Raw genomic sequence first — 115343 nt, 5'->3', positions numbered from 1 at the left:
GAGAATTTAGACATCCTGAACCTTATAAAGGAAAAGGTATCAAATATGTTGATGAACACATCAGACGTAAGGTCGGAAAAACAGGTAAGTAGAAAGGTGATTTAACGTGTTAAAGAAAATAGATAAAAATGCAAATAGAATAAAAAGACACAAGAGAATTAGAAGACATCTTTCTGGAACTGCTAGTAAACCAAGACTATCTGTTTTTAGGTCAGATGCTCATATTTATGCACAAGTTATAGATGATGATTCAATGAATACTATCGTTAGTGCATCAAGCTTAGATAAATCTTTAAATTTAGAAAGTACTAAGAATATTGAAGCAGCTAAGGCAGTTGGTAAAGATATAGCTAAAAAGGCTCTTGAAAAAGGTATAGAAGAAGTTGTTTTTGATAGAAGTGGATATATATATCACGGTAGAATAAAAGCTCTTGCAGAAGCTGCAAGAGAAGAAGGACTTAAATTCTAAAAAGGAGGGACAAATGGAACGTTCATTAATTAATGCGGCAGAACTTGATTTAGAAGACAAAGTTGTATCTATCAATAGAGTAGCCAAAGTAGTTAAAGGTGGTAGAAATTTTAGATTCTCAGCTCTTGTAGTTGTAGGAGACCATAACGGACACGTTGGCGTAGGTACAGGTAAAGCTCTTGAAGTTCCTGAAGCTATTAGAAAAGCAACACAAGATGCTAAAAAACACATTATTAAAGTAAACTTATTGAAGACTTCAATCCCTCATATGGTTATAGGAGAATTTGGAGCCGGAAGAGTATTCTTAAAACCAGCTCATGAAGGTACTGGTGTTATAGCCGGAGGAGCTGTGCGTGCAGTTTGCGAACTTTGTGGTATAACTGATATACGTACAAAGAATCAAGGAAGCAATAATGCAAGGAATACTGTAAATGCAACAATTGAAGCTTTAAAAAAATTAAAAACTGCAGAATCTGTTGCTAAGTTAAGAAATAAATCTGTTGATGAAATTTTAGGGTGAGGTGTTTTATGAGTACTTTAAAAATAAAATTAGTTAAAAGCCCTATAGGAAAAATTCCAGTTCATAGAAAAACTATTAAGGCTCTTGGTCTTAATAAATTAGGACAAGTAGTCGAAAAAAATGACACTCCTCAAATTAGAGGAATGATAAAACAAGTTGAATATATGCTTGAAGTAGAAGAATGAGGAGGTGTGCCCAGTGAAATTACATGACTTAAAACCGGCAGCAGGCGGTGGAGTTAAAGCTAGAAAAAGAATTGGTAGAGGTATTGGTTCTGGAACTGGTAAAACTTCTGGTAGAGGTCAAAAAGGTCAAAATTCAAGGTCTGGTGGTGGAGTAAGACCAGGTTTTGAAGGTGGCCAAATGCCTTTATTTAGACGTCTTCCAAAAAGAGGATTTACAAATATATTTAAAAAGCAAACACAAGCAGTTAATGTTTCTGATTTGAATCGTTTTGAAGAAGGAACAGAAGTAACAAAAGATCTTTTAATACAAGAAGGTTTAGTTAAAAAGTCAAAAGCAAAAGATGGAGTAAGAATTTTAGGTAACGGAGAATTAAACGTAAAACTTAATGTTAAAGCAAGCCATTTCTCTGCGTCAGCTAAAGAAAAAATTGAGGCCTGCGGAGGAAAGGCTGAGGTGATTTAATGCTTTCCACCTTTAAAAATGCTTGGAAAATTCCTCAATTGAGGAAGAAAATGCTCTTTACACTTTTTATGCTTCTACTTTATAGATTAGGAAGTCATATTGCTGTTCCTTTTATGAACACTTCAGTAATTGAGCAATTATTTAACGGTGCAAATGCTTCTCTTTTTGCCTTTATGGATTTAATGGCAGGAGGAAATTTTAGAAACTTTACAATTTTTGCTTGTAATATATATCCATATGTTACAGCTTCAATTGTGCTTCAACTTTTAACAATAGCTATCCCTTCACTTGAAGCTTTAGCAAAAGAAGGAGATACAGGTCGTAAAGCTATAGCAAAATATACTAGATATCTTGCAATAGCAATTGCTGCTGTACAAGCAGTAGGATATACTTTTGGAATATTTAGACAAGCTGTTAATGCAACAACTTACTTGGAATATTTTACAATTATAATTTCTATAGTAGCTGGTTCTACAATTCTTATTTGGATTGGTGAACAAATTACAGAACATGGAATTGGAAATGGTATTTCAATATTAATCTTTGCTGGTATCGTAGCAAGATTTCCTGTTGATATATTCCAATCAATAGCTCGTGTTAGAGCTGGACTTGCTAGCTCTATATATCTTTGGATATTCTTAGTTTTAGCTATTGCAATTTGTGTGTTTGTTGTAATTCTTAATGAAGGTGAAAGAAGAATTCCAGTACAATATGCAAAAAGAGTAGTAGGACGTAAGATGTATGGAGGTCAAGCAACACATATTCCTATTAAAGTTCTTTTAACAGGAGTTATGCCTATTATCTTTGCTAACTCACTATTAGCAATACCATCAACAGTAGCTATGTTTACTAAAAATGAAGCTACTAGAAATTGGATTACAAAATGGTTATCACCATCAGGTGGTCCTGGTGTAGTAATTTATGTATTATGTTCAGTAATATTAATTATATTCTTTACATTTTTCTATACTACAATTCAATTTAACACAGTGGAATATTCAAAGAATATGCAACAAAACGGTGGTTTTATTCCAGGAATAAGACCAGGTAAACCGACTAGTGAGTATTTACAAAGGTCATTAAATAGATTAGTATTACCGGGAGCAATTGCACTTGCAATACTTTCAGTATTACCTACAATATTAACAAAGATTTCAAATCTTCAATTTAATTATGGTGGAACAAGTATTATTATCGTAGTTGGTGTAGTATTAGAAACAACAAGAGTTCTTGAGCAACAATTGTTAATGAGAAACTACAAAGGATTCTTAAGAAAATAGGAGGAATTATGAGACTCGTTATATTAGGTCCTCCAGGGGCCGGTAAGGGTACGCAAGCCGATTTTATCGTTAAGAAATATAATATAGTTCATATCTCAACAGGTGATATTTTTAGAGAAAATATTAAAAATCATACAAAACTAGGAGAAAAAGCAAAATCGTATATGGATAAAGGACTTCTAGTTCCTGATGAATTAGTTATAGATTTAGTTGAAGATAGGCTGGCAAAGGATGATTGTAAAGATGGATTTCTTTTAGATGGTTTTCCTAGAACAGTAGCTCAAGGAGTTAGCCTTGATGCAATTTTAGATAGACAAGATAAGTCCTTGACTAAAGTTATAAATATTGATGTTAAACCAGAAATCCTTATTGAAAGGGCTGTTGGTAGACGTGTATGTAAATCATGTGGCAGCACTTTCCATATAAAATATAATCCTCCTAAAGAAGATGGCATTTGTGATAATTGTCATGAAAAGCTAATTCAAAGAGATGATGATACCGAAAATACTGTTAAAACTAGAATTAAAGTTTATTTTGAACAAACAGCTCCATTGATTGATTATTATAAGGCTCAAGATTTACTTCTTAATATTAATGGAGAAAGTGATATAAAGAAGGTATTTGACGATATAGTTCAAGGTCTAAGTTAGGTGAAATAATGGAGAGGACAATATCTCTTGAAAGGGGACAAATTGTAAGATCCAAAAAAGGTAGAGATGAGGGAGAAATATTTATCATTTTGGACATTATTGATGATAAATATGTCTACCTTGTTGATGGAAAATTAAGAAAGCTATGTAAACCTAAAAGGAAAAAGGTAAAACATCTTTATATATATAAGGCAGTAGTTGAGTTGGACGTTGAAAATTTCAATGATGCCTATATTAGAAGAGTTCTGTTATCTTATAGCTAAAGGAGGATACCTATATATGGCTAAAGAAGATGTAATTGAAGTAGAAGGCGTAGTTGTTGACGCATTACCGAATACTAATTTCAAAGTTAAGCTTGAAAATGGACACATTATACTTGCCCATATTTCAGGTAAATTGAGAATGAATTATATAAGAATTCTTCCTGGAGATAAGGTGACAGTTGAGCTTTCACCTTATGACCTAACTAGGGGAAGAATTACATGGAGAAAGAAATAATCCCGTAAGGAGGTTACAATGAAGGTTAGACCATCAGTAAAGAAAATGTGCGAAAAATGCAAAATTATCAAAAGAAAAGGAAAAGTAATGGTAATTTGCGAAAATCCCAAGCATAAACAGAGACAAGGCTAAGGAGGTAGATTATGGCAAGAATAGCCGGTGTGGACTTACCAAGAGAAAAAAGAGTTGAGATTGGCTTAACTTATATTTTCGGTATTGGTAGAAGCAGATCACAAAAAATTCTAAAGGATGCAGATGTTAATTTTGACACTAGAGTTAAAGATTTAACAGAAGCTGAACTTGGAAGAATTAGAGATGAAATTCAAAAATACCATGTAGAAGGTGATTTGCGTAGAGATGTTGCTATGAACATCAAAAGACTTCGTGAAATCAACTGCTATCGTGGTCGTAGACATAAAGCCGGTCTTCCTGTAAGAGGACAAAAGACCAAAACTAATGCAAGGACAAGAAAAGGTCCTAAAAAATTAATTGCAAAGAAGAAGTAAGGAGGTATATATAAATGGCAAAAAAACAAAGAGCTACTCGTGTAAAACGTCGTGCTCGTAAAAATATTGAAAAAGGTCAAGCTCATATAGCCTCTACATTTAATAACACTATGGTTACTTTAACCGACACAAACGGAAATGTAATTTCATGGGCAAGTGCCGGTCAATTAGGATTCAGGGGCTCTAGAAAGTCAACACCATTTGCAGCTCAAGAAGCTGCAGCTGAAGCAGCTAATAAGGCAAAGGAACATGGATTAAAATCTGTTGATGTATATGTAAAAGGTCCAGGTAGCGGAAGAGAAGCTGCTATAAGGTCTTTACAAGCATCAGGCCTTGAAGTTACCATGATAAAAGATGTAACTCCAATTCCACATAACGGATGTAGACCGCCAAAACGTAGAAGAGTTTAATGGAATTAGTTAGTAATATATTACTAAACTAGAGGAGGTACCCATGATAGAAATAGAAAAGCCTAAAATTACTATTGATAAGCTGGATGATTCCGGAAAATACGGAAAATTTATAGTGGAACCCCTTGAAAGTGGATATGGAATTACTATTGGAAATTCTTTGAGAAGAGTTCTTTTATCCTCTCTACCAGGGGCTGCTGTTTCATTCATAAATATTCGTGGTGTGGAACATGAATTTGACACTATTCCAGGAGTTTTAGAAGATGTTCCAGAAATTATTTTGAATGTTAAATCCATTGTTTTCAAAATGGAAAATGATGAACCTGTAAAGCTAATTATAGAAAAATCAGGTAAAGGAGAAATAACTGCTGGAGATATTATTCTTGAACCCAGTGTAAGTGTTGTAAATCCTAACCATCATATTGCAACTTTAAATGAAGATGCAGATGTTTATATTGAAATGACAGTAGAAAAAGGTCGTGGTTATGAGCCTTCTGAATTAAAAAAAGATGAAGTAACTCAAATTGGAATAATACCGGTGGACTCAAATTATTCTCCGGTTAGAAAAGTTAATTGGAAAGTTGAAAACACAAGGGTAGGTCAAAGAACAGATTATGACAGACTTATTCTTGAAGTTACAACAGATGGTTCAATGAAAGCTGATGAAGCAACATCATTGGCAGCAAAAATTTTAACAGAACATTTAGACTTATTTATTGGTCTTATAAATCATGTTGATGAAGTTAATATTATGGTTGAAAAAGAAGAAGACCAAAGTGAAAAAGTTAAAGAGATGACAGTTGAAGAATTAGACCTATCTGTAAGAAGTTTCAATTGCTTAAAAAGAGCGGGTATCAATACTGTTGGGGAACTGACAAATAAAACTGAAGAAGATATGATGAAAGTTAGAAACCTTGGTAAAAAATCTTTGGAAGAAGTGGTTTCTAAATTACAAGAAATGAATCTATCTCTGAAAACTGAAGAAGATTAAAAGGAGGTACTAATGGCAGTACAAAGAAAACTTAACCGTAATTCTAGCCACAGACGTGCTATGTTAAGAAATCTTGTTACCTCACTTCTAAGAGAAGAAAAGATTGTAACAACTGTTACAAGAGCTAAAGAAACAAGAAGAATTGCTGAAAAAATGATTACTCTTGGAAAGAGAGGAGATCTTCACGCAAGAAGACAAGCACTCGCATATATTTTTGACGAAGATACAGTAACTAAGGTTTTTAATGAATTAGCCGAAAAATATGCTGACAGAAACGGCGGTTATACAAGAATAATTAAAATGGGACCAAGACGTGGTGACGGAGCTGAAGTTGCAGTTTTGGAACTTGTATAAATTATTTAATTAAAATTGATAATATTATATTTAGGGAGACTAGGGCTTAGTCTCCTATTTTTGTATTCACTATATTGGTAAATATTAATGTTAATAAATTTGATCATGCAGTTAAATTTGAAAATTAATTAACCATCTTATATAATAAGATAAAAATATATGATGTAGGAGAATTTATGATAAATGTAGTTGGCTTAGGAGCAACTGATGAGAATGATTTAACTTATAAAGCTCTTAAAATTATTAATAATGGTAAAAAAAATTTTTTGAGAACGGACAAGCTTGATGCTGTCAATTATTTTAAAGATAATAATATATCTTATTCTTCTTTTGATTATGTTTATGAGGAAGATGAGAACAAATCTTTCGAGGATGTTTATAATGAAATTGTATCGTCTTTACTTGAGGAGGAAAATAAGTGGGGAGAAATAAATTATTTTGTTCCAGGTAATCCTTTTGTAGCTGAAAAGACAGTTGAACTTTTAAGAAAGAATACTAAAACAACGATAACAAGTGGTATAAGTTTTATTGAACCAATTTTAAGTGCTGTTGGTAGAGATGCTGTTGATGGTCTTTTATTTCTCGATTATGATTTTAATATTTACGATTTAAACCCTGATATGGATATCATTATAACTCAGATTTATAACAGGCGTATAGCTTCGGATGTTTCTTTAAAACTTCAAGAAATTTATCCACCACAAAGTGATGTAACTTTTATCAAAGATGCTGGCTTAAAATCTCAATACCTTGTAAATTGTAAAGTATTTGAATTATCTAGAATTGAGGATATCAATCACAGATGTGCTCTATATATTCCAAGAAGTGAGAGATTTATTTATGGTCAAATGAAAAAAGCATTATTAAATTTTATAGATGAGACAAACTTGTCTTATGACAAAAAATCCTTTGAATTTATTAAAGACAAGGCAAGGGATATTATAAAAAATCTCGATAATAATGATGATGATACAGCTTTTCAGTTTTATTTTTATGCAATTTTATTAAGTGAGTTGGCAAATATTGAAGGATATTATAATAAATATGATATTTTTGAAAAAATATTAGAAAAAATGAGATAAAATAGGGATTTTTTTCAATTAGGTCTAGAAAAAAGACTAAACTTAGGTTATAATTTATACAGTCTTACTTTTAGAGCAGGCTGGAATGCTCTTTATTTTATAGATTATAAAGACTATAAAAATATTAATCTTCGAGGAGGATGTTATGAACAAACAAGAATTAGTAGCAAGCATAGCTACAAAAAGCAGTTTAACTAAAAAAGATGCTGAAAAGGCTCTTAATGGTTTCTTAGCTTCAGTTGAAGAAGCTTTAGCAAAAGGTGAAAAGGTTCAATTAGTTGGATTTGGAACTTTTGAAGTTAGACAAAGAAAAGCTAGAGAAGGAAGAAATCCAAGAAACCCAGAAGAAGTTATCAAGATTCCTGCTTCTAAAGCACCAGTATTTAGATCAGGCAAAGCCCTTAAAGAAGCTGTTAATAAGTAATCTTAACTAAGAAGGCCTTTGTGCCTTCTTTTTTTTAAAAATTATGCGTATAGATAAGTATTTAAAAAATTCTAGAATTATAAAAAGAAGAACTGTGGCAAAATCTGCCTGTGATAAAGGCTTAATTAAAATTAATGAGAAAATTGCCAAAGCTGGTGATGAAGTTGTGATTGGCGATATTATTGAAATTAAGCTTGGTACTAAAGAGATTTTAGTTAAGGTATTATCTGTAAATGACAATGTTTCTAAAGATGAAGCTTCATCTATTTATGAAAGGATAAATTAAATTGTCAAATCTTTCAAACATTTCTTTTATTTTTTTGTTTGCAACAGGAATTATCATTACTTTTTTAACTTTAAGAAAAAATGAAGATTTAAGTTTGATTTTCATTTTTATTGTTTTGATTATAGTTATTTTCTACATGCTTAGAGATATTTATGTTAAAAATTTTTAATTTATATCTTTACAATTCTTCGCTTTTCTGTAATAATTAACTTGGAGGTTAGACATGAGAACTAGGAGAAAAAGCTTCCCATTAATTTATGCAATCATTATCTTGATTACTCTTATATACTTTGCTTTCTCTATGAGTAAATCAATTGGATTAAGAAACCAAAAACTAGAGATATTGTCTGAAAATCGTAGAGAGATTAGTAGTTTAAATAATGATATCAAAAATTTAAAGAGGGAAATTAACAATGCTGATACAATTGAGTTTGTTGAAAAAGTTGCCAGAGATGATTTGGGAATGGTAAAACCTAGGGAAATTGTGTATATTGACAAGAGTAAAGGAAGTTCTTTTAATCTCCATAGGCAAAATTAACAGGAGGATAAATAGTTTATGAGCTTAGCTGTAGGCGATGTTGTAGAAGGTGTGGTATCAAATCTAACTAAGTTTGGTGCTTTTGTGAATTTAGATAGCGGATTGACAGGTTTAGTACATATTTCGGAAATTTCTGATACTTTCGTAAAGGATGTTTCTGATGTTTTAGAAACTGGTCAAAATGTGAAAGTAAAAGTTCTTTCAATTGATGATAAGGGTAAAATAGCTTTATCAATCAAAGCCTGCATTGAAAAAAAGCCTGTACAGATAAATACTGAAAAGGTTGGTATAAATACTGAGTTTGAAGATAAATTAGCCAAGTTTTTAAAAGATAGTAACGAAAAATTGGAACAAAAAAGATCTAGGGAAAAACAAAAGACTAAGGGTAACAGGTCAAGGAATAGATTTTAATTTGAGTATAAGGACCTTTTTATGGGTCCTTATTTGTTTTTATTATTAGGATAAAATAATGGATAAAATTTTTTATGATAAAATTAAAGAAGAAAAAACCATAGAAAAAAATGATAGACTGCTTCTTGCAATTTCAGGAGGTCCTGATTCTATGTATCTTCTCTACAATGTCATAGATTTGAAGAAAGAATTTAATTTAGATTTATTAGTTTGTCATGTAAATCACGGTATCAGAGAAAATGCAAAAAATGATGAAAATTTTGTAATAGATATTTGCAAAAAGTTTAATATTAATTATAATATAAAACATGTTAATATGAATGAATACGCAAAGGAAAATAATATGAGTGCTGAGGAAGCCGGTCGTTTTCTAAGATATGAATTTTTTAAAGAGAATGCAGATGGCAGAAAAATTCTTACTGCTCATAATTTAAATGACCAAGCTGAAACTATTCTTACAAGGATTTTTAGAGGAACTGGGGTAAAAGGTTTGGCAGGAATCTTACAATTTAATAATAATATTGTAAGACCTATCTTAAATATCCCAAGGTATCAGATAGAGGATTATTTAAATAAGAATAATCTTAAATATGTGATTGATGAAACTAATTTAAAAAGTGACTATACAAGAAATCGCATAAGGATTGAGCTTATACCTTATATTGAAAAATATTTTAATCCCAATATAGTTAATACGCTAAATAGATTATCTATTAATGCCAGGGAAGAAAAAATCTATCTTGATACTATCATAGAAAAAGAATATAGAAATTCTTTTAAAGATGATTATTTTAATGTAACTTATCTTAAAACTCTTGATAAATTTATTTGCCAAGAAGTGATTAAAAAATTTTTAGAAGAAAATTTTCCTTCTTTTGTAACAAGAAAAATCATAATTGATATTTATATGTTATTGTTTAAGAATTCTGGAACATCTATAGATATATCAAAAAATATTAGGGCTAGAATCTCTTATAATAAACTATTAATAGAAAAGTATCAAAAAATTAATTATGAATCTTTGTATTTAAATTGTGGAGATAATCATAGTGATTTTGGTATAATTACACTTAAGGATAATATTTATAAAAAAGATATATTTAACGTTTCTATTGATAAAGATAAAATAAAGGGTAATTTATATGTTCGTTCAAGAAAAAAAGGCGATAGATTTACTCCAATGGGTATGAAATCAAATAAAAAATTAAAAGATTTTTTTATAGATAAGAAAATTGATAGGGAAAAAAGGGACTCTATCGGGCTTATTTGCGATGATGAAAATATTATTTGGGTCATCGGATATGGAATAAATGATAAATATAAAATTACTGAATTTAGCAAAAATATTCTTAACATGGAGGTAAAAGATGACAGAAATTAAAGAAATTCTTTTTACTAGGGAAGAAATCCAAAAAAAAGTTCAAGAATTAGGTAAAATTATAAGCAACGATTATAAGGGTAAAAAACTTATATTGGTGGGTATTTTAAAAGGAGCTGTTCCTTTTATGGCTGACTTAATGAGAGAAATTGATCTGGATTTAGAATATGATTTTATGGATGTTTCTTCATATAGCGGAACAACATATGTAGGGGAAGTTAGGATACTAAAGGATATTTCTACACATATTGAAGGTAAAGATGTACTTTTTGTAGAAGATATTATTGACACAGGTTTAACTTTATCATATTTGACAGACCTTTTTAAGAGTAGGGCAGCTAATAGCGTTGCTATTACTACTTTACTTTCAAAACCCAAGAGAAGAAAAATTGATATATATGTCAAATATATTGGATATGAAATTGAGGATAAATTCGTTGTAGGATATGGTATGGATTATAATGAAAAATTCAGATCATTACCATATATTGGTGTCCTTGATGAAAGTATTCTTCATAAATAGAGGAGGAGATATATTTTGAAAAAAAGAATGGGGGGAACAATATTTTATATTGTCCTAATCATTTTATTATTTGCTACAATTAGATATTTTAGACCACCTGAACAAACTGTTGAGGAAAAAAGTGTTACTGAGTTTGTACAAGAATTAAAAAATAATAATGTTGTATCTATTACCATGGAAGAAGGTACTAATACCATAGCTCATGTTAAATTGAAAGATGACACAAGATTTATAACACTTTTACCTGATTCAGCCTCACAAGACCTTTTTAATTCATATATTTCCGATAAGGTTTCTAAGGGTGAAATTAAATATAATCTGCAACCTAAAAAAGTAACACCTTTTTATTTTGACCTCATCCCATCATTTTTGATGATAGGTGCACTGATATTTATTTGGTATAGGATTATGCAACAAAATAGTGGTGGAGGTAAGATGTCATCATTTGGAAAATCTAAAGCTAAGTTAATCAATAAAGATTCAAAAAAATTGATTACCTTTAAGGATGTTGCAGGTTTAGTTGAAGAAAAAGAAGAACTTGGAGAAATTGTTGATTTTCTGAAGAATCCAAAAAGATTTACTGAAATGGGGGCAAGAATACCTAAGGGTGTTTTACTTGTAGGCCCTCCAGGAACCGGTAAAACTTATCTTTCTCGTGCAGTAGCAGGAGAAGCTGGAGTTCCATTTTTTATAATGAGTGGTTCAGATTTCGTAGAAATGTTTGTAGGTGTTGGAGCATCGAGAGTTCGTGATTTATTTGAAGCTGCTAAGAAAAATGCACCTTGCATAATTTTCATAGATGAGATTGATGCTGTAGGTCGTAGACGTGGTGCTGGACTTGGCGGAGGTCATGACGAAAGGGAACAAACCCTTAACCAATTATTAGTAGAAATGGATGGATTTGGAACTAACGAGGGCGTTATTGTAATGGCAGCAACAAATAGGCAGGATATACTTGACCCTGCACTATTAAGACCAGGTAGATTTGATAGGATGGTTTATGTTGGTAAGCCTGATATTCGTGCTCGTGAAGCAGTTTTGAAAGTTCATTCTAAAGGTAAAAAGCTTGCAGAAGATGTTGATTTAAGACTTATTGCAAGGAGAACACCTGGATTTACTCCAGCAGATTTGGAAAATCTTATGAATGAATCAGCTTTACTTGCTGCTAGAAATGGCAACGCAAGAATAACAATGGAAGATGTTAACGAAGCTTCTATAAAAGTTCAAGCAGGACCAGCTAAAAAATCAAGAGTAGTTTCAGATAAGGAAAGAAAATTGACAGCTGTTCATGAATCAGGTCATGCTATAGTGTCACAATTTTTACCAGAAGAGCATCCAGTTCATATGATTACTATAATTCCTAGAGGACAAGCTGGAGGATTTACAGCATATGCTCCTGAGGATGATGCTTCCTTCGTAACTAAGGGTATGATGGAGTCACAAATCGTATCATTATTAGGCGGACGTGTGGCAGAATCTTTAGTTTTAGATGATATTTCTACTGGAGCATCTAATGACATACAAAGAGCTACACAAATAGCGAGGTCTATGGTTACGACATATGGTATGAGTGATAGACTTGGTACAATTAATTATGACTCAGGTGATAATGAAATATTTGTTGGCAGAGATTTAGGCCGTGAAAGACCTTATTCAGAAAGGACTGCAGCTGAAATTGATGAAGAAGTAGCAAGAATTATTAATGAAGCATATATAAAATGTAGAAATATATTGAAAGAAAATATGCCTAAGTTATTAAGACTTTCTAACGCTTTATTAGAAAAAGAAACTGTCTACAGAAAGGAATTCTTAGAAATTTTCTATGCAGATGATGAAAAAAATAAAGAAATTGTAAAAAAACAAGAAGACCAACAAGAAGAAAGTATTCTTCAAGATGCAGCACTCGATAAAGATACTTTTCAAGAAAAAGACAGTCCATTAGAAGATAAATAAATATTTAATTTTGGCTCTATGTCAAATATTGGGGAGGCTCGTTAATTCGAGTCTCTCTTTTCATTTAAAAATCAATACTTAGACGCTAATAGGATAACAAAAGTAAAATAAAGGAAATACTACTAAAAATAAAGATAGCAAACAAAACTCCTAGGGCTTTGCGAAAATTTCCCGTTTTCCTAACACTACTACAAGCAAACATAATTCTTTTTCTAAAAAAATTGAAATATTTCATACCAAAACAATTTCTCTTTAAAGTCTTTATGTTAGTATGAGTACCTCTAAGATTTATTTTTTTGCTATTTTAAGTTTAGGACTAAATGAGTACAAGTCAATTTTTTTTACATAAAAATATCTGTTACAGATTTACACTCCAACAGATATTTTAGAGCCTAAATTTTTGAATGCCTCAACATTAGTTGGGGTTTTCTTTATAGAAAATTAATTTTTATGTGATATAATTTAAAAAACTCTAATGAAAGTGAGAAAATATTAATGTTTGATTCATTAGCCCAAATAATTGAGATGTATTTACCAAGAGAACTTGCCGTAATGGTTTTGGCAATGCTTCCATATTTGGAATTGAAAGGGGCAATACCTTTTGGTATATCATTAAATTTGAAATATATAACAAGTTTTACCTTTGCATTCTTAGGATCAATAATACCTTCACCTTTTATTATTTTTTTTGTAAATAAAATCATCAAAAAAATTAAAAAGAAGGATAAATTTAGTATCTATATAAAAAAATTAGAAACTAGGATTAGGATAAAGGGGAGTAAAATAAAGAATTCAGGTATATTAGGCTTATTTATTTTTGTTATGATACCTTTACCGGGAACAGGAGTTTGGTCTGGGTCTTTGTTAGCAGGTCTATTTAACTTAAACACAAAAAAGTCTTTATTAGTTATAATCTTAGGTAATTTTTTTGCTGGGATTATAATAACACTATTAAGCTCAAGTATACATAAATTATTGTAAATAAAGACTCATGAAAGTTTAGATTTTCATGAGTCTTTAAAAAGTATTAATTCTTCTTATCTTTATTATTAGAGTTTGAATTTACATTATTATTGTTATCAGATTTTCTTCTCTTTCTTTTCTTATGAGAATTTTCATCGTTTGAATTTTCATTCTTTTTATCAATGTTGTTATTATTGTTGTCTGATTTTTTCTTTTTAGGCTTTTGTGATTCTTCGTCATCATCATTATCATCCCAATACAACTTGCTTGTGTAGTGAGGTTCTGTTCCATCTGCGAAAAGTTCTCTTCTGCCATTTACATATTTTGTATAAATTCCGTCAGGTTCCTCAAAATCTTTATCATCAAGACCTTCATGAACTTTTTTCATTATTTCCTTCCATAGGTAAGCAGCTCTATCAGAACCAAAATGCAAGGTTTGATTTTTGTCACATCCAATCCAAACAGAAGCTGTGTAGTAAGGAGTATAACCACAGAACCAAACATCTCTTTTATCAGTAGTTGTACCTGTTTTTCCGGCTACTGGCATTCCTCTGAAACTTGCATTTCTACCAGTACCTCTTTTTACAACATCTTTTAAAATATCAGTTAAAATATAAGCATTTTGCTTTGAAGTAATTTCCTTTTCATCAACGTCAGCCTTGTAAATAGTGTCGCCATTATTAGAAAGAATCTTGCTAATTAAAATAGGTTTCGAATATTTACCCTCATCAGCAAGAGTTGTATATGCTCCAGCCATTTGTAAGGGGCTTATTCCATGAGTCATACCACCAAGTGCAAGAGGAGAGAAACTCATATCATTTGTCAGTATGGTGTTTGGTTTAGATGGGTCTGGTTTAACTATAGATGTTATTCCAATACTTTCAAGAGTATCTACTACTTTATTTATTGATTCTTCATCATTATATACTTTAGGATAAGTTGAAAACTTATTACTTTTTGAATTCTTATCTACAGAAATATCTCTTAATACTTGGAAAGCACCAACGTTAGAGGATCTGATTACTAAGTTTCTAACTGTTGTCCATCCACGATAAGAATTTGCATTATTTCTCGGTGGGTTATTGAAGCCAGCACTTTTAGGTATTGGTGAATCTAAAAATACATCACCAGCAGTAGTACCATTATTAAAAGCTGTAAGGTAAACTGAAATTGGCTTGATAGAAGAACCAGGCTGTCTTTTCACTGTTGCTCTATTTAATAGTTGGCCACCACCGACTCCACGACCGCCAACTAGAGCTTTAACTTCATGAGTTTTTTGGTCAATAATAACACAGGCTACTTGAGGTTGGACCACACCAGATTTATCTGTGAATGAACCTCTATAATATTGTGGGTCAGCAACGGTTTCTTCTAATATTTTTTGAATTTCCATATTCATGGGGGTATAAATTTTAAGACCTCCATTGAATAGCTTGTTGTGCGCTTCCTCGTCACTATAACCAAGTTTTAAAAGTATTCCCTTAACTTCTTTTTGAACTAAATCAGTGTAAAAGGAAGAAATTCCATATTCACGCCTTTTTCCAATTTTTATTGTTATATCTTCATTTAAAGCTTTGTTATAATCATCTTCAGTAATGAGCTTTTGCTCAAACATTTTTTTCAAAACACGAGCTTGCCTTGTTTTGGCATTAGGATTAAATACTGCCTTATATGGAATATAGGTATTGTTTTTAATTTGAATCAAATCAAAACTATCAATTTTTCCAAGTTCCATTAACTTTTCAGAAAAATTAATTAAATTTTCTGGATTTTCATAGTTGGAATTAACATTAGGTCTTAAAACTACCTGAACATTTTCAGGGTCATCCTCTGCTTGAATTTCAGCATAATTATAAGGAGTGAATTCTTCTGGTCTATTAGTAACCCCAGCTAGCAGGGCACATTCTGCCAAAGATAAGTCCGAAACATCCTTATCGAAAAAAGAATGAGCAGCAGCTCCAACTCCAATAGTACCTTTAGAAAAAGATGCACAATTTAGGTAGGCTTCCAAGATTTGTGGTTTTGTAAGATTAGCTTCAATTTGATAAGCGTAATAAATATCTGTTAATTTTCTTGGAATACTTTTAGAAGAAGACGTGTATAGATTCTTAGCAAGCTGCATTGTTATTGTTGAGGCACCTTGCTCCATGGACCTTGTTTTTATATCATGGACTAAAGCCCCTAAAACTCTTCTAAAATCAACAGCATTATGCTCGTAAAATCTTTCATCTTCAATTGCCACAAAGGCATTGGATAAATATTTGGGGAATTTATCCATAGGTACAAACTCACTGAATTCATCGTCGACCAAAGTTTGTATTAGCTGGTCATCATCAGAATAAATTCTCGATGTTTCAGCCATTATAGTCCTGTAATTTGTAGGGTCAATTTCTGGTGATTTTTTAAAAATACCTAAAACAAGGGTTGTAACTATTGTTCCTACAAAGATAATAACTGCGAGAATTAATAGAAGTAAAATTTTAAAAATACTTGATAATTTTATTATTCCGTGAGGTTTATTATTACGGTTTTTATTCATAGATAACCTCCTTGTCAAATATTATAACATGATTTGTAAAAAATATATAATTAAAAATTGTAGTTATTAAAAGTTTTGATATAATAAATAAGAATAAAAAAAGACTGCATAAGCAGTCAATGAAGTATAAAGTATAAGTATTTTATAAAGCTCTTCTAATCTTTGGAGCAATTAAAGCTGCAATAATAGCTTTTCCTAAGTCGGGAATTAAGAAAGGAATCATCCCAACTGTAAATACTTTAGATGCAGTCATTGGAGTTCCTACCACTTTTGTAAGAATGACATACATGTAAGGAAGACCAATTGCATAAAAAATAACTTCTCCAATAATAAGAGCTATTAAAATTTCTGTAAATTTTGTTTTTCCGTGAGCTAGTTTAGAAATTACAAAGGCACCTATTATAAAGGCTATTAAAAATCCAAAAGTAGGTGAGAATATGTAATTTATACCCCCTTTAAATCCGGAAAATATTGGCAATCCAACAAGTCCTAGCAGGACATAGGATAATACACTTAAGGCTGCATATTCAGGTAAAAGTAATAAGCCTGCCATAAAAACAAAAAAGTTTTGTAAAGTGAAGGGTATGGGTCCAATAGGAATACTGATAAAGGCTCCTATGGCAATAAGTGCTGCCAAAAGTGCTGTTTTAGTTAAGTCTTTTGTTTTAATTCTCATAAATACCTCCCTGAATTATTGTATTTAATGTTTACCTAAATGTCAATAGAGTTAACTTAAATAATTTGATTTTACTTTTTGGGGTATTAATTAATATAAAATTTTGAAGGTGATAAAAATGTTATTAGTAATTGATGTAGGAAATACGACAATTGTATATGGAGTTTATAAAGATAATGAGTTAGTTCATGATTTCAGAATTTCAACTGATAAGATAAGAACTAGCGATGAATATGGATTGATTTTCATGAATTCATTAACTCATTCAAATATAGACCCATCTGTCATATATGATGTAATAATTTCATCAGTAGTGCCAAACTTAACTCATACCTTATCCTCAATGTCTATTAAGTTCTTCAATAAAAAGCCGACTTTCGTCAGCTCAGAGCTTAAATTAGGACTTAATATTAATTATGATAACCCTAAGGAAGTAGGAGCAGATAGGATAGTAAATGCTGTTGCGGTTATTAAACTCTATAAAATACCGGCAATTATTATTGATATTGGAACTGCAATGACTTTTTGTATAATAGATGAAGATAAAAATTATCTTGGTGGAATGATTCTTCCAGGTATAGGAATATCATCAGAAGCTCTTTTCCAAAGAACTTCCAAACTACCCAAGATAGAAATTATTAAGCCTGAGGTTTTAATATCACCAAATACAGTCGGTGCAATACAGTCAGGTCTTTATTATGGTTACACAACTATGCTTGATGGAATTATAGAAAAAATATTAGAAAATAAAAATTGGAGAAATGATGAAGTTTCAATAGTTGCTACTGGTGGTTTTTCTAATCTTTTATGTTCAGATTCTAAGTATAATATAATTATAAATAGAGATTTAACTTTGGAAGGTTTAAAAATTATATACGATATGAATAATTAGGTGATATTTTGATTAAATTTTTTATGGCTCCAATGGCAGGATATACTGATAGAGCCTTTAGACAATTAATCTATGAAAATGGACTTGACCATGCAGTTACAGAAATGGTTTCTGCAAAGGCCTTGTGTTTTAATGACAGAAAAACTCTTGAACTTCTGCAAAAATTTCCTGGAGAAAAAAATACAGGTGTTCAGATTTTTGCCTCTGATGTAGAATCTATTTCTAAAGCTTCATATTTATTAAATGATTTTGATTTTTCTTATATAGATATTAATATGGGCTGTCCAGCTCCTAAAATTGTAAAAAATGGTTGCGGATCAGCCTTGATAAAAAATCCAAACCTAGTTTATGAATTGGTTAAGGGTGCAGTTAAAAATTCAAATAAGAAAATTAGTATAAAGACTAGAAAATCTTTCGATAACACCCTATCTCTTGATATAATTAGGGCAGCCCAAGATGCAGGAGCCTTTGCAGTTACTGTTCATCCACGCTCAAGAGAAGAATATTATAAAAATAAAAGTGATTGGCAATATTTAATTAAGATCAAAAAATTCTTAACTATACCTCTTATAGGTAATGGGGATATTTTAACTGTTGAAGATGCTTTATATAAAATAAAAAAATATGATGTTGATGGTATAGCAATAGGTAGGGGTGCAATTGAAAATCCTTTTATTTTTTCACAAATTAAAAAAGCTTTAAAGGGTGAAAAATATGAAGAATTAAATTTTAATCAGAGGATTGATATATTATTAAGGCATTTATATTTGGAAGTTAATTATAAGGGACAAAGACAGGCAATCCTAAATATGAGAAAAACTTATGCTTATTATTTAAAAAATTTAAAAAATTCTAAAGAAATTAGGAATAAATTAAACGTTGAAAATGATTATACAAAAGTCGTAAAAATTTTGGAAGAATATAGGGAACAAATGCGATAATTTAAAAGATTCTTGACTTTTAGGGCTACATTTACTATAATTAATTACATTAAATTGACTATTAGGCGTTTAGCGCCTTATTTTTTATACAATAGAGGAGAGATATTAGTGGATAAAGATATATTTTTTACTCCTGAAGGTTTGGAAAAAATCGAAAATGAAATCGAATACTTAAAAACTGTCAGAAGAAAAGAAGTTGCTGAAAGAATTAAGGTTGCTTTAGGATATGGTGACTTGTCCGAAAATTCCGAATACGATGAAGCTAAAAATGAACAAGCTTACGTTGAAGAAAGAATAGCAAAACTTGAAATGATGGCAAGAAATGCCAAAGTTATTGATGAAAAAGATTTAAACCACGATATGGTTAATGTTGGTTCAACTGTTGTGGTTAAAGATTTAGATTCAGGGGATGAAGATGAATATACCATAGTTGGATCTGCCGAAGCAGACCCATTATCAGGAAAGATTTCTAATGAATCTCCAGTTGGTGCTGGACTTATAGGATTAAAAGTTGGAGATATAACTGAAATAGAAATCCCTGACGGAATTATAAAGTATAAAGTTTGTGCCATTAGTTTTTAGGAGGAACTATGAAAAATACAAATAAAGATAATCTAAATGAAATTCTTGTTATGAGAAGACAAAAACTTGAAGAATTGAGAAAAGAAAATAAAGATCCTTTTATTTTTGAAAAATATGATGTAGACTCCTATTCAAAAGATATTCAAGATAATTTTGAAGAATTTGATGGGAAAGATGTTTGTATCGCTGGTCGTGTGATGAGTAAAAGAAGACACGGCAAAATTTGTTTTTTGGACTTACAAGATTACAAGGGACGTATTCAAGTTTTTGCTAGAAAAGATGTCCTTCTTGAAAATTATGAAGACGTTAAGGGTCTTGATATGGGAGATATAATTGGAGTTAAGGGTAAAGTTTTCAAAACTGAATCTGGAGAAGTTACAGTTAATGCAGAAAAACTTGATCTTCTTTCTAAATCTCTTCAAATTTTACCGGAAAAATTCCACGGACTTAAGGACCCAGACTTAAGATACAGACAAAGATATGTAGATTTAATAGTTAATCCGGAAATTAAAGAAGTATTTTTAAAGAGAACTAAGATTATAAAAGCGATAAGGCAATACCTTGATGATAAAGGATTTATTGAAGTTGAAACACCAATCCTTGGTACAGTAGCTGGTGGAGCTAATGCTAGACCATTCTTAACTCATCACAATACTCTTGATATTGATATGCAACTTAGAATCGCCAATGAACTATTTTTAAAAAGATTAATTGTTGGTGGTTTTGATAAGGTTTATGAAATGGGAAAAATGTTTAGAAACGAAGGAATGGACACTAGACATAATCCTGAGTTTACTAACATAGAACTTTATCAAGCTTATGTTGACATGGATGAAATGATGGCTATAACAGAAAATATTTTTGAATACGCAGCTCAAAAAGTCTTAGGAACAGATAAAATAACTTACCAAGGCACAGAAATTTCTTTAAAAGCACCATGGAGAAGAATGTCAATGATTGAAGCTGTTAAAGAATATGCAGGGGTAGATTTTGACAAGGTAGAAACGGATGAACAAGCTCAACAACTTGCAAAAGAAAAAGGCGTAGAAGTCGAAGAAGGATCAAGCTGGGGTAAAATCTTATCAGAATTTTTTGAAACATTCTGTGAAGAAAAATTAGTTCAACCAACATTTATAACTGGTCATCCAGTAGATATTTCACCACTTGCTAAAAAGGATCCAAAAGACACAAGACTTACAAGAAGATTTGAAGCCTTTATTAATACATGGGAATTTGCTAATGCTTTTTCAGAACTTAATGATCCAATAGACCAAAGAGAAAGATTTGAAGCCCAAGTTCGTGAACATGAAAAGGGAGATGAAGAAGCTCATCCAATGGATAGCGACTTTATTAATGCAATAGAAGTTGGTCTTCCTCCAACAGGTGGTTTGGGAATTGGTGTCGATAGAATGATAATGTTATTAACTGATCAACCAAGCATAAGAGATATAATATTATTCCCAACAATGAAGCCAACAGGCTTAGAAAAGGCAGAAAATAGGGATTTGTCAAAAGAAACTTACGAAACTTACGACAAACTTACGACAGAAAAAATCGACTTTTCAAAAGTAAAAGTAGAGCCATTATTTGAAGATATGGTTGATTTTGATACATTCTCAAAGTCTGATTTTAGAGTTGTAAAAGTTAAGAACTGCGAAGAAGTTTCAAAGTCAAAAAAACTATTGAAATTTACATTAGATGATGGTTCTGATAAAGAAAGAGTTATTTTATCTGGTATTAAGGAATATTACAGCGCAGAGAGCTTAATTGGAAAGACACTACTTGCGATTTGTAATCTTCCTCCTCGTAAGATGATGGGAATCAACTCAGAAGGTATGATTATATCTGCAATTTGTGAGTACGACGGAGAAGAAAAACTTAATTTAATAATGTTGGATGATAATATTCCAGCAGGATCAAAATTATATTAAAGGACACGCTAATTATGAAACTGGGGTTTGTTATGAATCCCAGTTTAATTTTTAGAGGTATGTATGAGATGGATAATTAGAATAATTTTATTTCCAGTAAGATTAGTATTGAGCTTGCTAATAGCTTTTTTAACTTTTATATTAAGTTTGAGCACTGCGCTGTTAGGCGTAGTTTCAACTTTAATTTTTATAATAGGATTAGCTAGCATATTTCAAGGAGACAAGCAAGTTGTATTTGAATCACTAATCATAGCATTTTTATTTAGCCCATTTGGATTACCTAAATTAGGTGTATACATTATTGGATTGTTAGAATTGTTAAACTACACAATAAAATCAATTTAAAGAAAAATAAATATTAGACAATCTTAGACGATAGAAAGCAATATTCTGTCGTCTTTTTTAATTTAAAGAAAGGAGGTAAGAATGAATTTTGATTATTTTTATAATAGGCAATCTGAGATGTATAACTTCATTAGGTTACCTATGGTATTAATGGAAGATGAAATTTTTGAGAGTATTTCTATTGAAGCTAAAGTTTTGTATTCATATATGCTTAATCGAATGGGTCTTTCATATAGAAATGGTTGGATAGATGATGATGGAAAAGTCTTTATTTACTACACAATTGAAAGCATAAAAGAGCAATTTAATTGTGCGAGTGAAAAAGCAAATAAATTAATAGCTGAACTTGATATTAAATCAGGAATAGGACTGATTGAAAAGAAAAGACAAGGACTGGGAAAGCCTAACAGAATTTATGTTAAAGACTTTATGAGCATATTTAATAATATGGAATTAAAAAATCAAGAAGTTCGAAAAACAAAATTCCAGAAGTTCGATAATCGAAATTCAAGAGATTCGAATATCGAAAGTCAAGATTTTCGAAAATCGGAATGTAACTATAACAATATTAGTAATAATGAGTTAAGAAAGAATAATTTTAGTAAAGGGCAAAAGCCTTATGGAATATATAAAAATATATTTTTGACTGATGAAGAATACAAAGACTTAATAAATGAGTTGGGGAGCAGAATTAGTGAGTACATTGATAGATTATCATCGTATATGAAAGCAAATAACAGAGAGTATCAAGATCACAAGGCAACGATAATTAATTGGTATCTTAATGATCAGGCGAAAAGCATTAATGACAAATCAACAAGGAAAATGAATTACGATTATGGAGAGAGTTTATGAAAAGATTAAAAGATTTTGTATTAAGAAAAAATGATGTTGAAAGGAATGGACATATTTATTGTAAGGTATGTGGTAAAAGAGTCGATGGAGAATTACTTGACCTTGGATTTACAAAGTTTATTCCCAGAATTAAATGTGAATGTGAAATAAAAAGAGATAAGGAAAATGCAGAAAGAGAAATATTAACGAGAATATCATCGCTAAAAAGAGATTGTTTTTCATCACCAAACCAACACCAATATACTTTTGAGAGATTCTTAAATGAAAAAGGTCAAGCTTACAAGGTTGCTTACAATTACGCCAAAAATTTTGAACAAATGAAGGAAGACAATGTTGGACTTTTATTTTATGGAGATGTTGGCAGTGGAAAGACTTATCTTGCTTGTTCAATTGCAAATGAATTAATCGAAAGAAATCAAGTTAAAGTTAAGATTATGAATTTATCTGAGGTTATAAACCAAATACAAAAATCTGCATTTAAGGTTGATTCAAACGAAATTATAGATAACCTATCAAATATTCCATTGTTAATATTAGATGACCTTGGAATTGAAAGGGATACATCTTATGCAAGAGAACAAGTATATAACATGATAAACTCAAGATACTTAAAGGGTAGGCCGACAATTTTTACTACAAACTTATCATTGGAAATTATTCAAAATCCTAATATTGAACTTGAGTATCAGAGAATATATTCAAGAATACTTGAAATGACAATACCAGTTAAAGTTACGGGAGAAGATTTTAGAAGAAAAATCCATCAAGAGAAGTTAAGAAAATACAAAGAGTTACTTTTATATGGAGGTGGAATAGATGATTAATGAAGAAGTATCTAGGTCGAGTCTTAATCTTGAAGTAAGACTTGCAAAAGCAACAAGTAAAGCAATTCTTGATGCCTTAAAGAAAGTACACAAGCAAATAGAAGAACAAGGAGGCTTGAAAAATGTAATAAAAAATAATGGAGAAGAAGTAAAGCTAAAGGATATGGTTAAAAAGGGACAGTTAGAAGAAATTAATCTAAAGGATCCTGAATTAAAAGAACTAAAGAAAATTTTAAATAAACACGGAGTGAAGTTTTCTGTTATGAAAGATAAGGAAACTGGTAACCACTCTGTGTTTTTTCAATCTAAGGATATAAAGGTAATGGAACACGCCTTTAAAAAAGCAGTTAAGGCTTCTGAAAGAAAGGCAGATAGAAAAGATTCAATAACGAAGACTATAAATAAGTTTAAAGATATGGCTAAGGATACCATTGGCAAAGATAAAGTTAAAAATAAACATAAGGAGCAAAGCTTATGATAAGTAATTTAAAAACATTTGAAAATAAGAATTTTGGGAAACTCACTGTTATAGAAAAAGACGGTGAGTTTTTCTTTATAGCTAATGAAGTAGCAACTATGCTAGGATATGTCAATCCAAGAAAAGCTGTTTATGACCATGTAGATGAAGAAGATAAGGGTGTAACGAAATGGAACACCCCTGGAGGAATACAGAATATTTCAATAATTAATGAATCAGGATTGTATTCACTTATCCTTTCATCAAAACTACCACAAGCAAAAATATTTAAAGCTTGGGTAACTAGAGAAGTCTTACCAAGTATTAGAAAAAATGGAGGATATATAGCTGGGCAAGAAAAGAAAACTAATGAAGAGTTACTTGCAGATGCAATTCTTGTAGCTAATAGAATTATTGCTGAAAGAGAAGAAGAAATTGAAGTATTAAGACAAAAGGCAGATTATTATGACAAATTGGTAGATTACAACCTACTTACAAACTTTAGAAATACTGCCAAAGAGTTAGGAATACCACAAAATCAATTTATAAGTTTTTTAATGGATAAGGGATTAATTTATAGAGATAAGAAAAAGAAACTCTTACCTTATGCAGATAAGAACAAGGGATATTTTGAAGTAAAAGAATGGGTTGATCCACTAGGTACACTTGTAGGAATACAAACATTTATAACACCAAAGGGAAGACACTACCTACTAATTTTATTAGATAGCGAAGGTTTATACGATGAATAAGGTATTAGAAGCCATTCTTTCTGATATTAAAAACTTAATTAAAATAGACAACCCAAAGAAATTTATATTATCAAACATTCCCTATCTATCATTCTTCTACATTGGAAATATCTTTTCTAAGCACATCAATTCTTATGTAGGAGGAGATATTATTGATAGATTAATGGTAGGAATTTCTGATATAGGAACTTTATCTTATATACCAAGCCTTAATCCAAGTGACTTGTTAGTAGGTATTTCAGTTGCTGGTCTTGTTAAGTTAATTGTTTATAGCAAAGGAAAAAATAAAAAGAAATATAGGCAAGGTAAAGAGTATGGATCTGCAAGATGGGGAGAAAGTAAGGATATTGCTCCATATATTGATCCTAAGTTTGAAAACAATGTACTAATAACTAATACCGAAAGACTAACAATGAACTCAAGACCTAAAAATCCTAAATATGCTAGAAATAAAAATGTATTAGTAATAGGTGGTTCTGGATCAGGTAAGACAAGATTTTATGTAAAGCCAAATCTAATGCAAATGCACTCTTCCTATGTAGTAACAGACCCTAAAGGCACACTTGTGTTAGAATGTGGAAAAATGCTTTATGAAAATGGTTACGACATAAAGATATTAAACACAATAAACTTTAAAAAATCTATGAAATACAATCCCTTTGCATACTTGAGAAGTGAAAAAGATATTTTAAAGCTTGTCCAAACCATAATTGCTAATACCAAGGGAGATGGAGAAAAGGCAGGAGAAGATTTCTGGGTAAAGGCTGAAAAGTTATATTACACTGCCCTCATCGGTTATATCTATTATGAGGCACCTGAAGAAGAAAAGAACTTTAAGACACTTTTGGATATGATTGACGCAAGTGAAGTTAGAGAAGATGACGAAACCTATATGAACCCAATTGATAGGCTCTTTGAAACTCTTGAAAAGAAAGATCCAAGTCATTTTGCAGTTAAGCAATACAAGAAATATAAGCTGGCAGCAGGAAAAACTGCCAAGTCAATTTTAATATCTTGTGGAGCAAGACTAGCACCTTTTGATATAAGAGAGCTTAGAGAGCTAATGAGTGAAGATGAATTAGAACTCGATAAAATTGGAGATAGAAAAACTGCTTTATTCGTAATAATATCAGATACTGACGATACCTTTAATTTTGTAGTTTCAATAATGTATTCTCAACTATTTAATCTATTATGCGACAAGGCAGATGATGTGTATGGTGGTAGACTTCCAGTTCATGTTAGGTGTCTACTAGATGAGTTTGCAAATATTGGCTTGATTCCTAAATTTGAAAAACTGATTGCGACAATTCGTTCAAGAGAAATATCAGCAAGCATAATACTGCAAGCACAATCTCAATTAAAAGCAATCTATAAAGACCATGCAGATACAATAGTTGGTAACTGCGACTCTACACTCTTTCTAGGAGGAAAAGAAAAAACAACAGTAAAAGAATTATCAGAAACCTTAGGAAAAGAAACCATAGACCTATATAACACATCAGAAACAAGATCAAATCAAAAATCTTTTGGACTAAATTACCAAAAAACTGGCAAGGAACTTATGAGCCAAGATGAAATAACTGTAATGGATGGTGGTAAATGTATATACCAACTAAGAGGAGTAAGACCTTTCTTGTCAGATAAATTTGATATTACAAAGCATAAGAATTACAAGTTGTTGGAAGATTATGATAAGAAAAACTTGTTTGATGTGGAAGAGTATCTAACAAATAGAGATAAGGTAAAGTTAAAATCAAATTATAAAATAAATAGGCTAAAAATTTGAGTTTATGGAGAAAGCAAAATGTGTGAAAATAGAAAATCATCTTTAATTATATTAAATATAAATGGTGAGCAGTTTATTCTAGAAAGTGATACAGAACTCACTATGGATAAGAAAAATTATATTGAAGCAATATGTGAGACAATGTACGATGAAAGCAATGAATGGTATGAAGATATATACGATATGTCCCCATATGATATAGCTGAGCTATTTGAAAAAATAGTAAAAGAAGAAGTAGGAATAACTGTTACATTTAAAGCGATAGACCTTGAAGTATCGATTTTAGAAGACTAGAAAAAAAGTGTTGATAGGCGATAGAAATTAAAAACTCTATCGTCTTTTTTTATACTCAAAATTAGGAGGTTAAGATGGTAAGGATAAGAAGTCCCACTTAAAACAATTTAATATATAAGACATTTAGCGATTGAAATATAAGTTCAGTCGCTTTTTTAAATGAAATTTATAAATTAAGGAGAAGAAATTAATGGATAGAGAAATGATAAATATTAATGCAAATTTAGTTAAGGAAGCTGAATTTTCAGAATTTGAAAAAGATGGAGAAAGTGTTCAAGTAGCAAATTTTGCTCTTGTTAAAAAATATGGAAAGGGCAAAGAATATACAAATTGCTCAGTATATGGAGAAAAGGTAGAAATTGTAAAAGAATTTGAAAAAGGAGATCTAATCCATGTCTTTGGATATTTCAAAGAAAACAAAAAAGGAGATAAGGTCTACAAGAATTTTATAGTTAAATCACTAAACAAAATAGAAAATAAGAAAGAAAACGAGGAGGAATAATATGGAATTTTTTACAGCTGGAGTTGGAGTTTTAAAGACACTAGTAACTGCAATTGGTGCAGGTTTAGGTGCATGGGGAGTTATTAACTTAATGGAAGGTTATGGTAATGATAACCGTGCGACACGTTCATAAGTGAAAAGCTTATGCACTAAGTTTAAGGACATAAAGTCCGAAACTTAGGAGAACTAACAATCTAATAGGTAGAATGATGGAGTAACGCCCTGAAATGCCTACACTGATACTCCGATTGGCAATAAATATTAGACTAATTTATTGTCAAAAGCTCGGTGAAGTCGGCAGAGAGTAGCCGTAAATAGCTATATAGTTATACGAAACCTGTTTAGAGGTAAATGGTGCTACCTATATGCCGGGTGTCGAATACGCATGGTGAGAATGTGTATACCAAAACACTGACGCACTTCCGAATGTACAAGTCTAGACGTTTGAATTTGTCTAACGGCAATTACCATCAAAGATGGTGTGTTTGTGGATTAGTAAGAATGGTTGTTATGAAAGTCCATATATCGTTACAGGCGATAAGGCGAGAGCTAAACACAGGCTTAGAGGAAGAACCTAAACGCATTCAATGATAGGATTGTTGGAACGTGGTAAACCAAGAACATGGAGGCAGACTAATGCTAATGAAGTGTTAAATGGGAAAATGATAAGAAAAAAAATCATATAACTATTTTTTATCTTGGTGAAAGTGGTGGCATAGTACCTATGAAGCGAGAATAATAAGCTCGTGGAGGGATAGCCACTAGTCACAAGAAAGAACAAGAACTGAAATTAAGATAAACACAGCTTCGAGTATGACAAAGAAAATCAAATCCGAAAGGAGATGGTGCCTGTGTCCACTTCGAAACCAAGATTAAAACAAAATAAAATCCGTTATACGGAATATTATGACTTGCAAGAGGTCCTTGATAATCTATATAAAGATAGCAGTGAGAATAAAGTATTTTCAAATTTAATGGGGTTAATAACTTCAAGAGAAAATATAAAACTAGCCTATCGAAGTATAAAAGGAAATAAAGGCAGTCACACAGCAGGAGTAGATGGAAGAACAATAAACCATCTATCAAAACTAAATGAGGAAGAATACATTTCTCTAATACAAAAACAGTTTCATTGGTATAAGTCCCGCCCTGTAAAAAGAGTGGAAATACCAAAACCTAATGGAAAAACAAGACCGCTTGGAATACCAACGATTGTTGATAGAATTGTACAACAATGTATTTTACAAATTTTAGAGCCAATATGTGAAGCGAAATTTCACGACAGTTCTTATGGGTTTAGACCTAATAGGAATACAGAACACGCTATTGCAGAATGTGCAAGGCTAATGCAAAGACAGCATTTACACTATGTAGTTGATATTGATATACAAGGATTTTTCGACAATGTATGTCATTCAAAACTCATAAAACAAATATGGCACTTAGGAATAAGAGATAAAAAGCTAATTTGCATTATCAAGGAAATGTTAAAGGCTAATATTGTAATGCCAAATGGTGAAACAATTATACCTACAAAGGGTACACCTCAAGGAGGTATTTTATCCCCATTGCTATCTAATATAGTACTAAATGAGTTGGACTGGTGGGTTTCATCCCAATGGGCAACAATGCCAACGCATTATCCATATAAGCAAAAGACTAATAGCAAAGGAACGGAAATAAAAAGCCATACCTATAGAGCCTTAAGGTCAAGTAAGCTCAAGGAAATTTACATTGTAAGATATGCTGATGATTTTAAAATATTTTGCAGTAATTACTATGATGCAAAAAGGACATATCAAGCAGTGAAACAGTGGCTTGAAGATAGGCTTAAATTAACAATAAATGAGGAAAAATCAACGATCACGAACCTAAAACAAAGGTATTCAGAGTTTTTAGGCTTCAAGCTGAAGGTTAAACCAAAAGGTAAAAAGTTTGTTGTACAGTCACATATAAGTGATAAGGCACTGAAAAATGCAAAAGAAAATATTTCTAAATGTGTTGCGGATATAAAAAGACCTGCAAATGAAAAAGAGCAGTACAAAGCAATAGCTAGGTATAATGCTACTGTTTCAGGCTTGCATAATTATTACCAAATAGCAACAAATGTGAGTTTAGACTTTGCTAAAATAGCCTTTCACATTAAAAAGCAAATGAACAACAGGCTTGACTTAAAGACCAATGGGACATTAAATAAAGGATTTATCAAAGATAAGTATGGAAAAAGTAAACAACTTCGCTTCCTTAACGGACACCCATTAATTCCAGTGGGGTATATCCAAACGAAGGACGCAAAACACAAGAAAAAAGATATAAACAAGTACACTGTAGAGGGTAGATCTTTAATTCATAAAAATCTACAAATTGATATAGACACTCTTGTTTGGTTAATGAGACACCCTGTACTTGATAAGAGTATAGAGTATGCAGACAATAGGATTTCTCTCTTTGCAGCTCAATATGGAAGATGTTTTGTAACAGGGAATAAATTAACACCAAGTGATATACATTGCCACCATAAACTACCACTTGAAAAAGGTGGTACAGACAAGTACAGCAATCTAATTCTTGTAACAGAAAAAGTGCATATACTAGTCCATGCAATAAAAGAAGATACAATCCTAAAATATGTAAAAGAACTTGCCTTAACAGGTAAGCAAATTGAGAAATGTAATAAACTCAGAGAAATGGTAGGATTGCCAACCATTTAAAAGAAATAACTAGTTGTTGAGAAGTGTGTAAATCTTAATTAAAACGTGAAAATCTTTCTTGCGATGGGGCGCCGTGTGCGGTGAAAGTCGCATGCACGGTGCTAAGCGGGGGAAAAGCTGGAAACACTGAAACTGTAGGCTTACCTATCGCAATCTGGTGCTAAATCTCAAGGTATTAAGCAGCTTATGGCTGGTGGTGGAATTGTACTAATCGGTATCAAATTAATTCCACTACTTGCAAATGCTTTAAATTAGGAGAAAGTCTATGTTTGGTATCTTTGACAAGCTAACTGAATTTTTTAAGGATATGCTACTCGGAGGTATCAAAGCAAATCTTGAGTCCATGTTCTTAGATATAAACGACAAGGTAGGAGTTATTGCAACTGATGTTGGGAAGACACCAATGGGTTGGAATGGAGAAGTATATAACTTCATAAAAAACATTAATGATAATGTGATTGTTCCAATAGCTGGTCTTATCATAACAGCAGTTTTATGTATTGAACTCATAAATATGGTTATGCAAAAGAATAATATGCATGATACAGACACTTTTGAGTTTTTTAAATACATTATAAAGATGTTTATAGCAGTCTACCTTGCAAGCCATGCCTTTGAATTTTCAATGGCAGTCTTTGATGTGGCACAAAATCTTGTAAACAAAGCGGCAGGGGTAATCACTACTTCTGCCACTGTTTCAGGAGATCAGATAGTTGCAATGGTTGATGCATTAAAAGAAAAAGAAATAGGTGAGCTTTTAATGATACTAGTTGAAACGAGCCTTGTGAGGATTGCAATTCAAGGAATTTCACTAGTTATAACATTAATAGTATATGGGCGTATGTTTGAAATATATGTCTACTCATCAGTATCATCCATTCCATTTGCGACTATGGGAAATAAAGAATGGGGTCAGATTGGAACAAATTATATCAAGGGACTTTTTGCTTTGGGACTACAAGGTTTGTTTTTGATGGTATGTTTAGGTATCTACACCGTTTTAATAAGAACGGTACAGGTTACAGATATTCACACAAGCTTGTTTAGTATATTAGGATATGCTCTACTACTTGGACTTATGATGTTTAAGAGTGGAACAGTTGCAAAAAGTATTATGAATACGCACTAGGAGGAATAAATGTTAAAAAATAAAAATTGTGCTTTATTAGGACTTGGAATTTTATTGGGAGGAACTTATGAAATCTTAAAAGAGAAAAAAAGAAATGAAGAGATTAGAAACTTAAAGAAAAGAATAAACAGACTCGGAAGATGTCACAATGAATTTGTTATTTATCAAGGAGAATACAATGACAGAAATGAAGAAAAACAAGAAGAATTAGAAGAAAGAATTAGCTACCTGGAAGAGGAAACAACATCTAATTATGACCATATACTTGAACTTTCCAAAGAAGAAGTAGAGGGAGATTAAAATGGCATATGTACCAATACCAAAAGATTTGGACAAGATTAAAACAAAGGTTGCCTTTAACTTAACCAAAAGACAACTTATAGGTTTTTCTGTGGCAGGACTAATTGGCATACCAACTTATTTATTTATGAAGAAATATCTACCTAATGATGTTTCAATCATTGTAATGCTAATAGTAACCCTGCCAATCTTTTTTATAACCTTATATGAAAAAGACACCTTAACTTTTGAAAAGTATTTTAGATTTTTCTATCTTCATAAGTTTTATCAACCAACTAAGAGAATAAGAAAGGAGGCATACCTTGAAGCAAAGAAAAAAGCAAATCAGCGACTTAAATCTAAGGGAAAAACAATTAAAAAAAGACCGAAAGGAAGTAAGAAGGCTAAAAACAAAGAAAGATCCAACAAATAGTCTTCTAAGTGTACTTTTAAAGAAAGAAAAAAAGAGATTTACTGTTGAGGACACAATTCCCTATATAAGAATGTTACCAGAGGGCATATGCCAGTTAGATGAAAAAAATTATTCAAAGACAATTTCATTTCAAGATATAAATTACCAGTTGGCATTGGAAGAAGACAGAGATTTAATCTTTAACCAATTTGCCAACTTTTTAAATTCTTTTGATCCAAGTGTCCACATTGAACTTTCGTATGTAAATCAATTAGGAAGAAATAAAGACCTACAAGATGCAATTAAAATTGCTGATAAGGGAGATTTCTATGACGATGTAAGAAAAGAGTTTAGGGAGATGTTAAAGCTTCAACTTGCAAAGGGAAATAACGGACTTAAAAAGATGAAGTATATAACCTTTACAACAGAAGCCGATAATCTAGAGCAAGCAAGAGCAAAGTTAAATAGACTTGAAGTTGATATTTTATCTAACTTTAAATCTATGGGGGTAAGAGCAGAAAGTCTTGATGGCGAAGAAAGACTAAGACTTGTTCACGATATGTTAAATCCAGACAAAAACTTTGATTTTTCATATAAGGATTTGAAGAAGAAAGAGTCTACAAAATCACATATAACTCCCAATATCTTTAATTTTGCACCAGCAAATAATTTTAAATTTGGGAAATTCATTGGAGCAGTAAGCCATTTTCAAATACTTGCAAGCGAGTTATCAGACAGAATGTTATCTGAGTTTTTAGATATTGATGACAATATTTATGTAGCTTTTCATATAGATGTAGTTGAACAAGCAGAAGCTATTAAACTCATTAAGAGAAAAAACACAGACCTAGACAGAATGAAAATTGAAGAACAAAAGAAAGCAGTTCGTGCTGGATATGATATGGATATTATTCCTTCAGATATAAATACTTTTGGTGCTGATGTTAAGTCCATGTTATCTGACTTACAAAATAGAGATGAAAGGCTCTTTGTAGTTAGCATAGTAATGATGAATTTTGCAAGGACTAATCAAAAATTAGAAAACACAATTGCTCAAATTTCATCAATTGCAAACAGACATAATTGTCAGGTAAAAAGATTATCTCATCAACAAGAACAAGGACTTGTTTCTGTCATACCTCTAGGAGTTAATCAAGTCGAAATAAAAAGATTTTTAACTTCGTCATCAACGGCAGTATTTATGCCTTTTACAACAGAAGAGCTATTTATTGATTCGGCAAATTCTTTGTACTATGGCTTAAATGCCCTTAGCCAAAACTTGATTATGGCAGATAGGAAGAAACTAAAGAACCCTAACGGATTAATATTAGGTACACCAGGTTCTGGTAAATCTTTCTCAGCAAAGAGAGAGATGGCAAATGCAATTCTTGTCACAGATGACGATGTAATTATTTGTGATCCTGAAGGCGAGTATTCAAACCTTGTAAAACAATTTAATGGAGAAGTTATTAAAGTATCAGCAAAGTCAAAGGACTATCTAAATCCACTAGATATAAATATGAACTATGGAGATGGTGACGCACCTTTAAAGGATAAGGCAAACTTCATAATGTCTATGCTTGAACTTGTGGTAGGAGGATCTGGTCTTACTGCTGCAGAAAAATCTGTTATAGATAGGTGCTTACCAAAGATATATCAAAAATATTTTGAAGACCCAAAACCAGAAAATATGCCAATATTAGGAGATTTATACGATATGCTCCTATCTCAAGAAGAGGGAGTCGGTAGAAAACTCGCAACAGAAATGGAAATTTATGTTAAGGGAAGTCTTAATGTCTTTAATAATAGGTCAAATGTTGACCTAAATAGGCAACTGCTCTGCTTTGATATAAAAGAGCTAGGAACACAACTTAAAAAAATAGGTATGCTTGTAATTCAAGACCAGGTTTGGAACAAGGTTTCCCTAAATAGAGGAAGCAAGTCTACCAGATACTATATAGATGAGTTCCACCTTTTATTAAAAGACCCACAAACTGCTTCATATTCAGTAGAAATCTGGAAAAGATTTAGAAAATGGGGAGGTATTCCAACAGGCATAACTCAAAACGTAAAAGACCTCTTAACAAGTCAGGAAATTGAAAATATCTTTGATAATACAGACTTTGTTCTAATGTTAAATCAAGCATCTGGAGATAGAGATATACTTGCTAAGAAATTAAAAATATCACCTTATCAGTTAAACTATATTACTAATTCAAACGCTGGTGAGGGACTATTATTCTTTGGAAATACTATTGTTCCATTTATAGATAAATTCCCTAAAGACACCATGTTATATAAGCTAATGACAACAAAACCAGAAGAAGCTAAGTAGGTGTGATATGGATAAAAAACTAAAAAAAGATTTTCAAAAGAAAATTATACGAAATAGGGACGCTCCTGAAAAGAATCTTGAAAGTAAACTTGTTCATTCAGATGATTATACCAATAAGATTATTAAGACTAAGGATAGGTTTGGAGATAAAATTTCAGAAAAAGAATCTAAACTTATTCATGAGAATGTATTAGCTAAAGATCAAAAACAAGATAAACTAAAAGATTTTCAGAAGTCTAAAAACAAGGAAAGAATCAGAAAAGAAGTTTTAGAAAATAAGGATAAGGCTGAAGAAACAAAACAAGCTAATCTTGAAATAAGGGCAGATGAAAGCTTTAAACTTGATGAAGACTTAGATGTAGACTTCAAAAAGGTGAATTTTGATAGTGAAAACAGTAGAAATATTAATTCTAATAAACTAACAACAGATGATATTTCAGCTAAGGCTCAACCAATAAGCAATAAGAAGGCATCAAGTAAAAGACAAGTTATCAAAAATTACGAGGATAAACTTATCCATAGTAAGGATAAATTCCAAGACAAAATCAACGAGAAAGAGTCTAAGCGAATCCAGACAAGTGAAGATAAACCTAACGAAGCAAAGAAAAGCAAGAGAGTATATAGAAAAGATAAGCTTATTAAAGATGAAGTAAGTAAGAACGAAAGTAATACTAATATCGATAAAAAGCAAAAGCAGAAACTTTATCAAGAAAAGAAGTTTAAGGATAAGGAAAAAATTTCTAAAGAGATAGATAAAGAAAGTAAGCTAAGCCAAGTTGATACAGATAAAGCATTTGATAATACTGAGTTTAAAGACAATAATCAAGAATTTATAAAAGATGAAAAAGAAACAACCCTTAAATCTTCAGAACAAAAGAAAGTTAATAAAAAGAAGACTTACTACAAGAGAAAAAATTATGAAAGTGATAAATTCACTCGTAAGAAAATCGATGACTTAAAAAATGAATCTAAGAAAGCTACAACGAAAGATTCTAAGAAAGCACAAGATGTTAAAGATTTTATCTCAGATAAAAAGATTGGAGAGCTTGAAAAGTCTAAAAGTAAGCTAAAGGATAATATCCTAAAAAACAAAACTAAAGGAAGCCTATCTTCTGGGGTTTTATTATCTGGAGCTAAGTCATCAGAGTTAGTGAGAGATTATTTAAGTTCAGGATCTGATAATACTGGTGTAGAATCTGGAGAAAAAGTCGCTAATGTAAGCTCTAAACTCCAGCATGGAATAAGGAAGTATAAGCTAGATAAAAAGAAAAAGTCTTTAAAAAAGCTATCTAAACTTGATAAGAAAATAAGAAAGAGAAAAAGCAAGTTGAAGTTTAAAAGTGGATTAGAAGATTTAAAAAAGTCAGACGCCTATATAAAGAAAAATAGATTTAAAAAGTTTTACCAGAGAAAACAAATGAAGAGCATGATAGCTAAAAAGCACGAAACAAGACTTGTAGATAGAGTTAAAAAAGCTATTTTAAGTTTAGGTAAGGCTTCTAAAGAGCTAATCGTAAGAAAAAGTAAGATAGTTCTATTTTTAGTAATAGGACTAGGTCTTATGCTATCAATCATGATTGGTGGTGGAAGTGTTGGTATGAGTGGATTAAGCAATTCAGTAAACTCAGTAATGACAACAACATACCTATCACAAGATACAGTTCTAAGTGAAGTTAATCAAGAATTTTCATCAATGGAATATGACCTACAATCACAAATAGAAAGTGTAAAAACAAGTCATCCTGGATATGACGAATATATCATAAACAAAGAAGGAGAAATTGGTCATAATACCCATGAACTTCTATCCTATATAACTTCAAGATGTGGAGAAGTAAAATCAGCGTCTGAAGTAAAAGGAATTTTAAAAGAGCTTTTCGATAAGATGTATAAGCTTGACTTTAAGGAAGAAATTGAAATTAGAACAAGAACAGTAGCAAGAACAAGATATGATAGTCGTGGTAATCCTTATACTAGCTATGAAAAAGAAGAGTACGAATATAAAAAGTTAATTGTAACTTTAAAGAAAAAAGAAATGGATGAAGTTGTTAGGGAAATATTTAAAGATTATCCAGACAATGTAGTTCATTATGAAGCTCTTCTTGAAGCTAAGGGAAATATGGGAGATGTTTTTGGATCAGGAAATGGGGACTTAGGAGAAATAGTAGATAATCCAAACTTTGGAAATCCTGGTCTTGCTTTTGATTCAGCCACTGCTAAAGCCTTATTTAATGAAGCAGAAAAACATATAGGCAAAAGATATGTGTTTGGAGCAAGTGGACCATCTAACTTTGACTGCTCAGGATTTGTATGTTGGTCATTCACAAAGTCAGGAGTAAAGAGAATGCCAAGAACAACTGCATGGAGAATATATAAAGACTATTGTAATCCAGTAAGTCCAAGTGAAGCTCAGCCTGGAGATATTATATTTTTCCACTCAACATATAACAGTGGAACACCAATATCTCATGTAGGCATATATGCAGGTAACGGGATGATGATTCACGCAGGAGATCCAATTCAATACACATCAATAAATTCAAAATATTGGAAATCACACTTTTATGGTTTTGGAAGACCTAGATAGAAGGGAGATATTATGTGAACAGAAAACTTATAAGTATTAGAAACAAAAAGAAAAAAATAGAAGAGAAATTGAAAGATTTAAATGCAAAATACAAGGAAATTTGCGATGAAGAAATACGAGTTGAAAATGAAGAAATAATTGTAACTCTTAGGAGGAACAATATTAGCTTGGAAGAATTAATGGAGAAAATTAATGATAGAAAAAGAGAAGAAAAATTAAAAGAAAAGGAGAACATTCATAATGAAGAAATTTAATACGAACAAACTAAGAGCCTTTTTTATGGCTCTTTTATTAGTTTTAACATCAACTGTGCATACAAGTGCATTTGCAAAGTCTGATGTTACTTGGACGGAAGATGATTTTATGTATTCCTCTGAGGGAAATATAATTGCCTTTAGTGATAAAGGCTTAGAAAAGAAAGAGAAGACAAATATTTTAGTATTTCCTGAAGGAACGAAGTCTATAAATGGAAATTATTCTTTAAGTCATTCAAACGATGAACTTAGATATAAAAGAGAATTTGGACGTGGCAAACATTGGGATAAAGTAATTATTCCTGATTCTGTTAAGCATTTAGGTTATGCTGCCTTTTACGATGCAAGTATAGACGAGGTAAAACTATCAAATAGTCTAACTTATCTTGGTGGTTTAGCATTTTTCAACTGTGGACTTAGAGAAGTGACTTTACCTGATACTCTAGTAAATATTGAACATAATGCTTTTGAAAGAAATAACCTCCAAGAAATAACTATACCGAAGTCTGTGAAGACAATTGAACAGTATGCTTTTTCAAGAAATAAATTGCACACTATAAAAGTTTTAGGCAATCCAAATATTAACAGTAAGGGAGTATTCCATAATCAAGAAGTTGAGTATAGACCAAAACAAAATCCATTTTACGAAAATCATTTTGGTTTCAACGGAAATCAAGGATTCAAATCTATTCCTAATGGATTAAGGTTTGAAAATGGAGAGTTTGTCTTTGATAAGAATGTAGATAGTGTAGAACTTGAATTTGATTATAACAATGATATGTATCAAGGAAAGATGACTATTTACAATCCAAATAAATATTCCATTGATACTCAAACAGATTTAACAGGGCAAGATATTGATGAAAAGGACAATAAGATTGATGATTTAACTAAAAACATTAAGGACTTAGAAAATCAAATCAAAGACTTAAATGATAAGAAACAAGAAGACCAATCAAAGATAGATGAATTAAAAGAAAAGTTAGAATCTTGCAAAGATAATGGAGAAAAACTAAAACAAGAAAAGTCTAAGCTAGAAGAAGAGATTAGAGATAAAGATAATAAGATTGATCAATTGAATAAAGAGATTGAAAATCTTAAAAATTCTAATAATGATGAGTTAAAAGCAGAAATTACTCAGCTTAAAGATGAACTAAAAAGATTACAAGATGAAAATGCAAAACTAAAAGAAGATTATTCATCTACAAAATGGGAGTTAGAAGCTGAGAAAGAAAAGACTGATAAAAACGAAAATAAAATCAAAGAAATGCAAGAAAAGATCGAGTCTTTAGAAGGAGAACTTGCAAAGAAGACTAAAGAAATTGAGGATAAAGATAATAAAATTAAGGGTTTGGAAAAAGATCTTGATGAAAAAGATACTAAGATAAAAGATCTAGAGTCTAAAAAGAAAGAAACAGAAAATTCTAAGTCAGAATGCTGTAAGAAAATTGAAGAGCTTCAAAAGGCTATTGATAGTTTAAAAGAATCTTCTGAAAATACAAAAAAAGAATTAGAAGAGAAGATTAAAGAACTAGAAGAAAAACAAAAAGCTTCTGAAGAAGAAATTAAAAAGCTAAAAGAAGAATTAGATAAGAAAATCGAAGAAGCAAAGAAGTTAATCGAGGAAGCAAATAAAAAATCGAAAGAAGAACTTGAAAAACAAGCTAAAGATGAAAAAGATAAAAATCTAAACCAAGACTTATCTAAGAAATTAGATGAACTTCTAAAACTCCAAAAAGAAAATAAAGAGAAGAAAGAAGATAAGAAATCTCAAGATAAGAAGTGGGACGAAATTTTGAAAGCTGATGACAAGAATATCCTAAATCAATTTGATCTTAACAAGATGAAAAAGCAAGAGGAACAACAATCCAAAAAACAAGTTAAAGATGAAAAAGAATTTGCAGTTTTCCAAGTAGACAAAAACTTTTATAACATTATCAATAAAGATGGTAAGACAACAGTCTATATGGATGTAAAAACTTATGTAGATCAAGGAAGAACTATGATTCCAGTAAGATATATCGCTTATACTCTAGGTTTTAATGTTGAGTATGACAACTCTACTCGTGAAGCTATTTTCTCAAATAAAGAGAATAATATCCTAGCTAAAAAGACATTAAGACTAAATATTGATACTGGTGTTATGAAAGATTCAGATGGAAAGGTCTATAATTCAGATGTTAAGCCAGTTATTATAAATGGAAGAATTCATGCTTCAATTTCAAATATTGCTAAAGCTTTTGGAGCAAGTCATGGAGATATTAAAGATGGTAAAAACCAAACAATAGAATGGGACAATGCTAGAAAAGCAGTCTATGTATTTAAAAATGTAAAATAAGAAAGGATAGAAAAATGAATAAGAGTATTAAACGAGGAGTAGCCATAGCGTTACTCCTTTTTACATTTACAGTACCAGCAACTACATTTGCAATGACAAATGAAGGACAGATAGAAAGTCAAAACGAATCAATCTATGAACCACAAAAAGAAGAATTTGAAAAAATGTTGAAAGATGATGTTTTTACACCGTCAAAAGAAGAAATTCCTTATCAAGATGTTCCAAGAATACCAGGAAATACAAGTGAAGCAACCAAGCCTTCAAATAATCCTCCAAAGAAAACACCACTTGTAAAAGGTGGTAATACAAAGGCAGTAAATAGTCTAGCAACACAGGAAAATAAGGCAAGAGGTTCTGTAATTGAAAATGTAGATAGGAATGGAAAAGATATTACACCAAGTGGAGATACAGAAAAAGATAAAGAAAATCCAGTTGATGTAAGACAATTTTTAACATTTCAAACCAAAAGTGGAAAAACTATGCACCTAATAGTAGATCACTCATCAAATCAAGATAATGTAAGGCTATTGACAGAAGTAGGAGAGCAAGACCTACTTAATATGATTGAATCAGAAGATAAAAATACTATAAAGGTTGAAGAGCCTAAGAAAGAAGAAGTAAAAAAAGAAGAGCCTACGGTTGTTCCAGTAAAAGAAGAAAAGAAAAGTGGAATAGGTTCATTTCTAATTGTTGCACTTGTAATTGGAGGAGTTGTAGGAGCAGGATATTATTTTAAAGTAGTCAAAGCTAAGGAAGATAAAATGTTGGAAGACTTTGAAGAAGATGATGAGGATTATATTAGTGAGTCAGAAGATGAATCTGACAATGATGAAAGTCATGAAGAATCATCAGAAGATGATGAAGATGATGAACTATTATAATAATTTTTAAAGCTTGAGCGAGAGAGAAATCTTTCGCTCTTTTTTTATTTATGGAGGTATTAATGAAATTAGTAATAGCAGAAAAGCCAAGTGTAGCAGTTACAATTGCAAAAGCAATTGGATCAAGAACAAGAAAAAACGGATATTATGAGGGAGGTGGATACATTGTTTCATGGTGTGTTGGTCATTTAATTCAAATGGCAAGTCCAGATAAGGTAGATGAAAAATGGAAGAAATGGACAATAGAAACTCTTCCTATAATTCCAGAAGAATATATTTATGAAGTATCTAAAAGCACTAAGAAACAATATGGAGTTTTAAAGAAGCTTTTAAACGATAAGAACATCGACACAGTTATAAATGCTTGTGATGCTGGAAGAGAGGGAGAACTTATTTTTAGGCTTGTATATAATCAAGCTAAATGTAAGAAGAAAATTCAAAGACTTTGGATATCTTCAATGGAAAACAAAGCTATTGAAGATGGATTTAGAAATCTTAAAGACGGAGAAAACTTTGAAGACTTATATAGATCGGCAAGTGCAAGAGCCATTGCTGATTGGCTGGTGGGAATGAATTTAAGTAGGCTTTATTCTTGCATTTACAAGGAAACCTATTCTGTTGGTAGGGTACAAACACCAACTCTATATTTAATAGCTAAAAGGGATAGTGAAATAAATCTATTTAAGAAGCAAAAATATTATACAGTTGACCTATCTTATAAAGGATTGAAACTTGTATCAGATAGGATTGATAAAATCGAAGTGGCAGAGCAACTTTTAAACTTGCTAGAAGATGAAATAGTTATTACAGAGGTAGAGGATAAAGAAATAAGCACAAAACCAGATAAGCCTTATGATCTCACTACCTTACAGAGAGAAGCAAATAAATATTTTGGATATTCAGCAAAAGACACTTTAAATATGGCACAAGGTCTGTATGAAAAAAAGCTAATCACATACCCAAGAACAGATAGCAGGTATTTAACCGATGATATGGTTACTACTATGAAAGAATTATTAGAAGGACTTGAAGAAGGTTTTAAAATCAACGAATCAAACTTTAAGTCTATTTTTAATTCATCTAAGGTTACAGACCACTATGCAATTATTCCTACTATATCAGGTATTGGAAAAGCCAAAGATTTATCTGATAAAGAAAGCAAAGTCTATAATCTAATTAAGAATAAATTACTTGCTTCATGTTCGGATAACTTAAAGGAATCTAGTAGAAAAATTAGATATGAATATGATAAATTTAACTTCAATGCAAGTGGCAAGACTGTAATCGATGAAGGTTATACAAAGTATCTAAAGACCTATGGAAAGGGAAGACAAGAAAATGAATTACCAGATATAAAGACTGGAGATAAAATTAAGCTAACTTCTAAAAATATATCGGAAAAATTTACAAAAGCTCCAAGTCATTATAATGAAAATACACTTTTAAAGGCTATGGAGAGTGCAGGAGTAGAATCCCTCGATAAAGAAATAGAAGTGGAAAGAAAAGGCTTAGGAACACCAGCTACAAGGGCAGGAATTATTGAAAATCTTATCCATAAAGATCTCATAAGAAGAGATAAGAAAAATTTACTTGTAACAGAAAAAGGTAATAGACTTGTATCGATTGTAGAGGATAAGTTTAAGTCGGCAGAAACAACATCTGAATGGGAAATGAAACTTGCAAAGATTAGCTCTGGTGAAGTAGATAAAGAAGATTTTTTAAGAGAAATAGAAGATAGTATAAGGGAGCTTGTAGATAGGTACAAGAATAATCTAAATGAATAAGGTGAAAATATTAGAGCTTTTCGGTGGCATAGGTGCTATTAGAAAGGCTTTTATTAATTTGAAGATACCTTATGAAGTAGTTGATTATGTAGAAATAGATAAGGCTTGCGTTAAATCATACAACGCAATTTATGGAGAAGATTATAAGCCAAAATCAGTAGTAGGATATAAAGCTCCTAATGAGAGGATAGACTTAGTTATGCATGGAAGTCCTTGCCAAGACTTTTCAAGAATTGGAAAAAAGCAGGGAGGAGTTAAAAATTCAGGAACTAGATCAAGCCTACTATTTGAAACAATTAGAATAATAAAAGAAATGAAAGATAAACCTAAATGGATAATTTGGGAAAATGTAAAGGGAGTCCTTGATAGAAATATGGGGGACTCCTTTTTTATTTATCTAAAAGAGCTAGAGAGCCTAGGATATGAAAACAAGTATGAAATCTTAAATGCAATGGACTTTGGGATACCTCAAAAAAGGGAGAGGATATTTGTTGTTTCATGTCTTGGAGCAAATAACTTTTCTTTTAATAAATTGGAGAGGAAAGAAACCAGACCACTAAGTGAATTTTTAGAAAAGAATGTAAGTGAACTTTATACCATGACTCAACCTTATATGCTGAAATTTTTAAATAAAGGCATAGATAATAGTTTTAGAGGGCGACTCAAAGTGATTAAAGATTTTTCTTATACTATTTCCACAAAACAAATGAGAGTACCTAATTCTGGAATAATAGATATTGGAAATGGTAGGTATAGGTATTTAACAGAAAGAGAATGCCTAAGACTCATGGGTTTTGATGATAGCGATATAGACAAATTAGAGAAAGTACACCCAAGAAGAAAAAATTGCACCTCAAGCAAACTATATAAACAGGCCGGCAATTCTATTGTGGTTGATGTTTTAATAGCTATTATAAAAGAAATTCATAGAATGGAGGTAGAAAATGCAAGTAAATGATTTTAAGAATATACAAGAAGCTATAAAGTATGAAGTTTTACAAGATGAAAATGAATATTTAAAACTCTTAAAGGTTATAGGTAACAATCAGAAATATGATTTTTCTAGCCAACTAAGTATATATAACAAAGAACCTGAAGCTAGAGCTTGTGCGACTTTTGATATGTGGAAAAAATATTTTGGCAGAGTTGTTATGAGAGGTCAAAAGGGTATTCCAATTTTAGTTGGAAGTGATGTGAACAAAAAAGTTTCATATATTTTTGATATTAGTCAGACCACATCAATGGATAGGAATATTAATGAGGTTAGCTTATGGCAGTTTGATCACGAAAACCATAACGAGGCTTTAAAAGAAATAATAAGAGATTTTTCATTTGAAGCTAGTGATTCACTTAATGAAAATATATTTTCTTTGAGCCGAATTTATGGAGATGAATATATTAACTTGGCTCTTGCTGATTTGAGAATAGATATAGAGGATAGATTAAGTTTTGAAAAGTTTATGAGGGACTCAATATCCTATGCGGTAGCTAATAGGTTTAATACAGTTTATCCTATGGATATGGAAAATTTAAAAAATAATTTTTCGAGGATTAATACAATTTCTTTAGAGCAGATAGGTCTTGTAATATCAAGGGTTAGTGAAGATATTATAGATAGCACAATAGAAAAATCTAAGGAAATAGATCGTGCTAGGCTGCTGACAGAAAGGGCCGTTGCCGACTATAATAGAGATATAGAAAATATAAACGAAGATAGAGGAGGTCAAGATGATTTATATAGACGAGATGATAGGTCAAGAAGTAGAGATGGACGAGTTTTCACAGATAGAAGCGACAGAGAAAATAGCAATGAAGATCGAGGAGAAAACCTTGGACATGATGGAGAAGGATCTGGAATTTATGGAGAAATTTCCGAATCCGACATACGCAGTTCTAAGACTGTCTTACCTGGTAGGGAGCGAGGACATGGAGAACTGGAAGAAACTTCAGAAAATGTACGAGGAGAAAACACTTTTGAACCACCTGAAGGAAATTCAGAATCAGGCAGTGGACTTTATCAAGAGAGAGAAAGTCAAGATGATGAAAGCACAAGGATTGACAGAGAAGATGAAAAGAGAGAATCCAGAGGAATACCAAGGACAGATGAACAACTTGATGGCAACAGTGAAGAAAATGGCAATCAAGGAATACGTGGAAGCTTAGAAAATGAAATAAGCCAAAAAAAGGAAGCTGATGAAGCTTCTTTTTTTGATGGCAAAAACATTGAAAATAGAAAAGATTATTGGATTGTAGAATTTAATGAAAACCACGAATTAGTTCCCGATTATAGTGGGCAGATAGTAACTAAAGACTTAATTAATGTCCTAAGACAAAAAGATATTAATGTTAAAGACCATAATCAAACTCATGGAGAAAATGAGTTTGGAGAAATGACTGATGATTATATCGGATATTTCAAATTCTATTTTGACCACTATGTAGACGGAGAAGTTGTCGAACACTATAGGATTGACCTTGGTGATGGTGAAGAAGTAAATGAGCGTGAATTTTCATATTTAGAAGAGCAAGTTGAACTAAGCGAGGAAAAATCTTTACAAGAAGAAGTTAAGGAAAATATAGAGCCTAAATTTAAGATAGGTGATCAGGTTAGATATAAAGATAAGGACTTTACCATTACAGACTTTGATGAACTAAGTGGAGGACTTAAAACTGTCACTATCAGAGATAATATGGAATATATGGGAGGTATGATTAGGGGTTCGGAAGTAATTCCATATAGAAACGATTCATACCTTGAAGAAATCTTTGAAAATCTAAGTCAAACATCAGAAAAACTAGCAGTAAAGGTTGGTAAGGAATTTATTTTAAAAGATGAGAATGTCTTTGATGGAATTAACTTAATTGAAACTGGAACTAAAGTAGAAATTAATGGGGAAGAATATCCTTTATATAAGGGTGAAACATTTGAAGAAAGTAGAAAGATTGATGACCTTTTAGATAGTGGAAATTATGAGATATACAAATTATCTGAGCATGAAAAACAAATTGAAATACAAGTAGAGCAAGAAAGCTTTATAGATAACCACAATCCTGAAATTGACCAAATGATGGATAGATACAATGTTCCAAGAGAAGCAGCCGAAAACTTATTGAGGGGTAAAGAAGATTTAAAGAATCTAGGCTATGAACCTAATAAGGAAAGGCTAAGTTTTGCTAGAAATTATGACTTAAAAAATCATATCTACTCAGAATACCTAACACCATCAGAAAGGCTAGATAAAAATATAAAAGCCATTAAAATGCTCAAAAGACTTGAAAATGAAAACAGAAGTCCAAGAGAGTATGAACAAGCCTATCTTGCTGACTATCTAGGTTGGGGAGGTCTTGCTGATGTCTTTGATGAAGAAAAAGGAGGGCAATGGCTTGAAGCAAGAAATATTTTAAAAGAAAATCTAACAAATGATGAGTATTTGAATGCTAAAGAATCTACCTTAACATCATTTTATACACCTAGAGAGGTAATGGACGGAATATATAAGACTCTAACAGATATGGGATTTAAGACTGGAAATATCCTTGAACCATCTGCAGGAGTTGGTAACTTCATTGGTAATATGCCAAGTGAAATGAAAGCGTCTAAAATCTATGGAGTAGAAAAAGATAGCCTAAGCGGAAGAATAGCAAGAGAGCTTTATCCTGAAGCTAATATTCAAATTAAAGGTTTTGAAGAAACAAACTTCTCAAATAACTTTTTTGATTTAGTTATAGGAAATGTACCCTTTGGAGATTTTAAAGTTAACGATCGTGAATATAACAGAAATAATTTTCTGATTCACGATTATTTTTTTGCAAAGTCAATAGATAAGGTAAGAAATGGAGGAATTATTGCCTTCATAACTTCATCTGGAACTATGGATAAAAAAGATGAATCTGTTAGAAAATATATTAATGCAAGATGTGAGTTTTTAGGAGCTATGAGGCTTCCTAATACAACATTTAAAGGACTTGCTGGTACAGAAGTTACTTCGGATATTATTTTCTTAAAAAAGAGAGATTCAGTTATAGAAAGAGATGATGATTGGATTCATCTAGCAACTGATAAAAAGGGTTTGACTTATAATAAATACTTTGTAGATAATCCTCAAATGGTATTAGGGGATATGAAAGAAGTATCTGGAAGATTTGGAAATACTATTACTTGTGATGAAAAAGAAGACGAAAATTTAAAAGATTTAATGGATCTTGCAAGTAAGGAAATATCTTCAAATTCAAAATATGAAGAAGTCGAGCTATTGGAAGATGAAGAATTAAGTCTTCCAGCAACAGACGATGTTAAGAATTTCTCATATACCATTATTGACGAAGAGGTCTACCTAAGAGAAAACTCAGTCTTAATTAAGCAGAATATATCAGATAAAAATAAAGAAAAGATAAAAGATTATCTTGATGTAATGAATGCTTTGAAAGATGTAATAGAAAAACAAAAGGATGATTTTTCAGACGAAGAAATAAAAGAGTCACAAGCAAAGTTAAATGAAGTTTATGATAACTTTTCAAAGAAACATGGCTTTCTTAACTCCTTATCAAATACTAGAGCCTTAAAGGAAGACTCAAACTTTCCTTTGGTATCATCAATAGAAATACTTGATGATGAGGACAATTTCAAAGCTAAGAGTGATATATTCTCAAAAAGAACAATAACAAAGGCAAAAGTAGTAGACTATGTAGATACTTCCCTTGAAGCCTTAGTCTTATCAGTTTCGCAAAAGGGATATGTAGATTTTGAATATATGGAATCTATAACAAGTAAAGATAGGGACACCTTAATTGGTGAGCTTGAGGGCGAGATATTTTTAGATATTAAGGATACAGACCTAATAAATAACAGAATGCCCTTTGAGAACTTTGACAATGACGATCCATTTCATTTTTCATATGTATCGGCTGATGAGTATCTAAGTGGCAATATCAGAGAAAAAATTGGTTACCTCAATTCATATATCGGAGAAATTGAAAATGTAATAGATTTAGCACCTTCTGAAAAGAAAGACACATTATTAAACGAGTTAGGCAAACTCAAATATCAGAGAGAAAAATTACAAGAAGTTATGCCTGAAGAACTTACGGCTTCTGATATAAATGTAAGATTAGGAGCAACTTGGATACCTCAAAAAGATATAGAAGACTTTACTTTTAACCTTTTAAAAACACCTGGCTATGATAGGTGGAATATAAATGTTAGGTTTTCGCCACATACAAGTGAATGGAACATTGAAGGTAAAAGTGTTGACTCGACTAATGACCTCGCTAACATGACTTATGGTACAAGTAGAGTGAATGCCTATAAGCTAATTGAAAATGCCCTTAATCTAAAAGATACTAAGGTATTTGACCAAATAATAAATGATGATGGTTCTAAGACTTCTGTATTAAACAAAAAAGAAACTATGCTTGCAAGTCAAAAGCAAGAACTAATTAAAGAAGAATTTAAGAATTGGATATTTGAAGATCCTGATAGAAGATATAGGCTAGAGAAGATTTATAATGAAAAATTCAATTCAATTAGAAATAGAGAATTTGATGGTTCTAACTTAACTTTTGATGGAATGAATACTGAAATCAGACTTCGAGAACATCAGAAAAACGCCATAGCAAGGACTCTTTATGGTGGAAATACACTACTTGCCCATGTTGTGGGAGCAGGAAAGACATTTGAAATGGTAGCTTCTGCCATGGAATCTAAAAAGTTAGGACTTGCAAGTAAGTCATTATTTGTAGTTCCTAATCATTTAACCACTCAAATTGGTAGAGAGTTCATGCAATTATATCCGTCAGCAAACATTATGGTGGCCGACAAAAAAGACTTTCAACCTAAAAATAGGAAAAGATTTATTGGTAGGATTGCAACGGGAGAATATGACGCAGTTATCATAGGACACTCTCAATTCGAAAAAATACCGATGTCTAAGGAATACCAGGTAAGACATATACAAGACCAAATAGATGATATAGTTTCCTTTATTGATGAGAACAAAAGAAATAGAGGAGAAAATTTCACAGTAAAACAACTAGAAAAGACAAAGAAGAAGCTTTTGGTAAGACTTGAAAAACTAAATGATGACTTTAAAAAGGATGATGTAATAACCTTTGAAGAACTAGGAGTAGATAAGTTATTTATAGATGAAGCTCATAATTACAAAAACTTATTCTTGCATACAAAGATGAGAAATGTAGCTGGTATCGGTCAAAGTGAAGCCTTTAAGTCTTCAGATATGTATATGAAATGTAGGTATATGGACGAAATGACAGATGGAAAGGGAGTTGTATTTGCTACTGGTACACCAATATCAAATTCAATGACAGAGCTTTATACCATGCAAAGATACCTTCAATATGACGATTTAAAGGCAAGAGGATTAGAACATTTTGATGCCTGGGCTTCTACTTTTGGAGAAACAGAAAATACCTTTGAATTATCTCCAGAAGGTACTGGATATAGGCAAAAGACAAGATTTTCAAAGTTCTATAACTTGCCAGAATTGATGTCTATGTTTAAAGAAGTAGCAGATATAAAGACTTCAGATATGTTAAATTTGCCAGTGCCAGAAGCAAACTTTGAAGTTATTAAAACGAAACCTACTGAGGAACAAAAAGAAATATTAGAAGCCATTTCAGAAAGAGCTGACGCAGTTAGAAATAATCAAGTCGAGCCAACAGAAGATAATATGCTAAAGATTACAAATGATGGTAAAAAACTTGCTCTTGACCAAAGATTAATAAATCCACTACTTCCAGATGATCCTAATTCAAAGGTAAATGTATGTGTTAAAAATATCTTTTCGATCTGGGATAAGACAAAAGAAAATTCATCGACACAATTGGTATTTTCAGATATGTCTACACCAAAAGGAGATGGAGAATTTAATATCTATGATGATATTAGAAATAAGCTAGTGAATATGGGAATACCAAAAGAGGAAATAGCCTTTATCCACGAAGCAGATACAGACAAACAAAAAGATGAATTATTCTCTAAAGTAAGAAGAGGAGAAGTAAGAGTCTTGTTAGGATCTACTCAAAAAATGGGAGCAGGTACAAATGTACAAAATAAACTCATAGCCTTACATGATTTAGACGTCCCATGGAGACCGTCTGATCTAGAGCAAAGAAGTGGTAGAATTGTTCGTCAAGGTAATGAAAATGATAAAGTTAATATCTTTAGATATGTAACAGAAAATACCTTTGACGCCTATTTATGGGTGCGACATGAAGTCGCTTAATTTAACTGTTTGGCATGATGACCAAACCAACTATTCCGTTAGTTGAGCCGAGTATCGACTGCACTTAGGTGTGGTAAGCCGATATTAAAGTAACCCTACTTGAGGTAAAACCGTGAGGAAATACCGAAACTGCCAGCAACAAGGTGGTTAGGGAGCGAGGCTTGATAATATGGCTAACATATGTGAACTACTGATAAATGTCGTTAAGGCGAACAGGCTAAAGTTGCTGATAAGCCTGAACCAAAATGGTGTGTAGTCGGATAATCCTTTCCATAGTGGGATTACACGGACAAAAAGACTACCGGCAGAGAGGTAGAGCCTAAGTTATCAATGTTAATTAAGTGGAACATGGTAAGCCTGTACTATTGCCATAAGGCAAGGCAAATCGTAAGAAATGCTGATAATGGTGCAGGTAAAGGAGAATGGAAAAAGCGAATGCCATCTTGTAATGAGATGGATAGGGGTTCAAAATTTGCCCTAACTTGAAAGAGTGCAGACTTCCATTTGGTTTTTAATCACAAGAGAACTTGTAGAATTTTTGAAAGGAGAAAGCAAATGAACAGTAAAATGTGTGCTACTACTAACAGAGCTAAAGACTGGGAAAGTATAGATTTTTCTCTAGCAGAAAGCTATGTTAAAAAACTACAAATGCGTATTGTGAAAGCGTGGAAAATGAGTAAATACGGAAAGGTAAAATCTTTACAACATTTACTCACAACTTCATTTTATGCAAAAGCCTTGGCTATTAAGAGGGTAACTGAAAATCAAGGCAAGAAAACAAGTGGTGTTGATGGTGAATTATGGCTAACATCACAGGCAAAGTATAAGGCGATAGAAAAGTTAAATTTAAAAGGATATAAACCTAAGCCTCTTAAAAGAGTGTATATACCAAAGAAAAATGGGAAGAAAAGACCTCTCAGCATTCCTACAATGACAGATAGAGCAATGCAAACCCTATATAAATTTGCACTTGAACCCATAGCAGAAACTACTGCTGACCCTAATTCTTATGGATTTAGGGCAAAAAGATGTACACAAGATGCTATCGAGCAGTGTTTTACATCACTTAATAAAAAGAAATCTGCAAAATGGGTACTTGAGGGAGATATAAAAGGTTGTTTTGATAATATAAGTCATGAATGGATATTAAATAATATTCCAATGAACAAGAAATTATTAAAACTTTGGCTTGAGTGTGGATATATAGAAAAACAAAAACTATTTACAACAGAAACAGGAAGTCCCCAAGGCTCGCCAATATCACCTATTATATCCAATATGGTATTAGATGGTTTAGAAAAAGCAATCAAAGAGAAATACCATAGAAGAACAGTAAATAAGAAAACATATTTCCCAAAGGTTAACTTTGTTAGATATGCAGATGATTTCATCGTTACAGGGGAAAGTGCAGAATTGCTTGAAAATGGTGTAAAGCCAATCATTGTAAAATTCTTGGCTGAAAGAGGTTTAGAATTATCAGAGGAAAAGACACTCATAACACATATAAATGACGGTTTTGATTTTCTTGGAGTTAATATTAGGATGTATAAAGATAAGTTGCTTACAAAACCATCTGATAAGAACTTCAAGGCTATTGTTGATAAAATCAGACGAATCATAAAAGATAATCCGTCAATGAAACAAGAAATTTTGATTAGAAAATTAAATCCAATCATTATAGGTTGGGTAAACTATCAGAAATATAATGTTTCATCTAAAGCCTTTGAAAAACTTGATTATGAAATATATAAAAGCTTGTGGACCTGGTGCGTTCGTAGACACCCAAAGAAAGGTAGAAAATGGATAGCTGAGAAATACTTCCATACCATTGGAAATAGAACTTGGACTTTCAGTGTAGCAACTGGCGACAAAATGGAAAATGGTGAGAAATACTATCTTCGTCTTAAATATGCTACAGACACTGATATTAAAAGATTTACCAAGATACAAGCTGAAGCAAATCCATTTGATGAAAATTGGCAAATATACTTTGAAGAAAGAGAAGAGTTAAAAATACGAAACGAACTTAAAGGACGTACAGTTATAAATAGACTGTATAAAATGCAAAATGGAATATGTCCTGTTTGTGGAGAGAAAATAACTATTGATACAGACTTTAGAGTACATCAAACAATTCAAAATAACATTACCCTTAAAACTTTAGTACACCCTTGGTGTCATAGAAAATTGCATATAAATGATGAAGAAAACACGCTGGCTCTTTAATTAGGGCTTATAAAAACTTGAGCCGTGTGAGGGGAAACTCTCATGCACGGTTCTTAGAGGGGAAAGGGATAGTAATATCCCCGACCTACTCGACCAGACCATCGAGAATAAACAGAAGTTCATTTCTCAGATTATGACAAGTAAAACACCTGTCAGAGTGGCGGAAGATGTGGACGAAAGCAGCTTAAACTATGCAGAGATTAAAGCCCTTGCTACAGGTGATCCGAAGATTAAGGAAAAGATGGATTTGGATAATGAGGTTACAAAACTTAAAATGCTTGAAGCAAACTATAAGTCCAACCGTTACAGATTAGAGTATAAGGTTGCTAAAAACTATCCGGAAGAAATTGCAAGGACAGAAAAACTCATTGAGGCTGTAAAGAAAGATATTAAAGATGTAGAAGCAAAAGCTGAAGGAGAGGAAAAGTTTACTTCTATTACTATCGGTGGTGAGAAGATATTAGATAAAAAGTTAGCCGGAGAAAAGTTGCTTGAAGCTATTTCTAAAGTGAAAATCAATGAAAGCAAGGTTATCGGTAAGTATAGAAACATGGACTTAGAGGTAAGCTACAACTTCTTCACCAATGAGCATAACTTCAGCTTAAACGGTGCTGCAAAGCATTCAGGAGAGCTTGGAACGAGTGCGGACGGTAATATTACAAGGTTTGATAATGCTCTTGAGAAAATGCCTGAGAAATTAAAGAGGCTTGAAGAAAAGCTCCTCGGCACAAAAGAACAGCTTGAAAATGCCAAAGAGGAATTACAAAAGCCTTTTGAAAAAGCTGATGAACTAAAGGATAATGTGCTTCGCTTGGCAGAACTGAATAAGCTCCTTGATATGGGAGAAGTGGAAGAAAAGAGAAATGATAATCCCCTTGTAGAAGATGTAAAACGAGCCATCATTGACTTCTGCAACAGAGAGTATGAAGAAAATCATAGTTATGATGAGTTTGATACTCTATATCCTGATCTAAAGCACATCGGCATCGCCTATACCAATACACCTGACGAAAGACACAGCATCCAATATGAGCTTAACTTAGAGGATAAGACATGGACACAGTATATTGAAGATATACCGATTAAAACGGAGAGTTTTGATTATGAAAACAAAGGAGAAAATGAAGCTCTAAGGAATATGAAAAATGAAATAGAGCTATCCTCTTTTGAAGATTTAGTCTATGTGGATTCCGAGGACTTAAAGGCAGCTCTGGGACTGGACATTGATGATGAAGGTAACTTCTATGATCCACTTTCTAAAGACCTTGATAATGATGGAATTGCTGACAGATACGACAATGACTTTAAGGACAGCGATTATTTTGAGTCAACCTATGATGTTGAAGATAATTTGCATACCAAAGAGGAAGCCACACAGAAAACGGGTGATAAACCATCTATCTTAGGACAGATAAGAGCCTATCAGGAAGAAAGTAAAACAGAAGAAAAACAAACTGCAAAAGAACAGGAATATGTACGATAAGGGAGGGAAACCTCCCTTTTACCATGAAAGGAGATAAAACATGGATTACAAAACAATGAGAAATCAGATAGAAGATATGGTAAGTGATAATCACAAGGACTTTGTTAAGGCGGTTATCAGCATGGAAAAAGGTATCAACGATGAAAGTGCTTTGGATAAGCTCTATGAGGCTTATATGGACAATGACACCGTTAATTTACTGCATGAGGAATTTGATTACATGATTGAAGATTTAAGAGAACAGGGGCAGATTAAAAATCTTCCTTATGTTCAAGAGGAGAAAGATAATCTTGTCAATATCGTTGGAAATATTGTAGGAAAGATCGATGTAGTTGAAAGGGAAAATAAGAACGGCGAAGCCTTTCAAGTAGTAAACTTCTCTGTGGCATCTAAAGATGATGAGGGCAATAAGGTATATCATAATTGCTCCGCATACGGAGAAAAGGGTGATATTCCAAAAGACTTTAAGCAGGGAGATTTTGTAAAACTCTTTGGACAGATCAGAACTTCCGTTGACGATAACGGCAAGGAACATACTAACATCAGGATACTTTCTTCAAAGCTTTTAAAGGCAAAAGAACAGATGAAAGGTCGAGATGAAAAGAAAGAGTCTGTGCTTGGAGCTATCAAAAAATATCAGGCTGAAGATAAGGAAAAGCCTAAAGAAAAGAAAGAAACATCAAAAGAAGCTGAGAGATAAATTTATGGTCGGTGTGGTCTTGGGACTGCACCGACTCTTTTTTTATTTGCGAAAAAAGGAGATAAAGATTATCTCTCCATCTCCTTACCCATGTAGATTCCGTAATTTTTTCGTATCTTATAAAGCTCGTCCATAGTGGATTTTGAGGAAGAATACTCTTGCATAAGGGTGTTCTTTTTTTCTTGTAATTTATCAAGTTCAGCTAAAATATCCTTTGAATTTGGGAGTTTGGAATAGGATTTTTTAAGCTCTGAGAGAGCATTTTCATATAGGGTAATCTGAGCTTTGTACTCTTCAAAAAATGCCTTGTCAGACGGATTAGCAGTATATTCCTTGTAGCACGCTCTGTATTTTTTAACGGTATGAACTTGCTCCATAGTGGTGGAAAGCTTCTGCATTTCCTTATCAATAGACTTGATTTTCTCTTGTATATTTTGCCTTTCATCAGCTGCTTTTTGAATATACTCGTCAAGCTGTTTAACGGATTTAATGCCATGTTCTCTGATATAAATAACAGACTCAGCCATTGTATGAAGGTTATGTTTGGTTGCCCAATATTCGTAGCCTTTGCTTTCCTTTACCTTTGCATTGGTGTTCATGTCAATAACATTGCTGATGCGTTTTTTGACGGCAGGAGTCTTGATAAACTCTCTTTCTGCAATGCGGTCTTTTAATCTTTCTTCGGTATAATCTTCTCCGATTGTTTTAGTCCTTGTAAATCTCGCCTTATCTTTTGGCTTAAAAGCAATGTGCTTACCGTATTTGATTTCATAGCCAAGATCAGCCATCTTCTTTAAAAATTCGTCCCAGTCCTTTGACTGTTTTATCATTCTGTCAATGTCAAATTGAAGCCTGCTTTTCCAAGAAGTGCCATGTTTTGCCTGTTCATTTTCATACCAAGATTTACCGTTAGTCTTGTATTTTTTCTTATAGCTTTCGTAAAACTCGTCAATAACGGATAGGTTATTTTCTTTGCAGAGTTTATCACTCTGATAACGGATTTGGTGGTAACTTTTCTTGTTAGACTGGTAGCACCTACCTGTTACCATATTTACATTATTGAAGATGATGTGATTGTGGATATGCCCCTTATCTACGTGAGTAGATAAGACAAATTCGTACTCCTCTTTGAGTATCTTTTTACACAGCTCCATACCAATCTGGTGAGCCAATTCAGGGCTTGTTTCTCCCGGTAAAAAGGATTGAATGAGATGTCTTGCAAGAACGGTTCCTTTTGTTCCTGCGTCATTTCGTGTCCTTAAAAACTGAGTGTGAGCAGTTGATTCGTGGCATTTATGAGTGCTTACTAAAAGCTGCTCGTCTGTTTTATCTCCATTTACAATGTAGTCGATAGCAAGATTAAGAGTCGATTTTATTGGGTGTATTTTTGTAATAGCCATTATTATTCACCTTCCGTTTCAGATGTTCTTTTCAGAAGTAGTGAATGAATTTGCCACAGCTCTTTTGAGAAATGTTCAATCTCTTTTTTTATATCACCTATGTCCTCTTTGTAGATTACACCTGTCGAATTTACTCGCTTTGCAATCTGATTGATGTTGTTTGTTGCATTAGAAAGTAAGCCTTGTAAATCTCTGAAAGGCTCTAAATCCACTTGATAAATTTCCTTTTCCAAAACGCATTTGCGGATGAAATGGCTCATGTTTCTACACTTCGCAAGTCTTTTTTTCTCTTCAAAAAGAGCCTTTTCTTCTTCAGTTAGTTTAATTTCAAGTCTTTCGTTTCTTAATCTATTTGCCATAGTTAGTTCCTCCTTTGAATGTATTTCGGGGTCTTAGGGTTCTCCCTAACAATCTAAAAATTGATAAAAAAAGAAGCAGATCCCCAAGGGCTGCTTCGTCAATTTTCCGTAAGTGTCCGTACACTTACTGTGCTTGCTACAAAAGCTACAAAAGCTACAAAAGAATAATTAGAGTAGCAAGCATTAAGCGTGTATAAAACTATTTGTATTTATTGTACCATTTTTTTTATTAGAGTTCCAGAAAATACTTGACATACATGATCGACAATATTAAAATGATAACTAAGTTATCAAGATGAGGCGGGAAATTGATCAGTAAAGAGAAAGTAGGCAGAGTAATGGCAGATTTGAATGGATATGAGCTTACACATAAAAAAATCATGGATAGTGGTAAAGCGAATTTTTTGAAGGATGGATATGAACGAGCTAATTTAAGAAAAATTTGTAAAGATGCTGGAGTTACAACGGGTGCTTTTTACAGGCATTTTAATGACAAAGAAGATTTATTTATCAGTTTAGTTGATCCATTGGCAAAAGAACTTTTGGGTTTTTATAACAAGTTTGAAGAGGAATCTTTTCAAAATATAGAAAAAAATTGTGGAGAAGATTTATCAAAAATTAACATTGAAGGGTCAATTGAATCTGCATTATATATGTTTAGCAAAAAAGATTTATTTAATCTTTTAATATATAAATCATATGGTACGAAATATGATAATTATATAGAGCTTCTTGTGGAAAAGGAAGATATAAATAGACATAAAGCGTTTCATATTATTTAAGTATAAAAATAGCATAAAAATCTAGTTATCCGCATAAAAACTGGACTTATCACACTTTATCAAGGTCAAAACCACTCAATTTACTACTAATTTACTACTTATGAATGAGCTTTGATACGACGATTTATCCTTGAAAAGTGAAGATATAAAGATACTTCCAATAAAATTTGAATATTTAATAGGTAGACACTTCAAAAAATGAGGTGTCTATTTTTTTACCCGATTTTGAAAGGAAGTGAACTTATGAAAACAAAAAATCAAGAATCAAAAGGTCGTTCCCCACTCTTTAAGACCATCAAACATTCATTCAGCCAATAAAAAAGAAAGGATAGGTAAAAATATGGAACTTAAATTTGTGATTCCCAACATGGAAAAAACATTCGGCAATTTAGAATTTGCTGGCGAGGATAAAGTCGTTCAGCGAAGAATCAACGGACGGCTAACTGTCTTATCAAGAAGCTATAATCTCTATTCTGATGTTCAAAGAGCAGATGATATTGTGGTGGTGCTTCCTGCTGAAGCTGGCGAAAAACATTTCGGCTTTGAGGAACGTGTGAAGTTAGTCAATCCACGTATTACCGCAGAGGGCTACAAAATCGGCACTCGTGGTTTTACAAATTACCTTTTACATGCTGACGACATGATAAAAGAATAAAGAAAGAGAGGAAAAATGATGAGATTAGCAAATGGCATTGTATTAGATAAAGACACGACTTTTGGAGAATTGAAATTCTCTGCTCTACGTCGTGAAGTGAGAATCCAAAATGAAGACGGGTCGGTTTCAGATGAAATCAAGGAACGTACCTATGACTTAAAATCCAAAGGACAAGGACGCATGATTCAAGTAAGTATTCCTGCCAGCGTGCCTTTGAAAGAGTTTGATTATAACGCACGGGTGGAACTTATCAATCCCATTGCGGACACCGTTGCTACTGCCACCTATCAAGGAGCAGATGTTGACTGGTATATCAAGGCAGACGATATTGTGCTGACAAAGGATTCTAGTTCATTCAAAGCTCAACCACAAGCAAAGAAAGAACCGACACAAGACAAATAGTCGCTAGGTAGAAAGGAGACTTTTTCGCATGAAACAGCGTGGTAAAAGGATTCGCCCATCTGGTAAAGATTTAGTCTTTCATTTTACGATAGCGTCACTCCTGCCTGTTTTCCTGCTGGTTGTCGGACTGTTTCATGTGAAGACAATCCAGCAGATCAACTGGCAGGATTTTAACCTATCACAAGCAGATAAGATTGACATTCCCTATTTAATTATCAGTTTCAGTGTCGCAATTCTTATCTGCTTGCTGGTAGCGTTTGTATTCAAACGGGTTCGCTATGATACGGTTAAACAACTTTACCACCGTCAAAAACTGGCAAAGATGATACTTGAAAACAAGTGGTATGAATCTGAACAGGTCAAAACAGAGGGTTTCTTTAAAGATAGTGCTGGTCGTACAAAGGAAAAGATAACCTACTTCCCTAAAATGTATTATCGACTTAAAAATGGCTTGATACAGATACGGGTGGAAATCACGCTGGGAAAATATCAAGACCAACTCTTACACTTGGAAAAGAAATTAGAGAGTGGCTTGTACTGTGAGCTGACGGATAAAGAGTTAAAGGATTCCTATGTGGAATATACTTTGCTCTATGACACCATAGCCAGTCGTATTTCTATTGATGAAGTAGAAGCTAAAGATGGTAAACTTCGCTTAATGAAAAACGTATGGTGGGAATATGATAAGCTCCCTCATATGTTGATTGCTGGTGGTACAGGTGGCGGTAAAACTTACTTTATACTGACACTGATTGAAGCCTTGCTTCATACAGATTCAAAACTGTATATTCTTGACCCGAAAAATGCTGACCTTGCGGACTTAGGTTCTGTGATGGCAAATGTCTACTATAGAAAAGAAGACTTGCTTTCTTGCATTGAAACATTCTATGAAGAAATGATGAAACGTAGTGAGGAAATGAAGCAGATGAAGAACTATAAGACTGGCAAAAATTATGCTTACTTAGGTCTCCCGGCACACTTCTTAATCTTTGATGAATACGTCGCTTTCATGGAAATGCTGGGAACAAAAGAAAACACCGCAGTTATGAATAAGCTGAAACAGATTGTCATGTTAGGTCGTCAAGCTGGCTTCTTTCTAATACTGGCTTGTCAACGTCCAGACGCAAAATATTTAGGCGACGGAATCCGTGATCAGTTTAATTTCAGAGTGGCTTTAGGTCGTATGTCTGAAATGGGCTATGGCATGATGTTTGGCAGTGACGTACAAAAGGATTTCTTCTTAAAGCGAATCAAAGGTCGTGGCTATGTTGATGTAGGAACAAGTGTCATATCAGAGTTTTATACTCCCCTTGTACCAAAAGGATATGATTTCTTGGAGGAAATTAAAAAGTTATCCAACAGCAGACAGTCCACGCAGGCGACGTGCGAAGCGGAAGTCGCAGGTGTGGACTGATCTTGCTGGCTGGTGTGGCAATAGCCACGCCAGCACTTAACCCCCCGTATCTAACAGGGGGGTACAAATCGACAGGAAACAGTCAAAAAAACATTAGAAAATCCTTTGGTTACAAGGGATTTACAAAATTTCAGCGTATGTCAAATGGGCTTTAAAAGTTGACATACGCCTTTTTGATTGGAGGGATTTTTACTGAATGAACAAACTTGGTTACAGCATTTAAAAGAAAAACGCTTGGCTTATGGACTATCTCAAAACCGTTTAGCTGTTGCGACTGGTATTACAAGGCAGTATCTAAGCGATATTGAAACAGGAAAAGTCAAGCCATCAGAGGATTTACAGCAGTCCCTTTGGGAAGCTCTGGAACGCTTCAATCCCGACGCTCCCCTTGAAATGCTGTTTGATTATGTAAGGATTCGCTTTCCGACAACAGACGTACAGCAGGTGGTCGAAAACATCTTACAACTGAAACTGTCCTATTTTCTTCATGAGGACTATGGTTTCTATTCTTATTCAGAGCATTATGCTTTAGGCGACATATTCGTCCTTTGCTCCCATGAACTGGACAAAGGAGTTCTGGTGGAATTGAAAGGTCGTGGGTGCAGACAATTTGAAAGCTATCTTCTGGCACAACAAAGAAGCTGGTATGAGTTCTTTATGGACGTTTTGGTGGCTGGCGGTGTGATGAAACGCCTTGACCTTGCCATTAACGATAAGACAGGGATTTTGAATATCCCTGTACTCACTGAAAAGTGCCAACAGGAAGAATGTATCTCCGTCTTCCGCAGTTTTAAAAGCTATCGCAGTGGCGAACTGGTACGCAAAGAGGAAAAGGAATGTATGGGAAACACCCTCTATATCGGTTCATTACAAAGTGAAGTTTATTTCTGTATCTATGAAAAGGACTACGAGCAGTACAAGAAAAATGATATTCCCATTGAAGACGCAGAAGTAAAAAACCGTTTTGAGATTCGATTGAAAAATGAGCGTGCCTATTATGCAGTCCGTGATTTACTCGTCTATGACAATCCAGAGCATACCGCCTTTAAAATTATCAATCGGTATATCCGTTTTGTAGATAAAGACGATTCCAAACCTCGTTCTGATTGGAAACTGAATGAAGAATGGGCTTGGTTTATTGGGAACAATCGTGAACGATTAAAACTAACCACAAAACCAGAGCCTTACTCCTTCCAAAGGACGCTGAACTGGCTATCTCATCAAGTTGCCCCGACCTTAAAGGTTGCGATTAAACTTGATGAAATCAACCAGACGCAGGTTGTAAAAGACATTCTCGACCATGCGAAACTGACAGACCGACACAAGCAGATTTTGAAGCAACAGTCAGTAAAAGAACAGGACGTGATAACAACAAAAAAATAACTCAAATACAAATTCATTGAATATAGAGAGGAGAACATTTTTATGAATTTTGGACAAAACCTTTATAACTGGTTTCTATCAAACGCTCAATCACTGGTGCTTTTAGCAATCGTTGTGATTGGCTTGTATCTTGGCTTCAAGCGTGAGTTTAGCAAACTGATTGGCTTTTTAATTATTGCGATTATTGCGGTTGGCTTAGTCTTCAACGCTGCTGGAGTAAAAGACATTTTACTAGAGCTATTCAATCGCATTATTGGTGCTTAAATAAAACCGTTCTTTTGTGGAATATAAGTGGTTTTCTTATGTTCCGCAAAGGAATGGTACACCAAACGAAGTGCGGTAGGGATTTTTGAATCTCTACAAAGAAAGGACGTGAATATATGGACGATATGCAAGTCTATATTGCGAATTTAGGCAAATACAATGAGGGCGAATTGGTCGGTGCGTGGTTTACCTTTCCCATTGACTTTGAGGAAGTCAAAGAGAAAATCGGCTTGAATGATGAATATGAGGAATACGCCATTCATGACTACGAGTTACCCTTTACGGTTGACGAATACACTTCCATTGGCGAACTCAATCGACTATGGGAAATGGTATCGGAATTACCCGAAGAATTACAATCGGAGCTATCTGCTCTGCTCACTCATTTTTCAAGCATTGAAGAACTAAGCGAACATCAAGAGGATATTATCATTCATTCCGATTGTGATGATATGTATGACGTGGCACGCTACTACATTGAAGAAACGGGTGCTTTAGGCGAAGTACCAGCTAGTCTTCAAAACTATATTGATTATCAAGCCTATGGTCGGGATTTAGACCTTTCAGGAACGTTTATCTCAACCAATCATGGGATTTTTGAAATCGTCTATTAAATCTGTCGGTACATTACTACTGGCAGATTTTCTATTTTACGGGGTGGCTCAATCAGCTACCCCTATTTTTTATGAAAGGATTGATTACATGAAGAAAATACGAAGCTATACCAGTATCTGGTCTGTGGAAAAGGTACTGTATTCTATCAATGATTTTAGACTTCCGTTTCCCATAACCTTTACGCAAATGACATGGTTTGTCGTGTCACTCTTTGCAGTGATGATACTTGGCAACTTGCCCCCTCTTTCCATGATAGAGGGAGCATTTCTCAAATACTTTGGGATTCCTGTGGCTTTCACATGGTTTATGTCTACAAAAACTTTTGATGGTAAAAAGCCTTATGGATTTTTGAAGTCTGTCATTGCTTATGCACTGCGACCAAAGCTGACCTATGCAGGAAAAAAAGTAACGCTTGGCAGAAACCAGCCACAAGAAGCCATTACAGCAGTTAGGAGTGAATTTTATGGCATATCCAATTAAATACATTGAAAACAATCTCGTCTGGAATAAAGACGGGGAATGTTATGCTTACTATGAGCTTGTTCCTTACAATTACTCATTTCTAAGTCCAGAACAGAAAATACAAGTGCATGATTCTTTCAGACAGCTTATCGCACAAAATCGTGATGGCAAAATTCATGCTTTACAAATCAGTACAGAATCCAGCATACGTTCTGCACAAGAGCGTTCCAAAAATGAAGTCACTGGCAAGCTCAAAGCGGTTGCCTATGACAAAATCGACCAACAGACAGACGCTTTAATATCCATGATTGGCGAAAATCAAGTGAACTACCGTTTCTTTATCGGCTTTAAGTTGCTTCTCAACGATCAGGAGTTTTCTATGAAAAGTCTTACCGTTGAAGCAAAAAATGCTTTGTCTGATTTTGTCTATGATGTGAACCATAAGCTGATGGGCGATTTTGTTAGTATGAGTAATGATGAAATCCTGCGTTTTCAGAAGATGGAAAAGCTCTTAGAAAATAAAATCTCTCGTCGTTTCAAAATCCGCAGGTTAGATAAGGACGACTTCGGCTATCTGATTGAACACCTTTACGGACAGACAGGCACTGCCTATGAAGAGTATGAGTACCATCTATCAAAGAAAAAGCTGGATAATGAAACGCTGATTAAATACTATGACTTGATTAAGCCTACTCGCTGTTTGGTGGAAGAAAAACAGCGATATTTGAAAATCCAGCAGGAAGATGAAACCGTCTATGTAGCTTACTTTACCATTAACAGCATTGTCGGAGAACTGGACTTCCCGTCCTCTGAAATCTTCTACTACCAGCAACAGCAATTTACATTCCCGATTGATACGTCAATGAATGTGGAAATTGTAGCGAATCGTAAAGCCCTATCTACTGTCCGCAATAAAAAGAAAGAACTGAAAGACTTGGATAACCACGCTTGGCAAAGTGATAATGAAACCAGCTCCAATGTGGCGGAAGCTCTGGAAAGTGTGAATGAGCTGGAAACCAATTTAGACCAAAGCAAGGAATCTATGTACAAGCTGTCTTATGTGGTAAGGGTATCAGCAAATGATCTTGACGAACTCAAACGTCGTTGTAATGAAGTGAAAGATTTTTATGACGATTTAAGCGTAAAACTGGTACGACCATTTGGGGATATGCTCGGCTTACATGAAGAATTTTTACCTGCCAGCAAGCGTTATATGAATGATTATATTCAATACGTGACCTCTGATTTCCTCGCTGGTTTAGGTTTTGGTGCTACTCAAATGCTGGGGGAAAATGAGGGGATTTATGTTGGCTACAGCTTAGATACTGGACGCAATGTCTATCTGAAACCTGCTCTTGCCAGTCAAGGGGTTAAGGGTTCAGTAACCAATGCGTTAGCGTCGGCTTTTGTTGGTTCGCTGGGTGGTGGTAAATCCTTTGCGAATAACCTTATCGTCTATTATGCGGTGCTTTATGGGGCACAAGCAGTGATTGTAGACCCAAAAGCAGAACGTGGCAGATGGAAAGAAACCTTGCCAGAGATTTCCCATGAAATCAATATCGTCACTCTGACTTCTGATGAGAAAAACAAAGGCTTACTTGACCCTTATGTGATTATGAAAAATCCCAAAGATTCTGAATCACTGGCTATTGATATTCTGACATTCCTTACGGGGATTTCCTCTCGTGATGGGGAACGCTTCCCAATCCTTAGAAAAGCCATTCGTGCAGTAACCAATAGTGAAGTACGAGGGTTGATGAAAGTGATTGAGGAATTACGGGTTGAGAATACGCCACTAAGTACCAGTATAGCCGACCATATCGAAAGTTTTACAGACTATGACTTTGCACATTTATTATTCAGTAATGGTTATGTGGAGCAGTCTATCAGCTTAGAAAAACAACTGAACATTATACAGGTTGCGGACTTGGTACTTCCCGACAAGGAAACTTCCTTTGAGGAATATACCACTATGGAGCTTTTATCCGTTGCTATGCTGATTGTCATTAGTACCTTTGCTTTAGACTTTATCCATACAGACCGAAGCATTTTCAAGATTGTAGATTTAGACGAAGCATGGAGCTTTTTACAGGTAGCACAAGGAAAAACACTATCTATGAAGCTGGTTCGGGCTGGTCGTGCTATGAACGCTGGGGTATATTTCGTGACCCAAAATACAGACGACCTCTTAGATGAAAAACTGAAAAATAACCTCGGCTTAAAATTTGCATTTCGTTCCACTGACCTTAACGAGATTAAAAAGACCTTAGCCTTTTTTGGTGTAGACCCAGAGGACGAAAACAATCAGAAGCGATTGCGTGATTTGGAAAACGGGCAATGCCTTATCAGTGATTTATATGGTCGTGTCGGTGTGATACAGTTCCACCCTGTATTTGAAGAACTGCTCCATGCCTTTGATACCAGACCACCTGTGCGAAAAGAGGTGTAAATGTGAAACCATCAATAGTAAACAGAATAAAATCAAACTGGACGCTGAAACGTCTAGGTAAAGTGGCAATGACAGTGGCTTTCACACTTGTGATTGCCATTTTTCTTTTAGCCATGCTGGGAACGGTGGTTCAAGCTGCGGGCTTGGTAGATGATACGGTCAATGTGGCAAATGAATACAGCCGATACCCACTTGAAAACTATCAACTGGATTTTTATGTGGATAATAGCTGGGGCTGGCTTCCGTGGAACTGGTCGGACGGGATTGGAAAACAGGTCATGTATGGACTATATGCCATTACCAATTTTATTTGGACAATCAGTTTGTATGTTTCCAATGCGACAGGTTACTTAGTACAGGAAGCCTATTCCTTAGACTTCATTTCCGCTACAGCAGATTCCATTGGTAAGAATATGCAGACCTTAGCTGGTGTGAGTGCAAACGGATTTTCAACAGAGGGTTTCTATGTTGGATTCCTCTTACTCTTGATTTTGGTTCTTGGGGTTTATGTTGCCTATACGGGACTGATAAAGAGAGAAACCACAAAGGCAATTCATGCCATTATGAATTTTGTGCTGGTGTTTATCCTATCGGCTTCCTTTATTGCCTACGCTCCCGACTACATTAAAAAAATCAATGACTTTTCATCAGACATCAGTAATGCCAGTTTATCACTTGGCACGAAGATTGTCATGCCCCATTCCGATAGTCAAGGCAAGGACAGCGTGGACTTAATCAGAGATAGCCTGTTTTCCATACAGGTTCAGCAACCGTGGCTACTGCTTCAATACAACAGTTCAGACATTGAAAGTATCGGTATTGACCGTGTGGAAAGCCTGCTCTCCACCAGCCCAGATTCCAACAATGGCGAAGACAGAGAAAAAATTGTTGCGGAAGAAATTGAAGACAGAAGCAATACCAATCTAACCATTACAAAGACCATTAACCGTTTAGGTACAGTCTTCTTCCTATTTGTCTTCAATATTGGGATTTCCATATTTGTATTCCTATTAACAGGAATCATGATTTTCTCGCAGGTACTTTTTATCATCTATGCTATGTTTCTGCCTGTGAGCTTTATTTTAAGCATGATTCCATCATTTGATGGTATGTCAAAACGAGCCATAACAAAGCTCTTTAATACCATTTTGACACGAGCTGGAATCACATTGATTATTACGACAGCATTTAGTATTTCAACCATGCTCTATACCTTATCGGCTGGTTATCCGTTCTTTTTGATTGCTTTTCTACAGATTGTGACCTTTGCAGGAATCTACTTCAAGCTGGGCGATTTAATGAGTATGTTTTCTCTACAGAGTAACGATTCTCAAAGTGTGGGAAGTCGTGTGATGAGAAAACCTCGTATGCTTATGCACGCTCACATGCACCGTCTACAGCGGAAACTTGGACGTTCCATGACTACTCTAGGGGCTGGGTCTGCCATTGTTACAGGTAAAAAAGGACAGTCGGGTTCGGGGAGTTCTGCAAGGACACAAGCAGATCACTCCCGACCAGACGGAAAGGAAAAATCAACACTTGGAAAACGTATCGGTCAAACCATCGGTACAGTAGCTGATACCAAAGACAGAATGGTAGACACTGCTAGTGGTTTGAAAGAACAGGTTAAAGATTTGCCGACCAATGCAAGATATGCAGTATATCAAGGAAAATCCAAAGTAAAAGAGAATGTCCGTGATTTAACCAGTAGTATTTCTCAAACCAAAGCGGACAGAGCCAGTGGACGCAAGGAACAGCAGGAACAAAGGCGAAAAACCATTGCGAAGCGTCGCTCTGAAATGGAACAGGTCAAACAGAAAAAACAGCCTGCTTCTTCTGTTCATGAAAGACCGACTACAAGACAAGAACAATATCATGATGAACAGACCTCAAAACAGTCTAATATTCAGACTTCATATAAGGAATCTCAACAAGCCAAACAAGAGCGTCCAGCAGTTAAGTCCGATTTTTCAAGTCCAAAAGTGGAACGCCAAGGCAATACCGTTCAAGAAAAAACCGTTCAAAAGCCAGCAACTTCAACCACTACAGCAGATAGAACTTCACAACGTCCAATCACAAAAGAACGTCCGTCTACTGTTCAAAGAGTACCACTACAAAATACAAGAAGTAGACCACCAATCAAAACCGCCACCATTAAGAAAGTCGGTAAGAAACCATGAAGTTGAAAACTTTAGTGATTGGTGGTTCTGGATTATTCTTGATGGTCTTCTCACTGCTTCTGTTTGTTGCCATTTTATTTTCAGATGAACAGGACAGCGGAATTTCCAATATTCATTATGGAGGTGTGAATGTTTCCGCAGAAGTGCTGGCTCATAAGCCTATGGTAGAAAAATATGCCAAAGAATATGGCGTTGAAGAATATGTCAACATACTTCTTGCGATTATACAGGTGGAATCGGGCGGTACTGCGGAAGATGTTATGCAGTCCTCGGAATCCCTCGGTCTTCCACCTAATTCATTGAGTACAGAAGAATCCATTAAGCAAGGTGTGAAGTATTTCAGTGAATTATTAGCCAGTAGCGAAAGGCTCAGTGTAGATTTAGAATCGGTTATCCAGTCCTACAATTATGGTGGTGGTTTCTTAGGGTATGTGGCTAATCGTGGAAATAAATATACCTTTGAACTGGCTCAAAGTTTCTCAAAAGAGTATTCAGGTGGCGAAAAAGTGTCTTACCCCAATCCCATAGCCATACCTATCAATGGGGGCTGGCGATACAACTATGGCAATATGTTTTATGTGCAACTGGTAACGCAGTATCTTGTCACAACAGAGTTTGATGATGATACGGTACAAGCCATCATGGACGAAGCACTGAAATATGAGGGCTGGCGATACGTTTACGGTGGAGCTTCCCCGACTACTTCTTTTGATTGTAGCGGACTGACACAATGGACGTATGGAAAAGCTGGAATTAACTTACCACGAACCGCACAACAGCAATATGATGTGACCCAGCATATCCCACTATCGGAAGCACAAGCTGGCGATTTGGTTTTCTTTCATTCTACCTATAACGCTGGCTCTTATATTACTCATGTTGGGATATACCTTGGCAATAACCGTATGTTTCATGCAGGCGACCCAATCGGTTATGCCGACTTAACAAGCCCCTACTGGCAACAGCATTTAGTGGGAGCAGGACGAATCAAACAATGAGAAAGGAAGATTTAATGATGAAATTTAGAAAAAATCAGAATAAAGAAAAACAGATACCAAAGGAAAAGAAACCTCGTGTCTACTATAAGGTCAATCCTCATAAAAAGGTTGTGATTGCCTTGTGGGTACTTTTAGGGCTTAGTTTCAGCTTTGCGATATTCAAGCACTTTACAGCTATAGATACTCATACTATTCACGAAACAACTATCATAGAAAAGGAATACGTTGATACTCATCATGTAGAAAATTTTGTAGAGAACTTTGCGAAAGTCTACTATTCATGGGAGCAATCCGATAAGTCCATTGATAATCGAATGGAAAGTCTAAAAGGCTATCTGACAGATGAACTTCAAGCTCTCAATGTTGATACAGTACGCAAAGATATTCCTGTATCGTCTTCTGTAAGAGGATTTCAGATATGGACGGTAGAGCCAACTGGCGACAATGAGTTTAATGTAACCTACAGTGTAGACCAGCTCATTACAGAGGGAGAAAATACAAAGACCGTCCACTCTGCTTATATAGTGAGTGTCTATGTAGATGGTTCTGGAAATATGGTACTGGTTAAGAATCCGACCATTACCAACATACCTAAGAAATCAAGTTATAAACCAAAAGCCATTGAAAGTGAGGGGACGGTTGATTCCATTACAACCAATGAAATCAATGAGTTTTTAACGACGTTCTTCAAGCTCTATCCTACAGCGACAGCCAGTGAACTTTCCTACTATGTGAATGACGGGATATTAAAACCAATCGGAAAAGAGTACATCTTTCAAGAACTGGTAAATCCTATTCACAATCGTAAGGATAATCAAGTCACGGTATCGCTGACAGTGGAGTATATCGACCAGCAGACCAAAGCAACGCAGGTATCTCAATTTGATTTGGTACTTGAAAAGAACGGGAGTAATTGGAAGATTATAGAATAACAAATATTGGTACATTATTACAGCTATTTTGTAATCACGTACTCTCTTTGATAAAAAATTGGAGATTCCTTTACAAATATGCTCTTACGTGCTATTATTTAAGTATCTATTTAAAAGGAGTTAATAAATATGCGGCAAGGTATTCTTAAATAAACTGTCAATTTGATAGTGGGAACAAATAATTGGATGTCCTTTTTTAGGAGGGCTTAGTTTTTTGTACCCAGTTTAAGAATACCTTTATCATGTGATTCTAAAGTATCCAGAGAATATCTGTATGCTTTGTATACCTATGGTTATGCATAAAAATCCCAGTGATAAAAGTATTTATCACTGGGATTTTTATGCCCTTTTGGGTTTTTGAATGGAGGAAAATCACATGAAAATTATTAATATTGGAGTTTTAGCTCATGTTGATGCAGGAAAAACTACCTTAACAGAAAGCTTATTATATAACAGTGGAGCGATTACAGAATTAGGAAGCGTGGACAAAGGTACAACGAGGACGGATAATACGCTTTTAGAACGTCAGAGAGGAATTACAATTCAGACAGGAATAACCTCTTTTCAGTGGGAAAATACGAAGGTGAACATCATAGACACGCCAGGACATATGGATTTCTTAGCAGAAGTATATCGTTCATTATCAGTTTTAGATGGGGCAATTCTACTGATTTCTGCAAAAGATGGCGTACAAGCACAAACTCGTATATTATTTCATGCACTTAGGAAAATGGGGATTCCCACAATCTTTTTTATCAATAAGATTGACCAAAATGGAATTGATTTATCAACGGTTTATCAGGATATTAAAGAGAAACTTTCTGCCGAAATTGTAATCAAACAGAAGGTAGAACTGTATCCTAATATGTGTGTGACGAACTTTACCGAATCTGAACAATGGGATACGGTAATAGAGGGAAACGATGACCTTTTAGAGAAATATATGTCCGGTAAATCATTAGAAGCATTGGAACTCGAACAAGAGGAAAGCATAAGATTTCAGAATTGTTCTCTGTTCCCTCTTTATCATGGAAGTGCAAAAAGTAATATAGGGATTGATAACCTTATAGAAGTTATTACTAATAAATTTTATTCATCAACACATCGAGGTCCGTCTGAACTTTGCGGAAATGTTTTCAAAATTGAATATACAAAAAAAAGACAACGTCTTGCATATATACGCCTTTATAGTGGAGTACTACATTTACGAGATTCGGTTAGAGTATCAGAAAAAGAAAAAATAAAAGTTACAGAAATGTATACTTCAATAAATGGTGAATTATGTAAGATTGATAGAGCTTATTCTGGAGAAATTGTTATTTTGCAAAATGAGTTTTTGAAGTTAAATAGTGTTCTTGGAGATACAAAACTATTGCCACAGAGAAAAAAGATTGAAAATCCGCACCCTCTACTACAAACAACTGTTGAACCGAGTAAACCTGAACAGAGAGAAATGTTGCTTGATGCCCTTTTGGAAATCTCAGATAGTGATCCGCTTCTACGATATTACGTGGATTCTACGACACATGAAATTATACTTTCTTTCTTAGGGAAAGTACAAATGGAAGTGATTAGTGCACTGTTGCAAGAAAAGTATCATGTGGAGATAGAACTAAAAGAGCCTACAGTCATTTATATGGAGAGACCGTTAAAAAATGCAGAATATACCATTCACATCGAAGTGCCGCCAAATCCTTTCTGGGCTTCCATTGGTTTATCTGTATCACCGCTTCCGTTGGGAAGTGGAATGCAGTATGAGAGCTCGGTTTCTCTTGGATACTTAAATCAATCATTTCAAAATGCAGTTATGGAAGGGATACGCTATGGTTGCGAACAAGGATTATATGGTTGGAATGTGACGGACTGTAAAATCTGTTTTAAGTATGGCTTATACTATAGCCCTGTTAGTACCCCAGCAGATTTTCGGATGCTTGCTCCTATTGTATTGGAACAAGTCTTAAAAAAAGCTGGAACAGAATTGTTAGAGCCATATCTTAGTTTTAAAATTTATGCGCCACAGGAATATCTTTCACGAGCATACAACGATGCTCCTAAATATTGTGCGAACATCGTAGACACTCAATTGAAAAATAATGAGGTCATTCTTAGTGGAGAAATCCCTGCTCGGTGTATTCAAGAATATCGTAGTGATTTAACTTTCTTTACAAATGGACGTAGTGTTTGTTTAACAGAGTTAAAAGGGTACCATGTTACTACCGGTGAACCTGTTTGCCAGCCCCGTCGTCCAAATAGTCGGATAGATAAAGTACGATATATGTTCAATAAAATAACTTAGTGTATTTTATGTTGTTATATAAATATGGTTTCTTGTTAAATAAGATGAAATATTTTTTAATAAAGATTTGAATTAAAGTGTAAAGGAGGAGATAGTTATTATAAACTACAAGTGGATATTGTGTCCTGTATGTGGAAATAAAACACGATTAAAGATAAGGGAAGATACTGAATTAAAAAAATTCCCCCTCTATTGTCCGAAATGCAGACAAGAAAATTTAATTGAAATAAAGCAGTTCAAAGTAACTGTGATTACAGAGCCAGACGCAAAGACGCAGAGCCGATAAAATGAGATTAATACAATCTCATTTTATCGGCTCTTTCCGTTATGTATGGATTCTTTTAATTAGTCTTCGATGTTTCTTGCTTCGTTGATACCGCTGGCTAAAGATTCCATTAAGGATAGTTCTTTGTCTGTAAAGCTATCCATGTATTTCTCTATCTGTAATCGTCGGGTGCTTTTTACCAAGTTATTAGCAGGTAAGAAAAATTCATCAACGGAAACATGAAGTAACGATACAAGGTCATAAAGAACTTGTATGCTGGGGTGTTGCCCTTTATTTTCAATATTAGTTAAGTACCGTGGGTCAATTTCAATCAATGCTCCCACTTGTTCACGAGTTAAACCTCGTTTCAATCGAGCTTCTTTAATGGCTAAACCAAAGGCTCTAAAATCATATTTATCTTCTTTTTTACGCATAGTAGACCACCTCTATACATTTTATTGTTCCTACTGAATTAAAAACAGGTATAGAAAAACGTGTTATATGGTTTATAGGTTTATATTTAATAAAAAGCACTACTAAACGCCAATAAAAAAAACCGTTATATGGTAGTGCTATTTACGCTGTTAAAATATTGTATATTACTTCCAAATGGCGGTTTGTTGGAGGTCAACGTCGCCATGAAGTACATCATATACAATAAATTTCCTTACATTGGGTTCTTGTCAAAAAAAGTCGTCTATCTGCAATAGATAAGTACGTCCACCAATGTGGTTTTATAAATCATATAGATAGAATAACAGAAGCATGTAAACAGAGAAATAAATCTGTTTATATGCTTTTTTGGCTATTCAGAACTTTTTTACAAAGTTTATTTATCAGTAATGCAACAAATCCCCCTTTCACATTGGGACTAAGAGTGAAAGGAGATAAACGAGCAAGGCTCACTTCCTTTCCTAGACAGAAAGGGGGTGAGAAACATGAAACCATCTTCTTTTCAGACCACAATAGAAAATCAGTTTGACTATATCTGTAAACGTGCTATGGAAGACGAGCGAAAGAATTATATGCTTTATCTTTCAAGGATTGCAAAGCGTGAGGTGTCCTTTTCGGATGTTGGCGATTATCTTGTTAGCCAGTTTGCGACAACAGATAACTATTCAACTGACTTTCAGATTTTTACACTCAATGGGTTATCAGTAGGCGTTGAAAATGATTTGTTGAGTGAAGCATTACGTGAGTTGCCAGACAAGAAACGTGAAATTCTACTGCTGTTTTACTTTATGGACATGAGCGATTCAGAAATTGCAGACCTGTTGAAATTGAACCGTTCTACTGTCTATCGGCATAGAACCAGTGGACTAGCCTTAATTAAAAAGTTTATGGAGGAATTTGAAGAATGAAAACACAATATCCTATGATTCCCTTTCCTCTCATTGTAAAGGCAACAGATGGCGATACCGAAGCGATTAACCAGATTCTACATCATTACAGAGGGTACATAACGAAGCGTTCCCTACGACTTATGAAAGATGAATATGGCAATCAAAGTATGGTCGTTGATGAAGTCTTACGTGGAAGAATGGAAACCAGACTGATTACAAAGATTTTGTCATTTGAAATTAAGTAATATCCTCTCTCCTTTCGTGGAAGCGTGCTAAACCATTCCACGCTTCCCGAACAGGGAGGTTTGTTATTCCACCAAAGCATATTGAGCTTTCAATGTGTTTTGATAGGCTAACGAGCCATTGTTCTTTGAAAACTGAATAAAAGTAATCGAATACGTTTCGATAAGAAAAGAGCCAACGGAACTAACCGCCATGACCTATCTTATAAAGATAGCGAGCGATTCATGTTAGTGATCCGAGAAGCAATCTTTAGCAGGATTGCCTGCAACGACATTCTTATCGTGATAATGATACTCCCATACAGTCAATAGTCCGAGCGTGATAAAACCGTCGCAGGCAATGAGTATGGCTACATGAGAACCATGCAGGGGTGGAACTCCCGTGAGCTTTGCTAAAGCTGTTCGATTGCTGGTAAAACAACTTTTATGAAATCCAAATAAGTGATTTGGAAAGGAGGATTTTATGAAGCAGACTGACATTCCTATTTGGGAACGTTATACCCTAACCATTGAAGAAGCGTCAAAATATTTTCGTATTGGCGAAAACAAGCTACGACGCTTGGCAGAGGAAAATAAAAATGCAAATTGGCTGATTATGAATGGCAATCGTATTCAGATTAAACGAAAACAATTTGAAAAAATTATAGATACATTGGACGCAATCTAGCGTCGCCAAAGGGTCTTGTATATGATAAAATAGTATTAAGTCGTATCAAGGCTCTTTCCATAAAGGAAAGGAGCAAATGCCATGTCAGAAAAAAGACGTGACAATAAAGGTCGAATCTTAAAGACTGGAGAGAGCCAACGAAAAGACGGAAGATACTTATACAAATATATAGATTCATTTGGAGAACCGCAATTTGTTTACTCGTGGAAACTTGTGGCTACAGACCGAGTACCAGCAGGAAAGCGTGATTGTATCTCACTTAGAGAGAAAATCGCAGAGTTACAGAAAGACATTCATGATGGTATTGATGTTGTAGGAAAGAAAATGACACTCTGCCAGCTTTACGCAAAACAGAACGCTCAAAGACCAAAGGTTAGAAAAAACACTGAAACTGGACGCAAATATCTTATGGATATTTTGAAGAAAGACAAGTTAGGTGTAAGAAGTATTGACAGTATTAAGCCATCAGACGCTAAAGAATGGGCTATTAGAATGAGTGAAAATGGTTATGCTTATCAAACCATCAATAACTACAAACGTTCTTTAAAGGCTTCATTCTATATTGCTATACAAGATGATTGTGTTCGGAAGAATCCATTTGACTTTCAACTGAAAGCAGTTCTTGATGATGATACTGTCCCTAAGACCGTACTAACAGAAGAACAGGAAGAAAAACTGTTAGCCTTTGCAAAAGCTGATAAAACCTACAGCAAAAATTATGATGAAATTCTGATACTCTTAAAAACAGGTCTTCGTATTTCAGAGTTTGGTGGTTTGACACTTCCAGATTTAGATTTTGAGAATCGTCTTGTCAATATAGACCATCAGCTATTGAGAGATACTGAAATTGGGTACTACATTGAAACACCAAAGACCAAAAGTGGCGAACGTCAAGTTCCTATGGTTGAAGAAGCCTATCAAGCATTTAAGCGAGTGTTAGCGAATCGAAAGAATGATAAGCGTGTTGAGATTGATGGATATAGTGATTTCCTCTTTCTTAATAGAAAGAACTATCCAAAAGTGGCAAGTGATTACAACGGCATGATGAAAGGTCTTGTTAAGAAATACAATAAGTATAACGAGGATAAATTGCCACACATCACTCCACATAGTTTGCGACATACATTCTGTACCAACTATGCAAATGCAGGAATGAATCCAAAGGCATTACAGTACATTATGGGACATGCTAATATAGCCATGACGCTGAACTATTACGCACATGCAACATTCGATTCTGCAATGGCAGAAATGAAACGCTTGAATAAAGAGAAGCAACAGGAGCGTCTTGTTGCTTAGTAGTACAAATGAATTTACTACTTATTTACCACTTCTGACAGCTAAGACATGAGGAAATATGCAAAGAAACGTGAAGTATCTTCCTACAGTAAAAATACTCGAAAGCACATAGAATAAGGCTTTACGAGCATTTAAGAAAATATAAAAAGATAATTAGAAATTTATACTTTGTTTCAAAGAAAAAGAATATAAAATCAGAAGTCCCTAAAAATGCAATGCATTTGTTAAACCATGCTTATATTAATGCATTGTGTGAAATTATAATACATTCTCAAACAGAAGAAGAAGTAAAGTTAAACACAAGAATAGTTTCGAAGTTTTTTTATGATGGATGGGAGAAATTACGAGGTTTTTAAATATAAGGGAAAGGGTATTAAGCGCCCTTATATTTTTTAAAATAAAGATAACTAAGTTAGCTAATTAAGTTATTTTATTTGGAGGTGTTGATTATGAAACAAAAAAGTCCTGCTACTATATTGTGGGAGCTTGCAAAAAAGGAACATTCAAAGTTAAAAACATCTGTATTTATAGCGAGTATCGGTGTTATTGCAGGGATTATTCCATATATTGCAGCAAGTCGTATTTTAGTTGAATTGTTAAAGGGAAATGAGGATTTTAAAATTTATTCTTTATGGTTAGGAATAGGATTGTTATCCTACATCTTAAAATCATTTTTATACTCTATGGCTTTATCTGTATCCCATAAAGCAACTTTTAGTGTACTGAAAGATGTTCGTTTAAGAATGCTTGAAAAACTTCCAAAGATGCCATTAGGAGAAATAATCTCTGTTCCAAGCGGAAACTTTAAGCAGATTATAGTGGATCAGGTTGAAAGTATGGAGAAACCGCTCGCTCACCTGTTGCCTGAAATGACATCGAATCTCTTAGGTTCTTTGAGTATATTTATTTACTTATTATTTCTTGATTGGAGAATGGCTCTTTTATCATTAGTATCCATTCCTGTGGGAATGCTTTTTATGGGACTCGTAATGAAAAATTATGCTGTTCAATATGAAGGATCTGTAAAGGTAAATCGAGAAATGAATTCTGCAATTATTGAGTACGTCAATGGAATAGAAGTGATAAAAACATTTAATCAAGACAAGAGATCGTACGCAAAGTACAAAGATAAAGTCATTGCAAATGCAAGATACTTTTATGAATGGATGAAGAGCTGTCAGTTACCTGTATCTTTATCTAAAAATATATCTCCTACTACAATGATAACAGTGCTTCCATTTGGTTGGTATTTCTACATTAGCGGCAGTTTAAGTGCAGAAGTATTTATATCTGTAATTATTCTATCTTTAGGTATTGCAGGACCTTTACTTGAAACAATCAATTTTGTTGATGGTCTTGCTAAGATAGGAACTATTGCTAATTCTATTAACTTAATTTTAGAAGGAAAAGAACAAAAGCATTCTGATAGAGAAGTAACTATCCAGCAATATAATATTGATTTACAAAATGTAAAGTTTGGATATGAAGAAGAAAAAGAAATTCTTCATGGAATATCCCTAAACATAAAAGAAGGGACAACAGTGGCTTTTGTTGGACCAAGTGGAAGTGGCAAGTCAACTTTAGCAAAATTAATAGCTGGATATTGGGATATTACGGAAGGAAATATAAATATTGGTGGATACAATCTTAATGAAATTCCATTAAAGCAATTATATAGTTTAACTGCCTTTGTTTCGCAGGATAATTTTTTGTTCAACGAAAGTATTAGGGAAAATATCCGAATGGGTAATCCAAGTGCCAGTGATAAAGAAGTAGAAGACATTGCTAAGAAATCGGGTTGTCATGATTTTATTATGAAAATGGAACATGGTTACGATACGGTTGTCGGAAGTAGTGGGAGCCATGTTTCTGGTGGAGAAAGGCAAAGAATATCAATAGCGAGAGCAATGCTCAAAAATGCACCTATTGTAATACTTGATGAAGCTACTTCATATATAGATCCTGAAAATGAAGTGATTATAAAGCAAGCTTTATCAAAGCTTATAAAAGATAAAACGGTGATTATTATTGCTCATAGGTTATCAACTATAACAGATGCAGAACAAATATTCTTAATTGAGAATGGAAAACTTGTTTCATACGGTAAGCATGATGAATTATTAAAAGGTTGTGAATTATACCGAAATATGTGGAACGCTCATATAGGAACAAAGGATGGTGGGATGAAATGTTAAGTGCTTTAAAAAAGATTTTAGATTTCTCAGGTGATGAAAAGAAAAATGTATATCACTCTATATGGGTAAGTTTTTTGTTTGCGATTTTTCATATGCTTCAAATCAGTGCTATTTATTTTATAGTGAAAGCAATTGTCCAAAAAGACATGAGCATGATGCCCGCGTGGATCGCGTTAATACTTCTTGTTATTAGCATAATCGGAAGAAGTGTTACAAATTATTTTTCACAATTACAGCAATGCCATGCAAGTTATTTCATGGTGGCAAATAAAAGAGTAGCAATAGGTGAAATGTTAAAAAAAATACCTATGGGATTTTTCAATGAAAACAATATTGGTGAAGTGGTTGGAATTTCTACAACTGTTTTAGAAGATGTAGAAAATACCGCAGCAATGGTTATGGTAAATACATTATCAGGTTTTATAAACACGATAATATTTACAATAATGATTTTAGCATTTGAGTGGAGAATAGGTTTTATTGTTGCAATTGGATGCCTATTGTACTTATTTGTTCTCTCAAAAATGGAAAGCAAATCAAGGAGTGTTCTTCCTAAAAGACAAAAAGCATCTGCTAAATTAGTTGATGCCATTTTAGAACAAATTGGAGGAATGTCTGTTATAAAATCCTTCAATTTAACAGGGAAAGGAGATGAAAAAGTCAGAGGTGCTATTGAAAATAGTAGAAAAATAAATCTTGATTGTGAAAAACTGTTTACACCTTATACGATTTTGCAAAATATTCTTTTGGATTTGTTTAGCATTTTGATAATAGGTGCAGGTATTTTCTTTTATATCAATGGAGAACTCTCATTCTTAAATACAGTTATGACGATTATAATTTCTTTTCTTGCTTTTTCTCAAATAAAATTGGCAGGAAGTGCAACAACTTCTCTCAGAGTTGTTAGTGGATCTATTGAGCAAACAAAGAAGTTAGAGAAATTTCCACAGATGGATATTGATGGAAAAGACATAAAGCCTACTACTTTCGATATTTCTTTTGATAATGTAGAGTTTTCTTATTCAGGCAAAAAAATCCTTGATGATATTTCTGTCAAGATACCACAAAACCAAATGACAGCTATAGTTGGACCTTCAGGAGCTGGAAAAACTACATTTTGCAATTTGATAGCGAGATTTTGGGATGTAGAGAAAGGAGAAATCAGCATAGGTAAACATAATATTAAAGAATATTCATTGGAGTCATTAATGAGACAAATTAGTATGGTTTTTCAAAATGTTTATTTATTTCAAGACACTATTGAGAACAATATAAAGTTTGCCAAGCCAGATGCTACACATGATGAAGTTATAGAAGCTGCAAAGAAAGCGTGTTGTCATGAATTTATTATGAAGCTTCCTGAACAATATGAAACAGTTATAGGAGAGGGAGGTGCAAGTTTATCTGGTGGAGAAAGACAAAGAATATCAATTGCAAGAGCAATGATAAAGAATGCACCTATTATTATTTTCGATGAAGCTACTGCAAATGTAGACCCTGAAAATGAGGATAAATTGCAGGTTGCTATGGAGGAACTCACAAGAAATAAAACAGTAATAATGATAGCACACAGACTAAAGACAATAAAAAATGCAAACCAAATACTTGTTTTAGCAAATGGAAAAATAAATCAAAAAGGCACACATGAAGAGCTAATTCAAGCAGAAGGTATCTATAAAAATTTTGTTGAGGCACGACAAAAGGCAGTTAATTGGAAACTGTCATAAGTGAAAATGATTTATATGAGAATTATTCAAATATAGCTCATGTAGATTTATATTATTTTAATTTAAGGAGGATTAAAAAAAATGAAAAAGGGATTGTCAGCTAAAGATCTAATCAATGTAGGAATTTATACAGCTATTTATTTAGTTCTGTTTTTTGTAATAGGGATGATGAATGCAATACCTATCTTATACCCAGCTATCTATCTTCTAATTCCTATAGTCACAGGAATTCCCTTTATGTTGTTTTTAACTAAAGTAGAAAAATTTGGCATGGTTACGATTATGTCAATTATTATCGGTGTGTTTTGGTATTTTATGGGCTATACATGGTTAGCGTTAGTGGGATATATTCCATTTGGAATTATCAGTGATCTGGTTATGAAATCAGGTGGTTTTAAGAGTTTTAAAAAGAATGTTATTGGATTTTGGCTATTTTCTTGCGGAATGATAGGTTGTCAAATGCCAATGTGGGTAATGGCAGATACCTATATGGAAGGTGTTAAGCAACAAATGGGAGAACAATATGCACTTGCACTCGCAAAATATATGCCTTCTTGGATGGGGATTGCTGCATTTGGAATTATTTTTATCGGCTCAGTTATTGGTGCAAATTTAGGGAGGAAAATGCTTAAGAAACACTTTGAGAGAGCGGGTATCATTTAATGGAAGAGTATGAGGTATACAAACCGAATAAACCAAAGGGCTTTTTCTTAGATCCTCGTACTAAAATTTTATTTATGATATTTATAACAACCATAATGTCTGTCGGATATAAGGATATTTTAGTTAGCCTTATATCCGCCATTGTGGCAATAGCATTATTATTATCTAATAAACAATTTAAGATATCTTTCATTTATGGAGGGCTATTTACCTTGGCTATTATGGCACACTTTACGAAAGATATGTACACATTGCCTACACTCATAAATACAATTTCAGTATTGTTGAATGCCTTAATTTTAAGACTATTTCCAATTTTTATGTTGGGATATTATGTTGTAATGTCCACAAAAACGAGCGAGTTTATAGCAGCCATGGTAAAGTGGAAAATTCCCAATGCATTTATTATTCCAACAGCAGTTGCATTCAGGTTTATTCCAACTTTGAAAGAAGAACACAACTCTATTAAGACTGCTATGAAAATGAGAGGAATTAGTTTTAAAAATAAAAAGGCGTGGAAAAATCCAAGCTTATACTTGGAATATGTAACAATACCTTTAATCGTTTCTATTGCAAAAATAGGTGATGAATTGTCGGCGGCGGCAATAAGTAGAGGATTGGGAGCTTTGAAAAAGAGAACTACTGTAGTAAAAGTAAAGTTTACTATATATGATTTGCTCATTTTACTCTTTTCAATTGCCTTTACAGGACTATTTTTATATAGGAGGGGATAGCATTGATTGAATTTAAAGACGTGTCATTTACTTATGATAGCGGGAATAAGAATGCTGGAATTTATAATATTAATTTAAATATCAATGCTGGTGAAGTAGTTGTATTTTGTGGTGAGTCCGGTTGCGGAAAAACTACAATAAGTAGGTTGATAAATGGGTTAATTCCCGGGTATTATTCCGGAAATTTGACTGGTAGCGTTATTGTAAATGAACATGAAATTTCTAAAAACTCTATTAATGAATTGAGTCAATATGTAGGATCAGTATTTCAAAATCCAAGAACTCAATTTTTCAATGTAGATTCAACAAGTGAAATTGCATTCGCCTGTGAAAATTTTGGGATTTCAAGAGAAGAAATTTGTAGAAGAATTGGCAAGGTAACAAAAGAATTAAATATAAAAGATTTGCTTGATAAGAGTTTGTTTTCTATGTCAGGAGGAGAAAAACAAAAAATTGCTTGTGCTTCTGCTGCTGTTATGGAGCCTGAAATCTATGTATTAGATGAGCCATCTTCTAATTTAGATATACAAACTATAAAAATGTTAAAAGATATCATAAAAAAATGGAAAGAAAAAAAGTCAACTGTGGTTATTGCAGAGCATAGACTACAATATTTAATAGATATTGCAGATAGATTTATTTATATGAAAGATGGGGAAATTAACAAAGAATTTTCTTGTGTTGAGTTCAAAGAATTGTCTAATAGCACTTTAAATGATATGGGATTAAGGAGTATACACACTATTGACACCAATAGCCGTATGAAAAATATAGAATCTAAGGAACAAATAGAGATTAAGGATTTTATGTTTAGTTATGGGAAAAAACCGTTTCTTGAAATTCATGATGCTGTATTACCTCAAAAATCTATTGTGGCTGTTTTAGGAAATAATGGTTCTGGAAAATCAACTTTTTCAAAATGCTTATGTGGAGTTGAAGAAAAAGCAAAAGGAACCTTGAAGATAGAAACAAAAAATTATGATACAAAAGAAAGATTGAAAAAATGTTTTATGGTGATGCAGGATGTTAATCACCAATTATTTACCGAATCAGTTAAAGAAGAAATTCTTTTGAGTATAGAGAACGATGAAAATAAAGAAGAAAAGGTCGATGAAATATGTAAAAAGTTAAATTTAATGGATTTTATAGATTGCCATCCAATGTCATTATCCGGAGGGCAAAAACAAAGGGTTGCAATTGCAAGTGCTATCGCTTCTGATAGGACAATACTGATTTTGGACGAACCTACAAGTGGTTTGGATTTTAAGAATATGAAAGAAGTTTCTAATGAAATGATGAGGCTTAAAGAGGACGGAAAAACTATTTTTATTATTACACATGATCCGGAATTAGTAGAATGTTGTTGTGATTATTTTATGTTTATGGAGAATGGAAAATTAAAATGGCACGGTGGTAAGAATGAAAAAAATATAAAGGCAATTAAGGAATTTTTCAATCAAACAAATAATTGCCTATAAAAATATAAATCAAAACAAGGGAGGACAAAGAATGAAACAAGATATGAAAGAACAACTATTGATCAAAAGACCAATAGATTTACTATTTCAGCTATCTATTCCGGCGGTTATCGGAATGATAGTAATAGGTCTTTATCCACTAATGGATGGAATCTTTGCGGGAAATATTATAGGGCAAACTGCAATGACTGCCTGCGGCGTTGCGATGCCACTTACTTTTTTTAACAGCGGGGTGTCTACACTTCTTGGTGTAGGTTCTGCATCTGTTTTATCACGAGCGATTGGTAAAGGAGATCAGAACACCGTAGATAAAATCATGGGCAACCTGATTTTCTGGGTGATTTTGTTTTCGGCGATCATAACAGTTGGCGGAATACTACTTGCACCACATTTTTTAGATATGGTCGGTGCAACAGGTGAGATCAAAGCTTATGGTATCAGATACCTAAGAGTAATCTTTATCGGTTCCCTCTTTGTAAATTTTACACAGTCCGCAAACATGGTTATGCGTGGCGAAGGTCTAATGAAAAAAGCCATGATGATAATGGGACTTGGAGCTTTACTGAATATCATTCTTGATCCGATTTTAATGACAGTTATGGGTGAATACGCCATTGAAGGTGCTGCCCTTGCAACGATTACAGCACAGTTTGTTCAGGCGGTTGTAACGCTGCACTACTTCCTGAAAAAGAGTAAAGTCGTTAAAATTCATAAGATTAAGTCCGATGAAGCAATAAAAAAAGAAATGTTTGGAGTAGGCTCATCAGCTATGATGATGCAGCTTCTGTTCATGATTCAACAGACTATGCTTTATAAAATGGCATTTAAGTATGGCGGAGATCCAAACGGAATTTTGATGGCAGCATCGCTTCGTGTATATGCCTTTTCGTTTATTCCACTTTGGGGAATGAGTCAAGGATTGCAGCCTGTTGTCGGAACAAACTTCGGAGCAAAGCAATATTACAGAGTAAGGCAAGCAATGAAGGTATTTTCTATCGGAGGACTTGTTCTTGCAGCAGTCTTTTGGATTCCATCATTGCTGTTATCAAGTCAGATACTTTCCTTATTTGGAGTAGAAGCAAGTATCATAACACAGGGAGTTGGGAATTTCAGACTGTTCTATTCCGTATTTATTTTATATGGAGTAATGGTCATGAGCATTACATTTTTCCAATCTATTGGGAACGGAAAGAAAGCGGGGATTATTGTTATGCTTAGACAGCTATTCCTATTTGTTCCTGCAATGATTCTTCTGCCAATGGTATTTGGAGTAAAAGCTGTTTGGTTCACACAGCCCCTTGTTGATTTCATTATGATTGTTGTTGGAATCTTCATGATGCTTGGAGAACTAAATAAGATGAGCAAAGAAAAAGTACAAGCATAAGATTTTTTATTATGTGCGTGGATACCTGAAATAGTAGAAGGGCTTAATTTATGAGGAATAGTTAGTTGTAAAATGGAGGGACAGGATATGATAAAGGCTATATATTTCTTTGAAGTTATAACTCAAAACAAAATCCTTCCTTTTTCTTATAAGATTTACAGTTGTCTGTCTTTCCATATTCTCGTCTAAACAATTAAATATAGTAAAAGAAAGAACAGGTTTCTTTCATTTCAGAGGACTTCTTATGCCAAGATGCAGGAGTCCTCCTTTTTTGTCTGAAAAACAAATAGACAAAAAAGAAATGGAGGAAACTTTATGGTAAAAGAGTATTACCTTTATGTCAGAGGGCAAAAGGTAAAAGTCAGTGAAGATATTTATAAAGTCTACTGGCGAGAAAAAGAACACGAAAAGTATTTAGAGCAGGTGGACAAGAAAAACCACTTGCTCTTTTTTTCATCATTGGATCATGATGGACATTTTATAGATAACCTTGCTGATGAAAGCGTTGATGTAGAAAAGATTGTTGAAACACAGATGATGATTGAGGCAGTCAGAAATGCTATATCAAAACTAAACGATGAGGAAAGGGACATCATAGAGCGTTTGTATTTCAATGATGAAACGCTATCAAGCATAGCGAGAGGTAAGAAAGTGAGCTATCAAGCTATACAATGGCGAAAAAACAATATTCTTAAAAAGCTAAAGGTGCTTTTGAAAGAATTTATAAAGTAAACGCCTTGTAGATGGGGGCAGATTTTCCTTTATAAATTGAAGGGAGATCTGTCCTTATATTTTATTTAAGGAAGTGATGAAAACCATAAAGTTGAAGAGAATCTCTCTTAAAGCCGTTAGGCTATTGTTCCTTGAAAACTGAATAGACCAAGGTAGGACTTTATCTACTTGTGGAGGATTATGACTTACGCCATGACCTTTCTGCTGAGAATAATTTCGGTTTAATGAATACTGAGTGAGTCAAGGAAACAAGAAAGCGAGCGATAAATAAGAATACATAAAAACAGATTTGGCAACCTGTTCAATGAAGCAAGTAGTGATAATGATACTTCAATAGTTTAAGCCGGCTCGTCTGGAATAAGAGGCGGAGGTGAGATTCCTATGTTGCTGCCAAGCACCTACCAAAGTCGTTAAACTTAAAATATAGAAGAAAACATATTTTGATTATAGAAAGTTTGTAAAGGAAGGAGGGGTGTCTGTGGATAGTGACTGGAATGGATTGGCTGATTTAATAGCAAATCTGATTACAAAATATGCTGGTGTTTTAGATTTAGATAATCTGCCCGATCCAACGCCAGCAAAAAATCAAGAGATTAAAAATAGTTTTGACATGGCAAAAACACTAATTGAGGCGGACTAATAAAGGTGTTATAATATACTTGAAATGATAGTCCAAACTTAAATTCAAAAATTTATATATGATATAGAAAAATTATATTGAGGTTAATGCTATGTCAAAAGAAAAAATAAAAGTATACCTCTATACACGAGTATCTACGTCAATACAGATAGAGGGGTATTCGTTAGAGGCACAAAAATCAAGAATGAAAGCTTTTGCTATTTACAACGATTATGAAATTGTTGGAGAGTATGAAGATGCCGGAAAGTCTGGCAAGTCTATTGAAGGTAGAATTCAGTTCAATCGAATGATGGAAGATATAAAATCTGGAAAAGATGGAGTGTCTTTTGTTCTTGTGTTTAAGTTATCAAGATTTGCAAGAAATGCCGCTGATGTTCTTTCTACACTTCAGATAATGCAGGATTATGGAGTTAATCTTATTTGCGTTGAAGATGGCATTGATTCATCTAAAGATGCCGGGAAACTAATGATTTCTGTTTTATCAGCTGTGGCTGAAATAGAAAGAGAAAACATACGTATTCAAACAATGGAAGGTCGCATTCAAAAAGCAAGGGAAGGAAAGTGGAATGGCGGCTTTGCTCCGTATGGATATAAACTTGAAGATGGCAAGCTATTTATAAATGAGGAAGAGGCAATTGCCATAAGAACGATTTTCGACCAGTATGTAAATACTACGATAGGAGCCAATGGGATATCTAAATACTTAGAGAATCATGGAATTAGAAAAATCCCAAGACAGAATGGTAAGAATCCTTTGTTTGATGCAGGTCTTATAAGAAAGATATTAAAGAATCCTGTATATAATGGGAAAATAGCATTTGGAAGAAGAACTTTAGAAAAAGTTCATGGTACAAGAAATGAATATAAGCAGGTTGAACAAGATGAGTATCTAATATCTGAAGGGATACATGAAGCTATAGTTTCCGATGAAGTTTGGCAAGCTGCTCAGGTTAAGCTAAAATCTCAAGCAAAGAAATATGAGCATGTGAATAAAGGAAAAGATACACGCACACACTTGCTTTCTGGAATTGTAAAATGCCCGATATGTGGAGTGGGAATGTTTGGAAACAAGTGTATCAAGAAAAAGAAAGATGGCACAAAGTATAAAGATTTTTATTACTATGGTTGTAAACATAGGCAGATGATAAGAGGTCATAAGTGTACTTTCCGTAAGCAAATTAGAGAAGAATTGTTAGATGATGCTGTTGCAGAGGTAATTGTCAAGATTGTAAGTAATCCGAAATTTGCTTCTATGATGCAAGAGAAAATCAACATGAAGGTGGATACCTCTGAAATAGAAACAGAAATAGATAATTACCAAAAGGAATTGAGGAAGTGTCATTCTACAAAGTTTAAGCTAATTGAGGAAATAGATAATTTAGATGTTGAAGATAAGCACTATAAGAGAAGGAAACAGGATTTAGACGACAGACTTTATCGCATGTATGACAAAATAGATGAATTAGAATCATCACTAATTGATGCGAAAGCAAAGAAACAGACTATTGAAGCTGAAAAGCTTACAGGAGATAACATATATAAGGTTCTGATCTATTTTGATAAGCTCTATAAAGTCATGAATGATGTAGAGCGTAGACAGTTAATTACAGCTTTGATTTCTGAAATTCAAGTTTATGAAGAAAAACAGCCTAACGGACAATGGCTAAAATCAATTACTTTCAAGCTTCCGATTATAGAAGAAAATCTCAACATAGGTTTGGACAATGATGAGCACGTTGAAGCTATAGCGTTGATACAAAAGATGTAAACTTAGAAATCCTGCATTTTAAGCAGTTTTATAAGCATTTTGTCTTTGATAAAGATGAAGAAGGATACGTCAAAAAGAATCAGAAAAACTACATGGATGTAAGAGTAGTTTTGAGACTAGTATGAGGAAACACAAAAAATATAATTAACTCATTTTGTACTTTCTACAGGAGTAGCTTAAAAGGCTGCTCTTTTTTATTTAAGGGAGTAAGGATTTGATATGTACCCTCTTTACTGGACAAACCAGTAAGGAGGGTATTTTTATGCGATATAGTTATGAATTCAAAAAAGAATGCGTAGAACTATACAAACAAGGAAAGTGGATGGAAACACCAGAAGGTGTCAAACAACGTATGTTTAGAGATAAAATTAGATATTGGAGCAAACTTGTTGATTCTCATGGTGAAGAAATCCTTAAACACAAAGAGCAAGATAAAAAGTGGACTGCAGAAGAAAAATTTAAATTGATATCAAAAGTATTAGCAGGAAATTCATATAAGTCTGTAGCTGTAGAGGCTGGTATTCCAGATGGTCAACTTTACACTTGGGTTAACAAATATAAAAAATTTGGGTATAATTCTCTTGAGATTAAGAAGAGAGGATGTCCACCTAAAATGAAAAATAAGAATGAAAACACTAATATAGAGCCAAAGCCACTTAACGAATCCGAAAGAGAAGAACTTATTCGTTTAAGAGAAGAAAATGAATACTTAAGAACAGTACAAGCAGTCGAAAAAAAATTAGACGCCTTGAGAAGAGAAAAGTATGCTGCATATCTCAAGGAGAAAAAGCAGCAGTCATCAGAGAACTAAGGACTGAAGGGTACAAATTAAAATATCTTTTAAAGGCTATGAACATGCCTAAATCAACATACTACTACGAATTAAGTAAAGTTGACAAAGTTGATCTAAGAAACAAAGAAATCAAAGAACAAATAAAAGAAATATTTACTTCAAACAAGGGTAGATACGGAGTAAGAAGAGTTCATCAAACTCTCTTAAGTAAAGGATATATAGTAAACCACAAAAGAGTTCAAAGACTTATGCACAATATGAATCTTCTGGGCAAGAGACCAAAAGATAAGTATCATTCATATATGGGAAGTGTTGGTAAAGTAGCTAGTAACATCATAAATAGAGAATTCACAGCAACAAAGCCATGTACTAAGTGGACTACAGATGTATCCCAATTTAACTTCACATGGGGTAAATGCTATCTATCACCAATATTAGATATGTATACAAACGAAATCATCTCATATGACTTATCCTTACATCCAAATCTAGAGCAAGTATCAAGAATGCTTGATAGAGCATTTGAAAAGTTTCCATGCGTAGAAGGCTTAATCTTGCACTCAGACCAAGGATGGCAATATCAAAACAGCTACTACATCAAAGAACTAGAAAAGCATCAAATAACGCAGTCAATGTCAAGAAAAGGAAACTGCTACGATAATTGCATAATGGAAACATTCTTTGGTAGACTAAAAACAGAGATGTATTATGGATATGAGAGAGATTTTAAGACATTTAAAGAGTTTTCAAATGCAATAGATGAATATATATACTACTACAACAACGAAAGGATTCAGAAGAAAACAAAATGGATGCCACCTACCTTGTATAGGTTAGCATCCATGAATGCAAACTAAATATTAATGTGTCCAGTTTTCTGGGTACACATCAATTCGTTACATCCTTTTCAATATAATAAAATATCTATAAGTCAACTTTACATATTCGCTTTTATAACATATAATAAAAGCGTAAACGAGAGGAGGCGGATTATGAATACACTTAAAGAATATATACAAGAAAATTTAGTAATAACTAACAAAGAAGCAGAAGAACTTGGATATACTAGGCATAATTTATCAGAATTAACCAAAATCGGACAATTAGAAAGATTAAGACCAGGACTATATCAATTAAAAGGAAAAGTAATAGATGATTTTGTTCTAATATCATCAAATAGTAATCGAATAATATTTTCCCATCAAACAGCCCTATACCTCCACGACCTATCCGACAGGACCCCGAATGTATTTCATATATCTGTACCTCAAGGCTACAATGCAAGCCATATCAAAAAGAGGTACGAAGATCTACAAGTTCACTATGTAAAAAAAGATTTATACGAAATTGGAAAGACAGAAATAAAATCACCACAAGGCAATATTATCCCAGTTTACGATATAGATCGAACAATTTGCGACATCATAATCGACAGAGAAAAAATAGATAAACAGATTTTTACAGAAGCCTTAAAAATATACTTTAAATCACCAAATAAAAATCTAAGACGACTCATAAAATACAGTAGACTATTTAAAATAGAAGATGAAATTAGGAAATACATGGAGGTATTATCGTGATTAATATCGAGAGCATAAAGGGCAAGATAAGAAGTCTGGCAGAGAAGAAAAATCTAAAGTCGCAAGAAGTTTTAAAATATTGAATAAAAAAATTTTAATAAATAAAAAACATATAAAAGCATTTAACAATGACAATGTAATGTAGTAAGACATATATGACACTTTCAAAAAAATAAAAGAGGTGTTCTGATACAATGTGTTTAACCAAAAAACTCTTTGCATCGAAAGGAGCCCCTCTTGAGTAAGATTATAACTGAAGAAATGAGATATCGTCAAAAAGTATGTGAATACGCATTAATGCACGTCGTGACAAAGGCGGCACGAAGGTATCATACTTACCGACAATTTGTGTATCGCCTACTGAAGCGATACGACGGCACGGCCGGCGGTCTCGCTCTTCGTTCACGAAAACCGAAAACAAGTCCCAAGGCCCACAGGGAAGAAGAACTGTGTTTGATACGTCGCATGCTAAGAAGAAATGATGTGTATGGTCTGGCGGAAGTGTATGTACGATGTCGTTCTAAGGGATACAGCCGATGTTTTGAAAGAATGTGTCGTCAAATACGTAAAAAAGGCTATAGAAAGCCACAAGCTCATCGTAAGAGCTACACACGCTATGAAGGGCTGCAGGAGAAGTTTCCGGGAGATAAGGTGCAAATAGACATCAAATACGTTCCGCAAGAATGTGTCCGCTTTCCAAGCTATGGATTACGCTATTACCAGATAACAGCTATTGATGAATTCAGTCGAAAGCGTGTTCTAAAAATCGTTGATGAGAAGTCGACCTATGAGACAACAAAATTTTTAGATGATTTATAAGAAAGAATGGGATTTTCCATTCATACCATTCAGGTAGACAACAGCTTAGAATTTGTGAACGACGATGATCACACCAATCGGGAAAGTCGCTTTGAACTGGCGGAAAGGGAAAAAGGCTGGGTTCTGCGAAGGACAAGACCCTATTCGCCGTGCCAAAACGGGAGAGTGGAGAGAAACCATCGAGAAGATGGGAAAATCCTGTATAATCGACACATTTTTACAAGAAAAAAAGATTTAATTAGTCAGGTAAAAAAGCATGAGCGACGTTACAATACGACAGCTAAATACGTTCTGAATTTCAAAAGCCCGGAAGAGATAGTACAAGAGTATTTTGAAGGCTCAGTCGCTTAGGCTAATGCATTTTCCAGGCGAGAAGGATAGTCACTTCCTTTCTCCAGGTCAAGGGACGCTCCCCTTGCTCACTCTTCGCCCTTGACAAGTCGAAAGCAAGTGTCTGTTAGAAGACCTCCGGAAAAAAGACAACTGTGTCAGATGCATCTTGATCGGAATGTGTAACATATGTCTTGACAGTTAAGACATTCTAAAGCTATAGTCAACACTTTTATGTGAAATAGAAAACTAAAGTATGGTATAATAAACTTTAAATCGTGACTGAAAATAAGTGGGAGATAATTATGAAACTAAGTTATAAAAAATTATGGAAACTTCTTATTGATAGAGAAATAAAGCATAAAGATCTAATCAGTAAATTAGGAATTAGCAGAAGTACTTTTTATAAGCTTAAAAATGATGAGAATGTTAATACAGAAACATTGCTGAAGATTTGTAATACATTGGAATGTGATATATCAGAAATTATGGAGTGTATTGAAATTAATGAGTCTATAAAAAATTGAAATATCAATAAAGTTTGATATGTAACTATAAGGTTGCGTAAGGAATATTGATGAACCCCTTAATAAGTAACAGGTGTTGTAAAGGAGGGAGATTAATGAGTAACTTTACTATAGATGCCAGAACAATTTTTCAAATAGGTCGAGAATCGATTGAAAGTGTGACTTTGGCTGTTTCGGAAGTAATTAAAAATTCATATGATGCAGATGCATCTTTTTGTCATATTAGAATTGAAGAAAACAAACTGATATTTCATGATAATGGTACAGGTATGTCTTATGATGGACTAGAGAATAATTGGTTAAGGATAGGTACTGATAATAAAATAAAAAAACCATTTACAAATAAGGGCAGAAGAAAAATCGGTGAAAAAGGGATTGGAAGATTTGCTTTAAATAGGATTGGTAATATAGTTGAAATTTATACAAAGACATCTTTAGAAAGTTCTTATCTGAAAATTAATTTTAATGAATTTGAAAGAGGAGAAAATTTACAGGATATCTCAGTAAATTTAGAGCCTACAATAATAAATAAAAATATAAATGAATTATTAGGAGATCATGGAACTATAATTGTTATTACTGATTTGTTGGAAGAATGGGATGAAGCTTTGGTTGAAAAAATTCAGTTAGAATGTTCAAAATTAACATCGCTGAATAAGTCTTATTTAATGTTAGAAAACAATGAGCTTATTTTTAACAAAGAAAAAATTCAAAAGATAAAGAAAGAACAAAATGATGATATATTTGAAATAAAATTATTTAATGAAAAATATCCGAATAAAGAATTAGAAGAAACAAAGAGATTGGAAGAGTATCTAAATTACTCTTTGTTTCGTATGAAACTAAAAATAGACACTTCTTCTATGGAATATATTTATACTTTCAGTTTCCATCCTTATGAAGGGATGGATGTAGTCAAGAAAGGCGATCGAATAGAGAGCGGAAAAGATATTATTACTGACATTGATAAACGAGGAGCGACTCCATTAGCTAAAAGAGATATAGATTTAGGTGAAATTGAAGTTGAGCTTTTTGCTTATGATTTTTCTGCTCTGGTAAATAAATTTTCGCCATTAAAAAAAATTACACCATTAAAGCAAGTAGTAAAACAGAATGGTGGGGTTAGAGTATATAGAGATGGTCAAAGAGTCTACAATTACGGTGAACTAGGAATAGATTGGCTTGAGTTAGATTCAAGAAGAGTAAATCGACCAGGAAGGTTTTTGAGCAACAATGTATTGGTTGGAAATGTATATTTGAATAGAAATGATTCTGTCATTTTAGAAGAAAAGACGAATCGTGAGGGCTTTATAGCTAATGCAGGGTATCAACAATTTAAGAAAATAATTCAAAGTGTAGTTTTTGAGTTTTCTTCAAAAGTAGAAGATGTAAAGTATTTAATTAAAAAATATTTAGGAGATCCAAAAGTAACAATTGATTATGATGACACAATTGATACTCTTTCTCAAAAAATTGATTCTATTGCGGAAATAAATGAAGAAGATAAAAAAGAGCTACATGACGGACTTTTTTTAGTTAGAAAACAGCTTAATTTTATAAAAGATGTCATGCTTAATACGTCTATTGAGGTAATGGACTATCTTAGTATAATGCATGACTTAGAAAAAAAATTAGAAAGAATGAAAGAATTAATAGAAAATCAAGATTATGGAAATTCTTTGGTAGAGCTAATAAATGAGACGAATAATTTAGTAATTAGACAAAATGATTTAATTAGAGATAAGAGCAAAAAAATATACTGTTTGAATGAGCTATTAATAAACATTATGTATAGAGCAAGATACAAGTTTAGAGCAAATGAAGTTCAAGTTTTAGAGGACTACACTGAGACACAGGGAGAACACATAAAAATTAATAAATCTTCTTTGATAAGAATTTTTGACAACTTAATTAACAATTCTTTGTATTGGAGAATGGGCCAAGATGACAAAATAAAAGTTTCTACAAAGAAAACAAATAGGTTTATTGAAGTTGTTTTTGAAGATAATGGAAGTGGTTTTAAGGGAGATTTAGAATACCTAAAAGAACCTTTTGTTACGAAGAAACCTGGTAATGAAGGTTTAGGATTAGGTTTGTTTATTGTTGGAGAACTTATGAAGAATCAAAATGGTAAATTTGAAATCAGCAATAATTCTTCGATTAAGGAGGGAAGCGCTCAGGTACGACTTATTTTCCCTAGGGAGGACAAAGATGACAATTAAAAAAAATAGTCAAGAAGAGCTAATAATCAATAAATGCTTGATTATTGATGACAACTTTTACGAAGTAAAAGATATTATTTTCAATCTAAATAATCAAGCAATTAGTACTGATTATCGAAAAGATGTACTAGATATGGGGGTTGAGATAGACCCTAATATACAGTTAGTTATATTAGATTTATATATGTCTGAAAGTCAAGATTCTTTTAGTAATGCCTTAGAAAGTGTGGCGTTTCTTAATGAGCACATTAAAGGACCATTTTTTTTATTAATCTGGACAAAGCATAAGGATAAATTTGAAAAGTTTTCTGAAATTCTTTGTGAAAAATACAGTAATTATGAGAATTTTCCTTTAGATATCGAAATGTTGTCAGCGACAAAAATAACAGGACAACAGGATTCAGTAGTTATTAATAAGACTGTTGATGATATTATTCAATATATTAGAAGTATTAAAGGAAAGTATACCAATATATTTTATTATTTGAAGTTGACAAAAATATTTCAAAAACAGTCAACAATGTTTTGGAGAATATTCAAATCCGATAGTCTAGATAATAAAAAAAATCCGAATGAATTTAGTAAATATTATGAGAAAGTTTTAGGACAAGCATTTAATTCTTTTGACAAATCCTTTAATTATGAAAAATCTGGTAAGGGATTTTTAAATATACACGCTAAATTTTTAGAGCATGAACTTACAGTTAATCGTATAGATTATCAAAGCGAACATGATGAGTTGGACAATAAATTCAAGAAAGAAATTAACTCTAGACTATTAATACACAACTTTTATGATTCAAAACCAGAAGAAGGATTACCTGGCTTAATTTATAAAGAAAGCGAAGAAGAAGCCTCTAAAAATCAAGAGCGTATTGAAGAGTTTTTTTCGATTACAAATCTGAATAAGGTAAAATTGTCTCCCGCCGAATCCTTAAAATATAATTATTTTAAATTAGGAACTTTATTAGGTAAAGGTCAGAAAGATAAAGATCACTTAGTAGAATTATTACAAACTCCCATTAATCTAGAAATAAAAAACGATTCAAAAATATTAGACCATTTTAAAGAGATTGAAGTTGAATTACCATTAGACACTTCAACTTTAGGTCAAGTGTTAGAAAATATATTAAGATTAAAAATTGAGATAGGAAAACTTATAATAACTCCTTATTGTGATTTCGCACAAAAGAAAAAGAAAGATGTATTATATTTACCAATCTTGATTGTAGAAGATGATTTTAAAAACAAAAATAAATTGTTTAAGCCTAATGTAAACTTTTTAGATTTACATAATGGCAAATATATAGCTTATATAGTTTCTATGTACAATGTTTGTAACGTAGAAAAACTAGGTCATCAAATGTATTCTTTTTATCTGAGTAAAGAGTACGTAAATGAAATTCAGATTAATGTTGCAAATAATATTTCCAGAATTGGGACAACCATCCTTGATTATCGTAAAGAAGAGGTGGAAGGATGAGAGTAATTGATTTATTTGCAGGCGGAGGAGGACTAAGTGAAGGTTTTAGGTATAATGAGTTTAAGTTTATATGTCATATTGAAAAAGATTATGCTGCTTGTCTTACACTAAAGCTACGAAATGTCTATTACTATTTGAAAAATTTAGATAGCTTAGAAATATATAATGAGTATTTAAAGGATAATATTACTTTTAAAGAATTGTTAAATGAAATTCCAGAAAATGTTATTGAGGATGTTTTAAATTATGAGATTAACGATGAAAGTATTACGGAAATTTTTAATTATATAGATAAAAAAATAGGAGAAGATTCGTTAGATGGCATAATTGGAGGTCCTCCATGTCAAGCTTATTCAACAATTGGAAGAGGTAAAAACAAGCATAAAAAAGAAACAGATGAAAGAATTTATCTTTATGAGTATTATATTGAATTTTTAGAAAAGTATAAACCTAAGTTTTTTATCTTTGAGAATGTCAATGGATTATTATCCTTTAGGGACTTTAATCATAGGCGTTTGCTCCCTATTATTTTAGAATCTTTTGACATCGCAGGATATAACGTAAAATGGCAGATTGTAAACACAGAAGACTATGGCATTGCACAAAAAAGAGAGAGATTGTTTTTAGTAGGCTTTAGAAAAGATTTGAATTTAGAAAAAAACTTTTTTGAAGTATTAGGGCAGTATAAGTGTCAAGCACCCACGATTACAGAATTATTCGAGGATTTACCTGATATAAAAGCAGGAGAACAAAAAAATGAGTATTCAAAATCGATAGACAGTTCATTAGTTACTAAAGAATATCGAGATATCTTGACAGATGTTTTGACACAACATATTAGTCGACCAAATAACGAAAATGATTTGAAAATTTATAAATTAGTTTCTGACGCCAAAAAACATGGTGTAAACCTCAAATATAATGAACTACCAGAAGAGTTAATTACACATACGAATACTAAATCTTTTTTAGATAGATATAAGGCGATTGATGGAGATTCAGTATCACATACAGTTGTTGCTCATATTTCTAAGGATGGACACTATTATATTCACCCTGATAGTAAACAGAACAGATCTATAAGTGTTAGAGAGGCTGCTAGAATACAGGGATTCCCAGACAATTATTATTTTGAAACTTCTAGGACATCGGCTTTCATTCAAATTGGTAATGCAGTTCCACCCAAGCTATCTAGAAAATTAGCAATGTCAATTTTAGAGATCTTGATAGGGAAGTAGAGATTATCTCTCCGCTTCCTTGTCCATATAATTCTCATAATTCTTTTTATACTGAACCAACTCATAAAATAGCTCATTCGAATTAGAATACTCTTGCATAAGGGTATTCTTTTTTTCGTGCAATTCATTAAGTTGTTGAAGTATTTCTTTTGACTTTAGTACTGAGTCATGTTCCTTTTAGATTGCTTTAGATGCAACAATGTAGAGCTGAATTTCAGAAGAATACTCTTCTAAGAATGATTGGTCACTTGGATTCTCTTTATGATATTTGTAGTGCTAACGATATTTTCTAATAGTTTCAACATGCTCCATTGTTTCGGCAAGACTGTCCATTTTTGATTCGATTATTTGAATTTCATCAAGTAATTTTTGTCTTTCGTCAGCAGACTTTTCGATATAAATTTCTAACTCCTGTTTGGAGTTAATTCCTAGTTCACGTATAGCAATAACAGATTCAGCCATTGTTTTGAGGTTATGTTTCTTAGCCCAAAACTTATAGCCTTTACTAGTTTTAGTTTTTTCATTCTGTTCAATATCAATTACTTTTCTAACTTTTTTTTGACTTTGGGATGAGTATGTTGAAGGTTTTCATTAAGTCTTTCTTTCAATATATCTTCTGTATAATCTTCTCCGATAGTCTTCGATCTTGTAAATCTTTGCTTATCTTTATGGCGAAAAGCTATGTGTTTACCAAACTTTATTTCATAATCAAGAGACTCCATATTTTCTAAAAACTCTTCCCAAGAGTTAGACTTATTAATCATTCTATCTATATCAAATTGCAGTTTAGACTTCCAGGAAGTGCCTTTCTTGCTTTGGTCATATTCATACCAAGATTTACCAGCAGTTTTATATTTTCTTTTGTAAGCTTCATAATATTCATCAATGACTGAAAGCTTATTTTCTTTACATAATTCGTCACTTTGATACCTAATTTTATGGTAAGTTTTTTTATTAGATTGGTAGCATTTACCAGTCTTGTAATTGACATTATTAAAAATAATATGGTTGTGGATATGCCCTCTATCTATATGAGTTGCAAGAACAAATTCATAATCTTCCTTTAAAATTTTATTACATAATTCCATTCCAATTTCGTGAGCTTTTATAGGATCAACCTCTCCTGGCAGAAAAGATTGTATTAAATGTCTAGCTAGGACTGTTCCATTAGTATCATTGTCTTCTCGTGTTTTCATAAATTGAATATGGGCAGTAGATGGATGACATTTGAATGAAGGTACTAAGATTTTTTCATTGGTTTTTTCACTATTAGTTATATAGTCTATTGCCAAATTTAGAGTTGATTTTATAGAATGTATTTTTGTAATTGCCATATTAGTCACCAGAACTTTCTTTTGATTTATTAAGAAGTAGGGAATGGATCTGCCATATTTCTCTTGATAATTTTTCTATCTGATTATTCATAGATTCAATTTCATTTTTGTAAATAACACCAGTTGTATTAGTAGCTTTTGCAATCTGGTTTATATTATTTGTTGCATTTGAAAGTAGCCATTGAAGATCTCTAAATGGTTCTAAATCTACTACATAAATTTCTTTTTCTAATACGCACTTTCTAAGAAAGTGGGACATTGTTTTACAATTTGCAAGCTTCATTTTATTTTCAAAAACTTCCTTTTCTTCCTTAGTTAATTTTATTTCTATTCTTTCATTTCTAAATCTATTTGCCATTTTATTCTCCTTTATAAAATATATTTCGGGGTCTTAGGGTTCTCCCTAACAAGGTAAAAATTAAAAAAATGGAGCATTCCATAAAGGTTAGCTCCATTAATTTTTTCGTAAGTGTCCGTACACTTACTGTGCTTGCTATTAAAGTTATAAGCGTTAAGCGTTTTATTTATAATAAATGAATTATACCATACTCAGAATATAATTTCAGGGCACTATTGACAAAAGTATAAGAAAATGATAACCTTTATTAAAGAACGAGTGTCGGTCAATAGGTGGTGAGGTTTTGGCAAAGAGAAATGTAAAAGATCCAGAAGAAAGAAAACAGGAGCTTATAAATATAGCATCTAGTCTTTTTGAAAAGGATGGATATGAGAAAGTTTCTGTGCGAGATATTCTCGCGGAAGTTAACGGAGCGCCGGGAATGTTTTATTATTATTTCAAATCAAAAGAAGATATTTTCTTGGCTTGTATGGAAACATATTTTGAAGAAAAACTAAAAAATAAGTTGGATATACTTCAAAATAAGGAAATGGATTACGAAGAAAGAATAAAAATTGTAAGAGAACTTATAGTAAAAGATATCGGTCAATTTACAACAAGATATAATTTTTCGAAAGAGAATTCAATTACAGATAACTCTTACAGGCTATGGGAATTAATTCATTACATTGGAAAATTTATAGATGTCTATTCAGAGTTTATAATTGAAGGAATTGAAAATAAAAAAATAGAAAATAATATGGGAATAAACAGAGAAAATGTGAGAAGTTTTGCAGCTTTTATTTTATACGGAGCTGTTGGAACAATATATAATGACTATATTATTAAGGGAGAAAACAAAACAAATTCAAGTGAAGCCTTTGGAATAATAAGCGAACTATTTCAAAGACCTCAGTAGAGAAAAATAAAATATAAGTATTTTACAAGGGAAACATCAATGGTGTTTTCCTTGTATTAGTTTTAAGGCAAATGAACGAACTCGTTCGGTAAGGAGGTATGTTTTAGATGAAAAAGAAGAAATCAATCAAAGATATTATTTCCTACAGTGAAATAAAAAAAGGACAACTTGTAGGAGGGATATTATTTGTTAGTCTTGGTATGCTATTAAGTATTTGTCCAATTTTGGTGATATACAAAGTCATAAAATCTCTATTTTTATATGGAAAATTAGAACAAAGTACAATACAGTTCTGCACCTATGGACTTGCAGCAGTGGTATTGTCATATTGCTTAACTTACATTGGCGGTATTTTATGCCATAAGTTTTCATATGTTTTAATAGCTAACTTAAAAAAGAAGATATTATTTCATATTGGGAATCTTCCTTTAGGTTTTTTTACCGGAGACAACAAGTCAAAAATAAGGCAAGTATTAGGATCGGACATGAATCAAATTGAGGGATATTTTTCTCATCAATTACCAAATTTAATTTCAACTTTAGCACTAATTTTAGCAATGATAATTGTTATGTTGAAGATAAATTTAATATTAGGTCTTACGACTGTGTTAATTATATTTGTTGGTTTAGGAATTCAGATTGCAATCATGGCAAAGATTATAAAGTCGGGTGGACTTGAGAAGAACTTTGCGATTTTGGATCAAATTAATTCAGCAACTACTGAATACGTTAAAGGTATGCCGGAAGTGAAAATATTTGGAACAGGAGCAAAATCATTTAAAACTTTTTCAAAGTCAGTAGGAGAATATAGAGACTTTACAAGTTCGATGACATCAATGATAAGACCGGGATTTGTTTCATTTAGAATGTTTATTTTATCTGTTGCTACATTCATAGTTCCAGTAGGAATACTTTTAATGTCACGAAATAATAACTTGGATTTTGCTACAGTTTTTATTTTCTATTTGATTCTTGCACCTGCCATTAGCGTACCTGCATTAAAACTTAGAGATTTTGCAGAAGGAATGAATTTACTAAATGAAGTTGTTTTGAGAATCTACGAAATTATAGATCAAAAAGAATTGGCAATTGAAAATAGCGAGGAAGAGATAAAAGGTCATGATCTTGAATTCGAGAATGTAAGCTTTTCTTATGGAGATGAAGAGGTTTTAAAGAATATAAGCTTCTGTGCTAAACAAGGAGAAGTTACAGCATTAGTTGGCTATTCGGGAGCAGGCAAATCTACCATTGGAACGCTAATACCAAGATTTTATGATCCTTCAGAAGGCTCTATTAAAATCGGTGGAGTTAATATAAAAAATATTCCGATGAACGCCTTAATGGACAAGATAGCATTTGTTTTTCAAGATAGTGATCTTATCACAGATACAGTCTTCAATAATGTTGCTATGGCAAAAACAGGCTCTACAAAAGAAGATGTCATAAAAGCATGTAAAAAAGCAAGATGTCATGATTTTATTATAAAACTTCCTGAAGGATATGACACAGTTTTGGGTAAAGGAACTTATTTATCTGGAGGAGAGAAACAACGTATTGCCGTAGCAAGAGCGATTTTAAAGGACGCACCAATATTAGTATTAGACGAAGCAACAAGTTTTGCTGATTCTGAAAATGAATATCTTATGCAGGAAGCTTTGTCTGAATTGGTTAAAGATAAGACAGTTATCATGATTGCTCATAGGTTAAATACCATAGAGCATGCAAATCAAATTTTAGTAATATCTGATGGAAAAATTGCAGAAAGAGGTAAGCATGAAGATTTAATCGTTGCAGATGGAATATATAAGAGACTCTTTGATATTTATAAGAAGACAAATATTTGGCAAATGGATATAGAAGGGAGTGAGAATGAATGATAAGAAATATTACTTTAGGGAAGATGAATAACATAAGAAAATCCATTATATTAAATGTTTTGGCATCTATTTCAAACCTTATACCATTTATTGCTTTGGCGAAAATTGTAGAAACACTATTTTTAAATAGAGGTGCAGATAGTATATATACGAGCATTTTATGGAAGTATTTTGGGATAATGGCAATATTTTTCTTTGTAACATTCTTATTGGAAAATTTAGCTACAAAATATACCTATGAACTTGGTTACAAGACAAGTGCAGATGGGAGAATAGAGCTTGCAGACCACATAAGAAAACTACCAATAGGTTATATCTCAGGGAAAAGCTCAGCAGAGATCTTAGATACATTAATGAATGATTTTTTCAAAGTTGAAACGGCAGTAACTCATCAATTACCTCAATTTTTCAGTGGTATATGTGTAGCGGTTCTTTGCTCAATATTATTTTTGGTAATTAATGTAAAAATGGGAATAGCAACTCTTATTGGATTGCCTATTTCTGTTCTACTTCTTACACTCATGCAAAACTTTCAGAAAAAAATTTATTTGAAAACAAAGAAAATGAGGATAAAAGAGGAAGAAGATATAAACGAATATTTGGATGCTATTAAGACTCTAAAAGCTTATAACAGCTTAGATGATACATTAACAAAGCTTGAAGAAGATATAGATAACTCGAGAGACGCAAATATTAAGAGTGAGAAAGGGGTTGGTTCATTAACTACTATAGCAAGTATGATTTTAAGAATAGGACTTCCTTTGATGAGTTTAGTTGGTTCCTATTTATTTATAAATGGATCTTTGGAAATTGATACATTTTTAATGTTCTTATTTGTAGGCACAAGGATTTTTGATCCCTTGGAGCTTGCACTTGTAAATTATACAGGTCTACAAATGGCATCAGTTTCAGGAGAGAGAATCATTAACTTACTTAAGGCTAAACCTATGTCAGGAAATTCCGATGTAAACGAAAGCAACAAAATTGAAATCTGCGATGTTTCATTTTCTTACAAGGAATCTAAGGTTATCGATAATGTTTCATTAGACATTAATGAAAATGAATTAACTGCTTTTGTTGGTTACTCTGGCTCTGGAAAATCTACACTAATTAAATTAATTTCCAGATTTTATGATCCTAATGAAGGGACAATTAAAATTGGTGGAGTAGATTTGCTAACAGCCGACCCTGATAAATTAATGGATAAATTTTCTGTTGTTTTTCAGGATGTGTATCTTTTTAAAGACACAATTTATAACAATATAAAATTTGGAAATGAAGATGCAAGTAAAGATGAAATCATGAATGCTGCAAAAATGGCAGGAGCTTATGACTTTATAGTCAAAAAAGATGATGGATTTGACACTATGATTGGACAAGGAGGAGCGACTCTGTCTGGAGGTGAGAAACAAAGAATATCAATAGCGAGAGCAATATTAAAAAATGCACCAATAATACTACTTGATGAAGCAACATCTTCACTTGATCCTGAAAATGAACTTATTATACAAGAAGCAATATCAAATTTAATTAAAAATAAAACAGTTGTGGTTGTAGCTCATAAATTAAGGAGCGTAATGGGAGCTGATAAAATTGTTGTTTTAAACAAAGGAAAGGTAGAAGAAGTTGGGAAACATGAAGAACTTATTAAAAATGAAGGACTATATAAAGACTTATGGAATTATCAAGAAAAGTCTAAAGAATGGAAGATTGTACAGTAACAATCAATTTTAAAGGAGGAAATTTATGAAAACACAAAAGAAATCATCAAAAAATGCAGTTACAGCCGGTGTTTTAATTGCACTTTACTTTGTAACATATGCAGTCATTGGGGCAATATCTATGCCTGTCCCTGTTTTATTTTTACTAATGCCTATGCTTGTAGCACTATTTGCTGCACCAACCTATCATATGCTTCTTGCAAAGACAAAGTCAGCTACTGCTATTGTAATCGCAGCTATTTTACCAAGTATTTTATTAGTTGCAACTGGGCATATTCCAATTGCACCATTAGTGGCAGTGCCTGCCGGAATAATTGCTATGTTCATAGCAAAAGGTGGAAATTATACAGACTTTAAGAAAAATACAATTAGTCATATGTTTTTTTCTCTAAACTTATTTGGAGGCTTTTTACCAATTTGGGTTATGAGAGAAGCGTTTTTTGAAAGTGTAATAAAAGGTGGCTTAGATCAAAGCTTTTGTAACACAGTAAGAGCATGGACACCAATATGGATGTTACCAGTTATGATTATAGGAACATTTATATTCTCTTTGATTGGTTCTTATTTTACAAAAAAAATATTAAATAAAAAGTTGGAATCCGCAGGAGTTTTATAATGGAAAATTCAAAGTTTGTTCTGGGGTCAAAATATGACCTCAGAACAAAACTTATCTTGCTTATGGGTGCGAATATTTTAATTTTTTTAGGGTTTGATTGGATCTATCAAAGCCTTATTACATTATTTTTCCTTGTCATCATTATTAGCGATCGTTATAAAAAATCCGCTATAAGGTATATTTTATTTTTTGTAATAAGTGTAGTATTGGAAAAATCTTTAGCCTATTTTAATATGAATTTTCTTTTGAATTTAATTTTATTTATCTTGGCAATTGGAAGAAAATTTCTGCCATGTATTATCGTGGGTAAATGGATTTTAAATTCAACATCTGTTTCCAGTGCAGTGGCAACTTTACAAAAATTAAAACTTTCAAAAGACTCGCTCATAATGATTTCTGTAATATTTAGATGTTTGCCTACTATTAAAGACGAATGGAGTCATATAAATATGGCGATGAAAACTCGAGGAATTAATTTTAACTTAATCAATTTAACAAGAAGACCAACATTAATTATGGAATATTTTTTTGTGCCATTGTTCGTAAGTGTGATAGAAATTGGGGATGAGCTCTCTCAATCAGCCATTATAAGGGGACTCGATGCTCCTGTTCAAAAAACAAGTAGACACCTAATTAAGTTTAGAAAAAATGATATTGGTGTTCTAATTCTTATGATTTTAATTTTATCAATAGTAATATTTATGAAAGTATCAGGGTGGGACTTATGATTGAAATTAGAGAATTAAGTTTTAAGTATAAGGGAGGATCTGATTACTCATTAAAAGATATAAATTTGAAAATCAAAAAAGGGGAATGCATTCTTCTATGTGGTAGGAGCGGTTGCGGGGACAGTGATATAATGATGACAGATACAATAAATCCATTAAAATCAAAGTTTAAAGGCTTCCACAAAACTTTTAAACAAGACGATTTAGGATTAAGTCTGTCATCTTTTTTATTAAATTAACAAAAAAGAAAAGAAAACATAAGTAATAAGGATTGAAGAGAATATGATAATATTTAGAGTTTTTTTCAAAATCATATTGTTTCCTATTAGTCTAGCGTTAAGTATCATCACTCTATTTTTAACTTTTGTATTAGGACTCAGCACAATATTTTTCAAACTGATTTCATTTATCGCTATTATGGGATTTTTAGGATCTGTTTATCATGGAGAAAAAGCACTTGCTATAGAGGCAATTATACTAGCATATCTTTTTAGTCCTTATGGTTTACCAGTGCTAGGATATTTTATTATAGAAGTGATAGAAGGGGTGAATGAAAAAATAAAAGTAATTTAAATATAAAAATAAATAGATTAAAACGATGAAAAAGAGATAGCAAAATCAAAGCTATCTCTTTTTATATGAAAAGAAAGGGGGTTATTATGAAAGAAATAGTTAAATTTGAATACTATTATGGCAATGAAGCAGAACAATATTCATTTTTTAGGATTCCCAAAACTTTATTTACCGACTTAAATTTTAAAAAACTATCCGTAGAAGCAAAAATTCTTTATGGAATTCTACTCGATAGAATGAGCTTGTCAATTAAGAATAAATGGTTAGATGAAGAAAACAAGGTATACATCATCTATACCATAGAAGAAATTATGGAAGTATTAAATTGGGGGAGAAATAAATCGGTCAAAGTAATGAAAGAAATTGAAGAGATAGGATTATTAGAAAAAAAGAGGTTAGGACTTGGAAAGCCAAATTTACTCTATGTAAAGAACTTTATTTACACAGAAAATAATAAAACTACAGAAGTTTCAAAAGCAAACCTCAAGAAGTTTAAAAAACAAACTTCAGGAAGTTTAGAAAACAAACCTCAAGAAGTTTCAAAAGAGGACTCTAATAATACTAATATTAATAATACTGAAACTAATAATACTGATTTTAATAATACCACCCCCATATCCCCCTTAGGAAATCCAGGAGAAAAATTGAAAAAAACTTTGGAGGAGGAAGAATTAAAAGAAACTATAAAAAAGAATATATCTTATGAAACCTTTGAAAAAGTAAGAATAGAAGAAAAGAAGCAAGTAGATGTAATGATAAATGTACTTGTAAAAGCCTTAACTAGCTTTACAAAGATTAAAATAGGAGGGAGGCATATATCCAATGAAAATTTTAAAGAAAGATTTCTAAGTCTTAACTATAAACACATAGACTATGTTTTGAAATACCTAAGAGAAAATGCTCCAAAGGATATTAGAAACATTAATGCCTATCTACTGACTCTCTTATACAATGCAGATGAAAATATTAGAAACATAGAAGTCATAAAGAGAGAAGAGCAGAAAAGAGAAAATTATGACTATAGTAATGATGAGGATATCTGGAGAGAATTTTTAAATACTTGATAGGAGAGGCGCATATGGAATTAATAAAAGAAATCTTAGAACAGAAAATAAAAAATGTAGAGACAAATAGTCCATCAAAAGATGAAGAAAATAGGAGTTATATAGATCAAGAAACAGGATTAAAATATTGTGCAAAATGTAAAACACCAATTGAAAAAGAAATAGACTTCTTTGGAGAAATAAAAAAAGTTGGTATTTTATGTCAATGTGAAAAAGAAAGACAAAAATTAGAGGAAGAAAAAAGAAAAGAAAATAAAAGACTTTTAAAAATTGAACACTTAAAAAAAGAGTGTTTTTCTGATCCTATCCTATTAAATTGGAATTTTAAAAATATGGACAAAGATAGTGAGCATGAAAAAGTAGCAAAAAACTATGTGGAAAAATTTGATGAAATATATGAAAATAATATAGGGTTAATTCTCACAGGGAATGTGGGATGTGGAAAAACATACCTTGCAAGTGCTATAGCAAATGCTTTACTAGAAAAAGAAATATCAGTCAAAATGACAAATTTTTCTGTAATTTTAAATGATATGACTAACTTTGAGATTGATAAAAGTAAGTATATAGATAACCTAAATCATAAGAAACTATTAATTATTGATGATTTTGGAATGGAAAGAGATACAGATTTTGCAGCTGAGCATATCTTTAACATAATAGATAGTAGATATAGAAGTGGGAAACCTCTAATTATAACAACAAACTTAAATATATCAGCTTTAACTAATCCTGAAACTATAAAAGATAAAAGAATTTACTCAAGGATACTTGAAATATGCAGTCCCATTATATTTACAGGAGAAAATAGAAGAATAGAAAAAATGAAGGATAAATCAAAATTAGCCTATGAAATATTAAAAAAAGAATGAAAGTAGGTGAGTGAATGCAAAATGATGATATAAATAGCAGAACAATAGCCATAGTAAAAAAAGCAAGTATAGTAACAGCCAAGCAAGTTATAAATTTGATGAAGAAAATATTAGAAATAAATAAACATAAAGCGCAGACAGAACAGTCAAGACCCTTAGAAAAATTTAAAAAAGTAAAAGTAAAAGACCTTGTAAAAAAAGGTAAAGTAGAAACCTTAGAATTAAATGACATAGACTTAAAAGCATTGAAAAAAGAATTAAAAAGATATGGGGTGAAATTTTCCATAAAGAAAGATTTAGAAAATGGAAACAACATTATCTTTTTTCAAGCAAAAGATATAAAAGTAATGGAACAAGCTTTTAAAAAGACAGTCCAGAAATTTACTAAAGATAAGTCAAGAAAAAGAAAATCTTTAATAGAAAGGCTTAATAACTTCAAGGATAAAGTCAAAGATACTATTGACAGAGATAAGGTTAAACATAAGCATCAGGAACAAAGTTTATAATAAAAACACTTGGATATATAATATATATGATGAGAAGGCATGAATAGCTTTATTGTTGAATACTATGAAAAAGAAGATTGGAATCATCCAGTAGAAGAATTTCTCTTATCTATAGATAAAAAATGAGAGCAGAAGCATTAGGAAAGAAACTAAAAAATACCTTTGAAAGTAAAATATAAGTATAATGGTGGTTCAAAATGACAAATAAAAGAATATGTCCTATATGTAACTCAAAGATGAGACAACAGTTTATAGGTCTATTACATTGCAAGTGTGGTATAAGCTATCATAAAGATTTAGGATATTTTAAAAGAAATGAAAATATGATTTTTGTCTTGGAAAGAAAAAAGATAGGTAAAAAAATAAAACAAGTTCCAGTAATAAGATATAAAAAAGATAAATAAGATGCTAATGGGTAGAGAAATCTACTCTTTTTTATGGAGAGGAAGTGATTGATTCGAAAATACTAAATGAAATAATAAAAGATATAAAAAATGTTTTTAAGATAAGAGATAAGAAGAAATTTGTATTAGAAAATTTTCCTTACCTCTTATTTTTTTATATAGGAAATATCTTTGCAAGCCATGTCAACTCTTATGTAGGAGGAGATATAATAGATAGAATTCTAGTGGCTTTTAGTCAAATAGATACTTTAAAATATATTCCATCATTAAAAATAAAAAACCTGATACCCGGTCTAATTCTATCAGTAGTTATTAAGTTAATCCTTATACAGAAAAAGAAAAAAGCAAAAAAGTTTAGAGAGGGCAGAGAATATGGATCGGCAAGATGGGGAAATGAAAAAGATATTGAGCCATACATTGACAAGAAGTTTGAAAACAATGTGCTACTAACTCAAACAGAAAGACTTACCATGAACAATAGACCTAAAAATCCAAAATATGCTAGAAATAAAAATGTATTGGTAATTGGAGGTTCTGGTAGTGGTAAAACAAGGTTCTTTGTAAAGCCAAATCTCATGCAAATGCACTCTTCATATGTAGTGACCGATCCAAAAGGATTAACCTCTTAGGGACAGAGAAAATAATAAGAACTTGGAAAGGAGGTAATTCTCATGTCAAATATGAAAGGAACAGGACAAACAGCCCTTTATGAGCGTTTAAGTCGTGATGATGAAATGCAAGGAGAAAGTAATTCCATCACCAATCAAAAGCAGCTACTTGAAAGCTATGCCAAAAGAAACGGCTTTATAAATATTTATCACTATACTGATGATGGAGTAAGCGGAACAACCTTTGATAGAGAGGGATTTCAAAAGATGATAAAAGCAGTAGAAGAAAACAAAGTATCTACTGTGATAGTAAAAGATATGAGTAGGTTTGGCAGAGATTATCTCAAAGTAGGCTTTTACACCGAAATACTGTTCAAAGAAAAGGGAGTAAGGTTTATCGCTATCAATAACGGAATAGACAGTGAAAAACAAGCAGAAAGCGACTTTACCCCATTTCTAAACATTATGAACGAATGGTATGCAAGAGATACCTCAAGAAAAATACAATCTATCTTCAGAGCAAGAATGGAAGAGGGTAAAAGAGTATCTCCAAGCGTTCCATACGGCTATTATAGAAACCCTAAGAACAAACAGGAGCTACTTGTCGATAAAGAGAGTGCAAAGGTCGTAAAACGCATTTATAGGCTTGTAATAGAGGGATATGGCGTAACACAGATAGCAGATATACTAACCAAAGATAAAGTCCTTATCCCATCAGCCTATGCAGAAATACACTATCCTGAAAATAACCACAGTTCCAAGAAAAGAGGAATAGAAGACCCGTATTTTTGGACACCAACCACAGTAAGCTATATCTTAGAAAAGCAAGAATATATGGGACACACCGTACTTGGTAAAACAATATGTCTTGATTACAAAACCAAGAAACGCAGAAAGGCGAAAGAAGATGAACTCATTATATTCAAAAACACCCATGAAGCCATCATTGATGAAGAAACATGGAATAACGCCCAAAGATTAAGAAAGACAGTAAGAAGAAGTCCAAAGTACGGAACAACCTCACACCCATTTACAGGACTTTTAATCTGTTCCGATTGTGGCGGTAAGCTAAGTTACAGAGAGCCGGCAGAACATAAAGAAAAGAAATATGATTGTGATTATTGCTTTGTATGCCAACATTACAGACATAGAAAAGGCTCTTGCAGTATGCACTACATCAAAGTAAAAACAGTGAATGAAATTCTCTTAAAATCAATCAAAGAAATCACAGATTTTGCAAAAGAGGAGAAGCAAGAATTTCTAAAAGTGATGAACAAGTTATCTGATGAAAAAAGAGAAGAAAAGTATCAAGGAGATAAAGAAAAGTTAGAAAAACTGTCATCAAGAAATGAAGAACTGACAACCCTTATTACAAAACTATATGAAGACCATGCACTTGGGAAAATTCCTGTAAAACACTTTGATAGATTATTTAATATCTATGATACGGAGCAACAAGACTTAGAAAATCAAATACAGTATTTTGAAGATGAAATAGAAAGTTATCATCAGAGAAAAGTTGATACTGATAAATTCTTAAAGATGATAGAAAAATATACCGATATTGAAGAACTGACAGTACCAATGATAAATGAGTATATAGAAAAAGTTGTAGTCCATGAAGCAACAGGAGGAAGAAAAGGGAAAGACAGAAAACAACAAGTTGATGTTTACTTTAACTTTATAGGCAACTGTCAAGTACCACAGAAAGCTGATATAGAAAAAATGGCTTAAAAATGGTATAATATTAAACGAAATAGGATTGTGAGGGGGGGTTTATGTCGGCAATTAAAATTGAAAACCTCACTTTCTCATATTATGGATATGTAAAACCTATATTTGAAAATGTATCGTTTTCCTTTGATACAAACTGGAAAATAGGATTGATAGGAAGAAATGGAATTGGTAAATCAACTCTATTTAAGTTACTTTTAAATCAAGAAACTTATCAAGGTAAAATAAGCAAGGATGTTGAATTTATTAAATTTCCACCAAATATAAGCGATACTTCAAAATTAGGAATTGAGTTATATAAAGAACTAATATCAGATGAGGAAGAATGGAAATTATTTAGAGAACTTAATTTGCTAAATGTAGATGAGAACCTTGTTTACAGAGAGTTTGAAACGCTTTCTAAAGGAGAACAAACAAAAATCCTTTTAGCTATTTTGTTTACAAGAGAAGATGGCTTTTTACTTATTGATGAACCAACAAACCATTTAGATATGGACGGAAGAAAAATTGTAAGTGAATATCTGAAAAGTAAAAAAGGATTTTTGCTTATATCTCATGATAGAGATTTTTTAGATGGTTGTATCAATCATGTTATTTCTATTAACAGGAATTCTATTGATGTCCAATCGGGAAATTTTACATCATGGTATGAAAACAAAGTGATGAAAGACCAATTTGAAATTAGTCAAAATGAGAGATTAAGAAAAGATATTAAACGATTAAAAGAGGCTGCAAGACAAAGTCAAATTTGGTCTGATAAAATTGAAAATACTAAAAATGGTGTGAAAGTATCAGGTGTAAAACCAGACAAAGGACATATAGGTCATCAATCAGCCAAGATGATGAAAAAATCTAAGAATTTGGAGAATAGACAAAACAAGGCAATAGAAGAAAAACAGAGTTTACTAAAAGATATTGAAACAAAGGAAAGTTTATTATTGCATTCATTACATCATCATAAAAATCCTCTAATATCGGTTAGCAATTTATCATCATGCTATGGAGAGAGACAGATATTAAGCAATGTAAGTTTCGAGATAAAACAAGGCGATATAGTGGCTATATATGGTCAAAATGGTAGTGGAAAATCAACCTTGATTAAAATTTTATTAGGGTTACATCATGAGTATATTGGTGAAATAAAATCGGCAAGTAATTTAAAAATATCGTATATTCCTCAAGATACATCTAATTTAACAGGTAGCCTAAATGAGTATATTCATAAGCAAGGTGTTGATGAAACATTGTGCAAAACAATTCTTAGGAAATTAGATTTTGTAAGAGAATTATTTGAAATGGATATGAAGAACTATAGCGATGGACAAAAAAAGAAAGTTTTGATTGCTGTAAGTTTATCAAAGCCAGCTCATATATTTGTTTGGGACGAACCACTGAATTATATAGATGTAATATCAAGAATACAGATTGAGGAAATTATAAAAGAAGCAAAGCCTACACTCATATTTGTGGAACACGATAAGCGATTTGTAGAAGATATAGCCAATAAAATCATACAATTATAAATGAAATAAACAATCAAAGTTTAGAAAAAGACTAACACAGAAACAGTAAATCAAAAATGGTTTACTGTTTTTTTGTTGCTCAGATTTTAGAAGAAAGGACAAAGAAAATGAAAAACATAGATGAAAAAATTTTAATGGCAGAAGAAGAAATTAAGCAGTTACAAAACAAGAGAAAAAAACTCATCAGTCAGCAGAAACAGGAAGAAAGAAAAAAGAGAGATAAAAGGCTTTATGAAAAAGGAGCAGTCTTTGAAAGTATCTTTACAGAAAGCAAGGATTTTAGCAAAGACGAATTTTATCAGCTAATCACATTCCAAAATATCAAAGAAGCAGTTAATCAAAAAATTCTAAAAATCATAGAAAAGCGAGAACAAATCGAAAACAAAATTATAGAAACACAAGAGGAAGAAATGAACACAAAGGAATAGTCCCTTGTTTACAAGGGCGCACTTATACACCCTAAAGGGTGTGTGCGTTCTCCGAAGGCTCTTGCAGAGGGCATATCAGCTAACGCTGATACAGGGGAGCTACACTCCCCTACGGAAATAAATTTCCTACCCCTTGTGTACTTACTAAAAGAAATCGGATAAAAAGAAATCCGATTTCTTTTAGTAAGTCTTTATCATCGCCATCATACTCACATCAAAAAAGAGAGGAGGTTTTTCTTGTGGCTATATATCATCTTAGTATAAAGATTATTTCAAGAGGCAAAGGCAAAAGTGCAGTAGCAGCTTCCGCCTATAGAAGTGGTGAAAAGATAAAAAACGAGTATGACGGAATAGTCCATGACTTTACAAGAAAAGGCGGAATAGCACATACAGAAATTCTATTACCACAAAATGCACCACAGGAATTTTCAGACAGAGGAACATTATGGAACAGTGTAGAGAAAATAGAAAAAAGTAAAAATTCACAGCTTGCAAGAGAAATAGAAATCGCCTTACCCAAAGAATTAAATCGAGAAAAACAGATAAATCTTGTACGAGAATATGTAAAAGAAAATTTTGTGAAAGTTGGTATGTGTGCAGATATTGCCCTACACGATAAAAATGATGGAAACCCACACGCTCACATATTATTAACTATGAGACCATTAAACGAAAATAAGACATGGGGAGCAAAATCAAAAAAAGAATATATCCTTGATGAAAATGGCGAGAAAATAAAACTCAAAAACGGGAACTATAAAACAAAAAAAATCAATACAGTTGATTGGAACGATCAAGACAAAGCAGAAGAGTGGCGAAAAGCATGGGCAGATATTACAAACAAATATTTGGAAGAAAACAGCATACAGGAAAAAGTCGACCACCGTTCTTATCAAAGACAGGGGATAGAGCAAATACCTACTATTCATTTAGGAGTATCAGCAAGTCAAATGGAAAAGAAAGGCATAGCTACCGACAGAGGAAATATCAACCGAGAAATCAAACATCAGAATAAGCTATTAAGAGAAATTGCACGAAGAATAAAAGTATTGCTAAATTGGATAAGGGGAATTGGAAAAAAGGAAAAAATAGAAAATAAAAATACAAAGTCCACTCTTCCACTCAAAGAAAATTTGCAATCAATCTTTGAAAATCTTACCCGTAAAAATGCAGATAACAATAATGCAGATTTAGAGAAATATATTGAGAGTTATCAATTACTCAAAGAAAAAAATATCACTTCATTATCTGAGCTTAAAGAAAATATAGTTACCCTAAGAGATAAGAATTATAAGACCACAAGAGCCTTAAAAGATACCGAGAAAAAGATTGATGAAAAAACACAACTCATCGACCAGTCAGAAAAATATTTGAAGTACAAGGACATCTACAAAGCCTATGCAAAGTTAAAGAAAATAAAACAGGAAGATTTTTATAACGAGCATACGGCAGAGATTATTTTATTTGAAAGTGCAAAGAAATATCTCAAAGAGCATTTAAGAGAAAGCAAGACCTTAAATATATCTAAATGGAAATCGGAGGTAAAAGCCTTGAAGAAAGAAAAAGATAGTCTGTATTCTCAAATCATAGATATACGAAAAGAGGTTGAACAGGCTGAAAGTGCCAGGAACTGTATAGATAAATTGCAACAAGAAAACAGAGGACTGACACAGGTAAGGAGGAATGAATTAGAACTATAAAATCAAGCTGAAAAGTGATATAATAAATAATAAATTTAGTTCAAAGATAAAAACGCAATATACATTTATGTAAAATGTATTAGAACTGGTAGGTAGCCCAGTCGTCTAAGTAATTATTTCCTTAGGTAAGTAACCTTCCCCTCCGGGTTGTCCATTCTTTGATAGAGCATTAAGGAGGGTTTGTTATGGAAAAAATAACAGGGCAATTAACGGTTTTTTTTGATGATCCTTTTTGGGTAGGTGTTTTTGAGCGTATAGAAGAAAATAAATTATCGGTATGCAGAGTGGTGTTTGGAGCAGAACCTAAAGATTATGAAGTATACGATTTTATTTTGAAAAATTATAGTAATTTAAAATTTAGTTCAAATATAGAAGTTGAGGTTAAAAAAGGAAATGCTAATCCTAAAAGATTGCAAAGAGAGGCAAGAAAACAAAGTAAACAAGTAGGGATAGGTACAAAATCTCAATTGGCATTGCAGCAACAAAGAGAAGAAATGAAATTGGAAAGAAAAACCAAAATTAGAAAAAGAAGAGAGTTGGAGAAACAAAGAAAATTTGAATTAAAACAAGAAAAACGCAAACAAAAACACAGAGGCAAATAGTAATGAGCTATTTGCACCAGAGGATTATCGCTAATCACCAAAACAGTAAATCAAAAAAGGTTTACTGTTTTTTCTTTGCCTAAAAAACGGAAAGGAGGACTTATGGAAGAAGAAAAAAGAGAAATAAAAACACCACCTAATAAACAGTTAATGATGGATATTGGAAAGACAAAATATACTGTAAACCTACATTTTAAGCAAGGTACAGGAGAAACATACAAGGATAAAATACTAAAGCTAATCAAGAGAGAAACAGAGAAGATATAAATTTGTCAAAGAAATTTTATTTATGTCCTTGACAAATCTTCCCAAAAGGAACATTAGTCCTAGAATGTGGGAAAATGTTGGAAAGAAATGGATATGAGATAAAAATACTAAACACAATAAACTTTAAAAAATCCATGAGATATAATCCCTTTGCATACTTGAAAAGTGAAAAAGATATTTTGAAATTAGTACAAACAATAATTGCAAATACTAAGGGAGAAGGAGAAAAATCAACTGAGGATTTTTGGGTGAAAGCTGAAAAACTCTATTACACAGCACTTATAGGATATATCTGGTATGAAGCTCCTAAAGAAGAACAGAACTTTACAACTCTACTTGCTATGATAGATGCAAGTGAGGTAAGAGAAGAAGATGAAAATTTTAAAAATGCAGTAGACTATATGTTTGAAGCATTAGAAAAAGAAAAGCCAAACCATTTCGCAGTAAAGCAATACAAGAAATACAAACTTGCAGCAGGAAAAACTGCCAAATCAATCCTTATATCCTGTGGAGCAAGGCTTGCTCCATTTGATATTCAGGAACTTAGGGACTTAATGAAAGAAGATGAACTGGAGCTTGATACACTTGGAGAAAAGAAAACAGCTTTATTCGTAATAATATCGGATACAGATGATACATTTAACTTTGTAGTATCAATAATGTACTCACAATTATTTAATCTATTATGTGATAAAGCAGATGACGAATACGGCGGAAGACTTCCTATTCATGTGAGATGCCTACTTGACGAGTTTGCAAATATTGGCTTAATTCCTAAATTTGAAAAGCTTATTGCAACTATTAGAAGTAGAGAAATATCAGCTTGTATAATATTACAAGCACAATCACAACTAAAAAGTATCTATAAAGATAATGCCGATACCATAGTTGGCAATTGTGATTCGACGTTATTTTTAGGAGGCAAAGAAAGAACAACATTAAAAGAATTATCTGAAAGCCTAGGCAAAGAAACCATAGACCTATATAACACATCAGAAACAAGATCGAATCAAAAGAGTTTTGGACTAAATTATCAAAAAACTGGGAAGGAACTTATGAGTCAAGATGAAATAACTGTAATGGACGGTGGTAAGTGTATATACCAGCTAAGAGGAGTAAGACCTTTCTTATCTGATAAGTTTGATATTACAAAACATAAGAATTATAAGTTCCTTGAAGATTATGATAAGAGAAATATATTTGACATAGAGAAATACCTACAGAGAAAAGATGAGGTTAAGTTAAAAGAGAGTATGGTAGTTGAAATATTAGATGAATAAATTTAAAATTAAATAAGAAGTAAGATAGATATTTAGGAAAGATTAAAAGAAAATACTTGACAAAAAATATTTTATAACATATAATAATTTCAACAGCACCCGACACGCCTCTTAACAATGCGGACCAAGTCGGGTCATTTGATTTTAGGAGAAAAAATGAAAAAAATCCACCAAGAACCGATTACTATAGAAAATCAAGTAAAAAACTTAATAGACTTAGGACTTTTAGTAAAAGATAAAACTTATGCTAAGAAAATTCTTGGAAGAATATCCTATTACAGGCTAATTAAAGCTTACAGTATCACATTAAAAAAAGATGGAAGATATATATCAGGAATAAGTTTTGAAGATATTGTAAGTTTATATAAATTTGATAGAGAACTTAGACAACTCATATTTGAAATAATAGAACATATTGAAGTTTCTTTAAGAGCAGTTATCACAAACTATTTTTCTTTAAAATATGGGAATTTTGGTTACAAAGATTTGTCAAATGTGGGAAAATATAAAAACAGATATAAAGAAGCATTAAATGATTTAGAAAGAGAAACAAAAAGAAATAGACGCTCACCATTTATAAAAAACTTTAAAGACAATTATGAAGGTGGAGAAATTCCGCTATATGCAGTGATAGAAGTAGCAAGTTTTGGAACTTTATCTAAAATGTATAAAAATATGAAAAATGAAGATAAAAGTAAAATTGCAAAAGTCTTTCATACAGACTACCATTACTTTGAATCTTGGATAGAAAATTTTGCCTATATAAGAAATATATGTGCCCATTATGGCAGGCTATATGGAGCAAAGCTTACAAAATCACCAAAGCTATATAAAGAATATTTAAAAAAGAATATTTCAAACAACACAATATTTGCTACATTAGTAAATCTTAAAATAGTTTCTGAAGAAGAAAATTACAAAAAATTTTATCATGATCTAACGGAACTAATAGCAAGATATGAAAATATTGAACTAAGGCATGTTGGCTTTATAGAAAACTGGAAAGAATTACTAAAACCATAAAATTAAATAGAGAAATTTACACCGAAAAAAACATTTCGGTGTTTTTTTATGCCCAAAGGAGGAAGAATGAAATATATACGAGATGAGCCGAAAAAATAAGATACAGAAAAAATGAAATATTAATGAATTAGAAGTAGAAGCGATAGAGAAAACTATCGTTTTTTTTATGGAATAAAGGAGATAGAACAAATGGAAAGAGAAATGCTAAATATTAATGGAAATCTAGTAGGAGAAATAAAAACAACTGCAATAGATACAAAGGAAGGAGAAAAAGAAGTAGCTAACTTCACAATAGTTAGAAAGAACAAAGAAGAAGGAAAGGTTAAAAAAGAATATATCTACTGTAATCTCTACGGAGAAAAGGCAAAAAGTGTGAAGGAATTTAAAAGTGGAGAATACATCCATATTTTTGGATATTTTAAGGAAACAAAAAAAGAAGACAAGACATTTAAAAATTTTATAGTAAAGCACATAAATAAAATTGAAAAAGAAGAAAAAGAGGAGGAAATATAAATGGAATTTTTTACACAAGCAGTAAATGTATTAAAAATATTAGTTACAGCAATTGGTGCAGGGCTTGGAGCATGGGGTGTTATCAACCTGATGGAAGGTTATGGGAATGACAACCGTGCGACACGTTCATAAGTGAAAAGCTTATGCACTAAGTCGAAGGACTGAAAGTTCAAAACTTAGGAGAACTGGCAATCTGATAGGTAGAATGACGGGGTAACGCCCTGAAATGCCTACACTGATACTCCGATTGGCAATGAATATTAGACTATTTCATTGTCAAAAGCTCGGTGAAGTCGGCAGAGAGTAGCCGTAAGACTGATATTAACATCAGACACGAAAGCTGTTCAGAGGTGGACGGTGCTACCTATATG

General features: G+C 32.7%; 113 protein-coding genes and 7 pseudogenes (1 of these 120 running past the window's edge). 113 read left to right on the top strand and 7 right to left on the bottom strand.

What is annotated here, in order from left to right:
• The 23 genes from rplF to F594_RS0101895 form a co-directional block, all read left to right on the top strand.
• Positions 1-92: the end of a 50S ribosomal protein L6 gene (rplF, locus tag F594_RS0102010; RefSeq protein WP_004824788.1), read on the top strand. 445 nt of this gene lie to the left of the window's left edge; only the last 92 of its 537 coding nucleotides appear in the window; the start codon falls outside the window, past its left edge; it ends in the stop codon at positions 90-92.
• 14 nt (positions 93-106) lie between these two features.
• Positions 107-469, top strand: coding sequence for a 50S ribosomal protein L18 (gene rplR / locus F594_RS0102005; protein WP_004824863.1), 363 nt, complete (start codon positions 107-109; stop codon positions 467-469).
• A 13-nt stretch (positions 470-482) separates the two neighbouring features.
• The gene (rpsE, locus tag F594_RS0102000; RefSeq protein WP_004824808.1) at positions 483-989 is read left to right on the top strand and encodes a 30S ribosomal protein S5; all 507 of its coding nucleotides are present in this window, start codon (positions 483-485) and stop codon (positions 987-989) included.
• Between the two features lie 8 nt (positions 990-997).
• On the top strand, positions 998-1174 hold the full coding sequence (rpmD, locus tag F594_RS0101995; RefSeq protein WP_004824843.1) for a 50S ribosomal protein L30: 177 nt from the start codon (positions 998-1000) through the stop codon (positions 1172-1174).
• A gap of 13 nt (positions 1175-1187) precedes the next feature.
• Positions 1188-1637 carry a 50S ribosomal protein L15 gene (gene rplO / locus F594_RS0101990; protein WP_004824835.1) on the top strand — a complete coding sequence of 150 codons (450 nt, stop codon included), beginning with the start codon at positions 1188-1190 and terminating at the stop codon, positions 1635-1637.
• Entirely contained in the window at positions 1637-2917 is a 1281-nt protein-coding gene (gene secY / locus F594_RS0101985; RefSeq protein WP_009346092.1) for a preprotein translocase subunit SecY, read from the top strand. Before rplO ends, secY begins: the two co-directional genes overlap by 1 nt.
• 8 nt (positions 2918-2925) lie before the next feature.
• Positions 2926-3567, top strand: a complete 642-nt coding sequence (locus F594_RS0101980; protein WP_004824785.1) for an adenylate kinase — start codon at positions 2926-2928, stop codon at positions 3565-3567.
• A gap of 8 nt (positions 3568-3575) precedes the next feature.
• Entirely contained in the window at positions 3576-3830 is a 255-nt protein-coding gene (locus F594_RS0101975; RefSeq protein ID WP_004824854.1) for a KOW domain-containing RNA-binding protein, read from the top strand.
• Between the two features lie 16 nt (positions 3831-3846).
• On the top strand, positions 3847-4065 hold the full coding sequence (infA, locus tag F594_RS0101970; RefSeq protein WP_004824847.1) for a translation initiation factor IF-1: 219 nt from the start codon (positions 3847-3849) through the stop codon (positions 4063-4065).
• An 18-nt stretch (positions 4066-4083) separates the two neighbouring features.
• A complete protein-coding gene (gene rpmJ, locus F594_RS0101965) occupies positions 4084-4197 on the top strand; it encodes a 50S ribosomal protein L36 (RefSeq protein ID WP_004824776.1) in 114 nt (37 codons plus the stop codon).
• 11 nt (positions 4198-4208) lie between these two features.
• Positions 4209-4571 (top strand): 30S ribosomal protein S13, encoded by a 363-nt coding sequence (gene rpsM, locus F594_RS0101960; protein WP_004824824.1) that lies wholly within the window; start codon positions 4209-4211, stop codon positions 4569-4571.
• Positions 4572-4585: 14 nt separating this feature from the next.
• A complete protein-coding gene (gene rpsK / locus F594_RS0101955; RefSeq protein WP_004824807.1) occupies positions 4586-4981 on the top strand; it encodes a 30S ribosomal protein S11 in 396 nt (131 codons plus the stop codon).
• Between the two features lie 43 nt (positions 4982-5024).
• On the top strand, positions 5025-5972 hold the full coding sequence (locus F594_RS0101950) for a DNA-directed RNA polymerase subunit alpha (protein ID WP_004824798.1): 948 nt from the start codon (positions 5025-5027) through the stop codon (positions 5970-5972).
• A 12-nt stretch (positions 5973-5984) separates the two neighbouring features.
• Complete coding sequence (gene rplQ / locus F594_RS0101945; protein WP_004824815.1) at positions 5985-6326, top strand: 50S ribosomal protein L17; 342 nt, start codon at positions 5985-5987, stop codon at positions 6324-6326.
• Positions 6327-6502: 176 nt separating this feature from the next.
• Positions 6503-7408, top strand: a complete 906-nt coding sequence (locus F594_RS0101940) for an SAM-dependent methyltransferase (RefSeq protein ID WP_019034366.1) — start codon at positions 6503-6505, stop codon at positions 7406-7408.
• Positions 7409-7535: 127 nt separating this feature from the next.
• Positions 7536-7832 (top strand): HU family DNA-binding protein, encoded by a 297-nt coding sequence (locus tag F594_RS0101935; protein WP_255348614.1) that lies wholly within the window; start codon positions 7536-7538, stop codon positions 7830-7832.
• A 43-nt stretch (positions 7833-7875) separates the two neighbouring features.
• Positions 7876-8118: an RNA-binding S4 domain-containing protein gene (locus tag F594_RS0101930; RefSeq protein WP_019034365.1), complete on the top strand. Its 243-nt coding sequence runs from the start codon at positions 7876-7878 to the stop codon at positions 8116-8118.
• A gap of 223 nt (positions 8119-8341) precedes the next feature.
• Positions 8342-8656, top strand: coding sequence for an FtsB family cell division protein (locus F594_RS0101920; RefSeq protein WP_004824851.1), 315 nt, complete (start codon positions 8342-8344; stop codon positions 8654-8656).
• Positions 8657-8674: 18 nt separating this feature from the next.
• The gene (locus tag F594_RS0101915) at positions 8675-9067 is read left to right on the top strand and encodes a S1 RNA-binding domain-containing protein (protein ID WP_004824875.1); all 393 of its coding nucleotides are present in this window, start codon (positions 8675-8677) and stop codon (positions 9065-9067) included.
• A 58-nt stretch (positions 9068-9125) separates the two neighbouring features.
• The gene (tilS, locus tag F594_RS0101910) at positions 9126-10448 is read left to right on the top strand and encodes a tRNA lysidine(34) synthetase TilS (RefSeq protein ID WP_019034363.1); all 1323 of its coding nucleotides are present in this window, start codon (positions 9126-9128) and stop codon (positions 10446-10448) included.
• On the top strand, positions 10435-10968 hold the full coding sequence (hpt, locus tag F594_RS0101905) for a hypoxanthine phosphoribosyltransferase (RefSeq protein ID WP_019034362.1): 534 nt from the start codon (positions 10435-10437) through the stop codon (positions 10966-10968). Before tilS ends, hpt begins: the two co-directional genes overlap by 14 nt.
• Before the next feature lie 15 nt (positions 10969-10983).
• Positions 10984-12921, top strand: coding sequence for an ATP-dependent zinc metalloprotease FtsH (gene ftsH / locus F594_RS0101900; RefSeq protein WP_019034361.1), 1938 nt, complete (start codon positions 10984-10986; stop codon positions 12919-12921).
• Between the two features lie 495 nt (positions 12922-13416).
• Positions 13417-13902 carry a COG2426 family protein gene (locus F594_RS0101895; RefSeq protein ID WP_009346041.1) on the top strand — a complete coding sequence of 162 codons (486 nt, stop codon included), beginning with the start codon at positions 13417-13419 and terminating at the stop codon, positions 13900-13902.
• 46 nt (positions 13903-13948) lie between these two features.
• On the opposite strand, the gene F594_RS0101890 is transcribed toward F594_RS0101895, so the two are convergent.
• Both F594_RS0101890 and F594_RS0101885 read right to left on the bottom strand, forming a co-directional pair.
• Positions 13949-16423 (bottom strand): transglycosylase domain-containing protein, encoded by a 2475-nt coding sequence (locus F594_RS0101890; RefSeq protein ID WP_009346038.1) that lies wholly within the window; start codon positions 16421-16423, stop codon positions 13949-13951.
• Between the two features lie 142 nt (positions 16424-16565).
• Positions 16566-17099 carry a biotin transporter BioY gene (locus tag F594_RS0101885; RefSeq protein ID WP_019034360.1) on the bottom strand — a complete coding sequence of 178 codons (534 nt, stop codon included), beginning with the start codon at positions 17097-17099 and terminating at the stop codon, positions 16566-16568.
• Between the two features lie 118 nt (positions 17100-17217).
• Between F594_RS0101885 and F594_RS0101880 the strand changes: the two genes are divergently transcribed.
• The 31 genes and pseudogenes from F594_RS0101880 (at position 17218) to F594_RS0101740 (ending at position 53623) form a co-directional block, all read left to right on the top strand.
• A complete protein-coding gene (locus F594_RS0101880) occupies positions 17218-17991 on the top strand; it encodes a type III pantothenate kinase (RefSeq protein WP_004824861.1) in 774 nt (257 codons plus the stop codon).
• A gap of 8 nt (positions 17992-17999) precedes the next feature.
• Positions 18000-18932 (top strand): tRNA dihydrouridine synthase, encoded by a 933-nt coding sequence (locus F594_RS0101875; protein ID WP_019034359.1) that lies wholly within the window; start codon positions 18000-18002, stop codon positions 18930-18932.
• Positions 18933-19040: 108 nt separating this feature from the next.
• Entirely contained in the window at positions 19041-19514 is a 474-nt protein-coding gene (gene greA, locus F594_RS0101870; RefSeq protein WP_009346032.1) for a transcription elongation factor GreA, read from the top strand.
• Between the two features lie 8 nt (positions 19515-19522).
• Positions 19523-21445, top strand: a complete 1923-nt coding sequence (lysS, locus tag F594_RS0101865; protein WP_019034358.1) for a lysine--tRNA ligase — start codon at positions 19523-19525, stop codon at positions 21443-21445.
• Positions 21446-21508: 63 nt separating this feature from the next.
• The gene (locus F594_RS0101860; RefSeq protein WP_019034357.1) at positions 21509-21790 is read left to right on the top strand and encodes a CD1845 family protein; all 282 of its coding nucleotides are present in this window, start codon (positions 21509-21511) and stop codon (positions 21788-21790) included.
• An 81-nt stretch (positions 21791-21871) separates the two neighbouring features.
• Positions 21872-22645 carry a replication initiator protein A gene (locus tag F594_RS0101855; protein WP_019034356.1) on the top strand — a complete coding sequence of 258 codons (774 nt, stop codon included), beginning with the start codon at positions 21872-21874 and terminating at the stop codon, positions 22643-22645.
• The gene (locus tag F594_RS0101850; protein ID WP_019034355.1) at positions 22642-23469 is read left to right on the top strand and encodes an ATP-binding protein; all 828 of its coding nucleotides are present in this window, start codon (positions 22642-22644) and stop codon (positions 23467-23469) included. The genes F594_RS0101855 and F594_RS0101850 overlap by 4 nt, the downstream gene beginning before the upstream one ends.
• Positions 23462-23947: a PcfB family protein gene (locus F594_RS0101845; protein WP_019034354.1), complete on the top strand. Its 486-nt coding sequence runs from the start codon at positions 23462-23464 to the stop codon at positions 23945-23947. Before F594_RS0101850 ends, F594_RS0101845 begins: the two co-directional genes overlap by 8 nt.
• Complete coding sequence (locus F594_RS0101840; RefSeq protein WP_019034353.1) at positions 23944-24678, top strand: phage antirepressor Ant; 735 nt, start codon at positions 23944-23946, stop codon at positions 24676-24678. Before F594_RS0101845 ends, F594_RS0101840 begins: the two co-directional genes overlap by 4 nt.
• Complete coding sequence (locus tag F594_RS0101835; RefSeq protein ID WP_019034352.1) at positions 24671-26467, top strand: VirD4-like conjugal transfer protein, CD1115 family; 1797 nt, start codon at positions 24671-24673, stop codon at positions 26465-26467. The genes F594_RS0101840 and F594_RS0101835 overlap by 8 nt, the downstream gene beginning before the upstream one ends.
• A gap of 18 nt (positions 26468-26485) precedes the next feature.
• Complete coding sequence (locus F594_RS0101830; protein ID WP_011528973.1) at positions 26486-26761, top strand: hypothetical protein; 276 nt, start codon at positions 26486-26488, stop codon at positions 26759-26761.
• Positions 26762-26951: 190 nt separating this feature from the next.
• The gene (locus F594_RS0101825; protein ID WP_000373441.1) at positions 26952-27263 is read left to right on the top strand and encodes a single-stranded DNA-binding protein; all 312 of its coding nucleotides are present in this window, start codon (positions 26952-26954) and stop codon (positions 27261-27263) included.
• A 1-nt stretch (position 27264) separates the two neighbouring features.
• Positions 27265-27396 (top strand): Maff2 family mobile element protein, encoded by a 132-nt coding sequence (locus F594_RS09490; RefSeq protein WP_000394205.1) that lies wholly within the window; start codon positions 27265-27267, stop codon positions 27394-27396.
• Between the two features lie 718 nt (positions 27397-28114).
• Entirely contained in the window at positions 28115-29974 is a 1860-nt protein-coding gene (gene ltrA, locus F594_RS0101815; protein ID WP_019034351.1) for a group II intron reverse transcriptase/maturase, read from the top strand.
• 165 nt (positions 29975-30139) lie between these two features.
• Positions 30140-30229 (top strand): annotated as a pseudogene (locus F594_RS09640) (Maff2 family mobile element protein); the annotation flags it as partial.
• 10 nt (positions 30230-30239) lie between these two features.
• Positions 30240-31103 carry a VirB6/TrbL-like conjugal transfer protein, CD1112 family gene (locus F594_RS0101810; protein ID WP_019034350.1) on the top strand — a complete coding sequence of 288 codons (864 nt, stop codon included), beginning with the start codon at positions 30240-30242 and terminating at the stop codon, positions 31101-31103.
• A 9-nt stretch (positions 31104-31112) separates the two neighbouring features.
• A complete protein-coding gene (locus F594_RS0101805) occupies positions 31113-31403 on the top strand; it encodes a hypothetical protein (protein ID WP_019034349.1) in 291 nt (96 codons plus the stop codon).
• Between the two features lies 1 nt (position 31404).
• Entirely contained in the window at positions 31405-31815 is a 411-nt protein-coding gene (locus F594_RS0101800) for a PrgI family protein (RefSeq protein ID WP_011528974.1), read from the top strand.
• Positions 31706-34129 (top strand): VirB4-like conjugal transfer ATPase, CD1110 family, encoded by a 2424-nt coding sequence (locus F594_RS0101795; RefSeq protein ID WP_019034348.1) that lies wholly within the window; start codon positions 31706-31708, stop codon positions 34127-34129. The genes F594_RS0101800 and F594_RS0101795 overlap by 110 nt, the downstream gene beginning before the upstream one ends.
• Before the next feature lie 7 nt (positions 34130-34136).
• Positions 34137-36716, top strand: a complete 2580-nt coding sequence (locus tag F594_RS0101790; RefSeq protein WP_019034347.1) for a CD1108 family mobile element protein — start codon at positions 34137-34139, stop codon at positions 36714-36716.
• A 14-nt stretch (positions 36717-36730) separates the two neighbouring features.
• Complete coding sequence (locus F594_RS0101785) at positions 36731-36970, top strand: hypothetical protein (protein ID WP_004026811.1); 240 nt, start codon at positions 36731-36733, stop codon at positions 36968-36970.
• A complete protein-coding gene (locus tag F594_RS0101780) occupies positions 36957-39308 on the top strand; it encodes a leucine-rich repeat protein (RefSeq protein WP_019034346.1) in 2352 nt (783 codons plus the stop codon). Before F594_RS0101785 ends, F594_RS0101780 begins: the two co-directional genes overlap by 14 nt.
• Positions 39309-39322: 14 nt before the next feature.
• Positions 39323-40189, top strand: a complete 867-nt coding sequence (locus tag F594_RS0101775) for a CD1107 family mobile element protein (protein ID WP_019034345.1) — start codon at positions 39323-39325, stop codon at positions 40187-40189.
• Positions 40190-40251: 62 nt separating this feature from the next.
• Positions 40252-41973 (top strand): DNA topoisomerase 3, encoded by a 1722-nt coding sequence (locus tag F594_RS0101770; protein WP_019034344.1) that lies wholly within the window; start codon positions 40252-40254, stop codon positions 41971-41973.
• Positions 41966-42931 (top strand): DNA cytosine methyltransferase, encoded by a 966-nt coding sequence (locus F594_RS0101765; RefSeq protein WP_019034343.1) that lies wholly within the window; start codon positions 41966-41968, stop codon positions 42929-42931. The genes F594_RS0101770 and F594_RS0101765 overlap by 8 nt, the downstream gene beginning before the upstream one ends.
• Positions 42932-43701: 770 nt before the next feature.
• Positions 43702-44136: a TnpV protein gene (locus F594_RS10025; protein ID WP_409371759.1), complete on the top strand. Its 435-nt coding sequence runs from the start codon at positions 43702-43704 to the stop codon at positions 44134-44136.
• A gap of 587 nt (positions 44137-44723) precedes the next feature.
• Positions 44724-49193: pseudogene (locus F594_RS0101760) on the top strand (helicase-related protein); the annotation flags it as partial.
• A 351-nt stretch (positions 49194-49544) separates the two neighbouring features.
• The gene (locus tag F594_RS09635) at positions 49545-49700 is read left to right on the top strand and encodes a hypothetical protein (RefSeq protein WP_155802180.1); all 156 of its coding nucleotides are present in this window, start codon (positions 49545-49547) and stop codon (positions 49698-49700) included.
• A gap of 69 nt (positions 49701-49769) precedes the next feature.
• Positions 49770-51440, top strand: a complete 1671-nt coding sequence (gene ltrA / locus F594_RS0101750; RefSeq protein ID WP_019034340.1) for a group II intron reverse transcriptase/maturase — start codon at positions 49770-49772, stop codon at positions 51438-51440.
• A gap of 88 nt (positions 51441-51528) precedes the next feature.
• Positions 51529-52923, top strand: a pseudogene (locus tag F594_RS0101745) (helicase-related protein); the annotation flags it as partial.
• Positions 52924-52963: 40 nt separating this feature from the next.
• Complete coding sequence (locus F594_RS0101740; protein WP_000384996.1) at positions 52964-53623, top strand: single-stranded DNA-binding protein; 660 nt, start codon at positions 52964-52966, stop codon at positions 53621-53623.
• 68 nt (positions 53624-53691) lie between these two features.
• Here F594_RS0101740 and F594_RS0101735 read toward each other — a convergent pair whose 3' ends face one another.
• Both F594_RS0101735 and F594_RS0101730 read right to left on the bottom strand, forming a co-directional pair.
• A complete protein-coding gene (locus F594_RS0101735; RefSeq protein ID WP_001018662.1) occupies positions 53692-55023 on the bottom strand; it encodes a relaxase/mobilization nuclease domain-containing protein in 1332 nt (443 codons plus the stop codon).
• 2 nt (positions 55024-55025) lie between these two features.
• Entirely contained in the window at positions 55026-55382 is a 357-nt protein-coding gene (locus tag F594_RS0101730; RefSeq protein WP_000013547.1) for a plasmid mobilization protein, read from the bottom strand.
• 308 nt (positions 55383-55690) lie between these two features.
• Here F594_RS0101730 and F594_RS09185 point away from each other — a divergent pair, with 308 nt between their 5' ends.
• The 15 genes from F594_RS09185 (at position 55691) to F594_RS0101660 (ending at position 70500) form a co-directional block, all read left to right on the top strand.
• Positions 55691-56164: a TetR/AcrR family transcriptional regulator gene (locus tag F594_RS09185; protein ID WP_010247058.1), complete on the top strand. Its 474-nt coding sequence runs from the start codon at positions 55691-55693 to the stop codon at positions 56162-56164.
• A 340-nt stretch (positions 56165-56504) separates the two neighbouring features.
• Entirely contained in the window at positions 56505-56819 is a 315-nt protein-coding gene (locus F594_RS0101720) for a YdcP family protein (RefSeq protein WP_000420682.1), read from the top strand.
• Between the two features lie 15 nt (positions 56820-56834).
• Complete coding sequence (locus F594_RS0101715; protein ID WP_000985015.1) at positions 56835-57221, top strand: YdcP family protein; 387 nt, start codon at positions 56835-56837, stop codon at positions 57219-57221.
• Between the two features lie 28 nt (positions 57222-57249).
• Positions 57250-58635, top strand: a complete 1386-nt coding sequence (locus tag F594_RS0101710) for an FtsK/SpoIIIE domain-containing protein (protein WP_000813488.1) — start codon at positions 57250-57252, stop codon at positions 58633-58635.
• Positions 58636-58812: 177 nt separating this feature from the next.
• On the top strand, positions 58813-60018 hold the full coding sequence (mobT, locus tag F594_RS0101705; protein ID WP_000398284.1) for a MobT family relaxase: 1206 nt from the start codon (positions 58813-58815) through the stop codon (positions 60016-60018).
• Between the two features lie 42 nt (positions 60019-60060).
• Entirely contained in the window at positions 60061-60282 is a 222-nt protein-coding gene (locus tag F594_RS0101700) for a hypothetical protein (protein ID WP_001009056.1), read from the top strand.
• Between the two features lie 116 nt (positions 60283-60398).
• The gene (locus F594_RS0101695) at positions 60399-60896 is read left to right on the top strand and encodes an antirestriction protein ArdA (RefSeq protein ID WP_000342539.1); all 498 of its coding nucleotides are present in this window, start codon (positions 60399-60401) and stop codon (positions 60894-60896) included.
• Positions 60871-61377 (top strand): conjugal transfer protein, encoded by a 507-nt coding sequence (locus F594_RS0101690; protein ID WP_000506270.1) that lies wholly within the window; start codon positions 60871-60873, stop codon positions 61375-61377. Before F594_RS0101695 ends, F594_RS0101690 begins: the two co-directional genes overlap by 26 nt.
• Positions 61361-63808 carry a conjugal transfer ATPase TcpF gene (tcpF, locus tag F594_RS0101685; RefSeq protein ID WP_000331160.1) on the top strand — a complete coding sequence of 816 codons (2448 nt, stop codon included), beginning with the start codon at positions 61361-61363 and terminating at the stop codon, positions 63806-63808. Before F594_RS0101690 ends, tcpF begins: the two co-directional genes overlap by 17 nt.
• A 2-nt stretch (positions 63809-63810) precedes the next feature.
• Entirely contained in the window at positions 63811-65988 is a 2178-nt protein-coding gene (locus F594_RS0101680) for a CD3337/EF1877 family mobilome membrane protein (protein WP_000804748.1), read from the top strand.
• A gap of 2 nt (positions 65989-65990) precedes the next feature.
• Positions 65991-66986: a bifunctional lytic transglycosylase/C40 family peptidase gene (locus F594_RS0101675; protein WP_001842741.1), complete on the top strand. Its 996-nt coding sequence runs from the start codon at positions 65991-65993 to the stop codon at positions 66984-66986.
• A complete protein-coding gene (locus F594_RS0101670) occupies positions 66983-67918 on the top strand; it encodes a conjugal transfer protein (protein WP_001224320.1) in 936 nt (311 codons plus the stop codon). The genes F594_RS0101675 and F594_RS0101670 overlap by 4 nt, the downstream gene beginning before the upstream one ends.
• 274 nt (positions 67919-68192) lie before the next feature.
• Complete coding sequence (locus F594_RS09480; RefSeq protein WP_011058339.1) at positions 68193-68279, top strand: tetracycline resistance determinant leader peptide; 87 nt, start codon at positions 68193-68195, stop codon at positions 68277-68279.
• A 15-nt stretch (positions 68280-68294) separates the two neighbouring features.
• Positions 68295-70214 (top strand): tetracycline resistance ribosomal protection protein Tet(M), encoded by a 1920-nt coding sequence (gene tet(M), locus F594_RS0101665; RefSeq protein ID WP_000691736.1) that lies wholly within the window; start codon positions 68295-68297, stop codon positions 70212-70214.
• Positions 70215-70332: 118 nt separating this feature from the next.
• The gene (locus tag F594_RS0101660; RefSeq protein WP_000336323.1) at positions 70333-70500 is read left to right on the top strand and encodes a cysteine-rich KTR domain-containing protein; all 168 of its coding nucleotides are present in this window, start codon (positions 70333-70335) and stop codon (positions 70498-70500) included.
• A 59-nt stretch (positions 70501-70559) separates the two neighbouring features.
• On the opposite strand, the gene F594_RS0101655 is transcribed toward F594_RS0101660, so the two are convergent.
• On the bottom strand, positions 70560-70913 hold the full coding sequence (locus F594_RS0101655; protein WP_001227347.1) for a helix-turn-helix transcriptional regulator: 354 nt from the start codon (positions 70911-70913) through the stop codon (positions 70560-70562).
• 504 nt (positions 70914-71417) lie between these two features.
• Between F594_RS0101655 and F594_RS0101650 the strand changes: the two genes are divergently transcribed.
• The 22 genes and pseudogenes from F594_RS0101650 to F594_RS0101545 all read left to right on the top strand — a co-directional run bounded on the left by F594_RS0101650 (position 71418) and on the right by F594_RS0101545 (position 94343).
• Positions 71418-71840 (top strand): sigma-70 family RNA polymerase sigma factor, encoded by a 423-nt coding sequence (locus F594_RS0101650; RefSeq protein ID WP_000804885.1) that lies wholly within the window; start codon positions 71418-71420, stop codon positions 71838-71840.
• Entirely contained in the window at positions 71837-72067 is a 231-nt protein-coding gene (locus F594_RS0101645; protein ID WP_000857133.1) for a helix-turn-helix domain-containing protein, read from the top strand. The genes F594_RS0101650 and F594_RS0101645 overlap by 4 nt, the downstream gene beginning before the upstream one ends.
• 460 nt (positions 72068-72527) lie before the next feature.
• The gene (locus F594_RS0101640; RefSeq protein WP_000814511.1) at positions 72528-72731 is read left to right on the top strand and encodes an excisionase; all 204 of its coding nucleotides are present in this window, start codon (positions 72528-72530) and stop codon (positions 72729-72731) included.
• An 81-nt stretch (positions 72732-72812) separates the two neighbouring features.
• Positions 72813-74030, top strand: coding sequence for a tyrosine-type recombinase/integrase (locus F594_RS0101635; RefSeq protein ID WP_001291561.1), 1218 nt, complete (start codon positions 72813-72815; stop codon positions 74028-74030).
• Between the two features lie 449 nt (positions 74031-74479).
• The gene (locus F594_RS0101630; RefSeq protein ID WP_000810928.1) at positions 74480-76225 is read left to right on the top strand and encodes an ABC transporter ATP-binding protein; all 1746 of its coding nucleotides are present in this window, start codon (positions 74480-74482) and stop codon (positions 76223-76225) included.
• Positions 76219-77952: an ABC transporter ATP-binding protein gene (locus F594_RS0101625; RefSeq protein WP_000947369.1), complete on the top strand. Its 1734-nt coding sequence runs from the start codon at positions 76219-76221 to the stop codon at positions 77950-77952. The genes F594_RS0101630 and F594_RS0101625 overlap by 7 nt, the downstream gene beginning before the upstream one ends.
• A gap of 81 nt (positions 77953-78033) precedes the next feature.
• Positions 78034-78615, top strand: a complete 582-nt coding sequence (locus tag F594_RS0101620) for an MptD family putative ECF transporter S component (protein ID WP_000715596.1) — start codon at positions 78034-78036, stop codon at positions 78613-78615.
• On the top strand, positions 78615-79349 hold the full coding sequence (locus tag F594_RS0101615) for an energy-coupling factor transporter transmembrane component T (RefSeq protein WP_000393369.1): 735 nt from the start codon (positions 78615-78617) through the stop codon (positions 79347-79349). The genes F594_RS0101620 and F594_RS0101615 overlap by 1 nt, the downstream gene beginning before the upstream one ends.
• 2 nt (positions 79350-79351) lie before the next feature.
• Entirely contained in the window at positions 79352-80827 is a 1476-nt protein-coding gene (locus F594_RS0101610; protein WP_000569070.1) for an ABC transporter ATP-binding protein, read from the top strand.
• A gap of 31 nt (positions 80828-80858) precedes the next feature.
• The gene (locus F594_RS0101605; protein ID WP_000806658.1) at positions 80859-82211 is read left to right on the top strand and encodes an MATE family efflux transporter; all 1353 of its coding nucleotides are present in this window, start codon (positions 80859-80861) and stop codon (positions 82209-82211) included.
• Positions 82212-82526: 315 nt separating this feature from the next.
• Positions 82527-82943 carry a sigma factor-like helix-turn-helix DNA-binding protein gene (locus tag F594_RS0101600; RefSeq protein ID WP_000238205.1) on the top strand — a complete coding sequence of 139 codons (417 nt, stop codon included), beginning with the start codon at positions 82527-82529 and terminating at the stop codon, positions 82941-82943.
• A gap of 478 nt (positions 82944-83421) precedes the next feature.
• The gene (locus tag F594_RS09615; protein WP_000376605.1) at positions 83422-83583 is read left to right on the top strand and encodes a hypothetical protein; all 162 of its coding nucleotides are present in this window, start codon (positions 83422-83424) and stop codon (positions 83581-83583) included.
• 91 nt (positions 83584-83674) lie between these two features.
• On the top strand, positions 83675-85351 hold the full coding sequence (locus F594_RS0101590) for a recombinase family protein (RefSeq protein ID WP_019034337.1): 1677 nt from the start codon (positions 83675-83677) through the stop codon (positions 85349-85351).
• A gap of 262 nt (positions 85352-85613) precedes the next feature.
• Complete coding sequence (locus tag F594_RS09715) at positions 85614-86162, top strand: transposase (protein WP_019034336.1); 549 nt, start codon at positions 85614-85616, stop codon at positions 86160-86162.
• Positions 86057-87001: an IS3 family transposase gene (locus tag F594_RS0101580; RefSeq protein WP_169501864.1), complete on the top strand. Its 945-nt coding sequence runs from the start codon at positions 86057-86059 to the stop codon at positions 86999-87001. The genes F594_RS09715 and F594_RS0101580 overlap by 106 nt, the downstream gene beginning before the upstream one ends.
• A 135-nt stretch (positions 87002-87136) precedes the next feature.
• Entirely contained in the window at positions 87137-87724 is a 588-nt protein-coding gene (locus F594_RS0101575; protein ID WP_019034334.1) for a type IV toxin-antitoxin system AbiEi family antitoxin domain-containing protein, read from the top strand.
• Positions 87721-87801, top strand: a pseudogene (locus tag F594_RS09995) (nucleotidyl transferase AbiEii/AbiGii toxin family protein); the annotation flags it as partial. The gene F594_RS0101575 and the pseudogene F594_RS09995, both read left to right, overlap by 4 nt.
• A 160-nt stretch (positions 87802-87961) precedes the next feature.
• Positions 87962-88543 carry a hypothetical protein gene (locus F594_RS09795; RefSeq protein ID WP_019034333.1) on the top strand — a complete coding sequence of 194 codons (582 nt, stop codon included), beginning with the start codon at positions 87962-87964 and terminating at the stop codon, positions 88541-88543.
• A gap of 635 nt (positions 88544-89178) precedes the next feature.
• Entirely contained in the window at positions 89179-89400 is a 222-nt protein-coding gene (locus F594_RS0101560) for a helix-turn-helix domain-containing protein (protein WP_019034331.1), read from the top strand.
• 95 nt (positions 89401-89495) lie between these two features.
• Positions 89496-91622, top strand: coding sequence for a sensor histidine kinase (locus tag F594_RS0101555; RefSeq protein WP_019034330.1), 2127 nt, complete (start codon positions 89496-89498; stop codon positions 91620-91622).
• Positions 91612-93105: a hypothetical protein gene (locus F594_RS0101550; RefSeq protein WP_019034329.1), complete on the top strand. Its 1494-nt coding sequence runs from the start codon at positions 91612-91614 to the stop codon at positions 93103-93105. Before F594_RS0101555 ends, F594_RS0101550 begins: the two co-directional genes overlap by 11 nt.
• Positions 93102-94343 carry a DNA cytosine methyltransferase gene (locus F594_RS0101545; protein WP_019034328.1) on the top strand — a complete coding sequence of 414 codons (1242 nt, stop codon included), beginning with the start codon at positions 93102-93104 and terminating at the stop codon, positions 94341-94343. The genes F594_RS0101550 and F594_RS0101545 overlap by 4 nt, the downstream gene beginning before the upstream one ends.
• A gap of 3 nt (positions 94344-94346) precedes the next feature.
• On the opposite strand, the pseudogene F594_RS09470 reads toward F594_RS0101545, so the two are convergent.
• A pseudogene (locus tag F594_RS09470) lies at positions 94347-95677 on the bottom strand (relaxase/mobilization nuclease domain-containing protein).
• A 1-nt stretch (position 95678) separates the two neighbouring features.
• Positions 95679-96035 carry a plasmid mobilization protein gene (locus tag F594_RS0101530; protein ID WP_019034325.1) on the bottom strand — a complete coding sequence of 119 codons (357 nt, stop codon included), beginning with the start codon at positions 96033-96035 and terminating at the stop codon, positions 95679-95681.
• A 283-nt stretch (positions 96036-96318) separates the two neighbouring features.
• Here F594_RS0101530 and F594_RS0101525 point away from each other — a divergent pair, with 283 nt between their 5' ends.
• From F594_RS0101525 to F594_RS09465, 22 genes and pseudogenes are all read left to right on the top strand, one after another.
• The gene (locus tag F594_RS0101525; protein ID WP_019034324.1) at positions 96319-96933 is read left to right on the top strand and encodes a TetR/AcrR family transcriptional regulator; all 615 of its coding nucleotides are present in this window, start codon (positions 96319-96321) and stop codon (positions 96931-96933) included.
• 107 nt (positions 96934-97040) lie between these two features.
• Positions 97041-98810 carry an ABC transporter ATP-binding protein gene (locus F594_RS0101520; protein WP_019034323.1) on the top strand — a complete coding sequence of 590 codons (1770 nt, stop codon included), beginning with the start codon at positions 97041-97043 and terminating at the stop codon, positions 98808-98810.
• Complete coding sequence (locus tag F594_RS0101515; protein WP_019034322.1) at positions 98807-100531, top strand: ABC transporter ATP-binding protein; 1725 nt, start codon at positions 98807-98809, stop codon at positions 100529-100531. The genes F594_RS0101520 and F594_RS0101515 overlap by 4 nt, the downstream gene beginning before the upstream one ends.
• Positions 100532-100556: 25 nt before the next feature.
• Entirely contained in the window at positions 100557-101147 is a 591-nt protein-coding gene (locus tag F594_RS0101510) for an MptD family putative ECF transporter S component (protein WP_019034321.1), read from the top strand.
• Positions 101147-101875 (top strand): energy-coupling factor transporter transmembrane component T, encoded by a 729-nt coding sequence (locus F594_RS0101505; RefSeq protein WP_019034320.1) that lies wholly within the window; start codon positions 101147-101149, stop codon positions 101873-101875. Before F594_RS0101510 ends, F594_RS0101505 begins: the two co-directional genes overlap by 1 nt.
• Entirely contained in the window at positions 101872-102114 is a 243-nt protein-coding gene (locus F594_RS0101500; protein WP_019034319.1) for a P-loop NTPase family protein, read from the top strand. The genes F594_RS0101505 and F594_RS0101500 overlap by 4 nt, the downstream gene beginning before the upstream one ends.
• Positions 102115-102157: 43 nt before the next feature.
• Positions 102158-102448: a CD1845 family protein gene (locus F594_RS0101495; protein WP_019034318.1), complete on the top strand. Its 291-nt coding sequence runs from the start codon at positions 102158-102160 to the stop codon at positions 102446-102448.
• 86 nt (positions 102449-102534) lie between these two features.
• On the top strand, positions 102535-103512 hold the full coding sequence (locus F594_RS0101490; RefSeq protein ID WP_019034317.1) for a replication initiator protein A: 978 nt from the start codon (positions 102535-102537) through the stop codon (positions 103510-103512).
• 14 nt (positions 103513-103526) lie between these two features.
• Positions 103527-104384, top strand: coding sequence for an ATP-binding protein (locus tag F594_RS0101485; RefSeq protein ID WP_019034316.1), 858 nt, complete (start codon positions 103527-103529; stop codon positions 104382-104384).
• Positions 104385-104398: 14 nt separating this feature from the next.
• Positions 104399-104890: a PcfB family protein gene (locus F594_RS0101480; protein WP_004829707.1), complete on the top strand. Its 492-nt coding sequence runs from the start codon at positions 104399-104401 to the stop codon at positions 104888-104890.
• 197 nt (positions 104891-105087) lie between these two features.
• Positions 105088-105294, top strand: coding sequence for a hypothetical protein (locus F594_RS0101470; protein ID WP_019034315.1), 207 nt, complete (start codon positions 105088-105090; stop codon positions 105292-105294).
• 44 nt (positions 105295-105338) lie between these two features.
• A pseudogene (locus tag F594_RS0101465) lies at positions 105339-105911 on the top strand (type IV secretory system conjugative DNA transfer family protein); the annotation flags it as partial.
• A 54-nt stretch (positions 105912-105965) separates the two neighbouring features.
• Positions 105966-107636, top strand: coding sequence for a recombinase family protein (locus tag F594_RS0101460; protein ID WP_019034313.1), 1671 nt, complete (start codon positions 105966-105968; stop codon positions 107634-107636).
• A gap of 44 nt (positions 107637-107680) precedes the next feature.
• Positions 107681-109159, top strand: a complete 1479-nt coding sequence (locus F594_RS0101455; protein WP_019034312.1) for an Lsa family ABC-F type ribosomal protection protein — start codon at positions 107681-107683, stop codon at positions 109157-109159.
• A gap of 107 nt (positions 109160-109266) precedes the next feature.
• A complete protein-coding gene (locus F594_RS0101450) occupies positions 109267-109587 on the top strand; it encodes a DUF3847 domain-containing protein (protein ID WP_026302280.1) in 321 nt (106 codons plus the stop codon).
• Positions 109588-109826: 239 nt separating this feature from the next.
• Positions 109827-111287: a MobQ family relaxase gene (mobQ, locus tag F594_RS0101445; RefSeq protein ID WP_019034310.1), complete on the top strand. Its 1461-nt coding sequence runs from the start codon at positions 109827-109829 to the stop codon at positions 111285-111287.
• 185 nt (positions 111288-111472) lie between these two features.
• Positions 111473-111889, top strand: a complete 417-nt coding sequence (locus tag F594_RS0101440; RefSeq protein WP_019034309.1) for a YjdF family protein — start codon at positions 111473-111475, stop codon at positions 111887-111889.
• Positions 111890-111991: 102 nt separating this feature from the next.
• Positions 111992-112156, top strand: a complete 165-nt coding sequence (locus tag F594_RS0101435; protein ID WP_019034308.1) for a transposon-encoded TnpW family protein — start codon at positions 111992-111994, stop codon at positions 112154-112156.
• A 41-nt stretch (positions 112157-112197) separates the two neighbouring features.
• Positions 112198-113436 (top strand): annotated as a pseudogene (locus F594_RS09165) (VirD4-like conjugal transfer protein, CD1115 family); the annotation flags it as partial.
• Positions 113437-113592: 156 nt separating this feature from the next.
• Positions 113593-114459 carry an Abi family protein gene (locus tag F594_RS0101425; protein WP_019034306.1) on the top strand — a complete coding sequence of 289 codons (867 nt, stop codon included), beginning with the start codon at positions 113593-113595 and terminating at the stop codon, positions 114457-114459.
• A gap of 189 nt (positions 114460-114648) precedes the next feature.
• Entirely contained in the window at positions 114649-114972 is a 324-nt protein-coding gene (locus F594_RS0101420) for a hypothetical protein (RefSeq protein WP_002838912.1), read from the top strand.
• Entirely contained in the window at positions 114973-115104 is a 132-nt protein-coding gene (locus tag F594_RS09465) for a Maff2 family mobile element protein (protein WP_000394212.1), read from the top strand.
• The last annotated feature ends 239 nt before the right edge of the window (positions 115105-115343 follow it).

The organism is Peptoniphilus lacrimalis DSM 7455 (assembly GCF_000378725.1).
Lineage (GTDB): Bacteria > Bacillota > Clostridia > Tissierellales > Peptoniphilaceae > Peptoniphilus_A > Peptoniphilus_A lacrimalis.
This window is presented reverse-complemented; position numbering and strand designations above follow the sequence as displayed.

Excerpts from the sequence above, each read along its gene's own strand:
- tcpF (WP_000331160.1), top strand. The coding sequence starts at position 61,361 with ATGGCATATCCAATTAAATACATTGAAAACAATCTCGTCTGGAATAAA.
- F594_RS0101885 (WP_019034360.1), bottom strand. The coding sequence starts at position 17,099 with ATGAGAATTAAAACAAAAGACTTAACTAAAACAGCACTTTTGGCAGCA.
- F594_RS0101890 (WP_009346038.1), bottom strand. The coding sequence starts at position 16,423 with ATGAATAAAAACCGTAATAATAAACCTCACGGAATAATAAAATTATCA.
- F594_RS0101490 (WP_019034317.1), top strand. The coding sequence starts at position 102,535 with ATGAAAGAAATAGTTAAATTTGAATACTATTATGGCAATGAAGCAGAA.
- F594_RS0101470 (WP_019034315.1), top strand. The coding sequence starts at position 105,088 with ATGACAAATAAAAGAATATGTCCTATATGTAACTCAAAGATGAGACAA.
- ltrA (WP_019034340.1), top strand. The coding sequence starts at position 49,770 with ATGAACAGTAAAATGTGTGCTACTACTAACAGAGCTAAAGACTGGGAA.
- F594_RS09635 (WP_155802180.1), top strand. The coding sequence starts at position 49,545 with ATGTTAATTAAGTGGAACATGGTAAGCCTGTACTATTGCCATAAGGCA.
- F594_RS0101860 (WP_019034357.1), top strand. The coding sequence starts at position 21,509 with ATGAGATGGATAATTAGAATAATTTTATTTCCAGTAAGATTAGTATTG.
- F594_RS0101790 (WP_019034347.1), top strand. The coding sequence starts at position 34,137 with ATGGATAAAAAACTAAAAAAAGATTTTCAAAAGAAAATTATACGAAAT.
- F594_RS0101420 (WP_002838912.1), top strand. The coding sequence starts at position 114,649 with ATGGAAAGAGAAATGCTAAATATTAATGGAAATCTAGTAGGAGAAATA.
- F594_RS0101810 (WP_019034350.1), top strand. The coding sequence starts at position 30,240 with ATGTTTGGTATCTTTGACAAGCTAACTGAATTTTTTAAGGATATGCTA.
- F594_RS0101605 (WP_000806658.1), top strand. The coding sequence starts at position 80,859 with ATGAAACAAGATATGAAAGAACAACTATTGATCAAAAGACCAATAGAT.
- rplQ (WP_004824815.1), top strand. The coding sequence starts at position 5,985 with ATGGCAGTACAAAGAAAACTTAACCGTAATTCTAGCCACAGACGTGCT.
- F594_RS0101690 (WP_000506270.1), top strand. The coding sequence starts at position 60,871 with ATGGGATTTTTGAAATCGTCTATTAAATCTGTCGGTACATTACTACTG.
- F594_RS0101480 (WP_004829707.1), top strand. The coding sequence starts at position 104,399 with ATGCAAAATGATGATATAAATAGCAGAACAATAGCCATAGTAAAAAAA.
- F594_RS0101500 (WP_019034319.1), top strand. The coding sequence starts at position 101,872 with ATGATTGAAATTAGAGAATTAAGTTTTAAGTATAAGGGAGGATCTGAT.
- F594_RS0101485 (WP_019034316.1), top strand. The coding sequence starts at position 103,527 with ATGGAATTAATAAAAGAAATCTTAGAACAGAAAATAAAAAATGTAGAG.
- F594_RS0101825 (WP_000373441.1), top strand. The coding sequence starts at position 26,952 with ATGGATAGAGAAATGATAAATATTAATGCAAATTTAGTTAAGGAAGCT.
- F594_RS0101845 (WP_019034354.1), top strand. The coding sequence starts at position 23,462 with ATGATTAATGAAGAAGTATCTAGGTCGAGTCTTAATCTTGAAGTAAGA.
- F594_RS0101650 (WP_000804885.1), top strand. The coding sequence starts at position 71,418 with ATGAAACCATCTTCTTTTCAGACCACAATAGAAAATCAGTTTGACTAT.
- F594_RS0101455 (WP_019034312.1), top strand. The coding sequence starts at position 107,681 with ATGTCGGCAATTAAAATTGAAAACCTCACTTTCTCATATTATGGATAT.
- F594_RS0101840 (WP_019034353.1), top strand. The coding sequence starts at position 23,944 with ATGATAAGTAATTTAAAAACATTTGAAAATAAGAATTTTGGGAAACTC.
- F594_RS0101770 (WP_019034344.1), top strand. The coding sequence starts at position 40,252 with ATGAAATTAGTAATAGCAGAAAAGCCAAGTGTAGCAGTTACAATTGCA.
- hpt (WP_019034362.1), top strand. The coding sequence starts at position 10,435 with ATGACAGAAATTAAAGAAATTCTTTTTACTAGGGAAGAAATCCAAAAA.
- rpsE (WP_004824808.1), top strand. The coding sequence starts at position 483 with ATGGAACGTTCATTAATTAATGCGGCAGAACTTGATTTAGAAGACAAA.
- F594_RS0101695 (WP_000342539.1), top strand. The coding sequence starts at position 60,399 with ATGGACGATATGCAAGTCTATATTGCGAATTTAGGCAAATACAATGAG.
- F594_RS0101950 (WP_004824798.1), top strand. The coding sequence starts at position 5,025 with ATGATAGAAATAGAAAAGCCTAAAATTACTATTGATAAGCTGGATGAT.
- F594_RS0101855 (WP_019034356.1), top strand. The coding sequence starts at position 21,872 with ATGAATTTTGATTATTTTTATAATAGGCAATCTGAGATGTATAACTTC.
- F594_RS0101710 (WP_000813488.1), top strand. The coding sequence starts at position 57,250 with ATGAAACAGCGTGGTAAAAGGATTCGCCCATCTGGTAAAGATTTAGTC.
- F594_RS10025 (WP_409371759.1), top strand. The coding sequence starts at position 43,702 with ATGATTTATATAGACGAGATGATAGGTCAAGAAGTAGAGATGGACGAG.
- F594_RS0101830 (WP_011528973.1), top strand. The coding sequence starts at position 26,486 with ATGTGTGAAAATAGAAAATCATCTTTAATTATATTAAATATAAATGGT.
- rpsK (WP_004824807.1), top strand. The coding sequence starts at position 4,586 with ATGGCAAAAAAACAAAGAGCTACTCGTGTAAAACGTCGTGCTCGTAAA.
- F594_RS0101615 (WP_000393369.1), top strand. The coding sequence starts at position 78,615 with ATGGAAGAGTATGAGGTATACAAACCGAATAAACCAAAGGGCTTTTTC.
- F594_RS09465 (WP_000394212.1), top strand. The coding sequence starts at position 114,973 with ATGGAATTTTTTACACAAGCAGTAAATGTATTAAAAATATTAGTTACA.
- F594_RS0101495 (WP_019034318.1), top strand. The coding sequence starts at position 102,158 with ATGATAATATTTAGAGTTTTTTTCAAAATCATATTGTTTCCTATTAGT.
- F594_RS0101575 (WP_019034334.1), top strand. The coding sequence starts at position 87,137 with ATGAATACACTTAAAGAATATATACAAGAAAATTTAGTAATAACTAAC.
- F594_RS0101645 (WP_000857133.1), top strand. The coding sequence starts at position 71,837 with ATGAAAACACAATATCCTATGATTCCCTTTCCTCTCATTGTAAAGGCA.
- F594_RS0101515 (WP_019034322.1), top strand. The coding sequence starts at position 98,807 with ATGATAAGAAATATTACTTTAGGGAAGATGAATAACATAAGAAAATCC.
- F594_RS09490 (WP_000394205.1), top strand. The coding sequence starts at position 27,265 with ATGGAATTTTTTACAGCTGGAGTTGGAGTTTTAAAGACACTAGTAACT.
- F594_RS0101655 (WP_001227347.1), bottom strand. The coding sequence starts at position 70,913 with ATGCGTAAAAAAGAAGATAAATATGATTTTAGAGCCTTTGGTTTAGCC.
- infA (WP_004824847.1), top strand. The coding sequence starts at position 3,847 with ATGGCTAAAGAAGATGTAATTGAAGTAGAAGGCGTAGTTGTTGACGCA.
- F594_RS0101560 (WP_019034331.1), top strand. The coding sequence starts at position 89,179 with ATGAAACTAAGTTATAAAAAATTATGGAAACTTCTTATTGATAGAGAA.
- F594_RS0101975 (WP_004824854.1), top strand. The coding sequence starts at position 3,576 with ATGGAGAGGACAATATCTCTTGAAAGGGGACAAATTGTAAGATCCAAA.
- F594_RS09480 (WP_011058339.1), top strand. The coding sequence starts at position 68,193 with ATGCTTTGTATACCTATGGTTATGCATAAAAATCCCAGTGATAAAAGT.
- F594_RS0101930 (WP_019034365.1), top strand. The coding sequence starts at position 7,876 with ATGCGTATAGATAAGTATTTAAAAAATTCTAGAATTATAAAAAGAAGA.
- F594_RS0101450 (WP_026302280.1), top strand. The coding sequence starts at position 109,267 with ATGAAAAACATAGATGAAAAAATTTTAATGGCAGAAGAAGAAATTAAG.
- F594_RS0101850 (WP_019034355.1), top strand. The coding sequence starts at position 22,642 with ATGAAAAGATTAAAAGATTTTGTATTAAGAAAAAATGATGTTGAAAGG.
- F594_RS0101765 (WP_019034343.1), top strand. The coding sequence starts at position 41,966 with ATGAATAAGGTGAAAATATTAGAGCTTTTCGGTGGCATAGGTGCTATT.
- F594_RS0101735 (WP_001018662.1), bottom strand. The coding sequence starts at position 55,023 with ATGGCTATTACAAAAATACACCCAATAAAATCGACTCTTAATCTTGCT.
- secY (WP_009346092.1), top strand. The coding sequence starts at position 1,637 with ATGCTTTCCACCTTTAAAAATGCTTGGAAAATTCCTCAATTGAGGAAG.
- F594_RS0101740 (WP_000384996.1), top strand. The coding sequence starts at position 52,964 with ATGGATTACAAAACAATGAGAAATCAGATAGAAGATATGGTAAGTGAT.
- F594_RS0101980 (WP_004824785.1), top strand. The coding sequence starts at position 2,926 with ATGAGACTCGTTATATTAGGTCCTCCAGGGGCCGGTAAGGGTACGCAA.
- F594_RS0101555 (WP_019034330.1), top strand. The coding sequence starts at position 89,496 with ATGAGTAACTTTACTATAGATGCCAGAACAATTTTTCAAATAGGTCGA.
- F594_RS0101630 (WP_000810928.1), top strand. The coding sequence starts at position 74,480 with ATGAAACAAAAAAGTCCTGCTACTATATTGTGGGAGCTTGCAAAAAAG.
- F594_RS0101730 (WP_000013547.1), bottom strand. The coding sequence starts at position 55,382 with ATGGCAAATAGATTAAGAAACGAAAGACTTGAAATTAAACTAACTGAA.
- F594_RS0101720 (WP_000420682.1), top strand. The coding sequence starts at position 56,505 with ATGGAACTTAAATTTGTGATTCCCAACATGGAAAAAACATTCGGCAAT.
- F594_RS0101600 (WP_000238205.1), top strand. The coding sequence starts at position 82,527 with ATGGTAAAAGAGTATTACCTTTATGTCAGAGGGCAAAAGGTAAAAGTC.
- F594_RS0101920 (WP_004824851.1), top strand. The coding sequence starts at position 8,342 with ATGAGAACTAGGAGAAAAAGCTTCCCATTAATTTATGCAATCATTATC.
- F594_RS0101505 (WP_019034320.1), top strand. The coding sequence starts at position 101,147 with ATGGAAAATTCAAAGTTTGTTCTGGGGTCAAAATATGACCTCAGAACA.
- F594_RS0101915 (WP_004824875.1), top strand. The coding sequence starts at position 8,675 with ATGAGCTTAGCTGTAGGCGATGTTGTAGAAGGTGTGGTATCAAATCTA.
- F594_RS0101590 (WP_019034337.1), top strand. The coding sequence starts at position 83,675 with ATGTCAAAAGAAAAAATAAAAGTATACCTCTATACACGAGTATCTACG.
- F594_RS0101700 (WP_001009056.1), top strand. The coding sequence starts at position 60,061 with ATGAATTTTGGACAAAACCTTTATAACTGGTTTCTATCAAACGCTCAA.
- F594_RS0101425 (WP_019034306.1), top strand. The coding sequence starts at position 113,593 with ATGAAAAAAATCCACCAAGAACCGATTACTATAGAAAATCAAGTAAAA.
- F594_RS0101435 (WP_019034308.1), top strand. The coding sequence starts at position 111,992 with ATGGAAGAAGAAAAAAGAGAAATAAAAACACCACCTAATAAACAGTTA.
- F594_RS0101625 (WP_000947369.1), top strand. The coding sequence starts at position 76,219 with ATGTTAAGTGCTTTAAAAAAGATTTTAGATTTCTCAGGTGATGAAAAG.
- tilS (WP_019034363.1), top strand. The coding sequence starts at position 9,126 with ATGGATAAAATTTTTTATGATAAAATTAAAGAAGAAAAAACCATAGAA.
- F594_RS0101550 (WP_019034329.1), top strand. The coding sequence starts at position 91,612 with ATGACAATTAAAAAAAATAGTCAAGAAGAGCTAATAATCAATAAATGC.
- F594_RS0101775 (WP_019034345.1), top strand. The coding sequence starts at position 39,323 with ATGAATAAGAGTATTAAACGAGGAGTAGCCATAGCGTTACTCCTTTTT.
- F594_RS0101800 (WP_011528974.1), top strand. The coding sequence starts at position 31,405 with ATGGCATATGTACCAATACCAAAAGATTTGGACAAGATTAAAACAAAG.
- F594_RS0101895 (WP_009346041.1), top strand. The coding sequence starts at position 13,417 with ATGTTTGATTCATTAGCCCAAATAATTGAGATGTATTTACCAAGAGAA.
- rpsM (WP_004824824.1), top strand. The coding sequence starts at position 4,209 with ATGGCAAGAATAGCCGGTGTGGACTTACCAAGAGAAAAAAGAGTTGAG.
- F594_RS0101520 (WP_019034323.1), top strand. The coding sequence starts at position 97,041 with ATGAAAAAGAAGAAATCAATCAAAGATATTATTTCCTACAGTGAAATA.
- F594_RS0101780 (WP_019034346.1), top strand. The coding sequence starts at position 36,957 with ATGAAGAAATTTAATACGAACAAACTAAGAGCCTTTTTTATGGCTCTT.
- F594_RS0101805 (WP_019034349.1), top strand. The coding sequence starts at position 31,113 with ATGTTAAAAAATAAAAATTGTGCTTTATTAGGACTTGGAATTTTATTG.
- F594_RS0101880 (WP_004824861.1), top strand. The coding sequence starts at position 17,218 with ATGTTATTAGTAATTGATGTAGGAAATACGACAATTGTATATGGAGTT.
- F594_RS0101835 (WP_019034352.1), top strand. The coding sequence starts at position 24,671 with ATGAATAAGGTATTAGAAGCCATTCTTTCTGATATTAAAAACTTAATT.
- F594_RS0101545 (WP_019034328.1), top strand. The coding sequence starts at position 93,102 with ATGAGAGTAATTGATTTATTTGCAGGCGGAGGAGGACTAAGTGAAGGT.
- F594_RS0101530 (WP_019034325.1), bottom strand. The coding sequence starts at position 96,035 with ATGGCAAATAGATTTAGAAATGAAAGAATAGAAATAAAATTAACTAAG.
- F594_RS09715 (WP_019034336.1), top strand. The coding sequence starts at position 85,614 with ATGCGATATAGTTATGAATTCAAAAAAGAATGCGTAGAACTATACAAA.
- rpmD (WP_004824843.1), top strand. The coding sequence starts at position 998 with ATGAGTACTTTAAAAATAAAATTAGTTAAAAGCCCTATAGGAAAAATT.
- F594_RS0101715 (WP_000985015.1), top strand. The coding sequence starts at position 56,835 with ATGATGAGATTAGCAAATGGCATTGTATTAGATAAAGACACGACTTTT.
- F594_RS0101635 (WP_001291561.1), top strand. The coding sequence starts at position 72,813 with ATGTCAGAAAAAAGACGTGACAATAAAGGTCGAATCTTAAAGACTGGA.
- F594_RS0101460 (WP_019034313.1), top strand. The coding sequence starts at position 105,966 with ATGTCAAATATGAAAGGAACAGGACAAACAGCCCTTTATGAGCGTTTA.
- F594_RS0101940 (WP_019034366.1), top strand. The coding sequence starts at position 6,503 with ATGATAAATGTAGTTGGCTTAGGAGCAACTGATGAGAATGATTTAACT.
- F594_RS0101510 (WP_019034321.1), top strand. The coding sequence starts at position 100,557 with ATGAAAACACAAAAGAAATCATCAAAAAATGCAGTTACAGCCGGTGTT.
- F594_RS0101440 (WP_019034309.1), top strand. The coding sequence starts at position 111,473 with ATGGAAAAAATAACAGGGCAATTAACGGTTTTTTTTGATGATCCTTTT.
- lysS (WP_019034358.1), top strand. The coding sequence starts at position 19,523 with ATGAAAAATACAAATAAAGATAATCTAAATGAAATTCTTGTTATGAGA.
- rpmJ (WP_004824776.1), top strand. The coding sequence starts at position 4,084 with ATGAAGGTTAGACCATCAGTAAAGAAAATGTGCGAAAAATGCAAAATT.
- F594_RS0101620 (WP_000715596.1), top strand. The coding sequence starts at position 78,034 with ATGAAAAAGGGATTGTCAGCTAAAGATCTAATCAATGTAGGAATTTAT.
- F594_RS0101670 (WP_001224320.1), top strand. The coding sequence starts at position 66,983 with ATGAGAAAGGAAGATTTAATGATGAAATTTAGAAAAAATCAGAATAAA.
- F594_RS0101640 (WP_000814511.1), top strand. The coding sequence starts at position 72,528 with ATGAAGCAGACTGACATTCCTATTTGGGAACGTTATACCCTAACCATT.